Origin of the sequence: Bradyrhizobium tropiciagri, from assembly GCF_018130505.1 — a bacterium.
GTDB lineage: Bacteria > Pseudomonadota > Alphaproteobacteria > Rhizobiales > Xanthobacteraceae > Bradyrhizobium > Bradyrhizobium tropiciagri_B.
The window spans coordinates 1-115,343 of sequence record NZ_JAFCKH010000001.1 but is presented as its reverse complement, the minus strand read 5'-3'; the positions used below and the strand labels follow the sequence as shown (position 1 = coordinate 115,343).

The following is a 115,343-nucleotide window of genomic DNA, read 5'->3' as shown; positions in this document are numbered from 1 at the left end:
CTAAAGCACCCTCCCTTAGAGCCATTTTGCTGCATTGCACTCGCGATCATGCTGCTATGCAAACAAACGCGTTGTATCTGGCATCTGGTATACATAGTTTGATCCCAGACGATGAGACGGCGTCGCGCCGGCTCTCCGGAAAGTAAAGGGACAAACAGATGTCAAAGACCTCCGCTATCGCGCTCGCGCCGTCTTCCTCGCTGCTCGGCCGCCTGCTGGCCACCATCGACCGGCTGCTGATGAAGAGCGCCGAGATCTCGAACCGCAACGGCGATCTGCCGCGGTTCGGCCTCTAAGCACAAGCGAATTCGGGAAACGCAGGGCGTCCGATCATTTGCGCCGCGATATCCCCGCCAGCATTAAACCTTCGACCAATGGCCCCGATTTTCGGGGCCATTTTCGTTCGCGTTGGACTAGTCTTCTACCCACAGGCACCGCTGCGGCATATGCGCACAACGGGCCTGCGACAGCTTGAACCTTGGCATAACAGATACCAAGATGGCTGCACGCGCTCACAATCACAATCACGACATGCGCGCTTTGGGAGGATCTATGTCGGACATGGTGCAGGCAACTGCGGCACCCACAGCCGCGCGGGTCAGCGATACATATCGCTGGACGCAACTCGTCATCGGCGTCGCCGCGATGGTGATGATCGCCAATTACCAATATGGCTGGACGTTCTTCGTCCCCGACATCCAGAAGAAATTCGGATGGGATCGCGCATCGATCCAGTGGGCCTTCACGCTGTTCGTGCTGTTCGAGACCTGGCTGGTCCCGGTCGAAGGCTGGTTCGTCGATAAATACGGCCCGCGCCTCGTCGTGCTGATCGGCGGCATCCTCTGCGCGATCGGCTGGGCGATCAACGCGCAGGCGACCACGCTGAACGGCTACTATCTCGGCATGATCATCGCGGGCATCGGTGCCGGCGGCGTCTACGGCACCTGCGTCGGCAACGCGCTGAAGTGGTTTCCCGACAAGCGCGGACTTGCGGCCGGCATCACGGCCGCGGGCTTCGGCGCCGGCTCGGCACTGACGGTCGCGCCGATCCAGGCGATGATCAAGGACTCCGGCTTCCAGACCACCTTCCTCTATTTCGGTCTCGGCCAGGGCATCATCATCGTGCTGCTCGCCTTCTTCCTGCTGTCGCCGAAGCCCGGCCAGGTGCCGCAGGTGGTGCAGAACGCCAATCTGCTGCAGACCCGGCGCAACTATCAGCCGACCGAAGTGCTGCGTCAGCCGATCTTCTGGCTGATGTACTTCATGTTCGTGATCGTCGGCGCCGGCGGCCTGATGGTGACGGCCAACCTGAAGCCGATCGCGGCGGACTGGAAGATCGACAACGTGCCGGTCACGCTGTTTGCGGTGACGATGACCGCGGTGACTTTCGCGGCGACCATCGACCGCGTGCTCAACGGCCTGACGCGTCCGTTCTTCGGCTGGATCTCCGACATGATCGGCCGCGAGAACACGATGTTCATCGCCTTCGGCATGGAAGGCATCGGCATCTACGCGCTCTATCTGTTCGGCCACGATCCGGTCTGGTTCGTGCTGCTGTCGGGCTTCGTGTTCTTTGCCTGGGGTGAGATCTACTCGCTGTTCCCCTCGACCTGCACCGACACGTTCGGCGCCAAGTTCGCCACCACCAATGCGGGCCTGCTCTACACCGCAAAGGGCACCGCGGCGCTGCTGGTGCCGATCGGCAACTACATGCAACAGACGTCGGGGAGTTGGGACACGGTGTTCATCATCGCCGCCGGCGCCAACATCCTCGCCTCCCTGCTCGCGATCTTGCTGCTCAAGCCATGGCGCAAGGTCGTGGTGGAGAAATCGACCGTCTAGCAATCCTCCCGATCACGACGATGAAGCGCCCGGCCGAGTGCCGGGCGCTTTCGTTTGTGCAGAACCCGAAACGCCTCGGAGAGGCCGGCCCGCGCCTTCATTTTTGGTGCATTGCAGCAGAAGAACAGGCTTGCATTCTGGAATATGGTATACCAACATCCGCCGAACGCTTGCGACGATAAGCCACAATAATTGCGACACTGGGTCACACAAGACCCGCGCGGTTTCGGGAGGACTTGATGGTTTCCAACACTACCGCCAGCACGCCGGCACAACCCACATCCAGCGGCTTCCGCTGGCTCCAGCTCGTCATGGGCATCGTCTGCATGGCGATGATCGCGAACCTGCAATACGGCTGGACCTTGTTCGTCGATCCGATCGACGGCGCCCATCACTGGGGCCGCGCCGCGATCCAGTTCGCCTTCACGATCTTCGTCGTGACCGAGACCTGGCTGGTGCCGGTCGAGGCCTGGTTCGTCGACAAATACGGTCCGCGCATCGTCATCATGTTCGGCGGCGTCATGATCGCGCTCGCCTGGGTGCTGAACTCCTACGCCGACTCGCTCACGCTGCTCTACACCGCTGCGGTGTTCGGCGGCATCGGCGCGGGCGCGGTGTACGGCACCTGCGTCGGCAACGCGCTGAAGTGGTTTCCTGACCGCCGCGGTCTCGCCGCCGGTGCGACGGCCGCGGGCTTCGGCGCCGGCGCCGCGCTGACCATCGTGCCGATCGCCAACATGATCGCCTCGAGCGGCTACCAGACCGCGTTCTTCGATTTCGGCATCGGCCAGGGCGTGATCGTGTTCCTGCTCGCCTTCTTCATCCGCAAGCCCGACGTCTCGATGCCGCCGAAGAAGAAGCAGCTCAACCTGCCGCAGACCAAGATCGACTTCACGCCGCCGCAGGTGCTGCGCAGCCCGATCTTCTGGGTGATGTATCTGGTGTTCGTGATGGTCGCCGCCGGCGGCCTGATGACGGCGGCGCAGATCGCCCCGATCGCGCACGACTACAAGATCGCCAACACGCCGGTGACGCTCGCCGGCTTCCAGATGGCGGCGCTGACCTTCGCGATCTCGCTCGACCGTATCTTCGACGGCTTCGGCCGCCCGTTCTTCGGCTGGGTGTCCGATACGATCGGTCGCGAGCACACGATGTTCATCGCGTTCGGCACGGCGGCGCTGATGCTGCTGACGCTGTCGACCTGGGGCCACAATCCGCTGGTCTTCGTGCTGGCGACCGCGGTGTATTTCGGCGTGTTCGGCGAGATCTACTCGCTGTTCCCGGCGACCTGCGGCGACACCTTCGGCTCGAAGTTCGCGACCACCAACAACGGCATGCTCTATACCGCGAAGGGCACCGCCTCGCTGCTGGTGCCGGCCGCCAGCATCATCGCCACCAATTACGGCTGGCAGGCGGTGTTCGTGGTCGCGGTCGCGCTCAACGCCACTGCGGCGCTGATGGCGCTGTTCGTGATCAAGCCGCTGCGCCGCGCCTTCATCCTCGGCAACGAGGCGCGTGCCGAAGCTGCGACGGCAACCAGCGCCGAGACCAACGCCAAGACAGCCTGATCAAGACGGCCTGATATCCCTGCTCCCGGTGCTCTCCTCCGGGGCGAACTTGAGGCGCACCTTTGGGTGCGCCTCTTTCTTTCAGCGGATCAGGGATGCCAGATACCAGAAGGGAAAATCGCCAGCTGGCGCGCCTCTTAATATTTTCGCCTGAGATCAACCGAAATGTCAGCAAAGCTGCCTATTTCGGTTCGTTCTTGATGGTAGATTCTGCTCATGCCCATTGACAATTGGTATTTTGTATACCAGACTTGTCTGATCAACAAGCAAGGGAGGTTGCCATGCAAGTCGGAGATATTCTGCGCAAGAAGACCCCTCGCGTTGCTACGGTTCGCATGAATGAGACCGTCGCGATCGCTGCGCAACTGATGCGCGCCAGCAATATCAGCGCACTCGTCGTCAAGGATGTCGTGCGCACCGAGGGCAACACTCCGGTCGGCATGTTCACCGAACGCGACGTGGTGCGGGCGATCGCCCAGCACGGCGCGGCCGGCGCCAACATGCGGGTGTCGCAGTTCGTGTCGGTGCAGCAGCTCGTCTCCTGCACATCGACCGACACGCTCGCGCATGTCCGCCATCTCATGAACAAGCACCACATCCGGCATTTGCCGGTCATCGACAATTACAGCCTGATCGGCGTCGTCAGCATGCGCGACATCTCGGCGGCGTTCGACGAGGAAGCCAGCGCAGCGGTCACGCCGGCGGTTTCGACCTATCAACCGGCCCAGCAGTCGCTGCCGACCTGACGAGCATCACTTCGGCTTTGCATCTCCGCCGAGCGCTGTGACGCGCCCGGCGCTGAACCGATAGACTACAACTCAACTCAGGCCCGCCCTCGCCGACCTGCCGCGCGCCCCGCTGTTTCCGCATGGGCGCGCCGCCGGAGCTCGGTAGACATTTGCCGGACCGGACGGCATCCTTTCGTTCGAAACGCCAAAAACAACCGTGCGCGGCCTGTCCGCGTCGCGGAAAATTCGAACGGAAACCGAGGGCAGAATGATCAAGACACGTTTCACCGAGATGTTCGGCGTCGACCACCCGATCGTGCAGGGCGGCATGCAATGGGTCGGGCGCGCGGAACTGGTGGCCGCCGTCGCCAATGCCGGCGCACTCGGCATGATCACGGCGCTGACCCAGCCGACACCCGACGATTTGCGCAAGGAGATCGCGCGCTGCCGCGAGCTGACCGACAAGCCGTTCGGCGTCAACCTCACTATCCTGCCCGCGATCAAGCCGCCGCCTTACGCCGAATATCGCCAGGCCATCATTGAGTGCGGCATCAAGATTGTCGAGACCGCCGGCAACAAGCCGCAGGAACATGTCGACGAGTTCAAGAAGCACGGCATCAAGGTGCTGCACAAATGCACCAGCGTCCGCCACGCGCTGTCCGCCGAGCGGATGGGCGCCGACGCGATTTCGATCGATGGCTTCGAATGCGCCGGCCATCCCGGCGAGGACGACACCCCCGGCCTGATCCTGATTCCGGCCGCCGCCGACAAGGTGAAGATCCCGATGATCGCCTCCGGCGGCTTCGGTGATGCCCGCGGCCTCGTCGCCGCGCTCTCGCTCGGCGCCGAGGGCATCAACATGGGCACGCGCTTCATGTGCACCAGGGAAAGCCCGATCCATCAGCTGGTGAAGGAGCGCATCGTCGCCAATGACGAGCGCGAGACAGAATTGATCTTCCGCACCATGCGCAACACCTCGCGCGTCGCCAAGAATGCGATCTCGACCAAGGTGGTGCAGATGGAGAAGGAAGGCGCCAAGTTCGAGGACGTCCGCGAGCTGGTCGCCGGCGCCCGCGGCAAGATAGTCTACGCCACCGGCGACGCCGACGAGGGCATCTGGTCGGCCGGCCAGGTGCAGGGCCTGATCCACGACATCCCGTCCTGCGCCGAACTCATCTCGCGCATCGTGCATGAGGCCGAAGCGATCATTCGCGAGCGGCTGGAAGGCATGCTGTCCGGCGCCAGGCGCCAGGCCGCGGAGTAGAGCCGCGCGCTCAATTTATCACCCGTCACCCTGAGGTGGCCGCTTCTTCAGCGGCCCTCGAAGGGTCGACGGCCCGACTGGGGCCGTGCATCCTTCGAGGCTCGCAAGAGCTCGCACCTCAGGATGACGGAACCGAAACCTTTTCGAGTTCAACAAAACAAACGAGAACAATCCCATGAAAGCCTATGTCTACGGCGCCAACGGCCCCGAAATCACCGACGTCGCAAAGCCCGCGCCGAAGGGCACGCAGGTGCTGGTCAAGGTCCATGCCTGCGGGCTGAATCGCGCCGATCTCGGCATGACCAAGGGCCATGTCCACGGCGCGGCCGGCGGTGTCGGCACCGTGCTCGGGATGGAATGGGCCGGCGAGGTCGCCGAACTCGGACCAGATGCCAAGGGCGTCAAGGTCGGCGACCGGATCATGGGCTCGGGCGGCGCGGCATTCGCCGAATATACGCTGGCCGATCACGGCAGGCTGTTCCGCGCGCCGTCGAACATGAATTTCGACGAGGCCGCCACCCTGCCCGTCGCGCTCGCCACCATGCACAACGCCGTCGTCACCAATGGCGCGCTGCAGTCGGGCCAGACCGTGCTGATCCAGGGCGCGAGCTCCGGCGTCGGGCTGATGGCGATGCAGATCGCGAAGTTCAAGGGCGCGAAGCTCGTGATCGGCTCGTCGACCGACGCGATGCGCCGCGGCCGGCTGAAGGAGTTCGGCGCAGACATCGCGGTCGACTCGAAGGATCCCGGCTGGGTCGATCAGGTGCTGCAGGCGACGGGCGGCGAAGGCGTCGATCTGATCGTCGATCAGGTCTCGGGCCCGGTCGCCAACCAGAATCTGAAGGCCACCAAGGTCAAGGGCCGCATCGTCAATGTCGGCCGGCTCGGCGGCACCCATGGCGACTTCAACTTCGACCTGCACGCGGCGCGCCGCATCCAGTATATCGGCGTCACCTTCCGCACCCGTACCATCGAGGAGATCCGTGAGATCTTCGAGGAGGTGCGCAAGGACATCTGGCCGGCGGTCGAATCCCGCAAGCTGCAGCTGCCAATCGACAAGGTCTACAAGTTCGCCGATATCGGCAAGGCGTTCGAGCACATGGAAGCAAACCAGCATCTCGGCAAGATCGTCGTGACGCTGTAGCGATTGCGTAGGATGGGTGGAGCGCAGCGATACCCATCAACTTCGTGCCGCGCATTGAGACGATGGGTTTCGCTTCGCTCTACCCATCCTACGAACTGTAGCGATTGCGTAGGATGGGTGGAGCGCAGCGATACCCATCGACTTCGTGCCGCGCATTGAGACGATGGGTTTCGCTTCGCTCTACCCATCCTACAGCCGCACCGCGATCACCGCGCTTCGCCGGAAAACCCTCGCTGCAATTCCGACAGCCGATCCAGCGCAGCTTGCGGTAGCGGCCCCTTCCCGGCCGCGGCCAGCGCATCGTCGAATTGCTGCGGCGTCGCCATGCCGACCAGGACGGTGCCCATCGCCGGGTGAGACAGCGCAAACCGCGTCGCGGCCTCGGTCAGGCTGGCGGCGAACCCTGCTTCGACGAGCGGGATGAGGCGGCGCGCGCGGCCGATATCGGCATCGTAGCTCATGGCTGAACCGATCGGCTCGGGCGCCGGCCCCGCGATCGGATGCCGTTCGGCCGAGCCGGACAACGCACCGCCGGCCAGCACGCGAATGCCGACGACACCGACCCCGGCCGCCGCCGTGCGATCGAACAATCGCCCGTAATCCTGCGCCGGATAATTCGGCGGCAGATCGATCGCGGCCGACGGATTGAGCATGTTGTAGACGATCTGCGCGCTGCCGAAGACGCCCGCATCGATCACATCTCGTAGCGCCGCCGAGTCGCCGACCGCCGTCATGCCGAGGAAACCGATCTTGCCTTGCTGACGCAGCCGCTCGAATGCCGGCACCACGTCATCGAGCACCTGCCGGACGCTCAGCGCCTCACCACCGCCTTGCTCCGTGATCGCATTGTGCAGATGAAAGATGTCGACCCGCTCGAGGTTCAACCGCTTCAGGCTGCCCTCGAGCGACGTCCTGACCGCCTCGGTGACGCGGCCGAACTCACTCGACGGCAAACGGACCTTGGTGCCGACAACGACGTTGTCAGGCTTCAGCCTTTGCAGAACGCGGCCGAGATTCGTCTCGGACTCGCCGCCGCCGTACTGCACCGCCGTGTCGAAGTAGTTGACCCCGGCCGCGATCGCCCGCGCGATGGTCCGCTCCTGCTCGGCCGGATCGCCGCGCACCATGAACCCGCCAACCGCGCCGCAACCGAAACCCAGCACCGAGAGCTTCAGTCCCGTGCGCCCAAAGACCCGCATCTGCATCGCCGTTCCTCCGAGGATGGCGAGAGTATGCGGGGAGAAGCGGCATTGGCTCAAGGTCGATGCCCGCCGGGATGAGTCTTCCTGGGTTGCGGAAAACTCAGACGCGAGCAGTCTGACGTTTGCACTACCTATCCTTGCAAAACTCTGGATTTAAGCTATCTTCGTATGCTACCGGGGGTTTTTCGGGTGTTGTGCACGATCGCGAGAAGTGTCGTTGCAACCTGATTTTTCATGAAAAACGTTTAGGGGCGCAAGAGTGACCGAAGAAGTTTGGTACATTTCGCGAAATGGGCAACAGCTCGGTCCCATGACACGACCGCAGATCGACGAATTTCACTCGGCAAACAAGCTTGCGCCCGCGGATCTGGTATGGACCGCGTCACTTGGGGAATGGAAACCGGCGTCCAGCGTTTTCAGATTTGCTGCGGGTGCCGTTCCGCCACCACCGCCTCCGCCTGTTCCGGCCCAGTCGCAACCAAGTCAGCAAACCACCATCGTCGAGGGCGGCTCATTCAAATTCGGCACATTCGTGTGGGTGGTGCTTGGCCTGTGCATCCCCATGTGGCCAATCAGCCTGCCGATCTGCTGGTTCTTCGCATATCGCTCCTACAAGAAGCCCAGCATCCAGACAGTCCGCACAATAACTCACTAAGCATCATCACAAGCCGGACCAGGCCATCGGCCGTAGGATGGGTCGAGCGAAGCGAAACCCATCGCTCGTCTCCGCGCGGTGAGGCGATGGGTTTCGCTTCGCTCTACCCATCCTACAGGCACTAGTTGGCGACGGCGCCCTCGACGGCGAATGTGTGGTAGGTGGCGTATTTCTCGCCGGCGGCGCGGACTTGCACGTAGGCTGGATCGTTGCGCCAGGCGCGAAGTGCTTCCATGTTCGGATACATGTAGATGACCACGCGCCGGGGTGGATCTCCATCGACCGCAACCACCTGCGAACCGGTTGCCGCCGCTCCCGCAGCCGCGACCAGCTTCCCGCCATGTGCCTTGATGATCTCCCGCGCCTTCGGGAGATATTCCCTGGCATAACCGGCCGGGTCCGTGACGTCGATTTGGCCGATCAGGTAGGCCGGCGGCCCGGCCTCGCTATGCAGTGCCTCGCTGCCGAGAGCGCCTAGCGCAGCACTCGTCAGAATGACGAGACCGATCCTGCATCCAGAATTCATGTGTGCCTCCTCGTGCTCTGCCGGTGCCGCAGCCAGCAGCCGGAGGACTCTCCACAGCAGCGCGAAATATGTCCAATGCATAAATTCTCTCAAATCCTATGCTGGAATGGTATAAGCGAACATGAACCTGCGACAGGCCCTCACGTTTCTGACCGTGGCCGAGCTCGGCACCGTCTCGAAGGCCGCCCTGCGGCTGCGGGTGGCCCAGCCCGCGCTGTCCAGGCAGATCATCGACTTCGAGCAGGAGCTTGGCTTGCGGCTGTTCGACCGGGTCGGGCGCCGGCTTCTGCTGACCGGTGAAGGCGAGCAACTGATCGAGGGCTGCCGGCTGCTGCTCAACAGTGTCAGCTCGCTGAAGGAGCAGGCCCAGCTGCTCCGTCAGGGCGATACGGGTGTCTTGCGGATAGCCGGGTCGCCGCAGCACATCGAGAGCGTGCTCTCACAGTTTCTCCACCGCTACGCCGCGCGATATCCACGGGTCGAGATCAGGATCAGGGAGGGTACCGGCAGCGAAATCTTGGCGATGCTCGAACGCGGCGAGATCCATCTCGGCCAAAATCTGCTGCACGCGGTCAGACTGAACGAACAGCACTTCGGCAGTCTTCCGCTTGGATCTGTGCAGCTGCTGGCGGCCTGTCATCCCGCGATGCCGCTCGGTCCCCACCGCACCATCGAGATCGCCGACCTCGCAGACCTGCCGCTGCTGCTGATGGATAGCGGTTTCGGATTTCGCCGGGCTTTCGATGCGGCAAGCCGGATGGCAGGGCTGAAACCGGCGATCAAGTTCGAGAGCCGCAACCCGCACACCCTGCTGGCACTCGCCGAAGCCGGGCACGGCATCGCCATCGTTCCTTCCCAACTACAGTGCTGGCGTTACAAACTGAGGATCGTCGGTCTCACGCACAGACGCCGCGCGTTGCAGGAGCCCCTGACCATCTCGTGGGACAAGCGGCGCCCACTGCCCCGTTTCGCGACCGACTATTGTGCGATGCTGGCCGAACACATGCGCGCGACTTTTCCGATCACGCGCCCGACCGAGCCCGGGATCGCAAGGGGCCGCCGGCTTCGTGCAAAACGCGCCCCGCGCAAGGGGAAATGACGGAGTGCTGAAATGCGAGCTTGCGCGCGCAAGCGTAGGATGGGTGGAGCGCAGCGATACCCATCAACATTGTGCCGCGCGGCGGGATGATGGGTATCGCCGCGCTCCACCCATCCTACAGGATCTCATCGGGGCGCGAGTGTTGCGATCCGTATCGCGAACAGGACTGATGAATCTGCGCGAAACGGTTTCTGAATTCGGAATAGTTCGCAACACCGTTGCTGTTGCAAGTGAGTTGCGATTGCGCATCGCACGCGACACTTGATGTTCACCTAGTCCCTGCTAGACAGCCGCCCATGACATCGACCAGCACCAGCGCCCCCAGCACCAAGACCTCCGTCGCCGCCATCTCGATCCTCGCCAGCGGCGGCATGGCGGCCGCGAAATTCGTCGTCGGCGTCGCGATCGGCTCGCTGGCGCTGATCTCCGAGGCGCTGCACTCCACGATCGATCTCGTCGCCACCATCATCACCTGGGCGGTGGTGCGGGTGTCGGACCAGCCTGCGGATGCCGAGCATCACTACGGCCACGGCAAGTTCGAAAGCGTCTCGGCGCTGTTCATCATCGCCCTGCTCTACGTGCTGGCCGGCGGCATCCTGGTGCAGGCCTACAGCCATCTGCGCGAAGGCACGCCGCCGCCCTCGATATCGGCCGTTCCCTTCGTCGTGCTCGTGATCGACATCCTCGTCAACCTCTGGCGCGCCCGCGCGCTGCACCGCGCGGCGCGCGCGACCAAGAGCCAGGCGCTCGCCGCCGACGCGCTGCATTTCGCCTCCGACGTGATGGGATCGATGGCTGTCATCGTCGGCCTGGTGCTGGCCGGGCTCGGCTTCTGGTGGGGCGATGCCGCGGCCGCGATCGCGGTTGCGGTCATGATCGCCCTGCTCGGCCTGCGCATGGCACGCGAGACGGTCGAGACGCTGCTCGACCGCGCGCCTGAAGGTGCGCAGGAAAAGGCTACCGCGGCGATCGCGGCCGTGCCCGGGGTCGTCGGCGTCGACCGCCTGCGCGTTCGCATGGTCGGCGCGACGCATTTCATCGACGCGATCGCCACCGTGCCGCGCACCTACCCGATCGACCGCGTCGAGGAGATCAAGCACAAGGCGCAGCAGGCGGTGTCGAAGGCGTTCGGCGACGCCGACCTCACCTTCACCGCGGTTCCGGTCGCGCGCGACAATGAGAGCGTGCGCGAACGCATCATGGTGATCGCGCGCAATTCCGGCGTCGCCATCCACCACGTGACCGTGCACGATCTCGGCGGCAAGCTGACCGTCAGCATCGACCTCGAGGTCGACGGCGAGATGGAACTGACCGCGGCGCACGACATCGCCCACGATCTCGAGCGCGCCATCCGCGAGGATTTCGGCGAGGACGTCGAGGTCGACACCCATATCGAACCGCTCGAGCCCGAGCTGCCGCACGGAACCGACGCCGCGCCCGACCGCGTCGAGGCCATCAAGGCCGCGCTGACCACGTTTGCCGCCGGCGGCGCGATCCACGACATCCATAACGTGCGGGTCCGCGACACCGACGCCGGCGAGATCGTCAACTTCCATTGCCGCGCCACGCCGTCGATGAGCGTGATCAAGGTGCACGACAGCGTCGACGAGATCGAACGCGCGCTGCGCCGAGCGTTCCCGAGCATCAAGCGCGTGATCAGTCACGCCGAGCCGGCGCGCGACTGAGCATGATCCGGACCCGGAGGGCCGCGTCAGCGCAAAGTGCGAAGCGGTTTTCCCTCGCGACAAACGCGAAGCGCTTGCGCGGAGATCATGCTCGAACAAGAGACTCTGTAGTTCTACGGAGCCGTTCTTGTTTCGGACTCAATTCGCGCGTACCGATTCTGTATTGAGCAAGAATTATTTCGCATTAACGAATCGTTGACTCTCGACAGCCCGAGAAATCTGGATTCAAATCATGATGATTCGGATGCAACGTGGGGAGCATCCGGACCGGGTAAAACAGCAGCTTAGAGTGGGGGTCTAAGGCATGGCGCGCGCGCATGCAGCGAACGCGTGCGTCCAATCCGATTCGATCAAGGGATTGGCGCAGTCGATCGCGAAACCGGCCTATCACAGGCTCTTGACGGCCGAGCCTGCACTGCGCCGCGCTGTGCCTACTCTGATCATCGCCTTCCTGATCACGATCTGCCTCGGCGCCTTCGTCCAGGTCATCGACCAGAACCGGCAGAAGCGCGGCGCGATGAAGCGCGACCTTGCCGCGCTCTCCGACATCCTCGCCGAACGTCTCGACCGCGTCACCTCGGTGCGCCGCGACCGGATCGCCAATATCGAGCGCATGCAGGACCTGCTGCCCGACCTGATTCCGTCCTGGGGCATCGCCTTGGGCCGCCACGTCATCATCACCGGCACCGATCATCGCGTGCTGGCGCGCGTGCCGATCGACGGCCTCGGCGGCAGCGATCGCGTGCTCGACATCATCTCGACCGCGCAGCTCCTGGTCGCGCCCGGCCAGCAGGGCGTGGTCAGCGACATGACGCTGCCCGGCGGCACCGGCGCGCTGGCGATCTCGCGGCTGGTCAAGTCGCTGCCCGGCCAGGTCGTCGTGATCCAGGAGATGAACGAGCCGATCTGGGGATCGGACGCCGCGCTCTCGATCACGCTGTCGGCGACCACGAGCTTCGTCGTGCTGATCCTCGGCTTCGCCTTCCACTGGCAATCGACCCGCGCCCGCGAGGGCGATTTGATCAACGACGCGGTACGCGGCCGGATCGACACCGCGCTCAACCGCGGCCGCTGCGGACTGTGGGACTGGGACCTGTCGCGCGGCCGGATCTTCTGGTCGCAATCGATGTTCACGCTGCTCGGGCTCGACACCCGCAACGACCTGCTCACCTTCGGCGAGGTCAACGCGCTGGTGAATTCCGACGACATCAACTTGTTCGACATCGCCGACCAGCTGATCTCGGGCAAGATCGACCACATCGATCAGAGCTTCCGCATGCGCCATGTCGGCGGCCACTGGATCTGGCTGCGGGTGCGCTGCGAGCTCAGCCACGCCGCGGCCGACGGCGGCCTGCATTTGATCGGCATCGCGGTCGACATCACCGAACAGAAGAGCCTCGCGGAGAAATCGGTCGAGGCCGACCTTCGGCTGCGCGACGCGATCGAGACCATTCCGGAAGCCTTCGTGCTGTGGGACGCCGACGACCGCCTCGTGCTCTGCAACTCGCATTTCCAGCGCCTGCACCGGCTGCCGGATTCCGCCGTGGCTCCCGGCACCTCCTATGAGACCGTGATCGAGGTCGGCAGCATGCCGGAGGTGCGCACCCGACTGCACGAGAGCGGCCTGCCGGCGCCCGGCGCGCGCACTTTCGAGGCGCAGCTCGACGACGGCAGCTGGCTGCACATCAGCGAGCGCCGCACCAAGGACGGCGGCTACGTCTCGGTCGGCACCGACATCACCCGCATCAAGGCGCACGAGCAGAAGCTGGTCGACAATGATCTGCGCCTGCGCGCGACGGTGATCGACCTGCAGCGCTCGCAGTCCGAGCTGGAGCGGCAGGCCGTCGAGCTCGCCGACCTCGCCGAGAAGTATTCGCAGGAGAAGACCCGCGCCGAGGACGCCAACGCGGCGAAGTCGAAATTCCTGGCCAACATGAGCCACGAGCTGCGCACGCCGCTCAACGCCATCATCGGCTTCTCCGAGATCATGGGCAGCGGGCTGTTCGGCACGCTCGGCTCGGACAAATACCAGGAGTACTGCAACGACATCCTGACGTCGGGCAAATATCTGCTCGAGGTCATCAACGACATCCTCGACATGTCGAAGATCGAGGCCGGCCGCATGAAGTTCGACATGGCGCCGCTCGACCTCTCCGGCATCCTCGCGGAATCGATCCGCGTGGTGTCCGGCCGCGCCGAGGACAAGCAGTTGTCGCTGGAGTCCGATATCGAAAGCACGATCTCCGTCGTCGCTGACCGCCGCGCGGTCAAGCAGATCATCGTCAACCTGCTCTCCAATGCGGTGAAGTTCACGCCCGACCAGGGCCGCGTGCTGGTGCGCGGCCAGATGCTGCACGACTCCATCGTGCTGCTGATCGCCGACAGCGGCATCGGCATCGCGCCGGATTCGCTGCGCCGGCTCGGCAAGCCGTTCGAGCAGGTCGAGAGCCAGCTCACCAAGACCTACCAGGGCTCCGGGCTCGGCCTTGCGATCGCCCGTTCACTGACCAATTTGCACGGCGGCTCGATGAAGCTGCGCTCCAGGCTCGGCGTCGGCACCGTGGTCCGCGTCACGCTGCCGCGCGATCCGCACATGCCCCTGGCGAGGCTGCCCGAGGCGGCGTAAAACCCCGCACTACTTCGCAAGCACGCCGGCCAGCAGCGCGCGATCGCCGAGCACGGCGAGCGTCTCTCGCGGCGTGAGATGATCGACCGCCTCGTCGAAGCTTTCGCTCGCCTCGATTCGCGCACGCGCCAGCGCGAGATGAAGATCGATGTCGCCCGGACCGTTGCGCTTCGCCGGCGGAAGCGAAGAGAGATGACGCTGCAGCAAGCCGGTTTCCCGCCGCAACGTCGCGAGCGCCGGCGCCGACGCGCAGGCGCGCGACGCGGCGAGCTCGTTGGCACGGACCAGCACCCGCGGCGGCTGCACCTCCTCCGGCGTCACGAACAGCCCGCGCATCGCCGGCGTCGCCGTCCACGCTCCGATCGGGATCGCAAACAGCAGGCCGACGATCACCGGCGACATCCACAGCAGCAGCGGCAGCGACACGGCGTAGGCGGCAGCCGCCATCGCGACGCCGCAGGCGGTCGGGATGCCGTATTTGCGATAGAGCTCGCGCCGCTCGACCGCGCCGTCGTCACGCCGCTGGGTCTGCCAGCCGGCGTCACGGCCGAGCAGGATCTCGACCACCGCAATCGACTGGAACACCATCATCACCGGCGCGACCAGCGCCGAAATCAACAGCTCGGCAACGACGCCTGCAAAGGCGCGAAAGCCGCCACCGAATTGCCGGCGCATCTCCCGCCTCGCCAGCAGCAGGACGAAGCCGAGCAGCTTGGGCACGATCAGCAGCGCCATGGTGAGGCCGAACACCCACGCTGCGAGCACGGGATCCTGCGCCGGCCAGTTCGGGAACAGCGAGAATCCCTTCGGAAAATACTCCGGCAGGATGAAGCGGGCCTGCAGCGAGATCAGGATTCCGAGCAGCAGGAACGACAGCCAGAGCGGCGCGGTGATGTAGGAGCCGATCCCGGTCATGAAATGCAGCCGCGAAATCCAGTGCAGGCGGCGCGTGCCCAGCACCGCGAGATGCTGCAGATTGCCCTGGCACCAGCGCCGGTCGCGCGCGGCGAAATCCAAGAGCGACGGCGGCACCTCCTCGAAACTGCCGCCGAGCGCCGGCGCCATGTAGATGCCCCAGCCGGCGCGCCGCATCAGCGCCGCCTCGACGAAATCGTGGCTCAGGATGTGGCCGCCGAACGGCTTGCGTCCGGAGAGCTCGGGCAGCCCCGCCTGTTCGGCGAAGGCCTGAACCCTGATGATGGCATTGTGTCCCCAGTAATTGCCTTCGGAGCCGTGCCACCACGCGACGCCGGCGGCGATCATCGGGCCGTAGAGCCGGCCGGCGAATTGCTGCAGGCGGCTGAACAGGCTGCGTGCGTTGACGATCACCGGCAAGGTCTGGATCAGCGCCGCCGCCGGATGGCTCTCCATGGCATGGACCATCCGCACCATGGTGTCGCCCGACATCAGGCTGTCGGCGTCGAGCACGATCATGAACTGGTAGGCGCCGCCGAACCGCGTGATCCACTCGCCGATGTTGCCGGACTTCCGCGCCGTATTGTCGGCGCGATGCCGGTAATAGAGCCGCTCCTTGCCGCAGGCCTCGCAGAGTTCGAGGAACGCCTGCTCCTCGGCGACCCAGATATCGGGGTCGCGGGTGTCGCTCAGCACGAACCAGTCGAAGTTTTCGGCCTGTCCGGTCGCCTCGACCGACTCGTGGATGGCGCGCAGCCGCGCCATCAATTGCTGCGGGTTCTCATTGTAGGTCGGAAGCAGCACCGCGGTCCGGCTCACCAGCGGCGGCAACGGGCCGGCGTCGGGGATCGGCAGCGCATTGCCCTGGCGCCGCAGCAGCACGAAGAAGCCGGCCAGCGCCGAGGCGAACGAGAAGGCGATCCAGGCGAGCAGCGCGACGAACAGCACCAGCACCATGCCTTCCATGATCGTCACGCCGCCGACCTGCACGACCATGTACATCTCGTAGGCGCCCGCACAGGTCAGCGCGGCCGTCAGCACCAGCACGGATGCGCGACGCATCGTCATGCGCGTGCCGATCGACACCGGCTGTCCCACCGCGCGCGGCGGCCGGCCGAGATCGGCCGCCGACATCGCAAGCGGGTTCTCGCGCGGAAGGAAGCCGTCCGCCGCCTTCGCGATACCGGTGGCGGGCGACGTGACTACGGCGCCCATCGATAGACCCAGATCTCGGACAGCGGCTTGTCGTCCTGGGCCAGATGGGCCCGCAGCTCGATCGGCTCCTTCTTCACGGCGCACTGGAAGCTGAGCCGCCAGCCGCCGGTATTCGGGTTCGGCTGCGAGACGATGTTGGTGATCTCGGCCTTCTCGGCGCTTACGACGCCCTTGATGCTGGCGGGATCGAGGCCCTTCAGATTGTCGCCGAACAGGTCCAGCACGAACAGCTTGCTGTTCTCGCCGCGCGCGCCGATCCCGGTGCGCGTGAAGCGCGCCAGCGAATGCGGCTTCGGCGCGTCCGGTCCCCAATGCAGGCGATAGGTGAGATTGGTCTCGCTCTTGGCCTTCAGCGGCACCTTCGGCCGCCAGAACGCGGCGATGTTGTCGTGGATCTCTTCCTTGGTCGGAATCTCGAACAGGATGACCGCGCCCTCACCCCAGTCACCGATCGGCTCGACCCACAGGCTCGGGCGCTTCTCGAAGCGCGATTCGATGTCCTGATAGGCGAAGAAATTCTTCTCGCGCTGCATCAGCCCGAAGCCGTGCGGATTGACGTCCTGGAACGTGGAGACCTGCAGATCGCGCGGATTGCTCAGTGGGCGCCACAGGCTCTCGCCCTTGCCGTTGTAGATCGCAAGCCCGTCGGAATCGTGCACCGAGGGACGAAAATCATCGACCTCGTTGCGATCGTTGGGCCCGAAGAAGAACATGCTGGTCATCGGCGCGAGGCCGGCGTGCTCGAGATCGGCACGCGGATAGATCGATGCCTCGACATCGAACACCGTGGTCTTCCCCGGCCTGATCGTGAAACGATAGCTCGCCGCGCAATTCTTGCTGTCGAGCAAGGCATGAATGACCAGCGACGTCGCATCGGGCAAGGGCCGCTCGAGCCAGAACGCCTTGAAGAAAGGAAACTCCTCGCCCTTCGCCTCCCCGGTGTCGATCGACAGGCCGCGCGCCGACAGGCCGTAGGTCTCGCCTGCGGCAACGGCGCGGAAATAGCTCGCGCCCAGGAAGACGCAGACCTCGTCCTTGTAGTCCGGCTTGTTGATCGGCGCGTGGATGCGAAATCCCGCGAAGCCGAGATCGCTCTCGGCGAAGGCGGGCACGTTCTCGCCGAACGTGAACTCGTCCTTGCTGTAGCGGATCGCACTCGCCTTGCCGTCGGCCACCTCGAAGATGGCGACCCTGTTCTTGTAGAAGAAGCCGCGATGGAAGAACTGCGCTTCGAACGGCAGCTTCCTGTCGCGCCAGAGCGCGCGCTCCGGCGAGAAGCGGATCGACCGGTACTGATCGTAGGTCAGATCCTTCAGGCCGTTCGGCAGCGTCTCGTCCGGCGCCTCGAAAGATTTGGCGGCGAGATTGCGGGCAAGCTCTCTCACCATGGACGCGCTGAAAGGAGTATCCGGCGGGTTCCCCGTCGCCGCAGCGGCGGCCTCGCGCCGTGGCAGGAGCAAAAGCGTCGGCAACACGGCCGATCCGTGAAGGAGTTGACGGCGATTCAAAACATCTCCTGCTGGCTGGTCGGAACGCCGCAATGAAACCGACAAGCCGGCGGAGAGTTCCGCCGCTGCGCAAGCGCGAGAAAATTGTCTGAAGCAGGAACCGCCCTGAAGGAACCCGGCAGAATGCCGGGTGCTACGCCGTCTCCAGCGTCGGCGCGACTTCGCGCGCGACCTGCACCAGGGCCGCGATCAGCGGCGTCATCGGATCGCGCTGCGGGATCACCATGCCGATGCTGTAGTTCACCAACGGATCGACGATCGGGATGCTGCGCACGGCATTGGCGAGCCCAAGTGTCTCCGCGAGCTTGGCCGGCATCACGCTCGCCCAGCGGCCGGTCTTCACATGGGTGTACAGAACCAGCAGCGAATTCGAGGTCAGCGTCGGCGTTGCCTCGGCGCCGACCGACGTCAGGGCGCGATCGATGATGCGGCGGTTCTGCATGTCTGGTGTCAGCAGGCAGAGCGGCACGGTGCCGACCTCCTTCCACGTCACCTGCTTGCGATCGCCGAACATCGCGTCCGGCGCCGTCAGCAGCCGATAGCTCTCATTGTAGAGCGGAATGGTGCGCACCTTGCCGATCGGCTCGTTCTCGATATAGGTCAGCCCGGCATCGACCTCGAGGTTCTCCAGCAGGCCGAGCACGTCCGCGGACGTGCAGGACTGGATGCGGAAGCGCACCTCGGGATGCCGCGCGCGGAACGGCGTGGTCAGGGAGGCCACCATGCCGAGCACGGTCGGGATCGCGGCGATCCGGATCTCGCCCGACAGCTTGTCCTTGAGGCTGTTGATCTCCTGCTTCATCGCCCGCGCGTCGCCGACAATGCGACGCGCCCAGTCAAGGGTCCGTTCACCTTCCGGTGTGAATCCCTGGAAGCGGGATCCGCGCTGCACCAGCATGACGCCGAGAATTTCCTCGAGCTGCTTGAGGCTGGTCGACATGGTCGGCTGGGTCACGCCGCAGGCCTCCGCCGCTCGGCCGAAGTGCCGCTCCTTGGCCAGCGCCAGCAGTAATTCCAGCTTGTCGATCAAGGATCAAACCCCATCAGAAACGGTGTCCCAACACTGTCACACGTACCACGATCGCGGCGCGATCCGTAATCCCAAAGCGCGTCCGAAGTCCGTGATTTCCAATCATTATTGCGATTATAAATCAATCAATTGAACAAAGCTATTAATCGCCTTTCGCAATCGCCGCATGAGACAGCTTTATTGATGTTTCGAGCGATTCCAATTCAATGGAGGAAGCAAAAAAACTGATCATGAGAATCGCGGATGACATCGGGATACGAACCCTGGGATGAGGCGCGCGGCGCTGAAATCATCGCCGAACATTCTGGCCTGGAGGGCGCCACGCTGGTGATCCTGCACGCACTGCAGGAGGCCTTCGGCTACGTGCCCGAGCCGGCGATTCCCATGGTCGCGCAGGCGCTCAGTCTGTCCCGCGCCGAGGTGCACGGCGTGTTCACCTTCTACCACGACTTCCGCAAGCAACCGGCCGGACGCCATGTCCTCAAGCTGTGCCGCGCCGAGGCCTGCCAGGCCGCCGGCGGCGACGCCCTGGCCGCGCGCGCGGAGGCCAAGCTCGGCATTTCCCTCGGCAATACCACCGCCGACGACCGCGTGACGCTGGAGCCGATCTACTGCCTCGGTCTCTGCGCCACCGCGCCTTCGGCAATGCTTGACGGCCGTGTGGTCGGCCGGCTCGACGAGACGCGGATCGACGCGCTGGTCGCGGAGGCACAGCGATGAGCATGCGGATCTTCATCCCTCGCGATGCCGGTGCGGTTGCGGTCGGCGCCGACGACGTCGCCCTCGCCTTCGAGCAAACCGCGGCCAAGCGCGGTGTCGCGATCGAGATCGTCAGGACGGGCTCGCGCGGGCTGTACTGGCTGGAGCCAATGGTCGAGCTGGCGACGCCTCAGGGCCGCATCGCGTTCGGTCCGGTGACGACGGCCGAGGTGCCTGCCCTGCTCGACGCCATGGCCGGCAATGGCCAGCACGCCCTGCGGCTTGGTGTCACGGATGAGATTCCCTGGCTGAAGCGCCAGACCCGCCTGACCTTCGCGCGCTGCGGCGTGATCGATCCGCGCTCGGTCGACGACTACCGCGCCCATGGCGGCTACAGGGGCCTGGAGCGGGCGCTGACGCTGACCTCCGATCAGATCCTCGCCGACGTCACCACCTCGGGCCTGCGCGGCCGCGGCGGCGCCGGCTTCCCGACCGGCATCAAGTGGAAGACGGTGGCGCAGACCAGCGCCGACCGCAAATACATCGTCTGCAACGCCGACGAAGGTGACAGCGGCACGTTCGCCGACCGCATGATCATGGAAGGCGACCCCCTCGTCGTGATCGAGGGCATGACGATCGCGGGCATCACGGTCGGCGCCACCAAGGGCTACATCTACATCCGCTCCGAATATCCGCACGCGGTCGAGGCGATGAACGCCGCGATCGTCGCCGCCCGGCGCGCCGGCCTGCTCGGCAAGCGCATCGGCGGTTCAGTGCATGAGTTCGATCTCGAGGTGCGCGTCGGCGCCGGCGCCTATGTCTGCGGCGAGGAGACCTCGCTGCTCGAGAGCCTCGAAGGCCGCCGCGGCATCGTGCGGGCGAAACCGCCGCTGCCGGCGCACAAGGGCCTGTTCGGCCGTCCGACCGTGATCAACAACGTGCTGTCGTTCGCGGCGATTCCCTTCATCCTCGACAACGGCGCCAAGGCCTATTCCGATTTCGGCATGGGCCGCTCGCGCGGCACGATGCCGATCCAGCTCGCCGGCAACATCAAATACGGCGGCTTGTTCGAGACCGCCTTCGGCATCACGCTCGGCGAACTGATCGACGATATCGGCGGCGGCACCTTCACCGGCCGTCCGGTCCGCGCGGTCCAAGTCGGCGGTCCGCTCGGCGCCTACTTCCCGCGCGCGTTGTTTGATACTCCCTTCGACTACGAAGCGTTCGCGGCGCGCGACGGTCTGATCGGACATGCGGGCGTCGTCGTGTTCGACGACAGCGTCGACATGGCGAAGCAGGCGCGCTTTGCCATGGAGTTCTGCGCCGTCGAATCCTGCGGCAAGTGCACGCCGTGCCGGATCGGCTCGACCCGCGGCGTCGAGACCATCAACAAGATCATCAACGGCGAGCGCGTCGCACAAAACCTCGCCGTGGTCGAAGACCTCTGCAACACCATGAAGTTCGGCTCGCTCTGCGCACTCGGCGGCTTCACGCCCTACCCCGTGATGAGCGCCTTGAAACACTTCCGGGAAGATTTTGGTCCCGCACCGGCCCGTCTGCAGGCCGCGGAATAGACAGGGAAATCACGATGTCGCTGATCCAGGAAATCGATTTCGGCACGCCCAAGTCCAAATCGGAGACGATGGTCACGTTGACCATCGACGGCAATCAGGTCACGGTGCCCGAAGGCACCTCGATCATGCGGGCTGCGATGGAAGCCGGCACGCAGATCCCGAAGCTGTGCGCGACCGACATGGTCGACGCCTTCGGCTCCTGCCGGCTGTGTCTGGTGGAGATCGAGGGCCGTGCCGGCACGCCGGCCTCCTGCACCACGCCTGCAATGAACGGCCTCGTGGTCCACACCCAGAGCGAGCGGCTCAAGCAGCTGCGCAAGGGCGTGATGGAGCTCTACATCTCCGACCATCCGCTGGACTGCCTGACCTGCGCCGCCAACGGCGACTGCGAATTGCAGGACATGGCGGGCGCAGTCGGCCTGCGCGACGTGCGCTACGGTTATGAAGGCGAGAACCACGTCTTCGCCAAGGCCCATGGCTGCGACAACGACAACTGGATGGCGAAGGACGAATCCAATCCGTACTTCACTTACGATCCTTCCAAGTGCATCGTGTGTTCGCGCTGCGTCCGCGCCTGCGAGGAGGTGCAAGGCACCTTCGCGCTGACGATCTCCGGCCGCGGCTTCGACAGCCGCGTCTCGCCCGGCATGAGCGAGAGCTTCCTCGGCTCCGAATGCGTGTCCTGCGGCGCCTGCGTGCAGGCCTGCCCGACCGCGACGCTGACCGAAAAGTCCGTGATCGAGATCGGCCAGCCCGAGCACTCGCTCGTCACCACCTGCGCCTATTGCGGCGTCGGCTGCACCTTCAAGGCCGAGATGCGCGGCGAGGAAGTGGTGCGCATGGTGCCCTACAAGGACGGCAAGGCCAATCGCGGCCACTCCTGCGTCAAGGGCCGTTTCGCCTGGGGCTACACCACGCACAAGGAGCGTATCCTCAAGCCGATGATCCGCGAACGGATCGAGGACCCCTGGCAGGAAGTGTCGTGGGACGAGGCGTTCAACTTCGCCGCCGCGAAGTTCAAGGGCATTCAGGAGAAGTATGGCCGCGACGCGGTCGGCGGCATCACCTCCTCGCGCTGCACCAATGAAGAGACCTATCTGGTGCAGAAGCTGATCCGCGCCGGCTTCGGCAACAACAATGTCGACACCTGCGCCCGCGTCTGCCATTCGCCGACCGGCTACGGCCTGTCGCAGACCTTCGGCACCTCGGCCGGCACGCAGGATTTCGACTCGGTGGAAGACACCGACGTCGTGGTGATCATCGGCGCCAATCCCGCCTCGGCGCATCCGGTGTTCGCCTCGCGGCTGAAGAAGCGGCTGCGCCAGGGCGCCAAGCTGATCGTGGTCGATCCGCGCCGCACCGAGATGGTGGAATCGCCGCATGTGAAGGCGCTGCACCTGCCGCTGATGCCTGGCACCAACGTTGCCGTAGTCACCGCGCTCGCCCATGTCATCGTCACCGAAGGGCTCGTCAACGAAAGCTTCGTGCGCGAACGCTGCGACTGGAGCGAGTTCTCGGATTGGGCGGCCTTCGTCGCCCAGGAGAAGTACAGCCCGGAAGCGACGGCGATCATGACCGGCGTCGATCCGAAGGTGCTGCGCGAGGCGGCGCGGATTTACGCCACCGGCGGCAACGGCGCGATCTATTACGGGCTCGGCGTCACCGAGCACAGCCAGGGCTCGACCACGGTGATCGCGATCGCCAACCTCGCGATGGTCACCGGCAATATCGGCCGGCCCGGCGTCGGCGTGAACCCGCTGCGCGGCCAGAACAACGTGCAGGGCTCCTGCGACATGGGCTCGTTCCCGCACGAGTTGCCCGGCTACCGCCACATCTCGGGCGATGCGGTGCGCGAGCAGTTCGAGGCGATGTGGAACGTCAAGCTCAACAAGGAGCCGGGCCTGCGCATCCCCAACATGTTCGACGCCGCGATCGAAGGCACCTTCATGGGCCTCTACGTGCAGGGCGAGGACATCCTGCAGTCCGACCCGAACACCAAGCACGTGGTGGCGGCGCTGTCTGCGATGGAATGCGTCATCGTCCACGATCTCTTCCTCAACGAGACCGCGAACTACGCCCACGTCTTCCTGCCCGGCTCGACCTTCCTGGAGAAGGACGGAACCTTCACCAATGCCGAGCGCCGCATCCAGCGCGTCCGCAAGGTGATGACGCCGCTCAACGGCTATGCCGACTGGGAGGTGACGATCCTGCTCGCCAAGGCGATGGGCCTCGAGATGAACTACAAGCATCCCTCCGAGATCATGGACGAGATCGCCGCGCTGACGCCGACCTTCGCCGGCGTCTCGTATGCAAAGCTTGACGAACTCGGCTCGGTGCAGTGGCCCTGCAACGACAAGGCGCCCGAGGGCACGCCGGTGATGCATATCGACGGCTTCGTCCGCGGCAAGGGCAAGTTCATCGTCACCGAATATATCGCGACCGACGAGCGCACCGGCCCGCGCTATCCGCTGCTGCTCACGACGGGCCGCATCCTCAGCCAGTACAATGTCGGTGCGCAGACCCGCCGCACCGAGAACGTGGTCTGGCATGCCGAGGACCGGCTCGAGATCCATCCGCACGACGCCGAGCAGCGCGGCGTGCGCGACGGCGACTGGGTGCGGCTGACGAGCCGCGCCGGCGAGACCACGCTGCGCGCGGAGATCACCGACCGCGTGGCGCCGGGCGTGGTCTACACCACGTTCCACCACCCGGACACCCAGGCGAATGTGATCACGACCGACTTCTCCGACTGGGCGACCAACTGTCCGGAGTATAAGGTGACCGCCGTGCAGATCTCGCCTTCCAACGGTCCGTCGGACTGGCAGAAGGCCTATGACGAGCAAGCGCGCCACTCCCGCCGTATTGCGCCGGTGGTGGAAGCCGCGGAGTAGTGATGAGCGAGCCCGTCCATACGGCGAACCGAACCATCTGGCGCGACGGCGCGTTCAGCGCCGGCACGCGCCTGATCCCGGAGGAGACGGCGCTCGCGTTGACCTACAATGGCGGCACCTATGCCGTGATGATGGGCTCGCCCAGGGATCTCGGCGATTTTGCCGTCGGCTTCACCCTGAGCGAAGGCATCGTGCAATCGGCCGATGAAATCGAGACGCTCGACATCGTCGAGCTCGACGACGGCATCGAGCTCAGGATGTGGCTGAAGTCGGACAAGGCCGATCGGCTCGCCGAGCGGCGGCGCCATATCGCCGGGCCGACCGGCTGCGGCCTGTGCGGAATCGATTCCATCGCCGAGGCGGTTCGGCCGGCCGCGGTGGTGCCGGCGGCGCGCGCCTTCTCGCCGCGCGAGATCATGACCGCGATGGCGGCGGTGGCGCCGCTGCAGGAGATCAATCACCAGACCCGCGCCGTGCACGCCGCCGCGTTCTGGACGGGTGCGCGCGGCATCGTGGCGCTGCGCGAGGACGTCGGCCGCCACAACGCGCTCGACAAGCTCGCCGGCGCGCTGGCGCGCGACAAGGCGGTGGCGAGCGAGGGCATGGTGCTGCTGACCAGCCGCGTCTCGGTCGAGATGGTGCAGAAGACCGCAGCGATCGGCGCACCGCTGATGGTCGCGGTGTCGGCCCCGACCGCGCTCGCGGTCAGGATGGCGGACGCCGCCGGCATCACGCTCGCCGCGATCGCCCGCTCGGACGGATTTGAAATCTTCACGCATCCGGAACGCGTCATCGGCGCGGAAACCGGCAAGGAGCTCCCCTATGTCGTCGTCGCCTGACAAGCTGGTCTACATGGCAAACCAGATTGGAAAGTTCTTCCAGAGCCAGGGCCACGACCGCGCGGTGCAGGGCATTTCCGAGCACATCTGGAAGTTCTGGGACCCGAGGATGCGCAAGCAGATCTTCGCCCATCTCGACGCCGGCGGCAGCGGCCTCGAGCCCAACGTCCGCGACGCGCTGGAGAAGCTTAAGCTGCAGGCGTAGCCCTCGGAACTGACTCCGTCAACCGTCACCCTGAGGAGCGCGCAGCGCGTCTCGAAGGGTCGACGGCCCGGCTGGTGGCCGTGCATCCTTCGAGACGCGCTGCGCGCTCTTCAGGATGACGGGACGAACGTCAAAACTAGCCGACGATCGCGGTGAACACCCGACGTACCTCGCTCTGGGTCTCGCGCAGGCGGGCTTCCAGCGAGGAGAAGTCCGGCGTGTCGCCTGCCCGCGCCATCACGCGCAACAGGTCGTCGCCGGCCGTTTCCGGGTTGAACTTGCCGGTGACGCAGAGCCGCAGGATCTGGGTCAGGTCGTGATAGAGCCGCGCCGCCGAGCGCAGGATCTCGGCTTCGGACTGGCCGAGCAAGCCCAGCTTGGCGGCATTGTCGAGCACCTGCAGCGTCGAGACGCTGAGGATATCCGGCTTCACCGAGGCGTGCGCGAGCTGAAGATACTGCGCGATGAAGTCGATATCGACCAGCCCGCCGGCGGCGAGCTTGAGATCCCAGACGTCGTCCTCGCCCTTCTCCAGCGCGATCGCGCGCCGCATGTCGGCGACGTCGGCCGCGGTCGACGCCGCATCGCGCGGCCGCGTCAGCACGCTGCGGATGATCGCCTCGATCTTCTCGCGGAATTCCGGCGAGGCCGAGATCACCCGGGCGCGGGTCAGCGCCATGTGCTCCCAGGTCCAGGCCTCGCGCTCCTGGTAATCCGAGAACGCGTCGATCCGCGAGGCGACCGGGCCGGCGCGCCCGGACGGCCGCAGCCGCATGTCGACCTCGTACAGCACGCCGTAATTGGTGCGCGTCGTGAACGCGCTGATCAGGCGCTGGGTGAAGCGGGCGAAATACTGCGCGCCGTGCAGCGAGCGCTCGCCGTCGGAATCCGGCGCCTCGCCGTCGTAATCATAGAGCAGGATCAGATCGAGGTCGGAGGATGCCGTCATCTCGCGGCTGCCGAGCCGGCCCATCGCGATGATCGCGGTCTCCTGCCCCTTGATGCGGCCGTATTGCGCGGCGAACTGATCGGTGACGAGGCCGTGCACGGTGTGGACGATACCCTCGGCGACATCAGCGAAGGCGGTGCTGGCGTGCTGCGCCGACACCGTGCCGGACAGGATGCGGGTGCCGATCAGGAACAGGCTCTCCTGGCCGAACAGCCGCAGGCGGTCGAGGAAGTCCTCATAGGACGACGCATCCTGCAGCGTGGCGGCGAGCCGGTCCGACAGCTCCTTCCGGTCCGGCATGGCGCCGAAGAAGCGCGGATCGATCAAGCCGTCCATGATCTGCGGCTGGCGCGCCAGCATGTCGCCGAGCCGCGGCGCCGCGCCGAGGATCAGCGCAACCAGCGCGACGAGGTCGCGGTTCTGGCTGAGCAGCGAGATCAGCCGCCCGCCGCGCTGCAACGCGCCGAGGAAGCGGTCGAACGCCGTCACGGCGTCGTCGGGCTCCTCGGCACGCGCGAGCCCGTCGATCAGGCCGGGAATGAATTCGAGGAACGCGGTGCGCGTCGCCTCCACGCGCAGCGCGCGGTAGTCGCCCTCGATCCAGTTCTGCACGGTGCCGGCGACCGCGACCGGCTTCTTGAAGCCCAGATTGGCGAGGTGCTCGACCAGGCGGGCATCCTCGGGACCGCCGCCGTAGTTGAGATCCGGCAGCCTCGCGGTGCCGGTCGGATCGTCGCCCTCGAACAGCTTGCCGTAATGGCTCTGCACGATCTTGAGCTGGCCGAGCAGGTCCTTGGCGAACGCCTCGCGGTTCTCGTAGCCGAAGAAATGCGCAAAGCGCTCGACGGCCTCGGGCTCCTCGGGCAGCGAGTGAGTCTGCTCGTCGGCGATCATCTGCAGGCGGTGCTCGACCCGGCGCAGGAACTCGTAGGCGGTCGTCAGCTGGTCGCGCGCCTCATAGGTGATCCAGTTGCTGTCGGCGAGTACGGTCAGCGCTTCCAGCGTCGGCCGCACCCGCAGCTCCGGATGGCGGCCGCCGGCGATCAGCTGCTGGGTCTGGGCGAAGAACTCGATCTCGCGGATGCCGCCGCGGCCGACCTTGACGTTGTGGCCCTCGACCGAGATCTCGCTCTGGCCGCGATAGGTCTGCATCTGCCGCTTCATGTCATGGACGTCGGCGAGCGCGGCAAAATCCAGGTGCTTGCGCCAGACGAACGGCGCGAGCTCGGCGACCAGCGCGTCGCCGGCCCGGGCGTCGCCGGCGCAGGGCCGCGCCTTGATCATCGCCGCGCGCTCCCAGGTGCGGCCCTCGCGCTCATAGTAATGCAGCGCGGCGTCGGTCGAGATCGCGACCTGGGTCGAGGCCGGATCCGGCCGCAGCCGCAGATCGACCCGGAACACGTAGCCCTCGCCGGACCGCTGCTGCAGTATCCGCGCCATCGCCTGCGTCACCCGCACGAAGAACGGCTGCGGCTCGATATCCTCGGCGAGCGAGGTGGCGTTGCGATCGAAGAACACGATCAGGTCGATATCGCTGGAATAGTTCAGCTCGCCCGCGCCCATCTTGCCCATCGCCAGCACGATCAGGCCGGAGCCCGCCTCGGGATGATCCGGATCGGCGGCGGTCATCCGGCCGCGGGCGACTTCCTGGCGGAACAGATAGCGCAGAGCCGATTGGACCGAGGTCACCGCGATGTCGGTCAGCGCGCCGGTGACGCGCATCACCGGCCAGACCCCGCCGATGTCGCACAGGGCGATCATCAGCGCCGCTTCCGCCTTCAGGCGGCGCAGCAGCTGCATCACCTCGGCCTCGCTGCCGGCGGCCAGCACGTCGCGGGAGGTGGTCTCGATCAGGCCGGGCAGATGCGACTCCGGGTCGCATGACAGAACGCGGATCAGCCGCGCGGCATCGGCACGCGCGAGCTCGAACAGGTAGGGCGAGAACTCGGTGATACCGCGCAGGATGTCGCGGGCGTGCGGCTGGTCCAGCAGCGCCTCGAGCGCGGCCGATTGGGCCGGCTCGAGCTCGGCGAACCAGTCAGTCAGGCGCTGATCGGCGGATTGCGGCGCGGCGACACGCGGTCCGTCCGCGAACCGCGCGGCCAGAGCATGTCGATCCGCGTTTCCCGGCGCGGCGGCATTCATGCCGCCTTCTGTGGCACATCCTGCGTTTGAGCCGCAAGCCTGTCACTGCCGCCCACCCGCGCCGGCAGCACCAGGGTCGCGACCAGGCCGGGATGCGCATCGCCGAGCCGCAACTCGCCGCCATGGAGGGTCGCCACCGCCGAAGCCAGGCTGAGGCCGAGCCCGGAACCCGGCAAGGTGCGGCTGGCCTCGAGGCGGACGAAGCGCTCCACCGCGTGCTTGCGGTCACCCTCGGGGATGCCGGGTCCGTGGTCGGTGACGCTGAGCAGCACCTGGCCGCCCTCGCGCCGCGCCTCGATCAGGATCGCGCTGGCCTGCCCGCCCGGCGGCTGCACGCCGGCTTCCGGCTTGCCGTATTTGATGGCGTTCTCGACCAGATTGGCCAGCGCCTGGCTGATCAGTTCGCGGTTGCCGTGGATCGGGGTCGGTGCGGTCTTCACCTGCAGCGTCATGCCGTCGTCCTCGGCCAGCGGCTCGTACAGCTCGTGGATGCCGTTGGCGACGTCGGCGCCGTCGAAATCGTCCATGTTTCCGCGCGCCTGGCCGGACTCGGCGCGCGCGATCATCAACAGCGCGTTGAAGGTGCGGATCAGCCCGTCGGACTCCTCGATCGTCCGCTCCAGCGCCGCGCGGTAATCGGCCTCGCTGCCCGACCTTGCCAGAGCCTCCTCGGCGCGGTTGCGCAGCCGTGTCAGCGGCGTCTTGAGGTCGTGGGCGATGTTGTCGGAGACCTCCTTGAGGCCGGTCATCAGCGCCTCGATACGCTCCAGCATGGCATTGAGGTTTTCCGCGAGGCGGTCGAGCTCGTCGCCGCTGCGGCCGACCGGCAGCCGGCCGGACAGGTCGCCGGCCATGATCCGCCGCGTCGTGCCGGTCATGGCATCGATCCGGTGCAGCACGCGGCGCGCGACGAAAATGCCGCCGCCGATGCCGAGCACGACGACGACCAGGATCGACCATTGCGCGGCCTTGGCGACGATCCCGAACAGCCGCCGCCGCTCCTCCAGATCGCGCCCGACCAAGAGGCGGAAGCCGTTGGTCAGCTCGGTGACCCGCACCAGCGCACGATGATCGGTGTTGTCGTCGAGCCGACGATAGGCGGTCTCGGTCCAGCCCTGGATACCCATCACGCCCGGCGCCAGCGACTCGATATTGCCGGCCAGCGCCTGCCCGTTCGGCGCTGTCACCAGGTACAGATTGGCGCCAGGCCGCAGCGCACGGTTGCCCATTGTGTTGAGCAGGCCGCGCAGGCCGCGACGGTTATAGATGTCGGAGATCTCGCCGATCTCGGCGTTCACCGTGATCGTGATCTGCTCGGTGATCAGCCGGCGGGTATTCCAGGCGAAATAGCCCAGCAGCGAGGCGGCAAACAGCGCAAACAAGAACAGATACACCAGCGTCAGCCGAAACGCCGTGGTGCGGATCAGTTTGCCGAAGGCGGTCACGGTCTACCTGATGCCGTCACGGATCATGTATCCCGCGCCGCGGATCGTATGCAGCAGCGGCCGCTCGAAGCCCTTGTCGATCTTGGAGCGCAGCCGCGAGATGTGCACGTCGATGACGTTGGTCTGCGGATCGAAATGATAGTCCCAGACGTTCTCCAGCAGCATGGTGCGCGTCACCACCTGTCCGGCATGCTTCATCAGGTATTCGAGCAGGCGAAACTCGCGCGGCTGCAGGGTCAGCTCGTCCTTGCCGCGGGCGACGCGATGCGAGAGCCGGTCGAGCTCGAGGTCGCCGACCCGGTAGACGGTCTCCTCGGCCGGGCCGACATTGCGCCGTGACAGCACCTCGACGCGCGCCAGCAGTTCGGCGAAGGAATAGGGTTTCGGCAGATAGTCGTCGCCGCCGGCGCGCAGGCCCTTGATGCGGTCGTCGACCTGGCCGAGCGCCGAGAGGATCAAGACCGGCGTGCGGTTGCCCTTGTCGCGCAGGCTTCCGATCAGCGACAGCCCGTCGCGCTTCGGCAGCATCCGGTCGACCACCAGCACGTCGTATTCGCCGGTCTCGGCCATCGAAAGCCCCTCCTCGCCATCGGCAGCGAGGTCGGCGATGTAGCCGACTTCGCGAAATGCCTTGACCAGATAGTCGGCGGATTCGCGGTCATCTTCGATGATCAAAATGCGCATTTGCGGAGCGGTTGCGGTCACGGAAATTGGCCCTCTGTCAGCATGGCGCGGCCGGCCTGCACATGCAAGACGACCGCGCGTAATCTCGGAGTTTTGCTGCCGCGGTATCGCGCGGAGGCGAGAAAAGTGGGCGGTGAAGCTGGGGGACTTCACCGCCCTGAGACCTTCCGACGGAGGGGGGCGTATTCCATCGAAAGGCAACAGAGGGAGCGGGCGGGGCGCCCGCCCCCCGAGAAGCGCCGTCGGCGGGGGCGACTGATGCCGGCGACACTTCCCAACTCATAGATAGTTATCCCTTGGCCAACGGCACTGCCACGAAGCGCGACGAACCGCCGCTCTTCACGCGCATGAGAACGCTGTTCTTGTTGTCGCTGCGCGCCGCGGTGATCGCATCGCGCACCTCACCAGCGGTACCGACGGTCTTGCCGGCAACCTCGAGGATCACGTCGCCTTCCTTGAAGCCCCGCTCGGCGGCGGCACTCTTGGGATCGACCTCGGTCACGACCACGCCGTCCTTGCCGGCGCCGGCCACGCTGTTGGCGGGCGCCACGGTGAGGCCGAGCTTCGGCACGTCGGTGCCGCGGGACGACTCCTTGCCACCCTTGTCGGTGTCGGCCTTGGCCTCGATGTTGTTCGGCAACTGGCCGAGCGTGAGGTTGACGACCTTGTCCGAGCCCTTGTGCAGCACGTTCAGCTTCACCGAATTGCCGGGCGACAGGCCGCCGATGGTGCGGGCGAGCTCGCGCGCATCCTTGACCGGCTCGCCGTTGACGGCGGTGATGACGTCACCCGACTCGATGCCGGCCTTCGCCGCCGGGCCATTGGCCTGCGGTTCGGCCACCAGCGCGCCTTCGGCCTTTTTCATGCCGAGGCTGTCGGCGATGTCGGAGGTCACCGGCTGGATCTGGACGCCGATCCAGCCACGGCTGACCGAGCCCTTGTCCTTCAGCTGCGCAATGACGCTCTTCACGGTCGCGGCGGGGATCGAGAACGCGATGCCGACGCTGCCGCCGGACGGCGAGTAGATCGCCGTGTTGACGCCCATCACCTCGCCCGACATGTCGAACGCCGGACCGCCCGAATTGCCCTTGTTCACGGGCGCATCGATCTGGATGAAGTCGTCATACGGGCCGTTGCCGATGTCGCGGCCGGAGGCGGACACGATGCCCGCGGTCACGGTGCCGCCGAGGCCGAAGGGGTTGCCGACCGCCAGCACCCAGTCGCCGATGCGCGGCTTGGTGTCGGACAGCTTGGCGAACTGGAAGTTCGGGCCACCCTCGACCTTGATCAGCGCGAGATCGGTCTTCGGATCGGTGCCGATCACCTTGGCGGAATAGGTCTTGCCTTCATCGGTCGTGACTTCGACCTTGTCGGCGCCGTCGACGACGTGATTGTTGGTCACGGCGTAGCCGTCAGCCGAGATGAAAAAGCCGGAACCCTGGCCGGTCACGACGCCGCCGCCGCGCGGTCCGCCGCGCAGACCCGGGGGCAGACCATCCGGACCGCCGAAGCGGCGGAAGAAGCGCTCCATCGGCGAACCCGGCTGGAACGGCGAGTCGTCATTGCCGTCGTCCTTCGCGACCTTCTCGCGGATGTTGACCTTCACCGAGATCACCGACGGCTTCACGCGCTCGACGATGTCGGCAAAGCCGACCGGCTGCTGAACCTTGCGGACCTCGTTGTTGACCTGGGCATGCGCCGGGGTCGAGAACAGGTCGCCCGGATTATGCGACGGGCTGAGGCCGTAAGCGGCGACGCCGAGGCCGGCGACAACCGACGCCATCAGCGCGAATTTGCGGGCGGAAAACAGCGAGCGCTTCGGCGCCTTGTAGGATGGAAGGGTCGAGAGGTCGGGACGGTCGGTCATTGCTTGAAATCTCCAGGCCAGAATCAACGGTGCGGGGGGCAGGCACCTGATGCGTCTGAACATGGCGTCATCAGCCTTACAGCGGGCTGGATGCGGAATTAAACTTTGGTAATTAAGGCGGCCGCGCATGCGGCAGAATAGCGCAGCCAAAAGAAGGGGTTATCGAGGAACTAACCGCGCTGTTCCGGCGCGGAATCCACCGCCAAAAGGCGCTCCAGCCGTGCCTGTTCCTCGGCAGTCAATGCCGGGGCGGAACCGGCCTCGCCATCAGCGGGAGTTCCCTTGCGCCGGCCGAACCGCCACAGCGCGAAACCGCCCAGCAGCAGCACCAGCGGCGGGGTCAGCCAGAGCAGCAGCGTGTGCTCGTTGACGCGCGGCTTCAGCAGCACGAATTCGCCGTAGCGGGCCACCAGAAAATCGATCACCTGCCGGTCGTTGTCGCCGGCCGCGATGCGTTCACGCACCAGGAGGCGAAGGTCACGCGCCAGCGGCGCTTCCGAATCGTCGATCGACTGGTTCTGGCAGACCATGCAGCGCAGTTCGCGTGACAGGTCGCGCGCCCTCGCCTCCTTGGCCGGATCGGCCATGACCTCGTCGGGCAGCACGGCATGGGCCGGCAGCGCGCCGAGCGCGAGGGTGATCGCGACGATGCCGGCAAGGAGGCTGCGTGAGTGCATCATTCGGCCGCCTGCAATGCGCGAGACGACGCCTTGGCCGGCTTCGGCGCACCAACCCGCAGGCGGCGATCGGACAGCGACAGCACGCCGCCGAAGGCCATCAGCACCGGTCCCCACCAGATCAGCAGTACCAGCGGCTTGTGATAGATGCGCACCGCGATCGCGCCGTCGGCCGACGCGTCGCCGAGCGAAATGTAGAGCTGGCTCGCGCCGCGGGTCAGCAGCGCGGCCTCCGTCGTCGCCGCGCCGCGGGTCGTGAAGTTGCGCTTCGACGGCGTCATCACGCTGACCTTCTCGCCGTCGCGGCTGACGGTGAACTGGGCCAGCATTTCGCGGAAATTCGGTCCCTGCCGCTGCGTCAGGCCGTCGAGCTTCAACTCGTAGCCGGCAACCCTGGCGACGTCGTCCGGCTTCATGGCGCCGATATATTCGCTGTTCCAGGTGGTCTCGCAGACGATGCCGATCAGCGCGACGCCGAGGCCGGCATGCGCGAATACAGTGCCCCAGGTCGCGCGCGGCAACCCGCGCGCCCGGCGCAGCGAGATCGGCAGCGGCACCCGGAACAGCGCGATGCGCTCGGCGAGATCGCACAGCGCGCCGACGATCACAAACACCGCGAGCCCGATCGCGACCGGGGCCAGCGTCGCCCCGCCATAGGTCCACGCCAGCACCAGCGCGATCGCCAGCAGCGCGGCGATGCCGGCAGCGAGCAGCCGCTGCGCCGCGCCGAGCAAATCGCCGCGCTTCCAGGCCAGCAGCGGCCCGAACGGCACCGCGATCAGAAGCGGCACGAACAGCGGCGCAAAGGTGAAATTGAAGAACGGCGCGCCGACCGAGATCTTCTCGCCGGTGAGCACCTCGAGCGCCAGCGGGTACAGCGTGCCGATGAACACGGTGGCGCAGGCCGTGGTCAGCAGCAGATTGTTCAGCACCAGCGCGCCCTCGCGCGAGATCGGCGCGAACAGCCCACCCTGCTTCAGCGCCGAGGCGCGCCAGGCATAGAGCGAAAGGCTGCCGCCGATGAAGACGCAGAGGATCAAGAGGATGAAGACGCCGCGCGTCGGATCGGTGGCGAAGGCGTGCACCGAGGTGAGCACGCCGGAGCGCACCAGGAAGGTGCCGAGCAGCGACAGCGAGAAGGTCAGGATCGCGAGCAGCACGGTCCACACCTTCAGCGCATTACGCTTCTCCATCACCAGCGCCGAATGCAGCAGCGCGGTGCCGGCGAGCCACGGCATCAGCGAGGCGTTCTCGACCGGATCCCAGAACCACCAGCCGCCCCAGCCGAGCTCGTAATAGGCCCAGTAAGAGCCCATCGCGATGCCGAGGGTCAGGAAGATCCAGGCCACCAGCGTCCACGGGCGCACCCAACGCGCCCAGGCGGCATCGATGCGGCCCTCGAGCAGCGCGGCGACCGCGAAGGAGAACGAGATCGAGAAACCGACATAGCCGAGATAGAGCATCGGCGGATGCACGGCGAGGCCGATGTCCTGCAGCACCGGATTGAGGTCGCGTCCCTCGAGCGGCGGGTTGGCGATGCGCAGGAACGGATTCGAGGTGATCAGGATGAAGAGATAGAAGGCGCTGGCGACCCAGGCCTGCACCGCCAGCACATGCGCGCGCAGCGACAGCGGCAGATTGTTGCCGAAGGCGGCAACGAGGCCGCCGAACAGCGCCAGGATCGACACCCACAGCAGCATCGAACCTTCATGGTTGCCCCAAACGCCGGTGATCTTGTAAAGCAGCGGCTTCAGCGAATGCGAGTTCTCGTAGACGTTGAGGACCGAGAAATCCGAAGTGACGTGCAGCGTCACCAGCGCCGCGAACGAGGCCGCGACGAACAGCAATTGCGCGAGCGCGGTCGAGCGCGCGACGTTCATCAGCGCAGCGTCGCGCCAACGCGCACCGAGCAGCGGCACGACGGACTGGATCAGCGCGAGGCCCAGCGCGAGCACCAGGGCATAGTGTCCACTCTCCGCGATCACCGCATCGCTCCCTGGGTCGGGGCCGCCGAGGCGCTCGGCTGTGCGCCCGGCTTGCCGTAGTCGTCCTTCCAATGGCCCTGCTTCTTCAGCGCGTCGGCGACTTCCTTCGGCATGTAGGTCTCGTCATGCTTGGCCAGCACGGTGTCGGCGCGGAACACGCCCGATGCATCGAGCGCGCCCTCGGCGACGACGCCCTGCCCTTCACGGAACAGGTCCGGCAGGATGCCCTTGAAGGCGACCGGCAGCGTCGCGCCGCCGTCGGCTACGGTGAAGGTGACGGCGAGATTGTCGCCGCGCTTGACCGAGCCGGTCTCCACCAGGCCGCCGAGGCGGAAGCGCTTGCCGGGGCCGATGTGCTTTTCGGCGACCATCGACGGCGTCGAGAAGAACACGATGGAATCGCGCAGCGCGTTCAGCACCAGCCCCGCGGCGATCGCGAGCACCGCGAGCGCGCAGCCGATCAATGTCAGACGCCGTTGCTTCCTGGTCATGGTCCATCCTTGCGCACGACGTTCTCCGAAATCAGCTGCCCATCCGGCGTCATGCGTTATCCATCCAGCCCGAGATTCTTCAGCCCTTCATTGAGCTGACGCAAGCGCTCGGCGTCCTTGGCGACGGCTTGGCGGGCGTCGCCGAGCGCGCTCATCGCCTTGTCGCGTTCGCCCATCACGAGGTAGGCGCGCACCAGCCGCAGCCAGCCCTCGACGTCGTCGCCATTCTGCTTCAGCCGCGTCGCCAGCCGGTCGACCATGCCCTGGATCATCGAGCCGCGCTCGGCCTCGCTCATGTCCTTGGCCGCCGCCATCGCGCCTTCCGGGAGCGCCGGGGCGGCGACGCCGCCGACGCGCACCAGCGCGGCCTGCACCAGCGGCCGCCACGGCGCGTCCGCCGGCGCCTTCGCCAGCATCTTCTGCCAGATCGCGGCGGCGTCGGTCTTGCGGCCGTCCTGCTCGGCGGCGATGCCGAGGAAGTAGTTCGCCTTGGCCTCATCGGCATCCAGCGCCACGGCGCGGTCGAACTCGGTCTTGGCTTCCGCCGTGACGACGCCGCCGGCCGTGCCCATCAGCGCCTCACCAAGCGCGGCGCGGCGATCGGCGGTGTCGCCGGCATAGGTGATGGCGTTGCGATAGGCACGGACCGCGTCATCGTAGCGGCCGAGGCGCGACAGCACCGGCGCCAGCACGTTCCAGCCGCGCCCGTCGGTCGGGTTCTTCTCCAGATGGGCCTCGACCTGCGCGACCAGATTGGCCAGCGGCTGATTGGCGTCGGCGACCCGGCTGCGTTCGGACAACGGAAAATCGCCGAGCTGCGGCGAGCCGAGCGTGAGGTAGAAGCCGGAGGCGATGACCGGCAAGCCGACCAGGGCGACGACCGCCGCCGCGCGCCGCAACCTGAGATGACCTTTGACCGGACCCTCGCGCCCGCCTTGGTCGGCGGCCGCGAGCAGGCGCCGGCTGATCTCCACCCGCGCGGCATCCGCCTCCGCCGCGCCGATGATCCCGGCGGCCATGTCACGGTCGATTTCGGCAAGCTGGTCGCGATAGACCACGACCTCGCTGCCGCCACTCTCCGTGCGCCCGCGACGGCTGAGCGGCCACAGCACGGCAAAGATCGCCGCGACCGTCATCAGCGCGAACACAAACCACAGCGTCATCAAGCGGTTCCCGGGTGGAACGGCGGCTTCAGGTGAGCCGCTTTAGAATCGCTTTACACTACCGGCACTAAGCCCGGCAATTGACAATTACTGGATCGATGAGGCGGGGAAAGCAGGACGTTCGGCCGGCGCTTCCGGGAGCGCTAAAGTGCAATGCGATCAAGCTGAAGCGTCACCGCGTTTTAGCTCTTGTTTAAGCATAATTCAGCCGGCACGGGAGGATTTGCGCTCGCCGGTCACGGCATTCTCGGCCGCCCGGTTCATCAGCGAGGCATAGTCGTGCCCGAACAGCACCTCGCAGAACCGGATCGCGGCCTGGACCTGCTGCTGCCGGTAGGCGCGCACCCGGACATCGCCGCCGCGCAGCGACTGCACCAGCCCCTCGGTCGAGTGCTCGACATAATGCTGCAGATCCGAGAAGGTCCGCAGCGTCACCTCGTTGATGGCGAGCTCGCTGGCATAGGTGCGGCACACCGCGACGAAATCGATCAGCGCGGCGGTGTCCTCGACCTCGGACATGTCGACCTTGGCGCCCGCGGAAATATCCTTGTCGGCGCGCTGGCGCAGGATGCGGCGGACCCGGCCCGGCACGCTCTCGATCTCTGACTGCAATGCATTCGAGGTGTCGGCGCGGACCGAGGTGAGCTGGCGGCCCCAGGTGGAGTCGTTGCGTAGATCGAGCTCGGTCCGCAGGCCGCGGACGCCGTCATGCAGGGTCTTGAGCTGGTCGCCGACATATTCGAAATGACCGCGCCTGATGTCGGTGCGCAGGCAGGCCGCGACGAACGACAGATCATGCAGCGCGATGGTGACGGCGACACCATAGGGCGTTGCCAAGACCCGCAGCTCATCGTCGGAGCCCGCCATCTTGATGGCGAGGCGAATGATCTGCCACGGCGCGACCAGCCGCTGGGCGATCAGTGACAGCGCGAACGGCAACAGCTGCGGCGTCTGCAGCGACGGCACCTTGAGCGCGTCGGTGGCGGACGCGATCTGGGAGTCGGCGAACACCCGGATCTGGGCCGGCAGACGGTTTCCGAGCGTCTCAAGCGCCTCGCGCGCCTGCAGCACCAGCCCGATCGGCACCAGGTCCTCGACGACGCTGGGCGGGCCGACCCGCGACAACGCGCGCTGGCGGTCGTCGCCCTGCGCCGGGTTCGCCAGCTTGACGATGGCCTCGGCGGCCACGGCCTGGAACTTGCGCGCGGCGGCTTCCATTGGACCGTTTTCGGAAGCTGCGGCCAGCTCCGCCTCGAAGTCGCGGGCCGCTGCCGGCGCGCCCTCGCGGGCAAGCCACTGCCAGACCGCCAGCAGCGAGGCGCGCTTTATTTGGCCGGGCCGGGTCGGGAAATTGGTCTCGACAAGGAACGGCTCGAGCGGGCGGAACAGCAGCCGGGCCGGATCGTCGGTGCGCGGCGGGATCTCGTCGTCTTCCTCGGCGCCGCGGACGATCTTGCGCAGCTGCTCCAGCACCATGTTGGCGACGGCGATGTCCTCGCCGCGCTCGACGGCGCGCTCGAGCTCGCGCATCAGCAGCGCCTGCGATTGCGGCGGAAGCTGCGCGAGATAATCTCTCAGCCGCTCGGTCGATTTCTGGCTCATGCGCCTGGTAAGTGAAAGCCCGGGTGCCCCGCGGAGGCGCAGCAGCGCGTCCAACCCCGATCTTAAAAGGGTCCGCGTTAAGAAGCCGTTTAGGAATAATGACAGCCCGGCGACCGGCGCGGCGGAGCTAGACCCCCGGCAGCACGAGCTCCGCCCGCAGACCGCCGATCGGCGCATTCAGCAGTGTGAGACGGCCGCCATAGAGCCCGGCGAGATCGGTCACGATCGACAGCCCGAGCCCCGAGCCGGGCTTGGATTCGTCGAGCCGCTGGCCGCGGCGCGAGACCTGGGCGCGCTCGGTTTCGGACAGGCCGCGGCCGTCGTCATCGACCACGATATGCAGCCTGGGCCCGGCGCCCGCCTCCTTCGCCGGTTCGACGCTGACCTCGATGAGGACCTGCGAGTCCGCCCATTTGCAGGCATTGTCGACGAGATTGCCGACCATCTCCTCGAGGTCCTGCCGCTCGCCGCGGAAGCGCGCCGCCGGATCGGCCTTGGCCTCGATCGAGAGGTCGCGATCGCGATGGATCTTCTCCATGGTCCGGCGCAGCGCCTCGATCGCCGGGGCCACCTCGGTAATGGTGCTGACGATGGTGACGCGGGCGGCGATCCGCGCGCGCTCGAGGTGATGGGCGACCTGGTCGCGCATCACCGTGGCCTGCTCCAGCACCTTGCTCGCGAAGGGATCGGCGGCATGCGCGCCGGCCTCGTTCACGATCACCGACAACGGCGTCTTGATCGCATGGGCGAGATTGCCGACATGGGTGCGCGAGCGCTCGACGATTTCCCGGTTGGCATCGATCAGCGCGTTGGTCTCGCGCGCCAGCGGCGCGATCTCGACTGGAAACTGACCTTCCAGCCGCTCGGCGCGGCCGGAGCGGATGTCGGCGATCGCGTCCGAGATGCGTTTCAACGGCGCGAGGCCGTAGCGGACCTGGAAGATCGTGGTGAGCAGCAGCACAACGCCGAGCGCGGTGAAGGTGCCGCCGAGGTAATAATCGAAGCTGCGCGTCTCGTCGAAGATCTCGGTGGCATCGCCGGCGACGCTGACCAGGAATTTGCCGTCGGCGCCGAGGTCGACCGGACGTTCCACCATGCGCAGGCTCTGGCCCTCGGGCCCGTCGACATAGCCGAGCCGGACGCCGGCGGCGGTCAGATCCGCGCCGTGCTCCTCGAGCCTCGGCAGCTTCTTGTCCCACAGCGAGCGTGAGGCGCGGGTCTCGCTTTTCTCGGTATCGGTGCGGGTGATCTGCCAGTACCAGCCCGACAGCGGTAGGTCGAACAGCGGCTCGCCGAGCGACTGGAACTGGCGGTCGGCCGGCTCGTCCGGCGTCGCCACCTCGGCGATCAGCGTGCGCAGATAGAGATTGAGCCGGCGGTCGAACGCGCGTTCGGTCGCGTCGCGATAGACCGACGACAGGATGACGCCCGTGATCGCCAGGATCACCACCAGCCAGGCGGTCGCCGAGACGAACAGGCGGGTGGCAAGGGAGCTTCCGCGCATCAGGGCACGGTCTCGAAGATCATGTCAGCAGGCCTCGACATGGCGAATCCCGTTCTTAGAGCATGATCCGGAAAAGTGGACACCGGCTTTCCGAAACGATCATGCCAAACAAGAGATGCGCTGATGATGCCGATGCCCGCGCGACGATCAAGCGCCCGGGGGCGGCGACGCCAGCATGTAGCCGAGGCCGCGCACGGTCTGGATGATGTCGACCTCGAGCTTCTTGCGGATACGGCCGACGAACACCTCGATGGTGTTGGAGTCGCGGTCGAAGTCCTGGTCGTAGAGATGCTCGACCAGTTCGGTGCGCGAGACCACCCGCCCGGTGTGGTGCATCAGATAGTCGAGCAGATTGTATTCGTGCGAAGTCAGCTTGATCGGATTGCCGTTGACCGAAACGCGCTTGGTGCGGGTGTTCAGGATCACCGGGCCGCAGACCAGTTCGACCTGGGCATGCCCGGTCGAGCGGCGCAGCAGCGCGCGGATGCGCGCCAGCACCTCCTCGAGATGGAACGGCTTGGCGACGTAGTCGTCGGCGCCGGCGTCGAAGCCCTGCACCTTGTCGCTCCAGCGGTCGCGCGCGGTGAGGATCAGGACCGGCATCACCCGCTTGTTGCGCCGCCAGGCTTCCAGCACCGAGATGCCGTCCATCTTCGGCAGGCCGATATCCAGCACGACGGCGTCGTAGGGCTCGCTGTCACCGAGGAAATGCCCCTCCTCGCCGTCGAACGCGCGATCGACCACATAGCCGGCATCCGTCAGCGCGGTGGTGAGCTGGCGGTTCAGATCCGGATCATCCTCAACGACGAGCAGACGCACCTTGGCCTCCGAGGGTGAGCATTGCGAATTCCGTCATCAAATGAGGCTTCCGGCTGTGAACGGGCTATGAACGGGTGGAGCCGCGAAATGTTACATTTTGGTCATTTGCCGGTTTAGCAGATTTGCAACAGCCGGGCACGCCGGATCCCGGGGCGCCGGTATTAACGATAATAGCGGATCGGCGCGGCAAACCACCCCTCGCCGGGGCTTGCCGGTTGCGGCCGCCGCGCCCGTCGCCTACCCCTCTCCATTATGACTCAAAAGCTGTTTCGTATTGCGGGCTGGCTGGCGCTCGCCTTCATCGTGTTCGTCACGCTGTCGCCGATCGAAGACCGGCCGACCATCGGCAGCCCGCAGTTCGAGCATTTCATCGCCTTCACGCTGCTCGGGCTGGCGCTCGTGATGGGCTATCCGCGCCGCATCCTGCCGATCGTCGTGATCGTCCTCACCAGCGCGTTCGCGCTGGAGGCGATGCAGCTGCTGACGCCCGATCGCCACGGCCGTGTGCTCGATGCGCTGGTGAAGGCGGTGGGCGGACTCTGCGGAATCGGCGCCGGCCGGCTCGTGATGATGATCCTGCAGGACCAGATCTGCCGCTTCAAGAAGCTGCCCGAACAATCGGCGAGCTGATGGCTCCCGAGCGTTCAAGTTGCGATCGAACCGCCGAAGCATTGCGGCGTTAACCCAAACGATCGGCATGCTGCGATCGATGCTCCCGATCCCCGTCCTAGAAAACCTGTGAACTTGCAACCTATGCATTGACCATATTCGACGCGCACGCAAACAGCACTTGGCGTCGAAAAATGCGCAATGCTATGTATGGCGCGACGATGCGAAAATCGCCGTCGCGTAACGCAGAGACATCGCATGATCCTGGTCACCGGTGGCGCCGGCTATATCGGCTCACACGCTTGCGTCGCCCTGTTGTCGGCGGGCGAGGACGTCGTCGTCTTCGACAATTTCTCCAACAGCAGCCCCAAAGCACTGGACCGGGTACAGGCGATCTGCGGCAAGCCACTCGCCGTCGTCGAGGGCGACGTGCGCGATCAGGCCGCGCTCGAGAAGGCGCTAAGCGAGCACGGCTGCACCGCCGTGATGCATTTCGCCGGCCTGAAATCGGTGCAGGACTCCGTCGCCGAGCCGCTGGAATATTACGACCAGAACGTGATCGGCTCGCATCGGCTGCTTCGCGCCATGCGTGCAACCGGCGTGCGCAAGATCGTGTTCAGCTCGTCGGCGACCGTGTACGGCACGCCGCAGTTCCTCCCTTACACCGAGCAGCACCCGCTCAAGGCGGTCAATCCCTATGGCCGCACCAAGCTGGTGATCGAGGAGATGCTGCGTGACCAGCATGTCAGCGATCCGAGCTGGGGGATCGCGATCCTGCGCTACTTCAATCCGGTCGGCGCGCATGAGAGCGGCCTGATCGGCGAAGACCCCAAGGGCGTTCCCAACAATCTCGTGCCGTTCGTCGCGCAGGTCGCGATTGGGCGCCGCGACCGACTCAACATCTGGGGCAACGACTACAACACACCCGACGGCACCGGCGTGCGCGACTACATCCACGTGATGGATCTGGCCGACGGCCACGTGTCCGCGCTGAAGCTGCTCGATACGCCGCAATGCTTTGCGGTCAATCTCGGCACCGGCGCCGGCAGCAGCGTGCTCGACGTGATCAGGGCCTTCGAGGCCGCGAGCGGCCGGCCGATCCCCTACGACATCAAGCCGCGCCGCCCCGGCGACATCGACGCTTATTACGCCGCGACCGACTACGCGACCAGGCTGCTGGGATGGAAGGCCGTCCGGTCGCTCGAGACGATGTGCGCCGATCACTGGCGCTGGCAGAGCAGCAATCCGAACGGCTACGCCTGAGACACCCGACGCGAACGGACCGTGATGCGATCCTGAGATCGCATCACGATTCCTGTGAGCTCACGCGCGCTGATAATCGTCCTCGATGCGGACGATGTCGTCCTCACCGAAGTAGCTGCCGGTCTGCACCTCGATCAGCTCGAGCTGGATCTTGCCGGGGTTCTCCAGCCGGTGCACCGCGCCGATCGGGATGTAGATCGATTCGTTTTCGTGCACGGTCTTGACCAGCTCGTTGACCGTCACCTGCGCGGTGCCGCGCACCACGATCCAGTGCTCGGAGCGATGATGGTGCTTCTGCAGGCTGAGGCGTCCGCCCGGCCTGACGATGATACGCTTGACCTGGTGACGGTCACCATTGTCGACCGATTGATACGAACCCCAGGGCCGGTGCACCTTGATATGACTCTCGGTCACCTCGGGCGCGATGGCCTTGAGCTTGCTCACCAGCCGCTTCAGTCCGCCCTCGTCCTTCTGCCGCGACACCAGCACGGCATCCTGGGTGGCGACGACGACGAGATCGTCGACGCCTTCCAGCGCGACCAGCGCGCGGTCGGTCACGACGTTGCAGTTGCGGGAATCCTCGAACACCGCGGCACCACGCGCCGCGTTGCCCTGGCTGTCCTTGTCGGAAAGCTCCCAGACCTGGCGCCACGAGCCGATGTCGGACCATCCACAGGCCACCGGCACAACAGCCGCCTGCGAGGTCTTCTCCATCACCGCGTAGTCGATCGAGATCGCCTGCGCGGCAGCAAAGGATGGTGCATCGAGCTTGACGAAGCCGAGATCGCGCGCTGCGTTGGCAACTGACGCCTCGACCGAGGCGACGCTGTCGGCGTCGACATTGCGATACTCGTCGAGCAGCATCGAGGCGCGGAACATGAAGTTGCCGCTGTTCCAGAGATAGCCGGCATCGATATAGCCCGCCGCGGTCGCCGCATCCGGCTTCTCGACGAAGCGAGCGACGGCACGCACCTCACCGGCAACAACTTCGCCCGGATTGATGTAGCCGTATTCGGTGGCGGGCCGCTCGGGCCGGACACCGAAGGTGACGATGCGGCCCTGCTCGGCCGCCGCCAGCCCCTCGCGGCACGCCGCGACGAAGGCCGCGGTATCGCGCACAAGGTGATCGGCGGCGAGCGCCAGCACGATAGCGTCAGCATCGCGGTTCTGCGCAAACGCGGCGCCGGCTGCAATCGCCGGACCCGAATCGCGGCGCATCGGCTCCAGCAGCACGTCGGCCTCGAGGCCGACCTCGGCGAGCTGCTCCAGCACCATGAAGCGATAGGCTTCGTTGGTGATCACGATCGGACGCTCGAACGAGGCCGTGTCCGAGACCCGCAGCAGCGTCTCCTGGAAGGTCGAGCGCGCCCCGAACAGCGACAGGAACTGCTTTGGGTGCACCTCGCGCGAGGCCGGCCACAGCCGGGTGCCCGCACCGCCGCACATGATCAGGGGAATAATTCGTCGGTTCATCGATGCCTCAAGTCCTGTCGTGAATCATGATTTGATTGAGCAAGAACGATGCCAAGATGATGTCTACCATCGACATCGCGTTCCGCCGGCGCACGTCTTAAACGCCAACCACTTCATCCCTGTGAAAGTGACCGAACAAGGACGAGTGAACGGCATTCTCCGCGCGTCATATTTCTGTGCCTCAAGATTGCTCTCTGCGCGCTTACATCATGGCCCGATCCGTGCAGCGATCACCGGACATGATCACTGTAGCGAGCACTCAGGCGCGCTTGATGCCGTGTGCGGCACGAACCAAAGACGCGTTTGCGCACGTGGTCACGACAACAATTTGGTGAATCTGTGAATCGAACAACCGAATGATCAAATTTCGCGCAAAGGCTGTGTATCGAAATTGCATGCCTGCGCAAACGGCGATTGATCGCGCGGGCCCGATGTGCTTCCCAACGCACCGATCCAAAGAGGCAACGACTTGAAGATTTTCATCAATGGCCGCTTTCTTTCGCAGAAGCTGACAGGCGTGCAGCGTTATGCCGCGGAAATCGTCAAGGCGACGGACCAGCTGCTGGCGTCGGAGGAACTGCCCGCGCCGCTTCGTGGTGCGGAATGGACGGTTCTCGCCCCACTCGATGCCAGCGAGCAACTTGCGCTCAACGCCATAAGGATTCGCAATATCGGCAAGTTGAACGGTCATGCCTGGGATCAGGTCGACCTTCCGCGCGCCGCCGCGGGCGGACGGCTGATCAGCCTCGCGAATTCCGGCCCGGTACTGCATTCCAATCATCTCGTCGTGATTCACGACGCGCAGGTGTTTCGGCGGCCGGACTTTTTCGGCTGGCGTTATCTGGCGGTTCATCGCAGCCTCGATCGGCTGCTCGCCCGCCGCGCGACCATCGCCACGGTGTCCGACTTCTCACGCCGCGAACTCTCCGCCGTGCTCAACTTGCCGGCTGCGAGAATTCCCGTGTTCTCCAACAGCGCAGAACACTTTGCCGCCACAAAGCCGGATTTTGCGATCCTCGATCGCCTTGGTCTCGCACCTCAGCGATATTTTCTTTCCGTCGGTTCCATGACCAAGAACAAGAATATCTCGCTCGCGATCGAGGCGGCGCGGAGCTTGGGTCGTCCCGATGTGCCGCTGGTCGTGGTCGGCGGTGACAACAGCAAGGTGTTTCAAGGCAAGGCAACCGTGGCGGATCCCGGCGTCATTCTCGCGGGCCGGTTGAGCGACAACGAGATCGCCGCACTTTATGCGCGTGCCTTGGCGTTCGTGTTCCCGAGTCTCTATGAGGGGTTCGGCGTTCCGCCGCTGGAAGCGATGCTGTTCGGTTGTCCGGTCATCGCCTCGACCGCCGATGCGGTGCGCGAGACCTGTGGCGATGCGGCTGCCTATTTTGATGCCACTAACGCCGGCGAGCTGCGCCAGCGCATGCTCGAAAGATTGGCAGCCGGCGCGATCAGCGACGACGAACGAAACAGGCAGCGCGAGCGCATCGCGGCGTTTTCGTGGCGAAAGTCCGCGGAAGCCTTGATGCAGTTCCTGTCGGCGCAAATCGCCGCGAAAGCGGTGCACGCAAGCAACAGATGAGCGACATGCGCCTGCGTTGCCGCGAGAACGCAAGACAACTGCGCATCATCCGTTTGTCACGAACAATCTGCAATTGAATTCATCGATCCTGCTCGCATCGACAAGTTCCGTCGAAACGACGGCACTTTGATCATCCTGCGCATGAGTTCATCACAACACGCACATCGAACGGTCACAGTCGGTGATGATACGCCTCAATTCACGAAGCCGTCGTGATTGATGCGGCAAAAGACGATGGCCCAAGAACACCACATCGCGGCCACAATATTGCTTCGCATCTAAATGCACTTTAGTTGTATCGAGCTCGGGTTAGCGAAGGATCAACCGTGTCAGGTCTCACCACACCACCGATCAAGGTTCTGCACGTCGCTGAAACGATCCGGGGCGGCATTGCGAGCTACCTGAACGAGCTTCATCCGCAGCAGCGCGCGAGCTTTGGTGCCGGCAACGTGCATTATGTGGTGCCGTCCGATCATCGCGGCGACCTCGTCGCCATCGAAGACACCGAGATCACCACGTTCAACCGCTCCGGCCGCAGCGTGGCCGGACTGTTTCAGATGCTGCGCGCGACCCTGCATGCGATCGATGTCATGCAGCCGGACATCGTCCATCTGCATTCGTCGTTTGCCGGCCTCGTGCTGCGCCCGGCGCTGGCCGCCCGCGCGCGCAGGCCGCGCGTGATCTATTGCCCGCATGGCTGGGCGTTCTCGCGCGAGACCGGCCGGCTGAGCCACCAGGTGACGAAGTTCGCGGAGAACGCGCTGGCTCGAACCTCGGATCGAATCATCTGCATCTCCGGCGACGAACACACCGAGGCGGTGCGCGCCGGCATTGCATCCGGTCGCCTGAGCCTCGTGCACAACGGCATCTCGCGCAATCGCCCGGAGCCGCGCACCATCGCGGCGAGCTGGCCGACGAGGAAGACCAAGGTTCTCTTCATCGGCCGCCTCGACCGGCAGAAGGGTTACGATCTCCTGCTCGACGCCGCGCGATCGCTCGAGGATGTACTGGATGTACGCATCGTCGGGGCAGCGGTGGTCGGCAAGTTCGACGGATCGAAGGTCCCGGCCAACGTCTTCCTGCTCGGCTGGCTCGACCGGCAGCAGATCGAGGCCCAGCTCGACGCCGCCGACATCGTCGTCATCCCCTCGCGTTGGGAGGGATTTGGCCTCGTCGCGCTGGAGGCGATGCGCGCCGCCAAGCCGATTCTCGCATTCCGCATCGGCGCCCTGCCCGAGATCATCGAGGACGGCGTGACCGGCGTGCTTTGCGAGCCCGTCACGGCCACCCAGCTCGCCGATGGTTTCAAGCGGCTGCTCGAGGCCGATCTCGGCGTGCTCGGGCGACGCGGCTATGATCGCTTCAAGCAGCTCTACGACGTCGAGAAGACGCATCGCAGCCTGCGCCAGGTCTACATCGAGGTCCTGCACGGCGATGCCGCCCGGTCGCGACAGCAGACCGAACTGCAATCCAACCTATCCAACACCTTGTAACTGCGGCGCGCGAGCATTTGCGGCGACCGGGACGGAAGTCACGTCGACGCGGAGCCGTGCCGCGAAGCGCTGAAAGGATTGGGCAAAGCTTGCTGGCCGCTATCGACATGACCGCGAAAATCCCCAGGCCATCCCGGATGTGGAACGGATGCCGCGTCGCTGCGATGGCGCTCACGCTCGGCGTCGCCGCACAGACGGCAAGCGCCCAGGACCAACTTCCGCTGGACCAGCGCTTTGTCTTGGGCGTCGGAACGCATCAGGGGCTGGGCGGTCCGGTCAGCACGCGCGGCTATGTGCCCGCGGTCAATGTCGAGCAGATCAGGCAGCTCGGCCTCACCGCGTTCCGTGACGATTTTCCGTGGTCGGACTTCGAACAACCGGGCAAGCGGATGGGCTTCACGCCGCAGCTCGGCCGGCTCGAACGCCAGATCAAGTCGGGCGTCGGGCGTCCGTTCCTGATCCTCGCCTTCGGCCATCATCTCGTTCCGAACTCGATGCCGCCGACCACCGACGAGGCGCGTCAGCGGTTCGCGGCCTACGCGGCGGCCGCCGCGCAATCGGTAGCGCAGCAGCAGCCGGTGTTCGAACTCTGGAACGAGTGGAACGGCGCGGCGAAGAAGGACCCCGCCGGCTTCTCGGTCGCAAACTACCTGGCGCTCGCCAAGGTGACGCGGCCGGCGGTGAAGAGCGTCGCGCCGAATGCGCAATTCGTCGTCGGTGCGATCGCCGACGATCCCGGCTTCGCCTGGACGCAGCAGTTGCTGCAGAGCGGCGTCCTGCAATATGCCGACGGCATCTCGATCCATCTTTACAATTTCTGCATGGCGCCGAGCCGGCGCACGGCCGGCGAGATCATCGAGCGGCTGCAGGCGTTTCGCCAATTGGTGACGCAGGCGAGCGGCAAGCCGGATTTTCCGATCTACGTCACCGAGGCCGGCTGGACCACGGCATCGGCCAAATGCGGCGTCAGCGAGCAGGTGCAGGCCGACAATCTGGCGCAGCTGATCCTGTGGGCCTCGACCGCCTCGTCCTGGCTCAAGGGAATCTCGATCTACGAGCTCAAGGACAGCGGAAAGAATCCGGCGGGGCTGGAGGACAATTTCGGCCTCTACCACTTCGACAACAGCCCAAAGCCCGCGGCCTGCGCGGTTCGCGGCGCCTGGGCTTTCGTGCGCTCCAGCGTCACGGCCGAAGCCAAGAAGCTCTCGAGCGACGTCGTCGCCATCAAGGCTTCGAGCGCCGACGGCGACAAGGTCGCGGTCTGGACGCAGGATCAAAACCGTCACTACGAGGTCCGCCTGAAGGGCGATGTCCCGAACGCGACCTTTGAAACACCTTGCGAAGCGTCCGCCGAGCCCGCGTCGGGCGGGTGGATGCCTGTTTCAAGCACGCCTCTTTTGATTACCGCGGTCGGCGGTGCGCTTCCCGACCTGGAATTGCGGCCAGCCAGGTAGCTGGTCGATGCAAAGTGCCGTGTCCGAACCTTGGACCGGGCGGCGTGCAATGCGCCGTGCGGGACGCATTCTCGAGAGAGATTGAAAATGAAGATTCTTTTGACGTCCTCACTCTACCCGACACCGAAAGCGCCGAAGCTGGTCGGCGGCGCCGAGGTCTTCGCCCGCCGCTTCGCCGAAGATCTCAGAGGCCACGGCGACGAGGTCGAGGTGATCCGCGCCGCGTCGGCGCCAAATCAGGAGCCGGAGCAGTGCAACGGCATCAACATCTATTCGGCGCCGGTGCACAACGTGTATCTGCCGTTCACCGAACAGCGCAACGTCGCGCTGCGCAGCCTCTGGCACAGCGTCGAGGATTGGCAGATCTTCGCGCCGATGGTCGCCGAGCGCATCCGCACCTTCAAGCCGGACGTTCTGCACTCCAACAATCTGTCGGGACTGACCACCGCGATCTGGCGCGTCGCCGCCCAGCTCGGCGTTCCCGTGATTCACACCATCCATGACTATTACCTGACCTGCCCGCGCTGCTCGCGGTTCACTGACGGGCGGGTCTGCGAGCACACCTGCCCGACCTGCGAGCTGCTCACCTATCATCGCCGCCGCGCCACGCACTGGCTCAGCGCCGTGGTCGGCGTCAGCCAGCGCGTGCTGTCGATCCACACCGACCTCGGCCTGTTCGCCGACACGCCGATCCGCACCGTGATCCACAACGCCTCGACGGCGCCGCCGACCACGCCACACCCGCGCCCGGTCTGCACCGACGAGGTCACTTTCGGCTTCATCGGCCGATTGACCGAGGAGAAGGGCATCGAGAATTTGATGCGCGCGCTCGCCATGCTGCCGCGCGAAAATTTCCGTACCTTGATCGCGGGCCGCGTCAGCGAGCCGGAACAGCAGCGTCTCAAGGCGCTGGCGCCGGAGGCGCGTGTCGAGTTCATGGGCTTCGTCGCCCCCGACGATTTCTACCGCGCGGTCGATGTCGTGGTTGCGCCGTCGATCTGGCACGATCCGGGACCGCTCGTCGTCGCCGACGCCAAGGCGGCCGGCCGGCCGCTGCTCGGAACGCCGTTCGGCGGCATGCCGGAAGCGATCGAGCACGGCGTTACCGGCTGGCTGACCGATCCCGATCCGGAATCGCTGGCAACCAGCATGCGCGCGATCGCCGCCGATCCGCAGAAGATCGTCGAGATCAGCGAGCGGCTGATCAACGCCACCAATGTGTGGACGTTCGCCGACGTCGTCACCGAGTACAGGAAGCTGTACGACCGCTTGTGCGAGGCGGGATCGGCAATGCCGGTCTCCGCGATGTCGCTGCGCGCCGGTTGAGATTGCTCGACCGGCCGCCGGCAACTCCGGCGAAGCACCTTCAGGGCCGACATGATCCGCCTTTTCGCCGTTGCCGGCTACGTCTACCAGAGCCTGCTTGCGATCGTCCTGATCTTCGCGGGCAGCCACCTGCTGCCCGCCGCCGACTACACCAACTTCTCGCTGGCGCTGGCGTCGAGCCAGTTGCTTTGCGTCTTCATGTTCGAGTGGCTGCAGCTCGCCGGGCTGCGCTTCCTCGCGGCGGCAAAGGAAACTGAAGCCGCGCGCCTGCGCGCATCGCTGTTCGCCGCGGGCGGCTTGAGCGCGGTCGTGCTGGTCGCCGTCGGCGGCGGCGCGTCGCTGTTCAGTTCGCTGGCGCGCGAAGTCGTCGTGGTCGGGCTTGCCATCGCGGTGCTCCAGGGCGTCACCGATCTTTACTTCCTGGCGATCCGGCTGTCCGACGGCCTCGGCACCGCCTCGTTCCTGATGGCGCTGCGCGCGAGCGCCGTGCTCGGCGGAGCGGTCACCGGCGCGCTCATTGGCGGAACCGCGCATGCGACGCTGCTCGGCATCGCCGCCGGCCATGCCATCGGGCTCCTCGTCGGCACCACCGCCCATCGCACGCCGCTGCAGATCGTACCGTTCCGTACGATGCTGTCGCATTGGGCCGAGTTCTGCAGCTACGGCATGCTCGCCGCCGGCGCCTCCGTGGTGCATCTGTCGGTCCCGGTGATGCTTCGCTTCATCGTGATCAGCAAGCTCGGCGCCACCGACGCCGGCGCCGGCTTCTCGGTCGCGCTCGACCTGCTGCAGCGTCCGTTCTGGGTGCTCAACGCGGCGATCCACACCGTCAGCTATCCGGATGTGGTGCGCGATTTCGAGCATGGCGGCGAGCTCAAGGCGCGGCAGACCACCGGCCGGATGTTCGACTTCATGCTCTGCACCACCCTCGTGCTGCTCGGCGGGCTGATCGGCTTCATTCCGGACGCCGGCCGTCTCCTGTTGCCGCTCGCCAGCCAAGCCGGGTTCCAGGCGACAGCGCCGGTCGTGGCGCTGTTTTGCTTCCTGCACACCCACCTGCAGGCCACCGCCGCGGTCGTTCCGCATCTGGAGAAGCTGGCGGTCCGGCTGGTCGCGGTCGCGGCCGGACAACTCGCGCTCGTCATGCTGAGTACGGCCATCGCCAGCCAGATCGGCGTGTCGCCGGTCGGCGCGGTTGCCTGCGCGGCGGCCGCGACCGCGTTTACCCTGCTGTTCGCACTCGGCCCGACCGTCAGGTTCGGCGCCCTGTTGCGCCGGCGGCTGGCGATCGAGGCCGCCGTGGCCGGTGCCTTGATCGCCTCGCTCGCAGCCCTGCCGTCGCTGCCGGCGTATTGGCTTGCGGGCAAGGTCGTCGCCGCCGGACTGCTGACGGCGCTCGTCGCCTGGCGCGGCGACTTCCTGATGCTGGCGCGCCGCAATCGTATGTAACGTAGCGGGTTGTGCACGCGACCGTGCGCGCTGTTGGTTAAGAGTTCCTGTCGAATCGAGCCAGCGCCAACGTCGATTCAATCAATGATTGTCCTAAGATATGTCACCCGTCTGAACGAGAGCATCACGCCGCTGTCGGTTGCTCGATGCGACAATCCGCGCACAAATAAATTTTCTTCGCCGCATCGTCGTTTCGTCTATCCGTAGAATTGCGGAAACGCATTCGCCGTGCGCGCGAGATGGCACATGAATTCGAAACGTCGAAGGACGACCGAGATCACTCGAATGTCGTGAACATCAGCTAAAACAGCAGCAAGCGTAGTGTTGTGCGAGTGAATTCGTGATCAGCCTGCGCATATTTTCAGCAAACGCGATCCTGCACGGAAGAAATCTCGAAAGCGCCTTGGTCACGCCATCGTGCTTCGTGATGAATGCACTTCATCGCGCGATGGCGGCGGCAGCAAAGTTCCGCAACGGAACAGCCTGCCCGGTTTCGTCTGCTTCGATTTTTATCTGAAATTCATACCCAAAGTAGACGCTTCACCACTAAGCCAGCGGACAATTCCGTTCGCCTCCAAAATCGAGCATGCAATGTCGACATCCGACCAGTCCGTTCTCTCCGCCAGCGGCTTCATCAACTCCATCGGCGTGAACACACACGCAGGGTTCGCGTGGGGTGGCTACAACAATCTCGCGATGATGACCGATGATCTCAAATATCTCGGCGTTACCCATCTGCGCGACGCGATGGCGACCAGTCCGCAGGCCGCGCCCGTCGTCGCAGGCCTCGCGGCCGCCGGCTACACGTTCGACTTCATCGTGTCGTCGGCGCTTCCCTCATCGGGCAGCGCCGGGCTGCAGGCCTACCTGGCATCGCTGGAGAAGTTCCTTGCCAGCAATCCGGGCAGCATCACCGCGATCGAAGGGTTGAACGAGGCCAACCATCAACCGTTCTCCTACAACGGCAGTTCGAGCCTCAAGGCCGCGGCCGCGTTCCAGAGCGCGCTGTATCAGGCGGTGAAGGCCGACGGCAGCCTCGCCAGCATTCCCGTCTACAATCTCTCGCTCGCCTACAACGATCCGCAGGGCTACAAGCAGCTCGGCGACATGTCGAGTTCGACCGACTACACCAACGCCCACGCCTATGTCAGCACGGGCACCAACCCGGAAGACTCGCTTGCGGCAACGTTGGCCGCGGTCCAGTCGGCAGCGGCCGGCAAGCCCGTGGTCATCACCGAGACCGGCTACACGACGCAGGCCGACACCAAGTTTCTCGGCGTCGACCAGACCGTGCAGGCCAAATCGATCCTCAACACCCTGGTCGATGCCTACAAGGCCGGCGTCTCCTCGACCTATCTCTACGAGTTGTTCGATCGCAACTCGGCCGCGAGCGACACCAATCCGGAGAACAATTACGGCCTGTTCAATTCCGACGGCACGCCGAAGCTCGCTGCGACCGCCATCCACAATCTGACGACGATTTTGGCCGACGACGGCACCGGCGGCCATCAGCCGACCGATCCGCTGAACTACACGCTGAGCAACATGCCCTCCACCGGCAACAGCATGGTGCTCGGCAAGAGCAACGGCACCTACGATCTCGTCGTCTGGGCAGAGCCGAAGCTCTGGAACGATGCGAGCGACAGCGAAATCTCCAATCCGACGCAGACGGTTACGGTGAACCTCGGTGGCGTGCACCATTCCGTCAACGTCTACGACACGATGGGCGGCACCACGCCGATCGCGACTTACACCGACGTCAACAGCATCGCGATTCCGGTCAGCGATCATCCGATCGTCATCGAGATTGACGCGCCCGACACGACGCCGACAACGCCGCCGAACCCGACCACGGTGAGCGGCACCGCCGCCGAGATCGTGCCGCAGCTCTCCGAGCTCAACGATGCAAGCGCGCTGCAGTCGATCACGCTGACCGACACCCATGTGCTGCCCGTCGCCTCGGTGTCGACGATGAACTACATCATCTCGCACTATGGCCATGCGTTGGCCGCGATCCAGGGCGGCTACTCCTTCTCGGTAACCAATGAGGCCACCAGCTGGAGCCAGACCCGCAGCTACGATTCGACCGGAAAGCTGACTTCGACCTCGAACACCGGCCTGACCAGCAGTGGCCAGCCGATGACGACCAACATCACCCACACCGACGGCTCCTCGGACGCGATCGGCTATACCAACGGCGTGAAAAGCAGCTTCATCCATGTCGCCACCGACGGCACCCGCACCACCGACACCTACAATACGGCAGGCGTGGTCACCAAAGAGGTGGTGCAGAAGGCGAACGGCTACTACTCGACCACGCTCTACAGCAACGGCACCAAGACCCAGGCCTACGTCAAGAACGCCGACGGCAGCCAGGACAACACCACTTATAATGTCACCGGGCAGGGCTACACCACGCAGGTGCAACACGTCGATGCGAGCGGCAAGATCACCTCGGTGACCCGCACCCACGCCGACGGCTCGCTCGATTCGACGCAGGTCTACAACAGCGACGGCAGCAGCGTCATCACCACCTACAACGCCGCGGGCGTCAAGCAGGTCGAGACCGACTATCACGCCGACAAGAGCAAGGACGTCTGGCTCTACAACGTCACCGGCCAGAACTACACGACCGAGCACGACATCTACGACGCGACCGGCTTCCTGACCACGATCGCGCGCCGGCATGCCGACGGCTCCCTCGCCTTCAAGCTGGTCCAGAGCAAGGACGGCACCAAGACCACCGACTGGTACGACGCCAAGGGCGTCATCACCAGCGAGGTGGTGCAGAAGCCCGGCGGCTACAATTCGACGACGACGTACAGCAACGGCGTGAAGAATGCGGCCTACATCCACAACGCCGACGGCAGCCAGGACAATTGGTCCTACAACGTCACCGGCCAGAGCTTCACCACGCAGCACCTGCACGTTGATCCGTCGGGCAAAGTCACGGCCGTGACCCGCACCCACGCCGACGGCTCGCTCGATTACACCCAGGTCATCAATCCCGACGGCAGCAGCACGACCGCCAATTACAACGCCAGCGGCGTCAAGATGTCCGAGACCGACCGTCATGCCGACGGCTCAAAGGACGTCTGGACGTACAACATCACCGGCCAGACCTATACGACCGAGCACGACGTCTACGATGCGAGCGGGTTCCTCACCACGCTGGTGCGCCGGCATGCCGACGGCAGCCTTGCCTTCAAGCTCGACCAGACCAAGGACGGCACCAAGACCACCGACTGGTACGACACGTCAGGCCATCTCACGAGCGAGGTGGTGCAGATGTCCAACGGTTACAATTCGACAACGACGTACAACAACGGCGTGAAGACGGCGGCCTACATCCACAACGCCGACGGTAGCCAGGACAATTACTCCTACGACATCGTCGGCCAGAGCTATGCCAGCCAGCATCAGCATCTCGATGCATCGGGCAAGCTGACCGAGATGGACCGCCATCATGCCGACGGCACGCTGGACTACACCCAGATTGTCAATCCCGACGGTAGCAGTGTGGTCACCAACTACAACTCGGCAGGCGTCAAGACCACCGAGACCGACTACCACGCCGACGGCTCGCGCGACGTCTATCTCTCGAACATCACCGGTCAGACCTACGCCAACGAGCACGACAGCTACGACACCAGCGGGTTCCTCACCAGCATCGTGCGGACCCATGCCGACGACAGCCTCGCCTTCAAGCTGGTGCAGACCGCGGACGGCCACAAGACCACGGACTGGTATGACAACTCCGGCGTCATCACCAGCGAGGTGGTGCAGAAGGCCGACGGCTACAATTCGACGACCTCCTACACCAACGGTGTTGCGACGGCTGCCTTTATCCACAATGCCGACGGCAGCCAGGACAATTACCGCTACCACATCACCGGCCAGACCTACACCACGCAGCACCAGCATCTGGATGCGGCCGGCAATCTGACGGAGATCGACCGGACCCACGCCGACGGCACGCTGGACTACCAGCAGGTGGTCCACAGCGACGGCAGCAAGCTGACCGATTACTACGACAGCGTCGGCACCAAGACCCAGGAAGTCGCCAACAACGCCGACGGCACGCGGGACGTGTTCCTGTTCAACTTCAACGGGCAGCACGGCCTCACCCAGCACGAGAACTACAGCGCGTCGAATCAGCTGCAGTTCTTCGATGACTACAACACCAGCGGCGTCCACAACGTCACCGCTGTCGCGTCCGGGGTCACCCTCCAGGGCGGCAACGGCAACGACGTGTTCTCGGCGACGCCGGCATCGACGACGGTGGCGTTCGATCACGGCCACGACCAGATCTTCAACTTCCAGGCCGGTGATGCCGCCACGCACGACATCATCGAGATCTCCAAGGCGCTGGTCACGGACTACAGCCATCTGCAGGTCACGCAGTCCGGCACCGACGCTCTGGTCACGATGTCGGCCGACGATTCGATCCTGCTGAAGAACGTCAACGTCGCCAGCCTGACCAGCCACGACTTCCTCTTCGTCTGAAGACGGCGGATTGTTGGCGAGACTGCATCAACTTTGCGGATGATCGGAACGAGCAAGCCTCGTTCCGATCATCCGATCAAATATTGGGCGCCTGCCTCATCGCGAGGCGCGAATGGCGCGATAAACAATCTTTATTCCGTACGATTTGAACCATAGCTTGGTGTGAACGAACACGTTCGCAGTTCCGGTGCTGCATCACCGTGATTTGCGCCGCGCAACCGGCAGCGCCGCGAACTTGTGTCACAATCGGCCTCTAAAGAAAAACCTCCGCCGCACGAGACCTGATGCCCGACATGGAAGCCACTGAGCCAAGACGATTCGTCGTTCTCGATTTCTACAGGTTCGTCGCCGCGCTCGGCGTCTTCATCTTCCATCTGAAGAACATCGACAAGGGCATCTCGCCGGCCTGGAACGGGTCCTACGGCCTGTTCGTCGACATGTTCTTCATCCTGTCCGGCTTCGTGATCTCCTATTCCTACCCGTCGACATCGACCGGCGTTCGCTCCTATGCTCGCTTCCTGGTCCGGCGCATCGCGCGGATCTATCCGCTGCATTTGTTGACGCTGCTGGCATTCGCCGGCCTCGCCTTCATCGGGATCGCGGGTCCGACCGCGCATTCCGGCCTCACCGACTTCCTGTACAACCTGTTCCTGGTGCAGGCCTGGGGCGTCACCGACCACCTGAGCTTCAACTCGCCGTCCTGGTCGATCAGCGCCGAACTGTTCTGCTATCTGCTGTTCCCGCTGATGATGCTGCTGGCAACCTCGGTGCGCCCGATCGTGCTCGCCATCATCGTGGCCGCGAGTTACGGCATCCTCGCCCACGGCTTCCTGCCAATCTGGGCCGAGCGGTCGCAGATGTATGGCGCGAATTTCGATTACGGCATGCTGCGCGCCCTGCCGAGCTTCCTGAACGGCATCCTGCTCGCGATCCTGTTCAGACTATCCGGTCCGTACCGCAAGAAGCCGGTCGCGATCGCGGGCATTGCGCTGTTCGGCCTTTCGGTGCTGATCCTCAACGTCTTCGCCAAGCCGGACCTTGCGATCATCCTGTTCTCGCTTGCGATCCTCTGCACGGCGGTCGGCGAAAGCGCGTTCAAGAAGTTTCCCGGTTCGGCTTGGCTCGGCCGCCTCGGCAACACCTCCTATGCGATCTACATGCTGCACGAATTGCTGCTGATCCTGCTGTTCAAGCCAGCCTGGAGCTATCTCGGCCTGCAGCCAGGCGCGTTTGCGCTGTTCGCGCTGGGCTGCTGCGTCGTGCTCACGATCGCCGCCGACATTACCTACACTTATGTCGAGAACCCGGCGCGTAAGCTGCTCAACCGTCTTGCCCCGGCGGCCGACAAGCCGGCCGCAACACTCCGTCCCGCCGGCGGCGAGGCACTCGACCTCGCCGAACGCGGACAGACGGCGCGGGCCGGTTGAAATTTATTGCGTCCGGTCAGGTGGCGGAGCGCCGGATGCGGCTCATGACCTGATGCCACACCTGCTTCACCGCGGGCCGCGCCACCAACAGGACGACCGCGAGATAAACGGCGGCGCCGAGCACGGTGAGCACCGCCAGCCGCAGCCAGGGCGACGCCGGCGGCAGCGCGTAGGACGCAGCCATCACCGCGGCGGCCATCACCGCCGAACCCGTGAAAGCCGGCAGCAGCGCCGCAGCGTAGCGCTTCACGGGAAGCTCGAGGATGCGGATCGAGGCGCCCGCCGACAATGGATACAACAGCAGCGCGCGGACCACATAACCCACCGCGATCGCAATCAGCCCGAACGGCGCGGCGACGATGAAGATCGCGATGTTGGAGACCGCATAGATGAACGTCAGCCAAGTCTGCCAGTGCGGCTTGCCGAACGCCAGGATCACCGAGTGATTGTACAGCCCGATCGTGGTGAGAAATCCCGTCACCGACATGATCGACAGCAGCGGTGCCGATTCCTGCCATTTGGCGCCGAAGAAGGCGAGGATCAGGTCCGGCGACAGCGCGGCGATGCCGGCGAAGATCGGCGCCGTCAGCAGCGAGGTGTACATCACGAAGTCGAGCAACGTGGTCGCCGACGCGTTGCGGTCGTGCTGCAGGCCGGCGATGGTGGCGAAGAACACCCGGTTGAGCGCGTTGCCGATCACCGTGCTGACGGCATTCACCAGCCGCTTGGCGAGGCTGTAGAAGCCTGCGCCGGCCGCGCCGGTGTACCAGGTGACGAAGATCAGGTCGGAATTGGCGTTGGCGAAGTTCGTGACACCGGTCAGCGCCACGTAGCGTGCATAACGCAGCAGGTCATAGGCGGTGTGCCGGCTGAACTGGAAGCCCGGACGCCACGGCGTCAGCGACCACAGGCTGACCAGCGAGATCAGCGACGTCGTCACCAATTGCCCGACCAGCGCCAGCACACCGTAGCCCTGGCTCGCCAGTCCGATGCCGACCGCACCGCCGATCGAGATCGAAAACATCGAGCGCATCGCGAGCGAACGAAACTGCTGGTTGCGCGTCAGCCACGCCTCATGCGTGCGCGACAGGCCCTGCACCGCGACCACGATGCAAAATCCCTTCAGGACCAGCGAAAGGTCGTGCAGGCCCGAATAGCGCTCCAGCGCGTTGCTCGAGGCGAACAGCAGCACGGCGGCGAGCAGCGAGAACGCGGCAATCAGCCAGAACGAGGCGTTATAGTCCTCGTCTTTCGGCTGCGCCCGCGCCTGCACCGCGATCGCGATGCTCTCGATCAGCACCGCGCGGCAGAAATCCAGCGCCAGCGCGCCGCTCGCCACGATGCCGAGGATCTGCGGCGACAGCAGCCGCGCCATGATGACGTAGATGGTGAGCGTCAACGCCTGCGCCACCGCGGAGTCGATCGTCGACCAGATGACGCCCGACACGATCGAGCGCGGCTTGATAGGAATCTGTTGGTTCAAGGTCAAACTTGCCGGATATGTTCAGACACGGGCTGCCACACCAACTCCACCAGAGCGCCCCGATACGACCAACAGTCGCCTTGCCTCGACGCAGGAATGACACTATCGGTACCCTACCATCTGGGACACAACGCTGCATGAACTTTCGACACGACTTCCGAAAATTGATCAGGAAGCTCGGCTATGACTATGCGTATCCGCTTCCATATCCGCACGTCGAACTGTTCTTCTGGGAGCCGGACGACGGAACCGTGAACTTCGGCGATTTCTTGTCCGCCGTGGTCGTCGACCAGTGTTTGCGACAGTCTGGCTACACCCGCGCCGATGAAGCATCGCGCAACGCGCGCATGCTCGCGATCGGATCGATCCTGCATTATGCGCGCAACGGTGACGTCATCTGGGGATCGGGACTGAACGGCCGCGCGGGCCAGGAGAACCTCCACCCGTCGGTGACACATCTCGACGTTCGCGCCGTGCGCGGCCCGCGCACCCGGGAGATCCTGCAGCGCCGCGGGCAGTCGGTGCCCGAGGTGTTCGGCGATCCCGCGCTGCTGTTGCCGCATCTGTTTCCCGGCCGCTTTCAGCCGCGCGCGAAAGTGCCGTGGGCGTTCGTGCCCAACCTGCACGACATCCGCCTGTTTGATCCGAACGCGGCCAACATCATCACGCCGCTCGGCTCGTGGAATCGTCGTATCGAAGCCATCCTCGAGGCGGAGTTCGTGCTGGCAAGTTCGCTGCACGGCCTCATTGTCGCCGAGGCCTACGGCATTCCCGCGCGCTACGTCAGGTTGAGCAACTCCGAAGCCGAGTTCAAGTATCGCGACTACTACGAAGGCACTGGACGCTTCGATGTCGAGTTCGCGACCAGCATCGAGCAGGGCAAGGAGATGGGCGGCGCCGCGCGCCCGAAGTTTAATCATCAGCCATTGATCGATGCATTCCCTGTCGATCTCTGGAGCAGAAGCTGACACCGAGCTTACAACTCGAGATACATCTTCTCATCATCGCACTCGCGCCGGAATCTTTCCGCGCGAGCGATTGATCCGCGCCATTCAAAAGACACGCACGAACGGATAGTCGACGCCGCTGCCGGTGACGCGCGCTGCTTTGCGTAGCGCACAACGCAGAGCGACGTTCGAATTCGCGTCTATCTGCATTGATACTCCCGACCGGCAGCGCAGCGCTTTTGTGCGCGCGATACTTTGCCGTTGCATTGACCGTTTGCCTCTCCAGCAGCGCCTGAAGACCCCAGCTCCACCGTCGGGAGAAGCCTGTCTTGACCGAACTCAACATGCGTTTCTCCGAAGATGAGCAGTCGCGCAACGTACGCAGCGGCGCGCTCGCCGGTGTCGCCACCCAGCTCGTGCGCGTCGCGACGCAGGCCGGCTCGGTCGTCATGCTGTCGCGCCTGCTCACGCCGTCGGACTTCGGCACCTACGCGATGGCTTCGCCGGTGCTGGCGTTCGCCGTGCTGTTTCAGGATCTCGGCCTCGGCCATGCGACGGTGCAGAAGGACGAGCTGACCCAGAACGAGCTGAGCTCGCTGTTCTGGGTCAACCTGTCGGTCGGTGCGCTGCTCGCGATCACGCAGGTGGTGCTGTCGCCGCTGGTCGCGATGTTCTACGGCGATCCGGACCTCGCTGCACTGACGTCCGGCATGAGCCTGACGCTGCTACTCAGCGGCGCCGACGTCCAGCATCTATCGCTGCTGACGCGGCAGATGCGCTTCTGGACGCTGGCCGGCCTCGAATCCGCGGCCGCGCTGAGCGGGCTGCTGACCTCGATCGTGATGGCGTTTATCTGCCATAGCTATTGGGCGATCCTCGCCGGCAGCCTGGCCTCTGGCGTGGTGCTCGCGGGCGGCGCGTGGCTGAGTTCCGGATGGCTGCCGTCGAAGCCTGGCTCGATCACCGGCGCGCGCGACATGCTGAATTTCGGCCTCGGCGTCACCGGCTTCAACCTCGCCGAATTTCTCTCCCGCAACACCGACGGCGTGCTGATCGGCAAGGTGTGGGGCGCCGCGCCGCTTGGCGCCTACAACCGAGCTTATCGCCTGCTGCTGTTTCCGCTACAGCAGGTCACCAATCCGATGATCCGGATCATGCTGCCGACGCTGTCGAGCCTGCTGAAGGAGCCCGCGCGCTATCGGGATTCCTTCCGCCGAGCCGTGCTGCCGGCCTTCCTGGTCGTGCTACCCGGAGTTGCATTCATGATCGCCTCGGCCGACACACTGGTCGAGACCCTGCTCGGCGCGCAATGGCGGGACGTCACGCCGATCTTCATCGGCCTCAGCGTGGCAGGGCTCCTGCAAACCACGAACAGCCCGGCCAACTGGCTGTTCCTGAGCCAGGGCCGCACCCGCGAATACATGCGCTGGGGCATGTTCAGCGCCGTCACCTCGATGCTCGCTTTCGCCTGCGGCCTGCATTTCGGACCGGTCGGCGTGGCGAGTGCGTACTCGCTCAGCGAATGCCTGCGCACGCCGATCCTGTGGTGGCTGGTCGGACGCGACGGTCCGATCCGTCATCGCGATGTCATCAGGGTGATCGGGCCGCATCTGGCCGGCGCCGTCGCGTCGGTCGCAGCCGCGCATCTGCTGCACCTCTGGCTGCTGATGCGGTCGATCGACGCCGTGCCCGATCTCATGGCTTGCGTCTGCATGTCCTACGCAGTCTCGTTCATGATCGTATCGCTGTTTCCGGTCAGTCGCGGCGAGATCAGGCGATACGTTCCGGGTTTCAGCAGCCGATGATGTGATCGGCAAGAGGCCTGAATTCAGCCGTGTTCATCGCTATCTTGCGGGCAGTCATCCGCAGCGACACGAGAGCAATCCGGTGCACGGAACCAAGGCAATTTATCAAAAGCGTCGTCTTCGTGTCGCAATCTACGCGCCGCATTTCTCGGAGTATTCGTATCGGCTCGCCGCCGGGTTGGCGCGCCACTGCGATGTCCGCCTGGTGCTCAATCGCAAGGACGCCAACCAGCAGTGGGAACTGTCCGCGATCCCGACGCCGCTGCCGTTCGACACGCGGATCCGCGACCTCAGCCTGCGTGGTGCGGGCGCGATCGGCCTGCCGAACTCGTTCCGCGACGTGATCGCGTTTCGGCCCGACATCGTGCATTGCCACGAATGCCCTGAGTACTACACCGCAGCGCTGATGGACCTGCTGCGCATCTCCAGCATTCCGCAGGTTCTCACCGTTCACGACGCCATTCCGCACTCCGAGGGCGGCTCGGGCACCAACCAGAGCGAGGAGCGGCTGCGCGGCCGGATGCGCTCCGCCGCGGCGCATGTCACCCTGCACGGCGCCAGCTGCATTGCCGACTTTCGTAGCGCCTCGCCGCAGTTCAAGGGCAGCGTCACCTCGTCGATGCACGGCGTGCTGATGGTGCCGCCGGCCAATGCCGCGCCGATTGATCCAATCGCCGGCCGCATCCTGTTCTTCGGCCGCATGTGGGCCTACAAGGGGCTCGATGTCTTCCTCGATGCCGTCGACATGCTCGCCAAGCGCGGCGTGCCGCATCACGCCGTTGTCGCAGGCCGCGGGCCGGAGATGACGCGGCTTGGCGCGCGGATGGGCGCGATGCCCACGATCGAGGCGATCAACGCCTATATCTCGCCCGCAGACACCAGCATCATGTTCCAGTCCGCCGCGGTCGTCGCCCTGCCCTACAAGGATGCGACGCAGAGCGGCGTGCTGGCATCCGCGTTCGGCAATCAACGGCCGGTGGTCGCGAGCGCAACAGGCGGCATTCCCGATGTGGTCGCCGACGGGGTCAACGGGCTGCTGGTGCCGCCCGGCGACGCCACCGCGCTGGCGGACGCGCTTGAGCGCGTGCTCACCTCGCGATCGCTCGCGGCGACCCTACACGACGGCGCGCGGCAGACCGCGACGGTCGCGTTGAACTGGGATCGCATCGCGGATGAGTTGTTCTCGACCTACCGGGGACTCGCCGGCGTCGCGGCCTGACGACGGCGCCGCCGCGTCAGACCGACTGTCCGACCTTGCCCAGCGGGCGAAACAGCAGGCCCCGGAACGCATGGTCGAGCAGCCGGCGCAGCCGCACCTCGATCAACTCGTAGCTGAGCGCGCTCGCGGCCAGCGCCATGACGGATCCCAGCACGATGAAGCCCGCCCACAACAGCCAGCGGTCGACACCCATCGCCACCAGCTTCAGCCCGGTCATCTGCAGCGGGAACAGCACGAAGGGATGCACGAGATAGAGGCTGTAGCTGATCTTGCCGACATATTGCAGCGACGGCGTAGCAAGCGCGTCGGCAAGGCCCGAGCCGCGCCCCAACACCATCGCGAACAACAGGAACCCCGGCAGCAAGCCGACAAAGGGATGGAACAGGGACAAGCTCGCATAGAGCACGGCGCCGCAGATCAGGCCGACCATGAGCCCGGTCCGCCCGGGGATGCTGATGCGGAAGTCGATGGCGCTGAACAGCATGCCGATGCAGAAGAAGGCCGTGATCGGCCAATGCAGCACGCAGGCGAGCCCGAGCACGACCAGGGGTACCGCCAAGAGCCAGCTGCCGCCCCGCACGACGGCGAAAACGAGCGCGAACCAGATGTAGAACGCCCACTCATAGGTCAGCGTCCAGGCATTCTGCTGGGCGATCGGCAGCCCCAGCGCATCCTGCACGAAGAACAGGTTGGCCAGGAAGATACCGACGTAACTGCCGGGATCGATGCCGCGGAAGAACTTGTAGCCGACGATCGGCCCGACCACGAACAGCGCCAGGTGCAGCACGACGAACACCGGCATGATGCGCAGCACGCGGTCGAAGAAGAATTTCGGCAGCGACCCGTGACGCACGAGGCTCGCCGGGATCAGGAAGCCGCTGATCATGAAGAACAGCTCGACGCCGTGGCCGCCGACATTGATCACCGACTGCACCCACAGCCAGAGCGGCGGCAGGAAGCCCGGGTTCGGGATGTCGTACACACCGCCCTTCGGCATGTCGTAGAAGTGGTCCATCAGAACGCTGAGCGCCGCGATGGCGCGGAGCCCCTGCACCGACGGCACGAAGCCGCCGTCGTCCTTCGCGCCGTGCTGGACCGCCACCGGCGTCACTCGGCGGGTCCCGGGCCGCTGAGCGCCGGCTCGAGCACCGCGGGCCGCTTGCGCTGCGAACGGAAGCGCTGCCCGAAGCTGATGCACGGCTTCTCGACATAGGTGTAGGTCACCCAGCTCGAGAGCAGCGAGGCCGCCACGATCACCGCCACGAACAGCGACCAGCCGAGCGGTCCGTCGCCGACGTTCATGCCGTGATGGACCCAGACGATCACGAACGGCGACATCAGGTAGACCGAGTAGCTGATCACGCCGACGAACGCCATTCCCCGCCACGCCATCCGCTCGCCGAACGTCGCGAACAGCACGAACAGCAGCCCGGCGCTGACATAGGCCGACCCGATCGAATAGCTGTAGAAGAAGTTCTCGTGATAGACGCCGCCGAACCGCTTGTACGACAGTGTAATGGCGAAGACGCAGTACAGCAGCATGCAGCCCGCTACGTGCTGCCAGCGCAGCTTGCCGCCGATCACGGTGTCGCGGATCACCTTGCCGAGGAACATCGCGGTCAGATTGAGCGCGACCTCCATCAAGGACCATAGCAGCCGGTTCTCGATCGCGATCGCGCCGATGGTGCAGACCAGCGACGCCGCGACCACGATATAGACCGCCGTCATGTGCCGGTTGAGCAGCCCCATCGCGAACAGCACGGTGCAGCTGATATAGAAGATCAGCTCGATCGCCAGCGTCCAGTAGATGATCCAGAGGTTCGGCACGTTCACGAAGGTCTGGAACATGGTGATGTTGGTGAGGATCTGCGACAGCGGATAGAGCTTGCCGTCGAGCAGGAACATCGTCAGCAGCCCGATCACGATCGAGGTCCAGTACGCCGGATAGAGGCGGAAGAAGCGGCTGATGGTGAAATCGCGGACCGGCGTCGCGCTGTCGGGAAAGCTGAAGGGAATCACGAAGCCGCTGACGAAGAAGAACAGCACGACGCCGAAGCGGCCGAAATTGATGTAGTAGCCGATCGCGTCGTGGAACGCCCAGTAGTAGTCGCCGGTCGGGTGATTCTGCACGATCACCTCAAGCGCGTGCTGCAGCAGCACCGCCATCACGGCGATGCCGCGCAGCGTATCGATGAATGCAAGCCGTTTATGCATCGCCTCGTCCCATTCTGTTTGCTGCTACCGTGCCGGCCTCGGCACTTCGCCGCCGAAATCGTTGAGGCCACCCTGCGGCCCGAGGGCCTGGACCGGCCGCGCCCTGGCGCGAGGCCGCGCGCCGGCGGTCGACGTCGCAACGCGCCGTGAGAACACCTCACTGAAGCCGAGCGCAATGATCAACAGGCCGGTCGCCGGCCCGTAATTGAGCACCGTGATGGTGAAGAGGTTGGAGACGAAGATCAGCGACAGCTTGTAGACGTCGGTGACCGCAAAGGCTGCCCGGATCACCATCACCATGAAGGCGACGAACGGCAGCCCGAACATCAGGTAGGTCCCAATGTAGAAATTGTCGACCGGCACCCAGTACGCCGCCAGCGGCGAGAACAGCTTCTGCGGATAGTTGAAGCAGCCGGCGCCGCACCCGGTGAAGATGCCGATCGGCATCAGCTGGCTCATATAGACGAACGGCAGCTGCCAGCTGTTGTTGATGCGGTCCAGGATGCTGAACATCGTGGAATGCGGAACCGGCGTGGTGCCGGCCAGCGCCAGGATCAGGAAGAACGGAACCAGAATCGAGACGAACGACCACAGCGCGATCTTGCGGATCGCCGGAAAGCGCTGCTGCTCGGGCAGCATCCGCACCAGGACGAGCAGGATCAGATAAAGCGCCAGCACGATCATGGTGGTCTTGCTGGTGGTCAGCTTGATCACGTACAGCGCGATGCCTCCCCACAGCAGGCACCATCCGGTGCTCTTGCGGATCGAGGTCACCGTGTACGAGACGAGGATGAAGAACGCCGCCATGGTGTTGTCGGCGGCAAAGCCCATCAGCCGCTGGTCGTCGCCGCCATAGGCCCACCATAGCCGGCCGGCCTCACGCGTCGCGCCGAACGATTCGTATTTGAATCCGACCCAGGGCATCACGAAGAATTTGGTCAGCACCACGCCGATCACCGACAGATAGAAGGTCGCGGCGATGATCGTCAGCAGCTTCTTGTAGCTGCCGAGTTGGGCATCGCAGTACAGGAACCCGACGAACACGGGGAGCATCATCTTGAACGACGACACCGCTGCGGTGGTGGTGCCGAGCATGATGTAGCCGAGCACCACCGACAGCAGTATCTGGATCAGCACCAGCACCGCCAGCACGCTGCGGTTGCGGACGATGCAATGCGAGACGAACTGGATCAGGCACAGCATCGCGACGCCGTCCGGCACGTACCACAGCACGTCCAGATGCATGATGCTGGTGTAATACCGCATCACGCCGCCGAACGCGTCGCGGATCAGGTAGACCGAGAGCGCGATCGCTTCGAGATTGATGCTGAACGGCTCGGCCGGCCGGCGCTGGATGGCGATGTCTGTCACGGCCCGCGCCTCAATTCGACTGCCGCCCCCGAAGGGGCCGGCGGCGTTGCGAACTCGTCACGGCGGCGACGGCTCAGCAGATCCCTCATATATTTTCCGCCGGGGATCTCGACATAGAGATAGGTGAAGTGTGAGACGACGAGCACCGCGGCGAGCGACGCCACGAGGTTAAGCGTCGCCGGCAGCCCGGCGCAGATCGAATCAAGCGCATGGATGACCCGCGGTCCGACCGCGCGCACGAAATATTCGGCGAACAGCACCACCAGCGCGTGCACCATGTACACGGAATAGGAGCGGCGTCCGAGCCAGACCAGCGGCTTGGCCACCAGCATGCGCGGCACCAGCACGGCATCCGGAAACGCCAGCAGCGAGCCGAGGAAGATCGCGAAGGTCAGCGGCGCGGCGAAGCTGATCGCCGGATAGGCCTCGACCAGCGAAACCACGACGACGCTCGCGACCATGGCGGCAAACTGCAGCGCGCCCTGCAGCGCGGGACCGATACGGCGCGGCAGGCCCTCGACCACCCGTACCGTGAGCACGCCGAGGAAGAAGCTGGTGAAGCAGCGCAGAATGCCGAAATCGGTCTGCAGGCCGAGGCTCTTCTTCTGCAGTACGAACACGATCACCAGCCAGCTCCCGACCGCCAGCAGCAGCGCGCCGAGATAGAAGTAGCGCAGCGACCTGAAGCGCTGGGCGAACAGCACCACGAGGCCGAACACCAGATAGGTGTAGAACTCGACGCTGATGCTCCAGCTCGGCGCGTTCCAGCTCAGATAATCGATCGGGCCCATCGAATGCAGCAGGAACAGATTGAGCACGAACGAATAGGCGTTGTTGACCTCGAATGCCGCGGGCACCGCCACTACGACGCCGGCCATCACAAGGCCAATGCGCAGCAAGCGGAACAGCAGGCTTGCGAACAGCATCACGATGTGCAGCGGATAGACCCGCGCCAGCCGCCGCACCATGAATTCGCGCAGCGAGAACCGTCCGAACTCCCCCCGCACATAGCTCAAGGACATCACGATGCCGCTGAGCACGAAGAACAGGTCGACCAGCAGCCAGGCGCTGCGGAAGAACGACCAGTTGATCCACGCATTGTGCGGAAACGCCGCCAGAAAGGTCGGCATCAGAATCAGATGATGAATCACCACGGAGATCGCCGCGATACCCCGGATGCTGTCGAGCGGCAGGACATGAGCTTTTTCTCGATGAACCGGCTGCATCACAACTTCCCGACCGTTTCGCTGGTTTTGCCACGATCTTGAATGGACGGGCATCGGCCCTCCCGAAGATCGCAGCGCGGCACATCAGTGATGCATCGCGGGAAGCGGCAATTTGATGACGCTCCGCCATTTGTTTGGTGATGATGCTTCACGAATCTGCCGAGAGGAACAACGGCTGATCGGAAATTGGACGACGCGCTTGAAAAAGCGGCGGCACACTGCCGATCAGGAGAGCAAGATCACCTCGCGTTCCATCATCGAACCTCGTCTCACAGCATTCAGACGTATCAATTGCACGATTGCGGCAATGCTGCGACAGGAAGGCACAACACGCGATATCGGAGTGAAGCTGCGCAATCGCGCGTATAGCGCGAAGGTTGTGCGAATCTTGCACACATGTTTGTCGCGATGATCAAATATCTGGCGACAATTGGAATCTATCGCGGCGACATTGCGGGCATCGGCAACGTTGTCACGAAGACGTCACGTGATGCCCATCGGATCGCCATCGTCGGTTGCATATTGGCAATGACGCTCGTCATCGCATCCCTGCACCGATAGAGACGACAAACTTCTTCTTCGCGCGACAATGCATTTGCAAAATGGTGCTGCACGATCGTGCTGCTGCACGCGACACGCACGAGTCTGGTTACAAGATTTTACGATACGCTTTTGCGCCGCACAAAAAATGACACAGTTACCGTTCAAGGTCGCGACAACCCACCACCAACTTTCGGGAACCTGCATGCACGGTAAGCCGATGATGCGACGCTTGAGATTTGCCGCGGTGGACCGACGGCTCGCATTGCTCCTGATCTGCACGGCCATGTCCGTGCTCGCCGCCAGCCCGAGCCACGCGCAGTGTGTCGACTTCTCCGACCGCGCCAAGAAGATCGATATCGACACCTTCTCCAAGTCGCCGATCATCCTGCTGGAGAGCATGCACAACGACAAGGACAAGCTGAAGAGCCAGCTTGCCGCCTATTTGGTCACCAATCCCGACCTGCTGGCGCCGGTGCGAACGCTGATCACCGAGGCGACCGCCGAGGAGCGATCGGCGATCGGCGCGGCGCTCCGCGTCGCCGAGATGCGCTGCACGATCAGGAAGCCGATCGCCGCGCAGAAGATCGCCAGCTTCGCGCAGCGGATCGAGGATGCCGCCGTGGCGAAGGGATATTACACGGCCGGCGAGGATCAATCCTCGGTCGCGAAACTGCCTGACGGCAACAAGAAGGGCCCCGCCGGGGACGGCCTGTTGTCGGGACAGTGGAAGACCGAGATCGCCGATCCGTTCAAGCCGATCGCGATTCCGCAATAGCCGCCACCGAAAGCAGCGAAGCTCAAAAATGTATCAGCCGAGAGAGCACTTTCATCCCAATCACCGATTCTCGATCGAGATCGGCGGAGCCGTCCTGAGCGCCGAGCGCGTGCTCGACGTGCTGCGCCGCCAGTGGCCCCTGATCGCGTCGGTATTGGGTGTCGTGATGACGCTCGTCGTCGTCTATCTGGCTGTCGCAAAGCCGATGTATACGGCCAACACCCGCATCCTGATCGACACCCGACAGGCCCAGGTGCTCGACAAGGACAGCGGCACCAGCACCGCCCTGATCGACACCGGATTTGTCGACAGCCAGGTCGAGATCATCAATTCCGACGACCTGATCCTCTCGGTGGTCCGCCGCCTCAAGCTGACCGAGGATCCCGAATTCAACGGCTCCAAGCCCGGCCTGATTGGGCTGATCACCGGCAAGGTGATGGCGCTGTTCAGCTCCGGCGACGCGCCGTCGAAGGACCGCGTCGAGCACGGCGCGGTCGTCGTCGCGCAGAAGAACCTCAGGACCGAGCGTGTCCTGTCGACCTACGTGCTGTCGCTCAGCTATAAGTCGGTCGACCCGGACAAGGCGATGCGGATCGTCAACGCGATCGCGAATGCCTATGTCGTCGGCGCTCTCGAGGCCAAATACGAGTCCACCAAGCGGGCGACCGAATGGCTGCAGCAGCGCAGCGAGGAACTGCGGCAGCAGGCAACCTCGAGCGACCGGGCGGTGCAGACCTTCAAGGCGCAGAACAACATCGTCGGCACCAGCCGCGGCCTGATGTCCGAGCAGCAGCTGTCGGACCTCAACACCCAGCTGGTCCAGGCCCGCGCCGCGACCGCCGAGGCCAAGGCCCGCCTCGACCGCATCGAGGCCGTCCAGGACAAGGATCTGGTGCAGCCGACCGTGACCGATGCCCTCAGCAACACGGTCATCACCCGTCTGCGCGCCCAGTACCTCGATATGGCGGCCCAATATGCCGACTGGTCGAACAAATACGGCAAGACCCACCAGGCCTCCATCAACCTCGCCAACAAGATGGAGGAACTGAAGAAGGCGATCGCCGACGAGGTTCACCGCATCGCCGACGCCTATCGCAGCGATTACGAGATCGCCAAGAGCCGCGAGGCGTCGCTGGACCAGAACGTCAAGAACCTGGTCACCCAGGCCGACAACACCGGCCAGGCCCAGGTCAAGTTGCGCGACCTCGAAAGCGCGGCCGACACCTACCGGAACCTATACAACAACTTCCTCGAGAAGCTGCAGAACGCGACGCAGAACCAGAGCTTCCCGATCAGCGAGGCGCGCATCATCTCGACCGCGGTGAAGCCCTATCAGAAGAGCTCGCCGAAGACGCTGCTGGCGCTCGCCGGCGGCCTGGTCGGCGGGCTCTGTCTCGGCTTCGGCGCGGCCTTCGCCCGCGAGCTGCTGAGCGACGTCATGCGCACCCCGGGCGAGGTCGAGGACGAGATCGGCGTGAAATGCCTCGGCGTGCTGCCCGACATCCGCAGGCCGAGCCTCGGCCAGAAGGCGCGCGCGCTGCTGCCGTCGGACAGGCCGCCGCCGGACAAGGACTTGCAGATCGCCGGTGGCGAGCTGTCCCGCTACGTCGTCGACCGGCCGTTCTCGCGCTTTGCCGAGACGCTGCGCAACATCAAGGTGTCGATCGACGTGGCCCGGCTGACCCGCGAGGTGAAGGTGATCGGCATCGTCTCGTCGCTGCCGAAGGAAGGCAAGACGACGGTCGCCGCCAATTTCGGCCACCTGACCGCGTTGACAGGGCACCGCACGCTGCTGATCGACGGCGACCTCCACACCCGCTCGCTGACCCGCGAGCTCGCCCCCAACGCCAAGACCGGCCTCGTCGAGGCGCTGCAGGATCCGCATTCGTTCGGCTATCAGATCCAGCGCAGCAAGGAGACCGGCCTCGACTTCCTGCCCTCGATCTATCTGACCCGCATGGTCAACTCGGCCGACATCATGGCGTCCAAGGCAATGGCCGACCTGCTCTCGGTGGTGCGGCAGAACTACGAATACATCATCATCGACCTCGCGCCGGTGATGCCGGTCGCCGACTCCAAGGCGATGAGCCATCTCGTCGACGCCATGGTCTATGTGATCGAATGGGGCAAGACCACCCGCAGCGCGCTGCAGGAATCGGTCTCGGGCTCCGAGGCGATCCAGAAGAAGCTGCTGGGTGCCGTGCTGAACCGCGCCGATCCGAACATGCTGAAACGCATCGAGGCCTACAAGGGCTCGCACTACAACAGCTACTACGTCGAGGGCGCGTAAGCACAAGCCCTCGCGCTGGACAGGCCCCGGGACGCGAGTCCCGGGGTCTTATTTTTACCTGAGTGAGCGGCACGACCTCACCTGACGTGAGGTATCAAGCGTCCCTCACCTCCCAACAATCCACGATGTCTCCCCTCGTCCAGATCACCTCGCCGTCTCAGGTGACGCGACTGCCGGGAATGGCGATCATGATCGGCGCGATCACCGCACAAACCGCATACCTTCGCTGCGCAACAAAGAGTGCCTCGTGCTCGAGGAGCGCGATCAGCTTAGCGACCTTCGCCCGGCACCTTGCGTCGCCGGAACACGGCGACCGTCGACCGCCGGCCACACGTTTACGCAACCTGTTTCGAGAGACTGAAGCTGTCGGCGCGCCAGCGCGGCGCCGCGTTGCACGCACGGCCGCCGATCTGACAAGGGACAAAAGCTACCCGCTTTCAGCAACTGCTCGCGCGCAGCGTTTACCCCTTCACCAGCTCTCGCGTGCCATCGCGCCATCTCGGGGCAGTGCTCGCGGCCACCCTCAGGCGGTGCTCCGTGAAGCCGCGCTCGTAGTTCACACACTGAAGCCAATACAAAAGCGAGCATCGAAAGGCTTCGATGCTCGCTAAGCGCTGGAGGAGGTCTCGCGCAGATCAACCAGAGGCCGCGCCCGGCAACAGGGTCAATACGCTTCCTGATACATCAGCGCACCGGCGGTGCGCATCAGGATCTTGACGTCGAACCAGATGCTCCAGTTGCTGACGTACCAAACGTCGTATTCGACGCGCTTTTCCATCAGGTCGATCGTCGCGGTCTCGCCACGGAAGCCGTTGACCTGGGCCCAGCCGGTCAGCCCCGGCTTCATGTGATGGCGATAGACGTAGTTGCTGATGATCTCGTCATAGTAGTTGTCGTGCGCGAGCGCATGCGGGCGCGGTCCAACCAGCGACATGTCGCCGCGCAGCACGTTCCAGAGCTGCGGCAACTCGTCGATGCTGGTGCGGCGCAGGAAGCGGCCGACGCGCGTGACGCGTGCGTCACCCTTTTTCGCCTGCGTGACCGAGTCGCCGTTCTCGGCAACGGTCATGCTGCGAAACTTCCAGATCTCGAACGGCTTGCCGTTGAAGCCGCGGCGGAACTGGCGGAAGATCACGCTTCCGGAGGTATCAAGCTTGATCAGGATCGCGGCGGTGACCAGCAGCGGCGCCAGCATGATGATGGCGAACGAGGCGACGCCGATGTCGAGGCAGCGCTTCTGGAAGCGTTCAAACACGGTGAGCGGCGGCCGCTGGATCTCGATCGCCACCGTCCCGCTGACCGGCACGAACGGCCGCGAGACCAGATCGGCAATCTGATAATCGGGTAGCAGGCGGACCGGCTGCGGAATCACGCGCAGATAGGGGCCGAGCTTCTGCATCAGCGGCAGTTCGTCCCAATCGACGGCGAGCAGATACTCATCGACATCGGCCGCCCGGGCCTGGCGGATGACGTCGCGCATCTCGCGCTCCCACTCCGCCGCGTCGGCATCGCCGCCCACGACAAAATGGCGCACCACGTCGAAACCGTTCTTGCGCAGGTCCTTGAAGCGGGTCGAGGTGAAGTCGAGCGGCTTGAAGCTGAGCAGCATCACCTTGCGATCGACCAGCCGTCCTCGCGCGAAGCTGAGGCCAAGTGCAAACTGCCACGCGAAGCGGACACCGATCAGTCCGACGCCGCCGATGGCGGTGAAGAACAGGATGGTGCCGCGCGACAGGCTCGCCGTCGACTTCAGGAGAAAGGCCTCAACAGCCAGGATGGTCAGCGATAGCAGCCAGATGACGACAGCTTTACGAAGCTGCCAGCCGAGGTGCAGCAGGCGATGATTGTCGTAGACGCCCTGGAAGTACGCGATCGCGACGAACACCGTGCCGACGATCAGCGCGGCTCCATCCGACGAATCCTGGTCGAGCGTAGTCGTCGCCACCGCGCGATAGGCTTCGGACGCCACGGCGTAGCTGAGCAGGATCAGCAGAAAGTCGGCGACGATGACAAAGAGCTGAATGGGTCTTTGAAGTGCGGCCCCGCGTACAGAAGACACCGAATGCGCGCTGGAAGAACCGTATGCTGCAACAGCCATTCGAAGCCTCTGCGAGTCACATTCCTTGAATTGCACAACCTTGAACAATTCAAAGACCATTTTGATTGACGACGATTTGCAGTTTTCGCGCGGGAGAATGTTAGGTGATCGCAGCGACATTGTGGCGCCGCACCCAAATTGCCAAGATCAATTTCTGCAACGCAACGTTACGCGCACGCTCGAAGTTCTCGCGGCGATTTGTGCACGCTTCGCATCGCGAATACGCAGCGGTCATAATTTGGCAAAACAGTGCACAAGTTGCGTTCACCGATGTGGCGATGAAACTTCCATGCAAGCGCTCAGCGACGGCAGATTTTGCCTGTTGACATTCGCAATCGACGATGAAGTCGCTGCTTCGCATGCAGGATTGCGCCCCATACGGCGAGCGCGCGTGCACAGCAGCGGTGTCTTGCTTCCTGGAGCAAATCGACTGCTCAATATTGCAGCTGCCGCATGCCCGTGAAAATGGCGCAGTACGGCACGCAGTAGCATTCTGCAGGATTACAACCGGTACCCGATCTCGCGACTGAAACTGCATGACTGCCATGACCACAATTGCGCGGCTCAAATCGGGAATTGCGGCACGACGACATTCGCTGCCACGGCTCGACAGAGTCGGAACATCGACGATCGCCGCGGCACGCGAATTGTGCGCACGGTTCCCGTCTGGCCAACGGCGATTTTCCGAACGAGCATCGCCAAACTTTCGCCAGCGCACCGCCCGCCTCGTGAGGCAGGCTTCAACTCTGGCTTGTCCCACACTCGGATCTCGATACTGCGGGAACTCATGATGCCGGAGCCGGTGGCGCACGGCGCGCATTGCAACCCAGCTGGGATGCAACCGGATACAACGCACGCAGGCGCTGTACGCCGATTTTTCATCGCGTGACCATTTTGCGACGGCGGGCGGAACGCTGCAGCTTGTCCAGAGGTTAATCCAACCCCTGCTGTTTGGCCGAGCCACTTAAACGAATCTTAGTTCGGGCCCACTACGAACTGAGGCAAATTTGTGGAGTACCGCGGTGACAATATTGGCTTTGGGCAGCCTGCTGGTCGGCATGGTTCTGGGAATTCGCTTCCGCTTTATCGTTCTTTTTCCCATCCTGATTATCGGCTCGCTGGCACTGACAACGATATCGCTGATGGCCGACGAAGCCGCCGGGCAGACCCTGCTCTCGATCGTCGCGCTCGCAGTTCCGATGCAGCTCGGTTACGTCCTCACCAGCCTGTTTGCCGCCTTCCTCTTTCACGGCAAGCAGCGCGATGAGCGGAATATCGGAACTGGCGCGGACGACACGCGCTGGGAACGCATTGCAACCCCGCGCAGCACGACCTGAGCCCACGCGCCAAAGCGCGCTGACTCTGACGCGACACAGCGCAGCTACAGTCAGCCGCCGTTCTGGGAGGAACTCTTTCCGGAATCCTTGCCGAACAAGCGCTTGAGCGCGGAAAGCGCCTCGAGCAGCGGCGGCACCAGGACGAAAAACGTCCCCATTGCGATCGAAATAATGACGTGGCGAAGCGAGGGATGCTCCTCGGTTTCGTAGGCGTATCTGCCCTTGTCGATTGGCACCGGCGCCAATTTGCCGTCCGGGGAACTTCCACCCGACTTCCGCGGGCGGAGCGGCGGCATCACGATGACAACAAACAGCACATTAAGCAGCAGCCAGATCGCCAAAATGATCAGAATAGTGCGCAGCACGGCGGCGGCCCTGAAAGTTGATAAACAACAAGGCTTAGTTTAACCGCGCCGTCACAAAAAGCGATACCCGTCCCATTACGGGTTCAGGAAATTGAAGCCGGCGCGAAGGACACGGCCCGCTTGCACATGTGGGCCGAAAGGGTGAAAGCGGGCTTAAAATGCCCGAGTTCCGCGCCGGAATCGCCGTTCCACCTCAACAATCGGACGGCGGCGGGCAAATGCTTCCTCCCTGATCGCCTAACCGAGCTCGCTCAGTACGCCCGGCGCAGCACCGGCCCGTTCACGACGGGCGCGCAAACGCGCTCCCAGTACCAGCCATAGGGCGTCTCGACCCGCACCCGGGGGCAGCGGCGCTGTGGCACGAAGCGGTAGGGATAGGGCTGCGCCCAGAAGGTCACGGGCGTTGCCTCATTCTCACCGGCCGGCATCGCTGCCGTCGCCGGCACCGGCATGGCGGCCTTCGCGTTCCCCGCTGCCGACAGTGAGACAGCGACGGCCAACAGCCCTGCGCTCCCAAATGTCCTCAACATCCCTAATGCTCCCTTGCGCCCAACGGCACCTTCATTCGCGGTTCTGCCCAATGTTACGGCGCCAGCTTGACGTTGTTGCGGAAGATCAGCGCGTCGTTTGCGAGATTCACCGCGTCGCTGCCGGTCGCCATGATCACCCGCAGATACGTCAGGAACTTCTGGATCTCGTAGTTGCGCGAATTCGAGACATAGATGATGTCCTGATTCTTCATCATGACCTTGGTGGCCAGGAAGAAGCCACCCGGATCGCGCAGGTTCACCGCGAAGATCACCGGAATGGTCTCGGTGGTGTACTTGCTGACGTCGATGCCGAGCTGGGTGGCGACATCACGCGGCTCGCGGCGATAGAGGAAGATAGCGGCAGGATCGGCCTGCTGGTCGAGCAGACCACCGGCCTTGCCGACCGCTTCGCTCAGGTTGATGCGCCAAGCGTCGAAATTGTACTCACCGCTCGCACCGCTGGCACCGAACGCCATGAACTTCTGCTGCTCGCGGTAGACATAGATGCTGTCGTCGGGCCGCACATAGATATTGTTCTCGGGCGACATCACGAGATTTTCGAACGGCACGGTTGCGCGCTTGCCGCCGCGCTCGAGCATGACCCAGCTCTCGAAGCCCTGGCCCTTGATGCCACCACCCCGCGTGATCGCGTCAAGCACCCTGTCCTTGGCGCCGGCGAAGCTCGCCGGATAACGCGTCGGCGAATTGACTTCGCCGAGCACGCTGATCAGCTGCGTGCGCTGTGACGACATCGCGACCACGGCCTGCGGCTCGATGGCACGGTTCTTGATCTTGTCGGTGATCGCGCGCTGGATCTGGACGGCGGTACGTCCCGCAGCCTTGATCTGGCCGGCATACGGCACCGAGATATTGCCGTCATTGTCGACGGTCTGGTCAGGAATGGTGACGAAGTTGCCGGGACGAACGCCGGCTTCCGCCGGAATGAACAGACCGCCCGCGGCCGCTTCGAAGATGGTGACGCTGACCACGTCGCCGATGCCGAACACGATGTTAGCCGGCGGCCGCGCGTCGGTGAACACGCCCGCGAGTCCCTTGGGCTCATGCGTGTGCAGAATGTTCACGGTCGCTGCGTTGATCGGGATCAACTCATACGCCGGGCCGTTCCCGGTCTGCTTGCTCAGCACATCGTCCGTGAGCGGACCGGAACCCGGATTGGTGGAACAACCACCCAGCGCGAGTGCGGCGAGCAACAACGCCGACTTTACAAATTCCTTGCTTGCAAAGTGACGCATGCAGCAAACCCTACTCTTACCCAGCGCGCAACTCGTACGGACTTGCGGAGACTGCGACAAGACATCCGCTCCGATTGAAGACATGGAACACGGCTTTAAGTCAGCCGGTGTTGCGCTGACGCAACGACGACACCTTTGCGAGCAATCTATTCTGACTATTCGATGGCGCGTTGGTGTCGAATGTGCGCGGTTCATCTGCGCGCATCGTTGCACTATGCTTGCAAGACAACCGACATCATCATGCGCGCGTGATCGACATCATCGCAATGCTGCCGAAATTGTCTTCCAGCTGTCGTGATTGCGATCAGTGACAGGTGAATTCGGCGGCAAGCTGCTTGCGCGATCAGCAGAACGTTTCGTTGAAGGATTCACAACCACGAGTTCCAATGCACCTTGCGCTCGTCGGCGCAATTGAGGCATACGTCTTGAGTTCCCTCACCGGCCAAGCGGCCATTGGTCGAATCTGAATGGGGCTCTCCAAGCGCTCTCATCACGTCAAGCCCCGCCTTCCCGACGGTGTCCGCATCTACGCGATTGGAGATGTCCACGGCCGCGCCGATCTCCTTCAGTCGCTCCTGACCGTGATCGACGCGGATCTGCGCCGCTCGCGGCCGCGGCGTGCGATCCACGTCTTCCTGGGGGATTATGTCGACCGCGGCCCGGATTCGCGCGGCGTACTGGATTTGCTGATTCACCGGATGTGGACCCACGAAACGGTTTGCCTCAAGGGCAACCACGAGGTCTTCATGCTCGACGTCCTGAAGGATCCCGCAAAGCTGAAGGACTGGCGCCAGTACGGCGGCCTGCTGACGCTTGCATCCTACGGCGTGACGCCGACTCTGACCCCGACGCCGGAGGAGCAGATCGAGTTGATCGAGAAGCTGAGAGACGCCGTGCCGGAGGAGCACCTGACCTTCATGGAGAACCTGCCGTCGTCATTCACGTGCGGCGACTTCTTCTTTGTCCATGCCGGGGTGCGCCCCGGCATTCCGCTCGACCAGCAGCGCGAGCAGGATCTGCTTTGGATCCGCGATGAATTTCTGGAGTCGAACGAACGGTTCGGCAAATATGTCGTGCATGGCCATACCCCGGTCAAGGCAGCGGATATCCGGCCGAACCGTATCAATATCGACACTGGTGCCTACGCGACGGGCAATCTGACGCTGCTGACGATCCAGGGCGCCAGCATGCTGGCCATCTAGCGCGCAAGACGGCGTCGCATGTATGGACACATGCTATTAAGAATGGATGTGCGAAGCGCTTCGCGCGTCCCGCGAACAGCATCCACCTCACACGTTTCCGAATGTGTCGCTAGCGCCGCGCCGGGCTGCCGCTCCCGCGTGTTCTATTCCCGTGATACGGCGTTGCGCGAAAATACCGCGACGGCGAGGGATCGAAGCGCTGCGGCACATTCCGCGTCGCATTGGGGCGCGCCGGCTGCGACGGATTTGAAGTCGTGGCGGGGCGGTTCGGAGTCGAGGGATCATTGACCCCTTGCGCAAAGGCGGGTGATGCGCTGAGCACCCCGATCGCGATCACGGCGAACATTCTCATCATATTTCTCCGTGACGAGAACGCCGCGAAGGCCGGCCGGTTCCCGGCCGAACATGATGTCTCGATGTCGCATCGCGCGGCGCGAGCTACTTCTTTTCCTCGCCCGGAGGCGGATCGCCATCCATCTTGCCGCCGTTGGCGACGCATTGGGTGAAGTACTCGCGCTGCGCCTTGGCATTTCCCTTCGCGCTCCCGGCGGCCGGATTGCCGACCTGGCGCGGCGGAAAGGCTTTCGCAACCAGCGCATTGCATGCGCGCGCGACCTCGGCTGTCACGGCATGCGCCGGCGTGCCCGCGGAGCACCAAAGCAGAGCGGCCATCGCACAGCTCAACCTGAATTTTGCCATCATCACGGCTCTCCCACTCCGAGTGTCGGACATCACTATACCCCACGGACGTCGCGCCAAGGACACATGAGATTGACACATCAGCTTGGCAAATTCGAAATGACGGCTCTCACTCGGATCGCTCAGGTGGATATGCGCATGATCAAACAACGAATTGCAGCATCGACGATTGCCCTGCTGCTGCTTGCCCCGGTGGGCGCGCAAGCCCAGGGGACATCCGGCGTCACGCGCAGCGGCACGACGGCCGGCGGTGTGCCAACGTCATCGGGGCGCGCAACGCCGTACACGGCGGGAACGTCGACAGGCACCAGCCGGACCCGCGAAGGCACAATGGGCATGACGCCACAGCTTCAACGCGAGGTCGGCATCAAGAAGCAGCGCTAGAGCCGACTCAGACCTGGTGATAATCGCGGTACCACGCGACGAACTTCGCGATGCCGTCCTCGATCCGGGTCTGCGGCCGAAAGCCGATGTCACGCGCGAGGTCGGTGACGTCGGCGAATGTTTCCGGCACATCGCCGGGCTGCATCGGCAGCATGGTCTTCTCGGCCTGCCGCCCTAGTCCCTGCTCGAGCAACTCCACGACGTGCATCAGCTCTTCCGGCTTGTTGTTGCCGACATTGTAGATGCGCCACGGCGCCTTGCTCGACCCGGGATCCGGATGGTCGCCCGACCAGGCGGGATCGCCCTGTGGCACATGGCCGATCAGCCGCGCGATCGCCTCGACCACGTCGTCGACATAGGTGAAGTCGCGCCGCATGTTGCCGTTGTTGAACAGGCTGATCGGCTGACCCTTGCTGATGGCATCGGCGAACAGATAGAGCGCCATGTCCGGCCGGTACCACGGCCCGTACACGGTGAAGAGCCGAAATCCGGTGGCCGGCAGCCGATAGAGATGGCTGTACGAATGCGCCAACAGTTCGTTGGCCTTCTTGGTCGCCGCATACAGGCTGACCGGGTGATCGACATTGTCGTGCACCGAGAACGGCATCTTGGTGTTGGCGCCGTAGACCGACGACGAGGACGCGAACAGCAGGTGCTTGCACGAAGTGTGCCGGCAGCCCTCGAGCACGTTGAGAAAGCCTTCCAGATTGGAATCGGCGTAAGCGCGCGGATTGTGCAGCGAGTAGCGCACGCCGGCCTGCGCGGCGAGGTGGATCACGATTTCGAAGCGGTGGCGATCGAACAGTTGCTCCATCCCGGCCCGGTCGGCGAGGTCGAGCTTCTGGAAGCTGAAGGCAGGATTCTGCGTCAGGCGGTCGAGCCGCGCGCGCTTGAGCGCCGGGTCGTAGTAGTCGTTGAGGTTGTCGATGCCGACCACCGGCTGCCCTGCCCGCAGCAGGTGTTCGGCCATATGATAGCCGATGAAGCCGGCACATCCGGTGACCAGCAGGTTGCCCTGTATCGCCATGTCTCTGCTCGCCCCTCGCTCAGGCTCGCAAAGCTAGCCCACAAATGTCGGCCGCCGCAAACGCGTCAGGCCGCGCGGGGCGGCCCGGCGCATCGACACGGGGCGCAAGGACGAGTGTGGTAATCGGGCGCTGGCGCCGGTTCAAGGCTTGAAATCGGGAAACCGGCTCAGAACCGCGGCCTTCATGAACTTGAAATGGGCGATTTCGCTCGCCAGCTCCTTGAGCCGGCGCTGGCCGTTCAGGATCTCCTTGTCGAAGAGGTCCTGGTGATAATTATCGAGCGCCTCGCGCTCGAGATATTCGTCGGTGCCGTTGCCCAGCGTCACCGCTGCGCGGGCCAGCACGTCGTCCACCCGGCGGCTGAGGCCCGCCTGCTCGCTTTCGGCGGCCTCGAGAGCCGCATCGATCGCGGCCACGATCGAGGCGATCCGCTGGCGGTCGGTTTCGGCGTCCCGTTCCGGGGAGCGCGCCTTGAACCCCTCGCCGCCAAGCCTGGGCTTGACGAGGTTTTGCGCGCGGTTTTGCAAGAACAGCTGAAACATTTTGGGCGAATCCGATCCCGGCCTTCGTCGGTCAGCAGGTATCCCAAAATCGCCCGGTCTTAGTTAAAGACCGGTAAATTCCGCTCCCGGCCGGCCCGCCGATCCGCCATCCATCGCAGCCATGCGATATCATGCTTGCCATACAGTTCGACCCAGCGCCGTTCGGGGCCGGACACCGGCAGATCGGCGCCAGCGCCCTCGCCGTAAAGCGCCAGGCTGGCTTCGAGCCGCTCGAATTCGGAGGTCTCCTCCGCCGTCAGGCCGAACAGAACCCGCCGTCCGTTACCGTCCACGACATAGCGCCGGGGTGAGTTATTGGTCGGATCAGTCATGCTGTGACAACTCTCGCGCGATCCACGGGGCGGCCTGAACTCCGAGCATGCAACGAAGTTGCGAGCCCGTCTAGAACGCGCGGCGCGGATGACCGAACGCGCTCCGTGGTTCCGGCTTCGACCCGTCCGAATGATACGGCCAATGCGAGAGGTGTTGTGAGCGGCGTCTTTGCGAGCGCCAGGCTCGCGTTGCATATCCAGCGAAGTATCCGGCGGCAAACATCGCCGCAAGAATCAGGAGGGCAGTAGCCATTGCAGTCGTCCAGGTTCGGCAATCGCATCTAACGGAGTTAGAATTCGAACTTGTGACCACATCATGATTCAGCGCGCCGAAAGAATGGTCATCGCTTGAATTTTTTGTGCAACCAAACGCTGCAAATGTGATCAGTACGAACCATGCGCGTTTTACGAGAAATACCAGAGAACGAATCGCACGAACATCGAGCTCAACAGATAAACCCATCCTACCATCGCCAGCACGGTCAGCGCGACGAACACGCCGGAAACGCTGCGCTCCTTGAAGCGCAGCAGCAGCGACATCTTTTCCGGGTGAGATTGCATTTCCACGCTCGACTGAATGGATTCGGATTCGATATCAATCAAATTCGATGGTGTCGTGACGCAATTGCGCCGAACCGCTCCGTCGTCGATCGCCTCCCGCATTTGTGAATCGATCTCCGCTCGGTCGTCGCGAACGATGCTCACGACGAGATCACCAAATTTCAGGGGGGACTGATTATCGCGCCGAAGGCGCAGCGCAGGATTGCGCGGCAGGACACCTCGACCATCTCGCGGATGATGTCCTCGCGTCCACACGCCAGGATGCTTTGCATCGAAGAGAATGTCTCGCGGAGGCCGGGCGAGGATCGCCGCGGGACGCCGTGGAGACCTGACCCGACCCGCGCCGGATCGGCCGAGCGCCTCCCGCAAGTCCATGCACGGACGGCGTAAATCCGGCTGCGCCCCCATTCCACGGCGCAAATCTGTGCTACAGCTAGCCGGAGCAACCCCCAATTTTCGCGGGCGAGAGGTGCAATGAAGGGGATAATTCTGGCGGGCGGAACGGGGTCACGGCTGTATCCCGTGACCACGGTGGTCTCCAAGCAGCTGCTGCCGGTCTTCGACAAGCCGATGATCTATTATCCCCTGTCGACGCTGATGCTCGCAGGCATCAAGGATATCCTGATCATCACCACGCCGGATGATCAGCATCTGTTCCGCCGGCTGCTCGGCGAAGGCGGCGAGTTCGGCCTCAACTTCTCCTATGCCGTCCAGGAGCAGCCGCGCGGCCTCGCCGATGCCTTCATCGTGGGGCGCGATTTCGTCGGTAATGACAGCGTCTCGCTGATCCTCGGCGACAATATCTTTTACGGTCACGGGCTGGGCGACAAGCTGAAGAAGGCCGGCGATCGCGCCAGGGGCGCGACGATCTTCGGCTACACGGTCTCCTCGCCGCAGAGCTACGGCGTGGTCGAGCTCGATGCGCAGGGCCGGCCGGTCTCGATCGAGGAGAAGCCGGCGCAACCGAAATCCGACGTCGCGGTGACCGGGCTCTATTTCTACGACAATACGATCCTCGACATCGCAGCCTCGATCAAGCCGTCGCCGCGCGGCGAGCTCGAGATCACCGACATCAACCGCATTTACCTCGAACGCGGCGAGCTCTCGGTCGAGATGCTCCATCGCGGCTTCGCCTGGCTCGACACCGGCACGCATTCGTCGCTGGTCGAGGCCAGCCATTTCGTCCAGATCCTGGAGCAGCGGCAGGGCCTGCGGATCGCCTGTATCGAGGAGATCGCGCTGCGGATGGGATATATCGGCCTCGATCAGTTCCACGCGCTGGCGCAGCGCACAGCCAAGAGCAGCTACGGCGAGTACCTGCTCTCGGTCTATCACAGTTTCGCGAAGTCGCAGCGATGAGCTTGAGCGAGGGCCGGGCAACGATCTTCGTGACGGGGGGAGCCGGCTTCATCGGCTCGGCCGTGATCAGGCATTTGCTCGACACGACCGACGTCTCGGTCGTCAACATCGACAAGCTGACCTACGCGTCGAACCTTCACTCGATTCCGCAGGCCGCGGCACAGTCCGCACGCTACCGGCTGAGCAAGACCGATATCTGCGACGGCGAGGCGTTGCGCGCGCTGTTCGTGCAATACCAGCCGCAGGGCGTGATCCATCTGGCCGCCGAAAGCCATGTCGACCGCTCGATCGACGGCCCCCAGGATTTCATCAGCACCAACATCAACGGCACCTTCGTGCTGCTGCAGGAGGCGCTGCGCCACTGGCGCGCGCTGCCGCCGGCGGAACGCAGCACGTTCCGCCTGCTTCACGTCTCGACCGACGAGGTGTTCGGCTCGCTCGGCCCGCACGGCGCGTTCACGGAGCAAAGCCCGTATGCGCCGAACTCACCCTATTCCGCCAGCAAGGCCGCGTCCGATCATCTGGTCCGCGCCTGGTGCGAAACCTACGAGCTGCCCTGCCTGATCTCGAACTGCTCCAACAATTACGGCCCCTATCAGTTTCCCGAGAAGCTGATCCCGCACATGATCATCAAGGCGCTCGCCGAGGAGCCGCTTCCGGTCTATGGCGACGGCCAGAACATTCGTGACTGGCTCTATGTCGAGGATCACGCGCGCGCGCTGCACATGATCCTGACCCGTGGGCGGATCGGCCAGACCTACAATGTCGGCGGCCGCAACGAGCGGACCAATCTCGACGTGGTCGAGACCCTGTGCGCGTTGCTCGACCGGCTGCAGCCGTCCGATCACGGCGCACGGCGGCGGCTGATCTCGTTTGTGGCCGACCGCCCCGGCCATGACCGGCGCTATGCGATCGACGCCTCCAAGCTCGAACGCGAACTCGGCTGGACCGCGATGGAGAATTTCGACAGCGGGTTGGAGAAGACTGTCCGCTGGTACCTTGCCAATGTGCCGTGGTGGCAGTCGATCCGGACCTCCGGCTACGAGGCGAAACGGCTTGGTCTCGCGGAAACCATCCGTCCGGGTAGCTAGCAGCCGCCCCGAACGCCCTATCCAATCAATCCGCGTCAGACGCGGAAAAATGCGAACCAGACGATGCCGAGGATCAGGACGGCGAGGCTCGTCGAGGCCGTGAGAAGTGCGAGGACCGAGGGGCCCGGCTCGGCCTGGCGGGCTTCGGTCGGCGTTTCGGTGATCTGGCCGTGTCGTTCCGTTGCCATGGGGACCTCTCTGCTTAAGTGCCTGTAATTCCGGGCAATTGCCCGTCCCCTTCGAACAGCCAACGCATGATCAAGAGCGATGTTCCGGCATGGCGCTGCGCCCTTGTGGACAATCCTGCGGCGCGTCAAACCGGCGCATGGCGAAGCTACGGTTAACGCCGTTGCGAGATTCAGCGGGCCGCATTGTTTCAAACCGGGGTTCCCGGTGTTATCCTTGACCATTCCGTCGGTTGCGTAATCGGAGTTCCCCATGGCCCCCCGCGCCAACTGGAAAGGCTTTTTGCGCCTTTCGCTCGTGACCTGCCCCGTCGCCCTGTACCCGGCGACCTCGGATACCGAGAAGGTCTCGTTCAACCAGATCAACCGCAAGACCGGCCATCGCATCAAATACGCCAAGGTCGACGCCGAGACCGGCGAGGAAGTGTCATCCGACGACATCATGAAGGGCTACAAGGTCGACACCGACACCTATATCGAGGTCACCAAGGAAGAGCTCGACGACATCGCGCTGGAATCCACCCGCACCATCGAGATCGACGAGTTCGTGCCGCGGTCGGAAATCGACAGCCGCTATCTGATCCGCCCCTATTATCTCGTGCCCGACGGCAAGGTCGGCCATGACGCCTTCGCGGTGATCCGCGAGACCATCCGCAGCATGAACAAGGTCGCGATCGGCCGCGTGGTGCTGACCAACCGCGAGCACATCATCGCGCTCGAGCCGCTCGACAACGGGCTGATGGGCACGCTGCTGCGCTATCCCTATGAGGTGCGCAGCGAGAAGGAATATTTCGACGACATCCAGGACGTGAAGATCACCAAGGACATGCTGGATCTCGCCAAGCACATCGTCGAGCAGAAGTCGGCCGAGTTCGAGCCCGAGGATTTCGAGGACCGCTACGAACAGGCGCTGATCGACCTGATCAACCAGAAGCGCAACGGCATCAAGGTGGCGAAGCCCGCCGCGAAGGCGAGCGGCAACGTCATCAACCTGATGGACGCGCTGAAGAAGAGCCTCGCCAGCGAGAAGGAGGCCGCTCCCGCCAAGGCCGAGGCAAAGGCGGCGAAGGGCAAGAAGCCGAAGAAGCGCGTCGAGGGCCAGCGCGAGATGCTGCTGCCGATCTCGGGTAGCGGCAAGCGCGAGCCCAAGGAGGCCGTCAAGCCCGAGCCGAAGAAGGCCGAGAAGCCCGTGCGCGCGCAGAGCGCGGCCGCACGCAAGAAGGCGGGCTGACCGGGCGGATCGCGGCTGTCGGATGATTGCGATCGGCCGCGCATGAGCATGATCCGGACCCGAAGGCGGCACTAGCGCTAATGCCCTGGTCGACGCCCTTCGACGATCCGATTGCGCTGCGCCGCGGCAGCCTGGTGACGCTGCAGCAGGCCGCCGACTACGTCATGAGATTGCCCGAGGATACCCAGCAGGAGACGCGCTGGCAGATCGCCGTCGAGCATCTGATCAATGCTGCGGAACGCGGCGGTGGCTGGCTGATGTTCGCGCGGATCGCGATGCTCCGCGCGCTGAACGGGGATGGCGAGGAAACCTGAGACTTACTTCAGCGACGTGCTGACCGCTGCGAAACGCGTGCTCAGGCTGGTGCCGATGCCGTTGGCGGCAGCGACGATCACGATGCTAATTCCGGCTCCGATAATGGCGTATTCGATGGCGGTCGCCCCGGCCTCATCGGAGAAAAATCTTGCCAGCAAGGATCGCATAGAAAGCTCCTGTCGACGCCCGCGGATATTCTCCCGCGCCGTAGAAATATGCCAGCAAAACTAGGTCACATTGGTTGACGGTGCCTTGATGGACAGGATGAACGATCGCTTAAGGGTTGTAGAGAATTTCACTGCTAGTTCTGCCTGTATCATCCAAGGGCACCGGGCCACATTCCCCGTAAACGCATATCAGGACTACCCGATCCGGCCCGCGGCTCGGCTTTACCGGCTGCGCAAAATCCTGTTCCTTTATCGGACAGGACGACAACGAGGCCGGAAATAAACCGGCCACATTCGAAGGGAGTGACCATGAAGCTCGGCACCGCGATCGCGGAAATCATGAAGCGCGAGGGCATCGAGATCCTCACGGGCTATCCGGTCAACCACCTGATCGAATATGCCGCCGCAGCCGACATCCGCCCGGTCATGGTGCGCCAGGAGCGCATCGGGGTGCACATGGCGGACGCGATTTCCCGCGTCACCTCGGGCGAGAAGATTGGCGCATTCTGCATGCAGCACGGCCCGGGTGCCGAGAACGCGATGGGCGGCGTCGCGCAGTGCTACGGCGAATCCGTCCCCGTGCTGGTGCTGCCGATGGGCTATGCGCGCCGGCTCGCCAACATCGATCCGAACTTCAATTCCAGCCAGGCGATGAAGGCGTTCTCGAAGTCGTCCGAGCCGATCAACATCGCGGCCGAAGTCGGCAACATCTTCCGCCGGGCATTCACAAAACTGAAGAACGGCCGCGGCGGGCCCGTGATCGTCGAAATTCCCGCCGACATGTGGAATGAGGAGGTGCCGGAGCCGCTCAACTACACGCCGGTGCTGCGCACCCGCTACGGCGCCGATCCCGTGCATGTGAAGGAGGCCGCTGCCCTCCTCGTCAACGCCAAGCGTCCCGTCATCTATGCCGGCCAGGGCGTGCATTATGCAAAAGCCTGGCCGCAGCTGAAACGGCTCGCCGAGCGGCTCGCGATCCCCGTCTGCACGAGCCTCGGCGGCAAGTCGTCTTTCCCCGAGACGCATCCGCTGTCGCTCGGCTCCGGCGGCGTCGCCATGCCGCGCGCGGTGCCGAAATTCCTTGCCGACGCCGACGTGATCTTCGGCCTCGGCTGCTCGTTCACAGAGACCTCGTTCGGCGTCGCGATGCCGAAGGGCAAGACCATCATCCATTCGACGCTCGATCCGAACCACATCAACAAGGATGTCGAGGCCAAGGTCGGGCTGGTCGGCGACGCCGGCCTGGTGCTCGATGCGCTGCTGGAGGAGATCGGCAAGACCGTGACCTCGGACCGTAATGCCGGCGCGGTAGCCGAGGAAATCGCTGCAAGCCACAAGGAGTGGCTCGCAAAATGGATGCCGAAGCTGACGCACAACGACGCGCCGCTCAATCCCTACCGCGTGCTGTGGGACCTGCAGCACACCGTCGACATCCACAACACCATCATCACCCATGACGCCGGCAGCCCGCGCGACCAGCTCTCGCCGTTCTGGAAGTCGGTCGAGCCGCTGTCCTATATCGGCTGGGGCAAGACCACGCAGCTCGGCTACGGCCTCGGGCTCGCGATGGGCGCCAAGCTGGCAAAGCCGGACAAGCTCTGCATCAACGTCTGGGGCGATGCCGCCATCGGCTTCACCGGGATGGACTTCGAGACCGCGGTGCGCGAGCGCATTCCGATCATGTCGATCCTGCTCAACAATTTCTCGATGGCGATCGAGCTCAAGGTGATGCCGATCTCGACGGAAAAGTACCGATCGACCGATATCTCCGGCGACTACGCCGCGATGGCCCGCGCCTTCGGCGGCTATGGCGAGCGGGTGACCAAGCCGGAAGACATCATCCCCGCCATCAAGCGCGGCATCCAGAAGACCAAGGAAGGCGTGCCGGTGTTGCTGGAGTTCATCACCAGCAAGGAGACCGAGGTTTCGCGTCCGGGGACGTGAGGCTCCCGTAGCCCGGATGGAGCGAAGAGCAATCCGGGAATCGCGCCATCGGCGATAGCGGGTCCCCGGATTTCGCTTCGCTGCATCCGGGCTACAGGCTTGATTTACACGGGCCCGCACAGGCAAGCTCCCTCCGATCGAAATGTCGGAGGAAGCGATGGCGCGTATCCTGGTGCTGGGTGCCGGTTTTGCCGGACTGTGGGCCGCACTCGGCGCCGCGCGCAAGCGCGAGGAGATCGGCGCGCGCGCCGCGGACACCGAGATTCTCGTCGTCGATCGCAACGCCTATCACAACATCCGGGTGCGCAACTACGAGACCGATCTCAGCGACGTCGCGCTGCCGCTGGCCGGCCTGCTCGATCCGGTCGGCGTCAAGCACCTGGCCGCCGAGGTCGAGGTGATCGATCCGGCAGCGCGGCAGGTCACGGTCGCAACCGGCGCCGGCAGAGAGGTGCTGACCTACGACCGGCTGGTGCTGACGACCGGCAGCGAGCTGGTCCGCCCGCCCATTCCAGGCCTCGCCATCCATGGCTTCGATGTCGATACCTATGACGCCGCGATCGAGCTCGACAAGCACCTCGCGGCGCTCGGCAAGCAGCCGCCCTCGCCCGCGCGCACGACCGTGGTCGTCGTCGGCGCCGGCTTCACCGGGATCGAGGTCGCGACCGAGATGCCGGACAAGCTCGCGCGCGCCGGCATCACCGGCGAGCGCCGCATCATCCTGATCGATCCCAATCCGGTGGTCGGCGCCACCTTCGGCGCGCACGGACGCCCAGTCATCAACGAGGCGCTGTCGGCGCTCGGTGTCGAGACCCGGCTGGGCGTCAGGGTCAGCGCCGTCGATGCCGGCAGCATCACGCTCGATACCGGCGACGTCATCCCGACGGAGACCGTGGTCTGGTGCGCCGGCATGCGCGCCAGCCCGCTCGCCGCGGCGCTGCCGGTGGCACGGGACGGGCTCGGCCGCCTCGCGGTCGACCACTTCATGCGCGCCGAGGGTCTTGCCAACGTGTTCGCCGCCGGCGACGTCGCGGCCTGCCTGATCGACGGCAAGCATCCGACCGTGATGTCCTGCCAGTTCGCGCGGCCGATGGGCCGCTTCGCCGGCCACAACGTGGTCGCGGATCTCCACGGCGAGCCGATGCTGCCGCTCGACATCGACTGGTACGTCACCGTGCTCGATCTCGGCGGCTGGGGCGCGCTCTACACCACCGGCTGGGACCGCGAGGTGCACACCACGGGCGCGGCGGCCAAGGCAACCAAGCAGATCATCAACCGCCAGCGCATCTATCCGCCACGCGATGGGGACCCTGCCGCGCTGTTCGCCGCCGCGGCGCCGACGATTCAGGCGGCGCCGCCGACGAAGAAGTGAAAGTCTTTCCGCGTCATTGCGAGGAGCGAAGCCACGAAGCAATCCATCTATCCCCGAGTGGGACGATGGATTGCTTCGCTTCGCTCGCAATGACGGTGCTGAGGCTTACTGCGACAGCTTTACAAAATTCGGAAACTTCATCTCGCCCTCGGCGATCGCCTTCGGCCAGACCGTGATCTGCTTGCCGTTCTGCCACTGGAACACGAGGCCGGTCACAGCGCCCGGACCGGACTTGATGCCGTGGGTGAACTCGTCGTTCTTGCCGTAGAACTGGATCTTGCCGATGGTGCCCTCGAAGTCGGTCTTCTCGAGCTCGGTCACCATCTTGTCCGGATCGGTCGAGCCGGCGCGCTGGATCGCCTCCGCGATGATGTAGACCTCGTCATAGGCGGTGTAGCCGGTATAGGCCGGCGGCGTGCCGTACTTGGCCTTGAAGGCGGCCGCGAACGGCTTCGTCTTCGGCGTCACCGCGACGTCGGGGGTTGCGACCGCGAGCGACGGCACGCCCTCGGCGGCGCCGTTGGTGTCGCCCCAGAACGACGGGCTCAGCGCTTGTGCCGAAATGCCGAACATCGGGATCGGCACCTGCTGGTTCTTCCACTGCACCGTCGGCTGCACGCCGACATGGGAGATGCCGGTCACGATCACGTCGGGCTTGGCGGCCTCGATCTTGTTGAAGATCGGCGTGAAGTCGGTGGTATCAGGCGAGAAGCGGATGTGCTCGACCACCTTCAGCCCGGCCTTCGGCAGGCAGGCCTCGTAGCCGATATCGAGCGGTTTGGTCCAGGCCGCATCCTCGCTCATGATCGCCGCCGACTTGAACTTGAGCTTGTCGGCGAGCAGCTCCTTGGCGGCATCGCAGACCAGTTGCGCCTGCGCGGCCGAGGTCAGGTAGCCGTGGAAGGTGTACTTGTTCTTCTCATAGTCATTGTGTACCGCCTTGGTGATCTCGTTCGACGCAGCGCCGGGCGTGATCAGCGGCATCTTCAGCCGCGACGCCCACGGCTCCAGCGCCAGCACCACCTCGCTGATGTAGCTGGCGATCACCGCCGACACCTTGTCCTCGCTGACCGCGCGCTGGAAGGCGCGCACCGAGTCCGCCGATGACGACTTGTTGTCGTAGGTGACGATCTCGATCTTGCGGCCCATCACGCCGCCCTTGGCATTGATTTCGTCGGCGGCGATCTGCGCGCCGCCCGGCGTCGCCGCACCTGCGATCGACTGCACCTCGGCGATCACGCCGATCTTGATCGGATCCTTCGACTGCGCATAGGCCGGCGCCGCGAGGCAGAGCGCGATCGCCGAAGCCAACAGGCTCGCGCGAGTGGCTGCTGAATATCGTGACATGATGATCTCCCTTGTTTTGCTTTGTTGTTAATCTTCCAACGTCAGAGAAAGTCCTTGCCCGCCTCGGCGGCGAACCGGCCGGGATCGCCTTCCCAGACGATCCTGGCGTGCTCCAGCACATAGACGCGGTCGGCATGGGGAAGCGCGAAGGTCACGTTCTGCTCGCCGAGCAGCACCGTGATCTTGGTGGTCTGGCGCAGCTTCTCCAGTGCCTTCGACAGCAGCTCGAGGATCACGGGCGCAAGGCCGAGCGTCGGCTCGTCGAGGATCAGGATCTGCGGCTGCATCATCAGTGCGCGGCCGATCGCCAGCATCTGCTGCTCGCCGCCGGACAGCGTCTGCGCCATCTGCCCTTGCCGCTCCTTCAGGATCGGGAACAGCTCGAACAGCCAGGCGAGCTGCTGCGCTCGCGCCGCATCGGACAGATGCTGGCCGCCGAGGTCGAGATTCTCCCGCACCGTCATCTCGCCGAACAGCTCGCGCGATTCTGGGCACTGCACGAGGCCCGAGCGGGCGATCTTTGCGGGCCCTGTGCCGCGCAGCTTCTCGCCACCGCGGATGATGTCGCCGGTGTACGGCAGGAAGCCGGAGATGGTGTTGAACAGCGTGGTCTTGCCGGCGCCGTTCAGCCCAACGATGGAGACGAACTCGCCCTCATGGACGTGGATCGAGACGTTCTCGAGCGCCTGCGCCTTGCCGTAATGCACGCTGACATTCTCGACCTGCAGCAACGGCACCTTGTCTTTGAACGAGGTCTCGGGCCGCGCATGGGTCTCGATCGCGCCGCCGAGATAGACCCGCCGCACGGTCTCGTTCTTCATCACATCCTCGGCGCGGCCGGTCGTGATCTCCTCGCCGAGATACATCGCGAGCACGCGGTCGACCAGCGCCGCGACGCTCTTGACGTTGTGATCGACCAGCATCACCGCGCGGCCCTCGTCGCGGAAGCTGCGGATCAATGTAGAGAACGTGCCGACCTCGGCGCTGGTGAGGCCGGCGAAGGGCTCGTCGACCAGCACCACTTTTGGATCACGCGCGATCGCCTTCGCCAGCTCCAGCCGGCGCAGATCGGCGAACGGCAGCGTCGGCGGGCGGCGGTCCATCACCGCGCCGAGGCCGACGCGCTCGGCGATCCATTTGGCACGCTCGGTCAGCGCCTTGTCGGGGAATAGCATGAACAGGCTGTCGGGCAGCAGCGCGACCATGATGTTCTCCAGCACGGTCTGCCGGTTCAGCGGCCGCGAATGCTGGAACACCATGCCAAAGCCCTTGCGCGCGATCTTGTGCGCGGGCAGGCCGGCGACGTTCTCGCCCTCGAACAGCACCTCGCCGGCGGTCGGGCGCTCGATGCCCATCACGCTCTTCATCGCGGTCGATTTTCCCGAGCCGTTCGGCCCGATCAGGCCGAGGATCTCGCCGGGATGCAGTTCGAAGGAGAGATTCTTCACAGCGGTGAGGCCGCCGAATCTTTTGGTCAGTCCGCGGACGGAGAGCGTTGCAGTGGTCACAGTCTGATCCATCAAGAGCGCGCCTCGCGTGACAAGGCCGCTCCGAGGAAACCGCCGGGAAAGAACAGGACGACGAGCAGCGCGACCGCCGAGACGATGAAGGTCGCCAGCTCGCCGGTCGGCCGCAGGAACTCGCCGGCGACGATCAGGAAGATCGCGCCCAGCGCTGCGCCCAGCACGGTGCGCCTTCCGCCGAGCACGGCGGAGACGATGACGTTGACGCCGACCGCGACGTCGACCACGGTGCCGACAGAGGCGGTGCCGAAGTAGAACACCAGCAGCGCTCCCGACAGCCCGGAGAAGAACGCGCTGACGATGAAGGCGGCGAGCTTGTGCTTGACGATGTTGAAGCCGAGCGCGCCGGCCTGCACCGGATCCTGGCCGCTCGCCTGCAGCACGAGTCCGACCGGCGATTGCGACAGGCCGTAGAGGATCGCCGCGCTGATCGTCATGAAGCCGAGCGCAATCCAGTAATTGGCGCCGGCATTGATGGTGATGACATCGGGGATGGTCAGACCGATCTCACCGCCGGTGAGATCGGCGAACACCACGATGAAGTTCTGCAGCATCAACACCGCGACCAGCGTGGTCAGGCCGAAATACGGCCCCCTCACCCGCAGCGCCGGCAGCGCCAGCACGAAGCCGGCGATGACGGAGGCCAGCGCGCCGAGCAGGATACAGAGATAGACCGACCAGCCGAACTGGTTGTTGAGGATCCCCGCCGTGTAGGCGCCGGTGCCGATCAGGAAGGTCGGCCCGAAATTGACCTCGCCGGCGAAGCCGAACAGCAAGTCCCAGGCCATCGCGAACACGCCGAAATAGAATGCGACGGTGAGCAGCCCGAGCACGTAGCCGGAGACGTAGAGCGGCAGCGTCGCGGCGACCACGACGCAGGCGAGCGAGATGAAGAACAGGCGCGAGGTGAAGAAACTGGCCATCTCAGCGCCTCCCCAAGAGGCCCTGCGGCCGGATGTACATCACGAACACAAGCAGCAGCAACGCCGGAATGGTGCGGTAGGCCGGCGAGATCAGATAGGCCGTCAGGGTTTCGAGATAGCCGACGACGAACGCCGCGATCAGCGAACCGGACACGCTGCCGAGGCCGCCGAGCACCACGATCGAGAATGCGCTCGCAGTGAGCGGCCCGACGCTGTAGGAGCTGACGCCGAGGAACATGCCGAGCAGCACGCCGGCGATGCCGGCGAGAATGCCGTAGATCCCCCACACCACGATGTAGATTTGCGTGAGCTCGAGCCCGAGCAGCGTGACACCGCGCGGATTCATCGAGGCCGCCAGCACCGCCTTGCCGGTCCGCGTGCGGTTCACCAGCAGCCACAGCAGGCCGATCACGAGGCAGCAGACGATCGCGGTGAAGATCTCGTTGCGCGGGGTGCGGACGCCGAAGATGGTGACCACGCCCTCGATGATCGGCAGCACCGTCTTGGCATTGTTGGTGAAGAAATAGGCGATCAGCTCCTGGATCATGATGCCCCACAGCAGGGTGCCGGTGAGGACGAAGATCTCCTTCTCCTCATTGGGGATGCGCCGCGAATTCTGGATCGGCTTGACGACCGCGAAGTAGGTCGCAAACGCCACGATCAGCGCGACGCCGACACCGACGAGTGCCCCCGAGTAGGTGTCGAGGTGCAGCACGCTGGCCGCGGCCCAGGCCGCGACCGCCGCAGCCACCATGATGGCACCGTGGGAGAGATTGAGCACGCCGGAGACCCCGAAGATCAGGGTGAAGCCGGTGGCGCCGAGGGCATACAGGGCACTGATGGCGAAGCCATCGATCAGGATTTGTAACGCAAGCATCTCGGATTAGCCGCGGCAGCAGGGCTACCTGTTTGTGGAGGACGCGTGGCTTTGGAACACGCGTGGCTTGAAGAAGAATGCTCCCGGCCGGGGCCGGGAGCATTATCCCTTGTTAGTTCGTCGCCTTGACGAAACTCGGGAACTTGAGCTCGCTCTTGGCGACTTCCTTGGGCCAGACCGCGACCTGCTTGCCGCCCTGCCACTGCAGCATCAGCCCGGTGATCAGACCCTTGCCGTATTTGATCGAGTGGGTGAACGGATCGTCCTTGCCGTAGAACTGGACGCGCCCGATGGTACCTTCCCAATCGGTCTGCTCCAGCGCCGCGACCATCTTGTCGGCCTCGATCGAACCGGCGCGCTTCACCGCGTCCGCGATGTAGTAGACCTCGTCATAGGCGGTGTAGCCGGCATAGGACGGATAGTTGCCGAAGCGCTTCTTGAAGGCTTCCGCGAACGGCACCGACTTCGGCGTCACCGCGACGTTCGGCCCCGACACGCCCTGGTACAGCACCCCTTCGGCGGCATCGTTGGTATCCTTGCCGAAGGTCTCGTTGGTCGCCTGCGAGGAGATGCCGAACATCGGGATCGGCACCTGCTGGTTCTTCCACTGCACCGTCGGCTGCACGCCGACATGCGAGATGCCGGTGATGATGACGTCCGGCTTCGCCGCCTCGATCTTGTTGAAGATCGGCGTGAAGTCGGTGGTGTCGGGCGAGAAGCGGATGTGGTCGACGACCTTGAGCCCGATCTTCGGCAGGCACTCTTCGTAGCCGACGTCGAGCGGCTTGGTCCATGCGGCGTCCTCGCTCATGATGACGGCAGTCTTCATGTGCTTCTGATCGACCAGCAGATCCTTGGCGGAATCGCACACCGACAGCGCCAGCGCCGCCGAGGTCAGATAGCCGTGGAAGGTGTACTTGTTCTTTTCGTAATCGGCGTGGACGCTCTTGCTGATCTCGTTGGAAGCAGCTCCCGGGGTGACAAAGGGCGTCTTCAGCCGCGAAGCCCACGGCTCCAGCGCCAGAACCACCTCGCTGATGTAGCTGGAGATGACGGCGTTGACCTTGTCCTCATTTACCGCGCGCTGGAATGCGCGCACCGAATCCGCCGAGGAGGAGTGATTGTCGTAGGTGACGATCTCGATCTTGCGGCCGTCGATGCCGCCCTTGGCGTTGATCTCGTCGGCGGCGAGCTGCGCCGCCTGCGGGATCGACGCGCCGGCGATCGCCTGCGCTTCGGCGATCACGCCGATCTTGAGTGTATCTGCGGCCAGTGCGCCATTCGGGGCTGTCGCCATCAGGCCAAGGACAGCTACTCCCGCGAGTTGTTGCAACGCATGAAACGTTATTCGGGATGTTTTTCTCACTCTGTTTCACTCCTCTTGTTCTTCGGCTGCTTCGAGCTCTGTTGGGGCGCGACTATAGCTGCGACAAAACGCGCAGCAAGTGAAACTGCGTGCAGATCGCCATGCGTTGATGGCAACTAAAGTAGTGGGTGGGCGCAGCTGAATATGCTCACGCACTGGGCAGACGCGTTTGCGCCGTCGCACGAACCCTGCTTCAGGCGGCCTGCAGCGCCGCGAATTTGAGCAGCGCGGACCGGCGGAAAAAACAGCGTTTAGTCAGGACGCGCTCGAATCGGTCGGCCCGAATATCCGCTGCAGCAATCTGACGATCCGCCAGTCCTGGCTGCCCGTGGCAACCACGATCCGCCGGAAACTGCGGTAGATGTCGGCGTAGAGCCTGCCCAATATCGATATCGATTCGCGCGCCAGCAGTTCCGGGAATTTCCGCCGCACGTCCTCGACGAGTTCGCGGACATCGCGGGCGGAGAGCAGCAGCGAGCGGTCAGAGCCGGTCAGGACCGTCTCGCAGCAATAGACGCGGCTCCAGCCGATCTCACCGGCGAGCCAGCCCATTTTGCGGGCCATCTCCTTGATGGTCCCTCGCGGCGGCACCTCGACGAGGTGCAATTTGGCGATACCACGTTCCGTGAAGTAGCTGTCAATCAGATGCGCCAGCGTTGAATCGCGCATGTCTTTCCCCGTGCCATCATGCGCGATTTGGACGTCATTCTCCTCCTGCGGGCGCGGCCGCAGCGCAAATGCGCGAACGGCCGAGTCCGGGCGCCATGACTGCAACGCCGACTCTTCTTGAAGAGACAGCGCCACCAATGGTGGCGCGTTCCCGCTGCGAATTGTCAGCTTGGTTGGTGTTTCCGTCCGCGCCAGCAACGCGACAAGTTCTGGAAATCCAAGCTGGCTGATCGCTGCCTGGGCCGGTTCGCGTATGGTCTCAAGCCGGGCCGGCGACGTGACCGACAGGATGCGCGACCATTGCGCGATCGAGAGCAGGCCGCCACGCCAGTGCAGGAAAATATCGTTGGCGTAGCGCGCAGCCATCATGAGGTCGAACACCGACATCCTGTCGATCTTGTCGAACGGCTCCTTGCGCCGTACCGCTCCCTCCATCGGCCATTGCCATTGGCGCCAATAGATTCCTTCAACGGCGGTCCATTCACCGACCGGCAGCCTCTTCTCGTGTTGATGCCGGCTCAACTTCTTCCTCAGGTCCGCAGCCCAGCCGCCGAGCAGCTTGGGATCGGTCAACTCATCGGCGTCGGCATCGCGACGCAGCGCCGCAGCTGCGTCCCTGACGACAGCAACGATCCGGTCAGTCAGCGCCGACGTTCCCGTCGTGTTCGCGACAACGCTGTCAGCCTGCGTCACGACCTCACGCAGCGCCTCGAGGATGCGCTTCGGCGTGTCGACGTTGTCGAACTCGCCGACCTCCTCGATCGCAGCAACTCCACGCAGCAGGGCCTGCCGCGGATCGTCCGAGGTCGAGCCTTGCGCTGCGATGGTCGCGACCCAGAGCCCGGCTTCAATGGTCCGGTGCCAGGTCCAGAGCATGCGCAAATAGTTGCGCAGTTCCTCAACCGCATCACGGGTCCCCTGATCGATCAATTCGCCGCTCTTGGGCAACGTCTCGATGCGGCCACCCAGATTGTCCCGCACCCGTTGCCGCGCGTCTGACGTCGAGTTCCAGGTCGGATTGAGCGGCAACAACCGCGCATTGCCGACCGCGAGTTGCCCGCGGTCGGAGTCACCCAGCAGATTCTTGATGGTATCGGACCAGCTATCGAGCGCGTCGAGCGCCGCTCGCGCATATCCGATTTCGTCTTCGGCGTCTCGCGTCGTGGCAAAGCCGAAGCGGTCGGCCGTGAACTGGAAATACATCGTTGCGATCCGCTTCGGCTCGTCAGTCGCGCGATAGCGAGCCTCCGCGGTGTCGCCCTCGGTCGCCGCGGCGGCAAGTGATGCGGGCTTACCCTTCCGCGGTCTCGGCCGGCGCGGCTTGCGGTCCTCAGCCATTGGGCGGTGTTTCTCCGTTCGTGGCCGCCGGCGGGCCGTGCTGGGCCAGGTTGACCCTGTAGGTTGCGATCGGCCGGGCGCGGTTCGCGACATCGGCAAGTTCAAGCCAAAGCCGCCGATCGGCGTCCGGCAGCTCGTCGGCATATTGGTTTGTCTTGCTCTGAATGTTCTTTGGCTCGGCAAGCAGCTTGAAATACTTGTCCAGCACGCCCTCGAACAAATAGTTGACCGTCGCCGGCGGAATGAAAGTCTTCCACTGGTCATCCTCCGGTTCGCCGCGCGAGCGACGCCACAGGTGGTTGAGCAGGTCGTCGCGCGTCATCGCGAACTCCGTGATCCCTCCTTCGGGCGACATCTCGCCGGGACCTCGCTCATGGTAGAAGCTCGGCATGTAAAGCGTGTCGTAGATGTACTGCGCCACGATCGGCGCCTCGTTGATGCGCTCCTTGACTTCCGGCGCACGTGTAATGATTTCGATCGCGAGCTGCATCGCCAATTGCTGGCGGTAGAGCGGCCGGGCGAACGGCAGCGACGGGCTCTGGTGCAGAAACTCGCCCTTCGCGTTGACCAGACCCTTGAGCCGGCGCTGGAAATCGGATGCCACCATGCGCGACTGGTAGACCAGGATCGTGCCCCACGCCATCAGCCCGAGCTTGAGGCGGAACTCCTCCTCCTTCGGCCAATGCTCGGTATCGACGATATCGAGCAGATACTGCCGATAGGCATCCGCATCGTAGTTCACGAAGATACGATGATTGTAGAACGTCTTGGACGTCGGGTTGGTCACAATGCCCTCCCGCCGTCGAGTTGCTCCTTGGCGACAAGGTTCTCGTAATAGTCGCGATTGGTCAGGAACATGAATGCGGACTGATCGGTGACGATATGCTTGGTGAGCTTGAGAAAGTTGTTCAGCGACTGCATCGCGTTGTCGACCTTGTCGAGTTCATCGAGCACGATGATCGGCGCGAATCCCGCGTCCTTGACCCGCTTGAGCAGCAGCGGCAGGTCGCGCTCGAGCCGATCGATGTCCCATTTGATGTCCATCGTCAGCTCCCTGCGCATCTCCTGACGCGCGGTCCTCGTGCCATAGGTCATCGCGACCCAGCTGCCGAGCCAAACCAGCAGGCCGGTCCCGACGCTGGCTGCCAGGGTCGTAATCTCTCCGCTCTGCGCCACGACCGCGGCAAGCCCGCCGGCTGCGGTCCCGAGCACCGGAGGCGTCACCTTCTCCGCAGCCGATTTGGGCTTCGTGTCATCATCCTTTTTCTTATCGCCGCCCTGCGGCATCGCGAACTTGACCTCTTGCGCATATTCGGACTGCTGCTTGCGCGCGAGGATTTCCTGCGGCTTGCTGATGATGACGCGGTAGGCGTCGGCACAGGAGGCAAGCGCCACGATCTCGCGGATCCCCTGGTCGGAGGGGATGCCGGCGATCTCCGGCGGCTTGCTGTCGCGCACCGTACGGCCGTCCTTCTTGGTCGCTGGGCGCAAGTAGAACGCGACACCGCTATGGAGAAATCCGGCGCGCTCCCAGATCTTGCGCAGCACGTCCGGATCGGGCGCGCGCTCCAGCCGCAAATCAAGATGCGCGCGTAATGCCAGCAGCTCATGTTCGGTCCGGCGCCGCTCGGGCGCCTCGCGGGCCGCGGCAAGCCAGGCATCGTAGAGCGCAAGCGAAAGGCCGCGGTAGAGCGCGGTCACGATCAAGCGTAGCGCCCGTTCCTTTTCTTCCGGCACCTTGCTGCCGTCCGCGTTGGCGCTGCCGTTCCCTCCTGGTGCAGGCGCCGGTGTCACCGGCGGCGCCGGGTTGTTGACCACGACGATCGGCGGGACCGCCGCATCTGCGGCCGCGACCGTGACCGGTGGCGGCGCCATCTCGCTTTCCTTCGGTTTCTCCGCGACCGCTTTCGGATCGATGATCGTCGGACCGTGCAGGATCAGCGGCAGCGGCATCAGTCCCTTGGTGCATTCGGTCATCACGCGCTGAATAGCGAGCTTGACCAGCGTGGTCTTGCCGGCGCCGCGCTGGCCGGCGACCAGCACCGAGAGGCCGTCGATCTCGCCGTGGCAGTAACGCAGCAGCTCATAGACGACCCGCTTGAACGAGTCGGATTCCATATGGCCGCCCTTGGGGATGTCCTCGTCGAACGCCCGCAATTTTCGCAGCGCCAGGCGCGACAGCGGCTCGGGAGCCCCGTCGTCCTTCAGCTTGTAGTTGACCCGCGGAACGTTCTGCGGAGTTGCGGTCAACGGCATATCCCATGCGCCTCCACGCGCGCGATGCGGTTGTAGGGCTCCGAGGCCGGGTCGTCCGTTGAAGGTGCCGATGCGATCCGGACGACCAGCTGCGGCACCCTCATTTTGAGGAACTGCTCGACCGCGCTCGCACGCTGCCGCGCCAGCCCCGTATTCCTGTCGGCAACGCCCTGCGCATCCGCGGAGCCAAAAATCAAGACCGCCGGCTGATCGATATGGTTGAGCTCGTCCGAGAGTTCGGCAAGCTTGTCGAATGCTCCCCGCGTAGGCTCTGATGCGGCCTTGTCGAAGAAGACGGACACCGTGCGCTCATACTGGCGCGGACCGGCTGCAGCGGAGGTCGAGCGCGACGCTCCGTCGCTGCGATCGAAACAGGATGTTCTCGTGGGGGTCGGTGTGGGCCTTGGCGTTGAAGGAGGTTGCGGCACGTCGACGAGCCGGGGCTGCTTCAGGAATGGCTCGATGCGCTCGAGCACATTGGTCTGCGCGATGAGTCGCCGCTGCACTTCAACGACTGCGCCGCCCACATTGGAAACCTCACCCGCGACGGCCGGGACCTGCTTGACATCGAGATCGCGCAATACGCGCTCGATGTCGTCGAGCACGGCGAGCTTACGGCCCTGGCCATCGAGCTGGGTCCGCACCTCGCCGAGCGTTCGGCTCACATTGCCGACCTCTCCCGCGATGGCCGGGACCTGCTTGATATCGAGGTCACGCACCAGGCCTTCGATGTTGCCGAGCGCGGCGAGCTGACGGCCCACGCCATCGAGCGAGGTCCGCACCTCGCCCAGCGCGCCGTTCAGACGCCTCGCCTCCTCGAGGATCGCCGGCCCGCTCCGCTGTTGCTCCCATTGCGCCATGCGTCCGTCGATTTGGCGAAGCGCATCCAGCTTGCCGTCCTGGCGCGTCAGGATCGACTGGATTTCGCGCAGGCTCTCGCCGAGGCGCTGCAGCTGTGGAACGAGCGCCGGATCGATGCTCACCGACTGCGGCTGACCGGTGAGCTTGTCCCGGATACCCTTGACCTCGCCGGTGAGCCTGTCCGCCGCCGCGATGATGGGGGCGATCTCGACCACAGCAGGCCCCGGGGTCGGCTGCGGCGTCGGCTTCGTTGCAACCATGCCGCCGGTCATCCCCATATAGGCCAGCGCGCAGAGGCCAATCGTCAGCCAGACCGCTCCGACAAACAGTCCCGCCCGAACGATGCTCTCGATCACGCCGACATTCTCGACGTCCTCGCCGACGCCGAACCAGGGCACCTCGAAGATGCGGCGCAGCCCGATCAGTTCGCTGAACAGCCACCAGATCAGCACGACAACGAGGAAGGCGCCGGCAGCGCTTTCGATGAATGAAACAATGCGCAGGGCCCGGCAGGAGAGCTCGATGATGGTCCCGAATGGAAGATGAAGCTCGCAACGGTTGTCCGCCGGCTCGCTGGTTCCTCCCTTCAGCAGGATCAGCAGCAGCGGGAGGATCACCGGCAGCGCCAGCACCAACCATGCCCGGGCCGACGGGCTCGGCACCCAACGACTGGACCTGCGGGCGGCCATGTTGACCTCGAAAACGCGATGGTACTCAGCAATACCACCTATGGTAGCTCAATTCTCTCAGGTTGCAATGATTCATTGCTACTGTTCTAAATTGAGGCAGTGGGTCGCTTGTGGAACCCGCACAGTCCGCCGCGCCGGCGTTGTTGCACCGAGTCGATCGATGCGGTCGGAACCCGATCTTCCCTGCGCCCAATGCAACTCGCTCAAACAATGCCGCGAGAATGCGAAACCGCATCTACGTCCACCGCCGTCATCGCCCTGCTCGACCGGGCGATCCAGTACGCCGCGGCTTCTCGACTCAACCACGACTGCCTCTGGAATACTGGATCACCCGCTTTCGCGGGTGATGACACCGCGTCGTTTGGCAGGCGGGGTGTGCGCCCATCCCGCCCCCGAACATACGCAAGAAATTGACCGCAATCCCGCGACAATCGCGATCCCGTTCCGGCTTGCCGGGCGCCCGATTTTGGCGCTAAAGCCGCTGGCGCGGGCTTCGAATCCCGGCGGGAAATCCGATGATTTTACCTGCCCGGGTGTTTCGCCGCCCATGCATCGCGCCCGCTCGCTTCGCGGCGCCGAACCGGTGAATGACCAGCCCATGGACGCCGATCAGAGGCGCAGGATCGACGAGCTCGAGCGGCGGCTGCAATCCGCGGCGGCGGAGGCCGGCCGCCTGCAAGCCGAGCTGGCAGCGGCGCGCGATCGCGAAGCCCAGGCGCTGGAATGGCAGACCGCGACCGCCGAGATCCTGAAGGTCATCGCCGCCTCGCCGTCCGACGCGCAGCCGGCGTTCGAGGCGATCGCGTCGAATGCCAAGCGGCTGCTGCACGGCTTCTCGGCCACCGTGCTGCGCTTCATCGGCGATGAGCTGCATCTGGTGGCCTACACGCCGACCAGTCCCGAGGCCGACGCCGGCCTGCGGGCCTCGTTCCCGCGCCACATCGCCGACTTCCCGACCTTCGCGCTGGTGCGCGGCGGAAAGACCGTGCAATTCCCCGACAGCGAAGCCGGCGAAGTTCCCGAGCCGAACCGGCGGCTCGCCCGCCTGCGCGGCTTTCGCAGCGTCTTGTTCACGCCGCTGATGAACCGCGGAACGGCGGTCGGCATGATCAGCATCACGCGCGCCGAGCCCGGTGCCTTTTCGGACCACCACGTGCAGTTGCTGCAGACTTTCGCCGATCAGGCGGTGATCGCGATCGAGAACGCGCGGCTGTTCAACGAGACGCGCGAGGCGCTGGAGCGGCAGACCGCGACCGCCGGGATCCTCAACGCCATCGCCAGCTCTCCTACCGATGTGCGGCCGGTGTTCGACGCCATCTCGGAAAGCGCACGGCGCCTGCTCGCCGGGCAAACCGCGCTGGTGACGCGGGTGGTCGGCGACATGCTGCATCTGGCGGCATGCACGGCCGGCAGTCCGGAAGGCGACGAAGAGATCAGAATCTCCTTCCCTGCACCGCTCGCCTCGCCGGGGATCCACAGCCGTGCCGCAGAGACCGGGACCATTGCCTTCCGCACCGATATCGAGAGCGAGCCCGACGTCTCCCAGGCCATCAAGGACATGGCGCGCGCGCGGGGTTATCGCAGCATCCTGGTGGTGCCGATGCTCCGCGAAGGCGTTCCGATCGGCACCATCGGGGTCTCGCGCGCCGAGCCGGGCGCGTTCCCCGAAGCCCAGATCAACCTGCTCAAGACCTTCGCCGACCAGGCGGTGATCGCGATCGAGAATGCGCGGCTGTTCGAGCAGTTGCAGGCGCGCACCGCCGAGCTGGCGAAATCCCTCGACGATCTGCGCGCTGCGCAGGACCGCCTGGTGCAGACCGAGAAGCTCGCCTCGCTCGGCCAGCTCACCGCCGGCATTGCGCATGAGATCAAGAATCCGCTCAACTTCGTCAACAATTTCGCCGCGCTCTCGGCCGAGCTGACCGATGAGTTGAACGCAGCGCTGGTGCCGCTCGCGCTGGCGGACGATGCTCGTGGTGAAATCGACGAGCTCACCGGGCTGCTAAAGGGCAACCTGCAGAAGATCGTCCAGCACGGCAAGCGCGCCGATTCCATCGTCAAGAACATGCTGCTGCATTCGCGCAGCGGCAGCGGCGAGCACCGGCCGACCGACGTCAACGCGCTGGTCGAGGAGAGCCTCAACCTCGCCTATCACGGTGCCCGCGCCGAGACGCCGCAATTCAACGTCACCCTCGTGCGGGCATTCGATCCGCAGGCCGGAGCAGTCGAAGTGTTCCCGCAGGAGATCACGCGGGTGCTGCTCAACCTGATCTCGAACGGCTTCTATGCCGTCGGCAAGCGCAAGGGCCAGAACGGCGGCGAATTCGAGCCCACGGTGAGCGCCAGCACGCAGAGCCGCGGCGACCATGTCGAGATCCGCATTCGCGACAACGGCGTCGGCATTCCGGACGCGGTCAAGGACAAGATGTTCAACCCGTTCTTCACGACCAAGCCGCCGGGCGAAGGCACCGGCCTCGGACTCTCCATGAGTCACGATATCATCGTGAAGCAACATGGCGGCAGGATCGAGGTCGCGACCGAACCCGGCGAGTTCACCGAGTTCACCATCCTGCTGCCGCGCCGAAGCAATTTTTCGAACAGTACCGGGGAATGACAGTGAGTGTATTGGTTCTGGTGGTGGATGATGAGCCGGACATCGAGATCCTGTTCCGGCAGCAATTCCGCCGCGACCTGCGCGCCCAGCGCTTCATGATGGATTTCGCCCATTCGGCGCCGCAGGCATTGAGCCGGATCGGCGATACCGGCGAGCGGACGCTGATCCTGATCCTTTCCGACATCAACATGCCCGGCATGAGCGGGCTGGAGATGCTGCCGGAGGTGCGCGCGCGGCGGCCCGACGTTCCCGTGATCATGATCACGGCCTATGGCGATGCCGAAACGCGCAGGAAGGCGCTGGAGCGCGGTGCCGAGGGGCTGCTGACCAAGCCGATCGATTTCGGCCAGGTCCGCCAGGAGATCGAGGCGAGACTGGATCAGGCCGCATGACCTCCACCGTTCTCGTTGTCGACGACGAGCCCGATCTGGAGGCGCTCGTCCTGCAGAAGTTCCGCCGCCAGATCCGCGACCGGCGCATCGACTTCGTGTTCGCGCGCGACGGCGTCGAGGCGCTGCAGTCGATCGACCGGCATCCCCATGTCGATCTCGTCGTGCTCGACATCAACATGCCGCGGATGGACGGCCTGTCGCTGCTGGCCAAGCTGCAGGAGCGCGAGGACAAGAAGTCGGCAATCATCGTCTCGGCCTATGGCGACATGAGCAACATCCGCACCGCGATGAATCGCGGCGCGTTCGACTTCCTGACCAAGCCGATCGATTTCGCCGACCTGGAAGCGACCATCCTGAAGACGCTCGGCCACATCGAGGTGCTGCGCGAGGCGCGGCGGCGCCAGGCGGAAGCCGAGCGCGCCCACGCCTCGCTGTCGCGCTATTTCTCGCCCGAACTCGCAAGGCGCCTCGCCGCCGGCGACGACGATGATGACATGCAGGTGCGCTGGCGCGACGTCGCCGTCATCTTCACCGACATCACCGGCTTCACCTCGCTGGTCGAGACCGCTGAGGCCGAAGTGCTCGCGGAGTTGCTCAACGAATATGTCGGTGGCCTGACCGATGTCGTGTTCGCCCATGACGGGACGGTGGCGAAGGTGATCGGCGATGCGATCCAGGTGCTGTTCAACGCACCGGACGACCAGGCCGACTACGCGACCCGCGCGATCGCCTGCGCGCAGGCGCTCGATCAGTGGGCGGAGGCGTTTCGCGCCCGCTGGAAGCAGAAGGGCGTCGATTTCGGCGCGACGCGGATCGGCGTGCATGCCGGCCCAGCGCTGGTCGGCAATTTCGGCGGCAGCCGCTACTTCGACTACACGGCCTATGGCGACACCATCAACACCGCCGCCAGGCTGGAGGCCGCCAACAAGGCGCTGGGCACCCGGATCTGCGTCAGCGACAGCGTCGCGAACGCGGCACAGGATTTCAAGGGACGGCCAATCGGCGATCTCGTCTTGCGCGGCCGCAGCGAACCGCTGCGCGCACACGAGCCGTTACCGGCGTCGACATTCGACGCGCCGGCCACGACGCAATATGCGAGCGCCTTTGCCAAACTGGAGTCGGAGGACGCCGCGGCGATGCCGGCCTTCGCCGCTCTGGTCGGCGTGCATGCCGACGATCCGCTCGCGAGTTATCACCTGCGGCGGCTGCTCAACGGCGCCAGGGGCACCCGCATCCGGCTGGAGTGACCGCGCGGTGAGCCGGGAGGCCCTACTCCGCCATCTCGGCCGGCGGCATCGCCGGCCCCGCGAGCGGACGCTCTTCCATGATGATCATGCAGATCGACGCGGTCGTCAGCAACACGGCGGCCGCAGCGAACACGTAGCGGAACGCGGTGACCATATCGGCGACCGGGATCGCGCTGACCGCTCCCGCGGCATGATGCTCGCTGGCGAGCGAGATGTCGGAGCCCAGCATCGTCAGCAGGATCGTGGTGAAGGCCGCGACCGTGAACGACGCCATCAGCGCGCGGAAGAAGTTCATCGCGCCGGTGACGGTGCCGACCTGCGCCCGCGCCACCGAATTCTGCAGCGACACCACGCTGATCGGGAACGTGGTGCCGAGCCCGAGCGCGAACACGCCCATCAGCATCAGCAATCCCCACAGCGGCAACGTCGTCACCGCCATGCCGGCAGCACAGATCGCGGCGACCGAAGTGCCGACGATCGCGACGCGCTTGTAGTGCTTGGCCTTCGCCATGGTCCGTCCGGCGATCGCGGCCCCGCAGGTCGAGATCGCCGCGAGCGGGATCAGCGCGAGGCCGGCCTCGCTGGCGCTGAGGTGATAGACCACCTCATAATACAGCGGCAGATGCACGGTGAGGCCGACGATGGCGCCGAGCGCGCAGCCGCCCGCACACATCGCGAACGGCACCACGGAGCCGCCGAGCAGCGACAGCGGCAGGAACGGCTCGTCGGCGCGGCGCGCATGCCAGACGAAGGCGCCGGCAAGCGCGATCGAGGCCCCGAGCATCGCGGTGATGGTCGGCGACAGCCAGGAGAAGCGGGTACCGCCCCAGGTCAGCACCAGCATGAACACGACGGCGGACGCCATCAGCAGGATGCCGCCGAGCCAGTCGACCTCGCGCTTGCGGTGGAACACCGGAATCTTCTTCATCTTCGGCAGCAGAAGCGCAAGTCCAGCCGCCGCCAGCGGCAGGTTGATCCAGAAGATCATCGACCAGTGCAGATGCTCGGCGAACACGCCGCCGATCACCGGGCCGAGAATGCCGCCGGCCATCCAGACGCTGGAAAAATAGGCCTGGTAACGGCCGCGCTCGCGCGGAGAGACGACGTCGGAGATCACAGTCTGAACGACGGGCATGATGCCGCCGCCGCCGAGCCCCTGCAGGCCGCGGGCGAGGATCAGCGTCGTCATGCTCGGCGCGATCGCGCACAGCACAGAGCCGACCACGAACAGGCTGAGCGAGGTGATGATCATGGCGCGGCGGCCATAGATGTCGCTCAAGGTGCCGAACACCGGCGCCACCGCGGTGGACGCCAGGAGATAGGATGTGATGACCCAGGACAGGTTGGTGACGTCGCCGAACTGGCGGCCGATGGTCGGCAGCGCGGTCGCGACGATGGTCTGGTCGAGCGCGGCGAGGAACATCGTCAGCATCAGGCTGATGACGATGGTGCGGACTTCGTCGTGCGTGAGCGGGACCGGGGGTGCCAGCGGCGGCGCGTCGCTGAGTTCGATCACCTCGCTCGGGAGGCGGGACAGCTCTGCGGCGATGTCACCAGGGACGTCTTGCGGCAACGTTTCTTGGTCGGCAGGAAAACGGCTCTGCCGTTCATACTTGTTCATTTGAGGCGTAAATCTGCTGCGCGAGCCCGCGCCCGCGATGGAATCATTCTCAATTTCGAATGTATGCTGCAACGCGATGCTGAGGCAGGTGGCTCGGCGCATGGGTGCATCCCGCCCCGGCGTCCTCGCGCCGATGTGATGCAAGCAGCCGTGATCGCGTCACGCTTTGGACGTCTTGCCCAACACCCTCGGCCGCTTCTTCAGCTTTGCTTGTCTCGGCAGCAGTCCGGGCCAACGCACGATGTGATCCTCGAGGTCGGCATCATTGACGTCGATCTCGGTGCCCTCCACCCGGCCGCGCACCGAAACGCCGGCTTCATGGACGGTGTTGGGATCGCCGGAGATCAGCGGGTGCCACCAATAGAGGTCGCGCCCCTCGGCCACGAGACGATAGCCGCAGCTCGGCGGCAGCCAGTTCAGGGTGCGGACGTTCTCAGGCGTCAGGCGGACGCAGTCCGGAACCTTGTCGGAGCGGTTCTGGTAGTCCTTGCAGGTACACAGACCGGAATCGAGCAGCTTGCAGGAGATATGGGTGAAGTAGATCTTCCCGGTGTCCTCATCCTCGAGCTTCTCCAGGCAGCAACGCGCACAGCCGTCACACAGGCTCTCCCATTCGGCGTTGGACATCTCTTCCAACGTCTTGGTTTTCCAGAAGAATCCCTCCTGGTCCGACTGGCGTTTGGGCGGTGCGGTCATGATTCCCTGTTTAAGGCCGATGCGGCTCGTTTTGGGGTGCCGCAGGGACGCGCGCAAGGGGGTGGTTTTGCGGGGCTGCAAAAGGCGGTGGGCAGCGTTAGCCCTCTCATTAAATTCACAAGGCCCGCCATTGGTTTATGGCAGCCGCTCGGATAGAACAACGAACGAGTGCCCAACGACGCAAAAACGCCTTGGGTTTGCCGCAACATCCAAGCAAGACGCGCGTCGGCGCCGCTTTTGGCGCCTGCAGCACTGTCGAACTGATCAAGGGCCCCGGTGCGCCAGATCCTACCGCCGCATTGGAAGCAGAACGTCCGGAACTTTTTCCTGGACCTCGACGCGCGCTTCGGCGCGACCCTGTTCGCGTCGGGCCGCGGCCTGCGCGAGCTGTTCGAGCGCTACTCTACCTTCATGGACCGCTTCTATGTCGGCCGCTGGAAGCGCTGGGTGTTCATCGAGCCGCTGTCGGAGGCCGCGACGCTTGGGCTCGGCGGCATGATCCTGCTGCTGACGCTGGCGATCCCTGCGTTTCGCGAGACCGCCGACGAGGACTGGCTGAAGAAATCCGACCTCGCGGTGACCTTCCTCGACCGCTACGGCAATCCGATCGGCAGCCGCGGCATCAAGCATAACGACTCGATTCCGCTGGAAGACTTTCCGGACAACCTGATCAAGGCGACGCTGGCGACCGAAGACCGCCGCTTCTACGACCATTTCGGCATCGACATCCCGGGCCTCGCCCGCGCGCTCGTCACCAACGCGCAGGCTGGCGGCGTCCGCCAGGGCGGCTCGTCGATCACCCAGCAGCTCGCCAAGAACCTGTTCCTCAACAATGAGCGCACCATCGAGCGCAAGGTGAAGGAAGCCTTCCTCGCGATCTGGCTGGAGACGCGCCTCACCAAGAACGAGATCCTGAAGCTCTATCTCGACCGCGCCTATATGGGCGGCGGCACCTTCGGCGTCGACGGCGCGGCGCACTTCTACTTCAACAAGTCGGTGCGCGACGTGAACCTCGCGGAAGCCGCGATGCTCGCCGGTCTGTTCAAGGCGCCGACCAAATACGCCCCGCACATCAACCTGCCCGCGGCGCGCGCCCGCGCCAACGTCGTGCTCGATAATCTGGTCGATGCCGGCTTCATGACCGAGGGCCAGGTGTTCGGCGCCCGCCGCAATCCGGCGGTGGCGGTCGACCGACGCGATGAGAATTCGCCGAACTACTATCTCGACTACGCCTTCGACGAGATGCGCAAGCTGGTCGACACCTTCCCGAAATCCTACACCGAGCGCGTCTTCGTGGTCCGCACCGCGATCGACATGAACGTGCAGCACGCGGCCGAGGAAGCGATCGAGAACCAGCTGCGCCAGTTCGGGCGCGACTATCACGCGACGCAGGCGGCAACCGTGGTGTCGGATCTCGACGGCGGCATCCGCGCCATGGTCGGCGGCCGCGACTACGGCGCGAGCCAGTTCAACCGCGCCACCGACGCCTATCGCCAGCCGGGCTCGTCGTTCAAGCCCTATGTCTACACCACCGCGCTGCTGAACGGCTTCACGCCGAACTCGAAGATCGTCGACGGCCCGGTGTGCATCGGCAATTGGTGCCCGCAGAACTATGGCCACTCCTATTCCGGCTCGGTGACGCTGACGCAGGCGATCACCCGCTCGATCAACGTGGTTCCGGTAAAACTGTCGATCATGATGGGCGGCAAGGAAGGGCCGAAGGCCGGCCGCGCCAAGATCATCGAGGTGGCGCGCCGCTTCGGCCTCAAGGCGCCGCTGCCCGACACGCCGTCGCTGCCGATCGGCTCCGACGAAGTCACGGTGCTCGAGCACGCGGTCGCCTACGCGACCTTCCCGAACCGGGGCAAGTCGGTGACGCCGCACTCGGTGCTGGAGGTGCGCACCGGCGCCGGCGACCTGGTGTGGCGCTGGGATCGCGACGGGCCGAAGCCGAAGCAGGCGATTCCGCCGAACATCGCCGCCGACATGGCCGGCATGATGAGCCACGTGGTCAGCGAAGGCACCGCGCGCCGTGCCGCGCTCGACGGCATTCCGACCGCGGGCAAGACCGGCACCACCAACGCCTATCGCGACGCCTGGTTCGTCGGCTATACCGGCAACTTCACCTGCGCGGTCTGGTACGGCAATGACGACTACTCGCCGACCAACCGCATGACCGGCGGCTCGCTGCCGGCGCAGACCTGGCACGATATCATGGTCACGGCGCATCAGGGCGTCGAGGTGCGCGAGCTCGTCGGCGTCGGCATGGGCCAGAAGCTGCCGCAGCCAACGCAGGCCAATGCGCAGGCGAACGCGGCGCCGAAGGTGCTGGAGACCAAGCCGGGTCCGCCGCCGGTGCTGACCAAGCGCGGCGCCGATGTCCTGGTGCGGGTCGAGAAGCTGCTCGACGACGCGGCGAGGACTGCTGAAAAGAACACCGGCAAGACCACGCTGAACGATCCATCCAACACCGGCAAATCGGAATCCTCGAGCGCGCTCGCCTTCCCCGAGAATTACATCGCCGCGGCCGGGCCGGACGGCACCCCCACCGCGACCGTGCCACGCAAGAACTGACGTGCGGCTGCTTCTCACCACCCTGCTGGCGCTCGTGATCGCCGCCGCCGTCGGGCTCGGCCTGACCTACGCCACCGCGACGCGCGGCACCGATCTCGGCACACTGAAGATCGGCGCGTGGACCGCGCGGCCGAAGAACGGCACCTCCGACGTCGACCCCTACTCGCGCGCCACCATCGCGCGCAGCGGCGAGCTGCCGATCGGCACCGGAGACGGCATCTCCTTCTCGGCGACATCAGACGACAAGAACAAGCCGCTCGACGGCCGCTGCGACGTCGTCGTCAGCGGCGTCACCCCTGCGGCGCGGTTCTGGACGCTGACGCTGTTCGACCGCAAGGGCCATCTGGTCGCGAACGCGCTGCAGCGCTACGGCTTCACCAGCCAGGAGATCATCCGCGCCTCCGACGGGACCTTCGAGATCCACATCGCCTCGCGCTCGCGCACCGGCAACTGGCTGCCAACAGGTGGCATCGAGCGCTATGCGCTGATGCTGCGCCTCTACGACACGCCGGTCGGGGTGGCGACGCGGACGCAGCGCGACGCGCCGATGCCGGCGATCACGACGACGGGCTGCAAATGATCCGAATCGTGTTCACCATCCTGGCGGGCGTGCTGCTTGGCGGCGTGGTCCATCTCGTCAGCGTGCTGGCGCTGCCGCGGATCGCCTCGCAGGACGCCTATTCGCGGCTGACGCCGATGACGAAACTGAACGAGGTGACGCAGCTGCCGCTGGCCGATCCGAACAACTCGCCGCTGCCGCTGATGGATCCGGCCTTCGCGATGGCGATCTGCCGCTACGATCTCTCCGGTGGGCCGATCAAGCTCACCGTGCCGGTGAGCCAAGCCTATACCTCGGTATCGTTCTACACCCGCAACGAGGTCGCCTACTACGCCATCAACGACCGCTCCGCCGGCAAGAAGGTGATCGAGCTCGACCTGATGACCGAGGCGCAGCACAACGACCTGCCGGAAGACGAGGAAGTCACCGCGGCCGACCGGCTGATCATCGACTCGCCGACCTCGACCGGACTGATCCTGTTGAAGGCGCTGGCGCCGGAGCCCGGCCTGATGCCGCAGGCCCAGGCCTCGCTCGCAGCCTCGACCTGCAAGGTGCAGAGCGAGCCGGTCGCGGCCAAGCAGGAGCCGCCGCCACAGCCCGCCCCTGCCCCGGCGCCGCCGCCTCCGGCGCGCAAGCGCTAGCCCGCACCGAGGCAAGCGAAGCGGGCCTACCCCTTCGTCACCACCCCTGCCACCGCTCCCTGGCAGGCGGACAACTGTACGGTGCCGGCGAGCCGGGCGAGTTCGTTGATCTGACGTTCGGCGTCGGCAGCCATGCCGTCCGGTGCCTGGATCACCAGCCGTTCCAGTGCCCAGCGATAGGACGCGATGCGCCGCTGCAGGGCCTGCTGCACCCATTGCACGATCAACGCGTTCTCTTCGATCCGCGCGACCGCATCCGCACGTTCGCGCGGCGATACGTCCGCGATCACCCTGAGGCTCGCGCTGCGCCTGCAGTCCAGTTCGAGCACCTGGGCCGCGATGGCGAAGAACGGCTCGAAGCGGGTGATGTCGTCACGGACGTCGTCGACCAAGAGCGAGTAGCGCGAGGCGAACGAGCGGTGCGGCTCGTCGATCAGGTTGCGGCCATAGGCGGTGCGGTCGAACACCACGTTCTGTCGCCATGGCGCCGGCAGCTTCTGGTAGTCTCCGAACACGCTCTTCCACGCCGGGCGCGACAGCGGCGGCTCGATGAACTGGTAGGCGAGATCGCGCAACTGCCGCTCATGCTCGGTGAGCTGAAATTGCGATGACTTCATGCCGATGCTGTTGGTCGCCTCGGTGCCGAGCCAGCGGTGCATGTCGTCGTTGCGGAAGTCGGCGCGGGTGCGGCCGAAATCACCGCCGCTGCAGCCGGCAAGCGCCGCGCCCGCCAACAGCAGGATCAGCGCCGGAAAGATCGGCTGCGCACGGCGCGGCATCGCACGATATCCCGCGATCAGGATCGCCGGCGGCGACGGCGGCCCGGTGCAGTCCCCTCTTCCGGTCCGCGACCCCCGCCGGTCTCCTCGGCGGTGCGTTCGATCCGGACGACGGGAAGGATCAGCACGGTACCCACGCGTTCGCTTGCGCCGTCCATCACGCTCGGCCGCCGCGTAGCCGCATCCGCCGGAAATTCAATGATGGTGCCCATGTTCCCCTCTGGCCCCCACGCGGACGTGATTTGCCCCGCGCAGGCGTCAGTTAAGAACGCGCATGGTTAATGGTATCTTAAGCCTCCGGCACGGACGGCTACGGATATCGCGCTGTGCCTTAAGGGACACGTGCAAATCCGAGCGTTCGCCTTCACGAGCTGTTTTCCTTAACTGCCCCTTAAAGCAACCCGCCTAAGCTCCCAGCTGCACACGGTTTTCGAAACTGAATCCTTATCCAGTCGCGTACGCCTGAAATGAGCGCAGCTCCATTGTTTCCGGGTTTCGATGGGCTGATGACGCTCTCGCGTCGCGAAGGCGTCGACATCCGCCCGACGCTGCTGCGCGTCCTGACCGACCTTTATGTGCAGGCCAGCGCCCACTCCGCGGACGAAGAGCAGCAATTCGTCGAGTTGACCTCGCGCCTGATCGACGAAGTCGATGACGCGACGCGCGCCGCGGTTCGCGCGCGGCTTGCTGTCTATCCCGCCACGCCCGCCAGGATCATCGACAAGCTCGGCCTGCGGCGCGCCGCTCCCGGCGAGGCCATGCCGGCGGCCGCGCCGATCCCCGCCGCCGCCCCACCCGCGCCGCCGGTCAGGCTGCCGACCGAAGCTCAGCAGCGGATGGCCGCGAGCCTTGCGATGCGGCCGAACGATGCCGCCGAGATCGCCGACATGTTCTTTGCCGCCCGCGCCAGCGAGCGCGCGCAGATCCTGCACAATCTGCAGGAGACGCCGCTGAAGGCCGCGGCACGGCTTCCGGCCGCCCGCGCCGCGCGCGCGATCCACATCCTGGAGATGGCGGCGTTTGCCGAGGATCTCGACAATTTCACGCTCGAGGTCGGCGAAGCGTTGATCCTGCCGTCGCGGATCGCCGCACAGGTGGTGAACGATCCCGGCGGCGAGCCGCTCGCCTGCGCGATGCGCGCGCTCGACATGTCGGGCGCCGCGTTCCAGCGCATCCTGATGTTCCTCAATCCAGACGCGGGCTCGTCGGTCAACTATGTCTACCGGCTGTCGCGGCTCTACGATCGTCTGAGCGAACGCTCGGCGCTGGTGCTGCTGGCCGCCTGGCGCGGCTCCACCATGGCGGTGGCGCGCGGCAAGTATCGCGCCTCGCTCTACGACGACGAACGCCATCACGCGCGCGCGGCATCCTCGCTGACACGGCCGGCGGTGCAGCCCGGCAGCGCGCCCGCGATCCGCAGCCAGACATCAAAAAGCTAGCTCTTCGCCAGATCGAGAAAATGCCGCCCGGCGCGATCCTCGGTCTCGACGATCCATGCGTCGGGATCGAAGCGGAGCTCCTTTGCCAATCGCTCCTCGACCGACGGCTCGGGCACCGGCTGCGGCGCGGCCGACACGAACAGACGCTCGACCGGCCGGCCCTCGTCATAGACCGTCTGCGGCGCCGGCACGTACAGCATGGCGTTGCCGTCCATCAGCGCGACCTTGACGAACACGGCACCGGCCTCCTCGGCGCCCTTCTTGCGGACTGCGCCGAACACGCCCTCGGTCTGGCAGCGGCGCAGATAGGCGGCCACCCAAATACTGCTCTTTAATCGCATGCGCCGACCTATAGGGCAGCGATGCGGCCACGTCCAATCACGCAAGTCCGCCGGTGTCCGTAGCGGGTGAAGATGTCGTGTTTTTGTAGCTCGTGATCTGTCGCCTTCGTTTGTGATTTGCAGGTTAGCCGGAAGGCGGGGACGGCTTTCCCTGAATGATCATGCCACGGCTGTTGCGTCGGTTTTAGCCTTTCGGGTGAGTTTCTTTGTTCGACTTGAAGCCCGTTTCTCCGCCCCGACCCGCACGATCTTGGCGGCGGCGCGCGCAGGAGCGGTCAAGGACGCGCGCTTGCGCGCCCGCAAGGGCTTGTCCTTGACGGCTCCGAGCACGCAGCCAGGCTGAGGCGCGTCGGGGCTGATCTGCTGTCCGTTGGCGCTAAACATTGCCAACCGATGCGGTCCGAGGAACACGCTGAGGGTGCCATCGGGATACTCATGTACCCGCACCACGGCCTTGACGAAGTGAGGCCTGAGCCGGCTCTGCGGCAGCTGCAGCCGCCGACCGTTCCATGCAACGGTATTATCGTTGGCGACGGTTCGCTCCTCGATCACACACAGCGCCTCGCGCCAAGCCTCGTGTCGGTCGGCCACGAATGCCGTGCCTTCCTGTTCGGGCCTGATCGCAAACACTGCGTTGTGCCCGGGGATGTAATGCGCCTTCAGCCACGCGTTGGCAGCATCGAGCGTCGTGATCCCGGCAAGCCGCAACTCCTTCGGCAGCCGATCCTGCAAGGTGCCGAACAACCGCTCGGAGCGTCCGCGCGCCTGCGGCGAATAGGCTGCGATATGCTCGATCCCAAGATGCGACAAGGCCCGTCCGACCTGGGTTTGTTGCGTCTTCGAGACCTTCTCGCCGGCTTTAGGGGTAAGGAAATAATGGCTGCCGCGGTCGGTGTAGAGCGCGCAGAACAGGCCATGCTCGCCAATCACTTCGCGCAAGGCTTGGAAGGTCGAGACCGTTCCTTCTTCCTCGACCAGAACCATCGAATAGACCTCGCTGGTCGCATCGTCCATCGTGACGATCAGGTCCATCGCGGGCAGACCTTCGATCCAAGCGTAGCGCGATCCGTCCTGGTGCAGCAGCATGCCCCGAAGCGGCCGGCGCGGGCGCTTCTTGCGGTGCGCCGAACGCTTCGGCGCCTTCCGCACCAGGCCTGCCGCGTGCAGGGCTCGCTTGGTCACCGTATAGCCCAGCATATAGCCATGCCGCTTTTGCAGCTGCTCGTGGAAATGCTTCACCGTGAAGTCCGCGTACTTGTCCCGGAACAGCCCCAGCATCCGCTCAAGCTCTTCCTCCGGCGCTCGCCGTGGCGAGCGGCGACCCATCCGCCGGTCGACAAGCCCGTCATCGCCCTCTGCCTCGTAGCGTTCTGCCCAACGTTGAAATGTCCGCACGCTGATCCCCAGAACCTCTGAAGCCGCCTCCTGCGTCAGCTCCTTGGCCTCCGTCCGCTCCAACAAACTTGAAAACCGCATCCGTCGTACACCTTCGTGAATGGATGCCGTGCCCATCGTGTCCCCCTTGTTCCGGGGCACCGAAAACACGACACTTCACGAGCTACAAACAGGCGACAGATCACGAGCTACTGACA

The 115,343-nt window shown here is 64.7% G+C and carries 96 protein-coding genes; 47 read left to right on the top strand and 49 right to left on the bottom strand.

Translation table 11 applies throughout. The features are described 5' to 3' along the window. Positions 1-158: 158 nt before the first annotated feature. The 6 genes from JQ633_RS00480 (at position 159) to JQ633_RS00455 (ending at position 6,546) form a co-directional block, all read left to right on the top strand. Positions 159-296, top strand: coding sequence for a hypothetical protein (locus JQ633_RS00480; protein ID WP_211981228.1), 138 nt, complete (start codon positions 159-161; stop codon positions 294-296). 256 nt (positions 297-552) lie between these two features. After that, positions 553-1,842 carry an oxalate/formate MFS antiporter gene (gene oxlT, locus JQ633_RS00475; RefSeq protein ID WP_211981227.1) on the top strand — a complete coding sequence of 430 codons (1,290 nt, stop codon included), beginning with the start codon at positions 553-555 and terminating at the stop codon, positions 1,840-1,842. Between the two features lie 239 nt (positions 1,843-2,081). After that, on the top strand, positions 2,082-3,410 hold the full coding sequence (gene oxlT / locus JQ633_RS00470; protein WP_211981225.1) for an oxalate/formate MFS antiporter: 1,329 nt from the start codon (positions 2,082-2,084) through the stop codon (positions 3,408-3,410). 281 nt (positions 3,411-3,691) lie between these two features. Further along, on the top strand, positions 3,692-4,156 hold the full coding sequence (locus JQ633_RS00465) for a CBS domain-containing protein (RefSeq protein ID WP_211981224.1): 465 nt from the start codon (positions 3,692-3,694) through the stop codon (positions 4,154-4,156). A gap of 250 nt (positions 4,157-4,406) precedes the next feature. After that, entirely contained in the window at positions 4,407-5,402 is a 996-nt protein-coding gene (locus JQ633_RS00460) for an NAD(P)H-dependent flavin oxidoreductase (protein WP_211981223.1), read from the top strand. Positions 5,403-5,577: 175 nt separating this feature from the next. Then, positions 5,578-6,546, top strand: a complete 969-nt coding sequence (locus JQ633_RS00455) for a zinc-binding dehydrogenase (protein ID WP_211981211.1) — start codon at positions 5,578-5,580, stop codon at positions 6,544-6,546. A 206-nt stretch (positions 6,547-6,752) separates the two neighbouring features. Here the strand turns inward: JQ633_RS00455 and JQ633_RS00450 are convergent, their stop codons facing one another. Further along, positions 6,753-7,751 (bottom strand): aldo/keto reductase, encoded by a 999-nt coding sequence (locus tag JQ633_RS00450; RefSeq protein WP_211981209.1) that lies wholly within the window; start codon positions 7,749-7,751, stop codon positions 6,753-6,755. 256 nt (positions 7,752-8,007) lie between these two features. On the opposite strand from JQ633_RS00450, the gene JQ633_RS35570 reads away from it, so the two are divergent. Then, on the top strand, positions 8,008-8,403 hold the full coding sequence (locus JQ633_RS35570) for a DUF4339 domain-containing protein (protein WP_211981207.1): 396 nt from the start codon (positions 8,008-8,010) through the stop codon (positions 8,401-8,403). A gap of 121 nt (positions 8,404-8,524) precedes the next feature. Here JQ633_RS35570 and JQ633_RS00440 read toward each other — a convergent pair whose 3' ends face one another. Then, positions 8,525-8,929, bottom strand: coding sequence for a DUF1330 domain-containing protein (locus tag JQ633_RS00440; protein ID WP_249158664.1), 405 nt, complete (start codon positions 8,927-8,929; stop codon positions 8,525-8,527). Positions 8,930-9,050: 121 nt separating this feature from the next. Between JQ633_RS00440 and JQ633_RS00435 the strand changes: the two genes are divergently transcribed. From JQ633_RS00435 to JQ633_RS00425, 3 genes are all read left to right on the top strand, one after another. Beyond that, positions 9,051-10,028: a LysR family transcriptional regulator gene (locus JQ633_RS00435; RefSeq protein ID WP_211981204.1), complete on the top strand. Its 978-nt coding sequence runs from the start codon at positions 9,051-9,053 to the stop codon at positions 10,026-10,028. Between the two features lie 296 nt (positions 10,029-10,324). Beyond that, positions 10,325-11,713, top strand: coding sequence for a cation diffusion facilitator family transporter (locus tag JQ633_RS00430; RefSeq protein ID WP_211981202.1), 1,389 nt, complete (start codon positions 10,325-10,327; stop codon positions 11,711-11,713). 304 nt (positions 11,714-12,017) lie between these two features. Next, positions 12,018-14,339, top strand: a complete 2,322-nt coding sequence (locus JQ633_RS00425; protein WP_211981196.1) for a sensor histidine kinase — start codon at positions 12,018-12,020, stop codon at positions 14,337-14,339. A gap of 9 nt (positions 14,340-14,348) precedes the next feature. Here the strand turns inward: JQ633_RS00425 and mdoH are convergent, their stop codons facing one another. From mdoH to JQ633_RS00410, 3 genes are all read right to left on the bottom strand, one after another. Continuing rightward, positions 14,349-16,469: a glucans biosynthesis glucosyltransferase MdoH gene (mdoH, locus tag JQ633_RS00420; RefSeq protein ID WP_211981194.1), complete on the bottom strand. Its 2,121-nt coding sequence runs from the start codon at positions 16,467-16,469 to the stop codon at positions 14,349-14,351. After that, positions 16,457-17,977 carry a glucan biosynthesis protein G gene (locus JQ633_RS00415; protein ID WP_211981192.1) on the bottom strand — a complete coding sequence of 507 codons (1,521 nt, stop codon included), beginning with the start codon at positions 17,975-17,977 and terminating at the stop codon, positions 16,457-16,459. The genes mdoH and JQ633_RS00415 overlap by 13 nt, the downstream gene beginning before the upstream one ends. 133 nt (positions 17,978-18,110) lie before the next feature. Further along, entirely contained in the window at positions 18,111-19,007 is an 897-nt protein-coding gene (locus JQ633_RS00410) for a LysR family transcriptional regulator (protein WP_211981190.1), read from the bottom strand. Between the two features lie 243 nt (positions 19,008-19,250). Between JQ633_RS00410 and JQ633_RS00405 the strand changes: the two genes are divergently transcribed. Genes JQ633_RS00405 through JQ633_RS00385 form a run of 5 tightly spaced genes read left to right on the top strand, consistent with a single transcriptional unit; the run spans position 19,251 to position 25,215 of the window. Next, a complete protein-coding gene (locus JQ633_RS00405) occupies positions 19,251-19,727 on the top strand; it encodes a formate dehydrogenase subunit gamma (protein WP_211981188.1) in 477 nt (158 codons plus the stop codon). After that, a complete protein-coding gene (locus tag JQ633_RS00400) occupies positions 19,724-21,280 on the top strand; it encodes a formate dehydrogenase beta subunit (protein ID WP_211981186.1) in 1,557 nt (518 codons plus the stop codon). The genes JQ633_RS00405 and JQ633_RS00400 overlap by 4 nt, the downstream gene beginning before the upstream one ends. Before the next feature lie 14 nt (positions 21,281-21,294). Beyond that, a complete protein-coding gene (gene fdhF, locus JQ633_RS00395; protein WP_211981184.1) occupies positions 21,295-24,171 on the top strand; it encodes a formate dehydrogenase subunit alpha in 2,877 nt (958 codons plus the stop codon). A gap of 2 nt (positions 24,172-24,173) precedes the next feature. Then, a complete protein-coding gene (gene fdhD / locus JQ633_RS00390; RefSeq protein ID WP_211981177.1) occupies positions 24,174-25,010 on the top strand; it encodes a formate dehydrogenase accessory sulfurtransferase FdhD in 837 nt (278 codons plus the stop codon). Continuing rightward, the gene (locus tag JQ633_RS00385; RefSeq protein ID WP_211981175.1) at positions 24,994-25,215 is read left to right on the top strand and encodes a formate dehydrogenase subunit delta; all 222 of its coding nucleotides are present in this window, start codon (positions 24,994-24,996) and stop codon (positions 25,213-25,215) included. The genes fdhD and JQ633_RS00385 overlap by 17 nt, the downstream gene beginning before the upstream one ends. Before the next feature lie 136 nt (positions 25,216-25,351). Here the strand turns inward: JQ633_RS00385 and JQ633_RS00380 are convergent, their stop codons facing one another. From JQ633_RS00380 to JQ633_RS00330, 11 genes are all read right to left on the bottom strand, one after another. Then, a complete protein-coding gene (locus JQ633_RS00380; RefSeq protein WP_211981173.1) occupies positions 25,352-28,309 on the bottom strand; it encodes a bifunctional [glutamine synthetase] adenylyltransferase/[glutamine synthetase]-adenylyl-L-tyrosine phosphorylase in 2,958 nt (985 codons plus the stop codon). Then, a complete protein-coding gene (locus JQ633_RS00375) occupies positions 28,306-29,754 on the bottom strand; it encodes a sensor histidine kinase (RefSeq protein WP_211981172.1) in 1,449 nt (482 codons plus the stop codon). Before JQ633_RS00375 ends, JQ633_RS00380 begins: the two co-directional genes overlap by 4 nt. Before the next feature lie 3 nt (positions 29,755-29,757). Further along, complete coding sequence (locus JQ633_RS00370; RefSeq protein WP_211981170.1) at positions 29,758-30,438, bottom strand: response regulator transcription factor; 681 nt, start codon at positions 30,436-30,438, stop codon at positions 29,758-29,760. Between the two features lie 289 nt (positions 30,439-30,727). Further along, entirely contained in the window at positions 30,728-32,305 is a 1,578-nt protein-coding gene (locus JQ633_RS00365; RefSeq protein ID WP_211981168.1) for a Do family serine endopeptidase, read from the bottom strand. Positions 32,306-32,475: 170 nt separating this feature from the next. After that, a complete protein-coding gene (locus JQ633_RS00360; RefSeq protein WP_211982696.1) occupies positions 32,476-32,982 on the bottom strand; it encodes a cytochrome c-type biogenesis protein in 507 nt (168 codons plus the stop codon). Beyond that, positions 32,982-34,967, bottom strand: coding sequence for a heme lyase CcmF/NrfE family subunit (locus JQ633_RS00355; RefSeq protein ID WP_211981166.1), 1,986 nt, complete (start codon positions 34,965-34,967; stop codon positions 32,982-32,984). The genes JQ633_RS00360 and JQ633_RS00355 overlap by 1 nt, the downstream gene beginning before the upstream one ends. Then, complete coding sequence (ccmE, locus tag JQ633_RS00350) at positions 34,964-35,458, bottom strand: cytochrome c maturation protein CcmE (protein ID WP_211981164.1); 495 nt, start codon at positions 35,456-35,458, stop codon at positions 34,964-34,966. The genes JQ633_RS00355 and ccmE overlap by 4 nt, the downstream gene beginning before the upstream one ends. 56 nt (positions 35,459-35,514) lie before the next feature. After that, positions 35,515-36,621, bottom strand: a complete 1,107-nt coding sequence (gene ccmI, locus JQ633_RS00345) for a c-type cytochrome biogenesis protein CcmI (RefSeq protein WP_211981162.1) — start codon at positions 36,619-36,621, stop codon at positions 35,515-35,517. A 204-nt stretch (positions 36,622-36,825) separates the two neighbouring features. Continuing rightward, complete coding sequence (locus JQ633_RS00340; protein ID WP_211981154.1) at positions 36,826-38,223, bottom strand: hypothetical protein; 1,398 nt, start codon at positions 38,221-38,223, stop codon at positions 36,826-36,828. Between the two features lie 127 nt (positions 38,224-38,350). Continuing rightward, entirely contained in the window at positions 38,351-39,727 is a 1,377-nt protein-coding gene (locus JQ633_RS00335; RefSeq protein WP_211981152.1) for a sensor histidine kinase, read from the bottom strand. 147 nt (positions 39,728-39,874) lie between these two features. Next, the gene (locus JQ633_RS00330; RefSeq protein ID WP_211981150.1) at positions 39,875-40,546 is read right to left on the bottom strand and encodes a response regulator transcription factor; all 672 of its coding nucleotides are present in this window, start codon (positions 40,544-40,546) and stop codon (positions 39,875-39,877) included. Between the two features lie 252 nt (positions 40,547-40,798). Here JQ633_RS00330 and JQ633_RS00325 point away from each other — a divergent pair, with 252 nt between their 5' ends. Together JQ633_RS00325 and galE are read left to right on the top strand one after the other, a co-directional pair. Then, a complete protein-coding gene (locus JQ633_RS00325) occupies positions 40,799-41,176 on the top strand; it encodes a VanZ family protein (RefSeq protein WP_211981147.1) in 378 nt (125 codons plus the stop codon). A gap of 237 nt (positions 41,177-41,413) precedes the next feature. Further along, positions 41,414-42,418 (top strand): UDP-glucose 4-epimerase GalE, encoded by a 1,005-nt coding sequence (gene galE / locus JQ633_RS00320; RefSeq protein WP_211981145.1) that lies wholly within the window; start codon positions 41,414-41,416, stop codon positions 42,416-42,418. A gap of 60 nt (positions 42,419-42,478) precedes the next feature. Here the strand turns inward: galE and JQ633_RS00315 are convergent, their stop codons facing one another. Continuing rightward, positions 42,479-43,891: a mannose-1-phosphate guanylyltransferase/mannose-6-phosphate isomerase gene (locus JQ633_RS00315; protein WP_211981144.1), complete on the bottom strand. Its 1,413-nt coding sequence runs from the start codon at positions 43,889-43,891 to the stop codon at positions 42,479-42,481. 469 nt (positions 43,892-44,360) lie between these two features. Between JQ633_RS00315 and JQ633_RS00310 the strand changes: the two genes are divergently transcribed. From JQ633_RS00310 to JQ633_RS00275, 8 genes are all read left to right on the top strand, one after another. Continuing rightward, complete coding sequence (locus tag JQ633_RS00310) at positions 44,361-45,476, top strand: glycosyltransferase family 4 protein (protein WP_211981143.1); 1,116 nt, start codon at positions 44,361-44,363, stop codon at positions 45,474-45,476. A 326-nt stretch (positions 45,477-45,802) separates the two neighbouring features. Beyond that, positions 45,803-46,969: a glycosyltransferase family 4 protein gene (locus JQ633_RS00305; protein WP_349631496.1), complete on the top strand. Its 1,167-nt coding sequence runs from the start codon at positions 45,803-45,805 to the stop codon at positions 46,967-46,969. A 107-nt stretch (positions 46,970-47,076) separates the two neighbouring features. Beyond that, a complete protein-coding gene (locus JQ633_RS00300; protein WP_249158663.1) occupies positions 47,077-48,423 on the top strand; it encodes a hypothetical protein in 1,347 nt (448 codons plus the stop codon). An 87-nt stretch (positions 48,424-48,510) separates the two neighbouring features. Then, positions 48,511-49,749 carry a glycosyltransferase family 4 protein gene (locus JQ633_RS00295; protein ID WP_211981141.1) on the top strand — a complete coding sequence of 413 codons (1,239 nt, stop codon included), beginning with the start codon at positions 48,511-48,513 and terminating at the stop codon, positions 49,747-49,749. A gap of 51 nt (positions 49,750-49,800) precedes the next feature. Beyond that, the gene (locus JQ633_RS00290; RefSeq protein WP_211981138.1) at positions 49,801-51,198 is read left to right on the top strand and encodes a hypothetical protein; all 1,398 of its coding nucleotides are present in this window, start codon (positions 49,801-49,803) and stop codon (positions 51,196-51,198) included. Positions 51,199-51,538: 340 nt separating this feature from the next. Further along, on the top strand, positions 51,539-51,715 hold the full coding sequence (locus tag JQ633_RS00285) for a hypothetical protein (protein WP_211981136.1): 177 nt from the start codon (positions 51,539-51,541) through the stop codon (positions 51,713-51,715). Positions 51,716-51,789: 74 nt separating this feature from the next. Beyond that, entirely contained in the window at positions 51,790-55,704 is a 3,915-nt protein-coding gene (locus tag JQ633_RS00280; protein WP_211981134.1) for an RHS repeat protein, read from the top strand. 284 nt (positions 55,705-55,988) lie between these two features. Further along, entirely contained in the window at positions 55,989-57,131 is a 1,143-nt protein-coding gene (locus tag JQ633_RS00275) for an acyltransferase family protein (RefSeq protein ID WP_249158662.1), read from the top strand. A 16-nt stretch (positions 57,132-57,147) separates the two neighbouring features. Here the strand turns inward: JQ633_RS00275 and JQ633_RS00270 are convergent, their stop codons facing one another. Then, positions 57,148-58,614, bottom strand: coding sequence for a lipopolysaccharide biosynthesis protein (locus JQ633_RS00270; RefSeq protein WP_211981132.1), 1,467 nt, complete (start codon positions 58,612-58,614; stop codon positions 57,148-57,150). A gap of 17 nt (positions 58,615-58,631) precedes the next feature. On the opposite strand from JQ633_RS00270, the gene JQ633_RS00265 reads away from it, so the two are divergent. From JQ633_RS00265 to JQ633_RS35480, 3 genes are all read left to right on the top strand, one after another. Beyond that, complete coding sequence (locus JQ633_RS00265; protein WP_249158758.1) at positions 58,632-59,582, top strand: polysaccharide pyruvyl transferase family protein; 951 nt, start codon at positions 58,632-58,634, stop codon at positions 59,580-59,582. A 308-nt stretch (positions 59,583-59,890) separates the two neighbouring features. After that, entirely contained in the window at positions 59,891-61,366 is a 1,476-nt protein-coding gene (locus JQ633_RS00260) for a lipopolysaccharide biosynthesis protein (RefSeq protein WP_211981128.1), read from the top strand. Positions 61,367-61,448: 82 nt separating this feature from the next. Beyond that, entirely contained in the window at positions 61,449-62,585 is a 1,137-nt protein-coding gene (locus JQ633_RS35480) for a glycosyltransferase family 4 protein (protein ID WP_211981124.1), read from the top strand. 16 nt (positions 62,586-62,601) lie between these two features. Here the strand turns inward: JQ633_RS35480 and JQ633_RS00250 are convergent, their stop codons facing one another. The 5 genes from JQ633_RS00250 to JQ633_RS00230 form a co-directional block, all read right to left on the bottom strand. Further along, positions 62,602-63,687 carry an acyltransferase family protein gene (locus JQ633_RS00250; protein ID WP_349631495.1) on the bottom strand — a complete coding sequence of 362 codons (1,086 nt, stop codon included), beginning with the start codon at positions 63,685-63,687 and terminating at the stop codon, positions 62,602-62,604. A 5-nt stretch (positions 63,688-63,692) separates the two neighbouring features. Next, a complete protein-coding gene (locus tag JQ633_RS00245) occupies positions 63,693-64,799 on the bottom strand; it encodes an acyltransferase family protein (RefSeq protein ID WP_211981123.1) in 1,107 nt (368 codons plus the stop codon). A 24-nt stretch (positions 64,800-64,823) separates the two neighbouring features. Continuing rightward, positions 64,824-66,170 (bottom strand): hypothetical protein, encoded by a 1,347-nt coding sequence (locus JQ633_RS00240; RefSeq protein WP_249158660.1) that lies wholly within the window; start codon positions 66,168-66,170, stop codon positions 64,824-64,826. Further along, positions 66,167-67,396 carry an acyltransferase family protein gene (locus tag JQ633_RS00235; RefSeq protein WP_211981122.1) on the bottom strand — a complete coding sequence of 410 codons (1,230 nt, stop codon included), beginning with the start codon at positions 67,394-67,396 and terminating at the stop codon, positions 66,167-66,169. Before JQ633_RS00235 ends, JQ633_RS00240 begins: the two co-directional genes overlap by 4 nt. Positions 67,397-67,879: 483 nt before the next feature. Beyond that, complete coding sequence (locus tag JQ633_RS00230; RefSeq protein ID WP_211981121.1) at positions 67,880-68,224, bottom strand: hypothetical protein; 345 nt, start codon at positions 68,222-68,224, stop codon at positions 67,880-67,882. On the opposite strand from JQ633_RS00230, the gene JQ633_RS00225 reads away from it, so the two are divergent. Beyond that, complete coding sequence (locus JQ633_RS00225) at positions 68,223-68,714, top strand: hypothetical protein (RefSeq protein WP_211981119.1); 492 nt, start codon at positions 68,223-68,225, stop codon at positions 68,712-68,714. The genes JQ633_RS00230 and JQ633_RS00225 overlap by 2 nt on opposite strands. Positions 68,715-68,742: 28 nt before the next feature. After that, positions 68,743-71,004, top strand: a complete 2,262-nt coding sequence (locus tag JQ633_RS00220) for a GNVR domain-containing protein (RefSeq protein WP_211981117.1) — start codon at positions 68,743-68,745, stop codon at positions 71,002-71,004. A gap of 664 nt (positions 71,005-71,668) precedes the next feature. Here JQ633_RS00220 and JQ633_RS00215 read toward each other — a convergent pair. Further along, a complete protein-coding gene (locus JQ633_RS00215) occupies positions 71,669-73,102 on the bottom strand; it encodes an undecaprenyl-phosphate glucose phosphotransferase (RefSeq protein ID WP_211981114.1) in 1,434 nt (477 codons plus the stop codon). A gap of 104 nt (positions 73,103-73,206) precedes the next feature. On the opposite strand from JQ633_RS00215, the gene JQ633_RS00210 reads away from it, so the two are divergent. After that, the gene (locus JQ633_RS00210) at positions 73,207-73,428 is read left to right on the top strand and encodes a hypothetical protein (protein WP_211981111.1); all 222 of its coding nucleotides are present in this window, start codon (positions 73,207-73,209) and stop codon (positions 73,426-73,428) included. A 696-nt stretch (positions 73,429-74,124) separates the two neighbouring features. Next, positions 74,125-74,439 carry a hypothetical protein gene (locus JQ633_RS00205; RefSeq protein WP_211981109.1) on the top strand — a complete coding sequence of 105 codons (315 nt, stop codon included), beginning with the start codon at positions 74,125-74,127 and terminating at the stop codon, positions 74,437-74,439. Positions 74,440-74,489: 50 nt separating this feature from the next. On the opposite strand, the gene JQ633_RS00200 is transcribed toward JQ633_RS00205, so the two are convergent. The 3 genes from JQ633_RS00200 to JQ633_RS00190 all read right to left on the bottom strand — a co-directional run bounded on the left by JQ633_RS00200 (position 74,490) and on the right by JQ633_RS00190 (position 76,587). After that, entirely contained in the window at positions 74,490-74,804 is a 315-nt protein-coding gene (locus JQ633_RS00200) for a hypothetical protein (protein WP_349631494.1), read from the bottom strand. Positions 74,805-75,055: 251 nt separating this feature from the next. After that, complete coding sequence (locus JQ633_RS00195; RefSeq protein WP_249158658.1) at positions 75,056-75,304, bottom strand: hypothetical protein; 249 nt, start codon at positions 75,302-75,304, stop codon at positions 75,056-75,058. An 83-nt stretch (positions 75,305-75,387) separates the two neighbouring features. After that, positions 75,388-76,587, bottom strand: a complete 1,200-nt coding sequence (locus JQ633_RS00190) for a polysaccharide biosynthesis/export family protein (RefSeq protein WP_211981107.1) — start codon at positions 76,585-76,587, stop codon at positions 75,388-75,390. A 467-nt stretch (positions 76,588-77,054) separates the two neighbouring features. On the opposite strand from JQ633_RS00190, the gene JQ633_RS00185 reads away from it, so the two are divergent. Continuing rightward, entirely contained in the window at positions 77,055-77,789 is a 735-nt protein-coding gene (locus JQ633_RS00185; RefSeq protein WP_211981105.1) for a metallophosphoesterase family protein, read from the top strand. A gap of 438 nt (positions 77,790-78,227) precedes the next feature. Here the strand turns inward: JQ633_RS00185 and JQ633_RS00180 are convergent, their stop codons facing one another. After that, positions 78,228-78,461: a hypothetical protein gene (locus tag JQ633_RS00180; protein WP_211981103.1), complete on the bottom strand. Its 234-nt coding sequence runs from the start codon at positions 78,459-78,461 to the stop codon at positions 78,228-78,230. A gap of 99 nt (positions 78,462-78,560) precedes the next feature. Here JQ633_RS00180 and JQ633_RS00175 point away from each other — a divergent pair, with 99 nt between their 5' ends. Next, positions 78,561-78,872, top strand: a complete 312-nt coding sequence (locus JQ633_RS00175; RefSeq protein ID WP_211981097.1) for a hypothetical protein — start codon at positions 78,561-78,563, stop codon at positions 78,870-78,872. A gap of 7 nt (positions 78,873-78,879) precedes the next feature. On the opposite strand, the gene JQ633_RS00170 is transcribed toward JQ633_RS00175, so the two are convergent. The 4 genes from JQ633_RS00170 to JQ633_RS00155 form a co-directional block, all read right to left on the bottom strand. Then, complete coding sequence (locus tag JQ633_RS00170) at positions 78,880-79,899, bottom strand: NAD-dependent epimerase (RefSeq protein WP_249158656.1); 1,020 nt, start codon at positions 79,897-79,899, stop codon at positions 78,880-78,882. Between the two features lie 141 nt (positions 79,900-80,040). Further along, the gene (locus JQ633_RS00165; RefSeq protein WP_211981095.1) at positions 80,041-80,442 is read right to left on the bottom strand and encodes a hypothetical protein; all 402 of its coding nucleotides are present in this window, start codon (positions 80,440-80,442) and stop codon (positions 80,041-80,043) included. Positions 80,443-80,501: 59 nt separating this feature from the next. After that, the gene (locus tag JQ633_RS00160) at positions 80,502-80,774 is read right to left on the bottom strand and encodes a hypothetical protein (protein ID WP_211981093.1); all 273 of its coding nucleotides are present in this window, start codon (positions 80,772-80,774) and stop codon (positions 80,502-80,504) included. Positions 80,775-81,179: 405 nt separating this feature from the next. After that, a complete protein-coding gene (locus JQ633_RS00155) occupies positions 81,180-81,479 on the bottom strand; it encodes a hypothetical protein (RefSeq protein WP_211982837.1) in 300 nt (99 codons plus the stop codon). Positions 81,480-81,809: 330 nt separating this feature from the next. Between JQ633_RS00155 and rfbA the strand changes: the two genes are divergently transcribed. Beyond that, positions 81,810-82,694, top strand: coding sequence for a glucose-1-phosphate thymidylyltransferase RfbA (gene rfbA, locus JQ633_RS00150; RefSeq protein WP_211981090.1), 885 nt, complete (start codon positions 81,810-81,812; stop codon positions 82,692-82,694). Then, positions 82,691-83,785 (top strand): dTDP-glucose 4,6-dehydratase, encoded by a 1,095-nt coding sequence (rfbB, locus tag JQ633_RS00145; RefSeq protein WP_211981087.1) that lies wholly within the window; start codon positions 82,691-82,693, stop codon positions 83,783-83,785. The genes rfbA and rfbB overlap by 4 nt, the downstream gene beginning before the upstream one ends. Before the next feature lie 35 nt (positions 83,786-83,820). On the opposite strand, the gene JQ633_RS00140 is transcribed toward rfbB, so the two are convergent. Then, a complete protein-coding gene (locus tag JQ633_RS00140) occupies positions 83,821-83,973 on the bottom strand; it encodes a hypothetical protein (RefSeq protein WP_211981086.1) in 153 nt (50 codons plus the stop codon). Between the two features lie 250 nt (positions 83,974-84,223). Between JQ633_RS00140 and JQ633_RS00135 the strand changes: the two genes are divergently transcribed. Together JQ633_RS00135 and JQ633_RS00130 are read left to right on the top strand one after the other, a co-directional pair. Continuing rightward, positions 84,224-85,201, top strand: coding sequence for a Ku protein (locus tag JQ633_RS00135; protein WP_211981085.1), 978 nt, complete (start codon positions 84,224-84,226; stop codon positions 85,199-85,201). 80 nt (positions 85,202-85,281) lie between these two features. Then, positions 85,282-85,515, top strand: coding sequence for a hypothetical protein (locus JQ633_RS00130; protein WP_211981084.1), 234 nt, complete (start codon positions 85,282-85,284; stop codon positions 85,513-85,515). A 3-nt stretch (positions 85,516-85,518) separates the two neighbouring features. Here the strand turns inward: JQ633_RS00130 and JQ633_RS00125 are convergent, their stop codons facing one another. After that, the gene (locus tag JQ633_RS00125; RefSeq protein WP_211981083.1) at positions 85,519-85,683 is read right to left on the bottom strand and encodes a Flp family type IVb pilin; all 165 of its coding nucleotides are present in this window, start codon (positions 85,681-85,683) and stop codon (positions 85,519-85,521) included. A gap of 279 nt (positions 85,684-85,962) precedes the next feature. On the opposite strand from JQ633_RS00125, the gene JQ633_RS00120 reads away from it, so the two are divergent. Next, the gene (locus JQ633_RS00120; RefSeq protein WP_349631514.1) at positions 85,963-87,627 is read left to right on the top strand and encodes a thiamine pyrophosphate-requiring protein; all 1,665 of its coding nucleotides are present in this window, start codon (positions 85,963-85,965) and stop codon (positions 87,625-87,627) included. Positions 87,628-87,784: 157 nt separating this feature from the next. Further along, on the top strand, positions 87,785-88,999 hold the full coding sequence (locus tag JQ633_RS00115) for an NAD(P)/FAD-dependent oxidoreductase (protein ID WP_211981081.1): 1,215 nt from the start codon (positions 87,785-87,787) through the stop codon (positions 88,997-88,999). 105 nt (positions 89,000-89,104) lie between these two features. Here the strand turns inward: JQ633_RS00115 and JQ633_RS00110 are convergent, their stop codons facing one another. From JQ633_RS00110 to JQ633_RS00070, 9 genes are all read right to left on the bottom strand, one after another. Then, complete coding sequence (locus JQ633_RS00110; RefSeq protein WP_211981079.1) at positions 89,105-90,346, bottom strand: ABC transporter substrate-binding protein; 1,242 nt, start codon at positions 90,344-90,346, stop codon at positions 89,105-89,107. A 41-nt stretch (positions 90,347-90,387) separates the two neighbouring features. Next, on the bottom strand, positions 90,388-91,866 hold the full coding sequence (locus tag JQ633_RS00105; RefSeq protein ID WP_211981077.1) for an ATP-binding cassette domain-containing protein: 1,479 nt from the start codon (positions 91,864-91,866) through the stop codon (positions 90,388-90,390). Further along, positions 91,866-92,792, bottom strand: a complete 927-nt coding sequence (locus JQ633_RS00100) for a branched-chain amino acid ABC transporter permease (RefSeq protein WP_211981075.1) — start codon at positions 92,790-92,792, stop codon at positions 91,866-91,868. Before JQ633_RS00100 ends, JQ633_RS00105 begins: the two co-directional genes overlap by 1 nt. A gap of 1 nt (position 92,793) precedes the next feature. Next, positions 92,794-93,669 (bottom strand): branched-chain amino acid ABC transporter permease, encoded by an 876-nt coding sequence (locus JQ633_RS00095; RefSeq protein ID WP_211981073.1) that lies wholly within the window; start codon positions 93,667-93,669, stop codon positions 92,794-92,796. 112 nt (positions 93,670-93,781) lie between these two features. After that, positions 93,782-94,966, bottom strand: coding sequence for an ABC transporter substrate-binding protein (locus JQ633_RS00090; RefSeq protein WP_249158654.1), 1,185 nt, complete (start codon positions 94,964-94,966; stop codon positions 93,782-93,784). A gap of 324 nt (positions 94,967-95,290) precedes the next feature. Then, the gene (locus tag JQ633_RS00085; protein WP_211981069.1) at positions 95,291-96,907 is read right to left on the bottom strand and encodes a hypothetical protein; all 1,617 of its coding nucleotides are present in this window, start codon (positions 96,905-96,907) and stop codon (positions 95,291-95,293) included. Between the two features lie 127 nt (positions 96,908-97,034). Then, positions 97,035-97,829, bottom strand: a complete 795-nt coding sequence (locus JQ633_RS00080; protein WP_211981067.1) for a hypothetical protein — start codon at positions 97,827-97,829, stop codon at positions 97,035-97,037. After that, a complete protein-coding gene (locus JQ633_RS00075) occupies positions 97,826-99,292 on the bottom strand; it encodes a hypothetical protein (RefSeq protein ID WP_211981065.1) in 1,467 nt (488 codons plus the stop codon). Before JQ633_RS00075 ends, JQ633_RS00080 begins: the two co-directional genes overlap by 4 nt. Then, positions 99,289-100,848 carry a hypothetical protein gene (locus tag JQ633_RS00070; RefSeq protein WP_211981063.1) on the bottom strand — a complete coding sequence of 520 codons (1,560 nt, stop codon included), beginning with the start codon at positions 100,846-100,848 and terminating at the stop codon, positions 99,289-99,291. The genes JQ633_RS00075 and JQ633_RS00070 overlap by 4 nt, the downstream gene beginning before the upstream one ends. A gap of 598 nt (positions 100,849-101,446) precedes the next feature. Between JQ633_RS00070 and JQ633_RS00065 the strand changes: the two genes are divergently transcribed. From JQ633_RS00065 to JQ633_RS00055, 3 genes are read left to right on the top strand one after another with little or no spacing between them, the layout of a single operon-like run. Then, on the top strand, positions 101,447-103,462 hold the full coding sequence (locus JQ633_RS00065; RefSeq protein WP_211981061.1) for a GAF domain-containing sensor histidine kinase: 2,016 nt from the start codon (positions 101,447-101,449) through the stop codon (positions 103,460-103,462). A 2-nt stretch (positions 103,463-103,464) separates the two neighbouring features. Continuing rightward, a complete protein-coding gene (locus JQ633_RS00060; protein WP_211981060.1) occupies positions 103,465-103,854 on the top strand; it encodes a response regulator in 390 nt (129 codons plus the stop codon). Beyond that, positions 103,851-105,101: an adenylate/guanylate cyclase domain-containing protein gene (locus JQ633_RS00055; RefSeq protein WP_211981059.1), complete on the top strand. Its 1,251-nt coding sequence runs from the start codon at positions 103,851-103,853 to the stop codon at positions 105,099-105,101. Before JQ633_RS00060 ends, JQ633_RS00055 begins: the two co-directional genes overlap by 4 nt. 22 nt (positions 105,102-105,123) lie before the next feature. Here JQ633_RS00055 and JQ633_RS00050 read toward each other — a convergent pair whose 3' ends face one another. Together JQ633_RS00050 and JQ633_RS00045 are read right to left on the bottom strand one after the other, a co-directional pair. Beyond that, positions 105,124-106,722 (bottom strand): MDR family MFS transporter, encoded by a 1,599-nt coding sequence (locus JQ633_RS00050; protein ID WP_211981058.1) that lies wholly within the window; start codon positions 106,720-106,722, stop codon positions 105,124-105,126. Positions 106,723-106,881: 159 nt separating this feature from the next. Next, positions 106,882-107,418, bottom strand: a complete 537-nt coding sequence (locus JQ633_RS00045; protein WP_211981057.1) for a YcgN family cysteine cluster protein — start codon at positions 107,416-107,418, stop codon at positions 106,882-106,884. A gap of 276 nt (positions 107,419-107,694) precedes the next feature. Between JQ633_RS00045 and JQ633_RS00040 the strand changes: the two genes are divergently transcribed. Genes JQ633_RS00040 through JQ633_RS00030 form a run of 3 tightly spaced genes read left to right on the top strand, consistent with a single transcriptional unit; the run spans position 107,695 to position 111,192 of the window. Continuing rightward, on the top strand, positions 107,695-109,992 hold the full coding sequence (locus tag JQ633_RS00040; RefSeq protein WP_211981056.1) for a transglycosylase domain-containing protein: 2,298 nt from the start codon (positions 107,695-107,697) through the stop codon (positions 109,990-109,992). A 1-nt stretch (position 109,993) separates the two neighbouring features. After that, positions 109,994-110,572: a DUF1214 domain-containing protein gene (locus JQ633_RS00035; RefSeq protein ID WP_211981055.1), complete on the top strand. Its 579-nt coding sequence runs from the start codon at positions 109,994-109,996 to the stop codon at positions 110,570-110,572. Beyond that, the gene (locus JQ633_RS00030; protein WP_211981054.1) at positions 110,569-111,192 is read left to right on the top strand and encodes a DUF1254 domain-containing protein; all 624 of its coding nucleotides are present in this window, start codon (positions 110,569-110,571) and stop codon (positions 111,190-111,192) included. The genes JQ633_RS00035 and JQ633_RS00030 overlap by 4 nt, the downstream gene beginning before the upstream one ends. Before the next feature lie 26 nt (positions 111,193-111,218). Here JQ633_RS00030 and JQ633_RS00025 read toward each other — a convergent pair whose 3' ends face one another. Continuing rightward, complete coding sequence (locus JQ633_RS00025; RefSeq protein ID WP_249158652.1) at positions 111,219-111,971, bottom strand: hypothetical protein; 753 nt, start codon at positions 111,969-111,971, stop codon at positions 111,219-111,221. Positions 111,972-111,988: 17 nt separating this feature from the next. After that, entirely contained in the window at positions 111,989-112,183 is a 195-nt protein-coding gene (locus tag JQ633_RS00020; RefSeq protein WP_211981053.1) for a hypothetical protein, read from the bottom strand. 294 nt (positions 112,184-112,477) lie between these two features. On the opposite strand from JQ633_RS00020, the gene JQ633_RS00015 reads away from it, so the two are divergent. Next, complete coding sequence (locus tag JQ633_RS00015) at positions 112,478-113,410, top strand: DUF2336 domain-containing protein (protein WP_249158650.1); 933 nt, start codon at positions 112,478-112,480, stop codon at positions 113,408-113,410. On the opposite strand, the gene JQ633_RS00010 is transcribed toward JQ633_RS00015, so the two are convergent. Together JQ633_RS00010 and JQ633_RS00005 are read right to left on the bottom strand one after the other, a co-directional pair. Beyond that, the gene (locus tag JQ633_RS00010) at positions 113,407-113,751 is read right to left on the bottom strand and encodes a DUF1491 family protein (protein ID WP_211981050.1); all 345 of its coding nucleotides are present in this window, start codon (positions 113,749-113,751) and stop codon (positions 113,407-113,409) included. The two genes, JQ633_RS00015 and JQ633_RS00010, sit on opposite strands and share 4 nt — an antisense overlap. A gap of 159 nt (positions 113,752-113,910) precedes the next feature. After that, complete coding sequence (locus JQ633_RS00005) at positions 113,911-115,263, bottom strand: ISNCY family transposase (RefSeq protein ID WP_211981049.1); 1,353 nt, start codon at positions 115,261-115,263, stop codon at positions 113,911-113,913. Between the last annotated feature and the right edge of the window lie 80 nt (positions 115,264-115,343).

Bases quoted from the DNA above. Each gene is read 5' to 3' on its own strand.
- JQ633_RS00480 (WP_211981228.1), top strand. From the start codon at position 159: ATGTCAAAGACCTCCGCTATCGCGCTCGCGCCGTCTTCCTCGCTGCTC.
- oxlT (WP_211981227.1), top strand. From the start codon at position 553: ATGTCGGACATGGTGCAGGCAACTGCGGCACCCACAGCCGCGCGGGTC.
- oxlT (WP_211981225.1), top strand. From the start codon at position 2,082: ATGGTTTCCAACACTACCGCCAGCACGCCGGCACAACCCACATCCAGC.
- JQ633_RS00465 (WP_211981224.1), top strand. From the start codon at position 3,692: ATGCAAGTCGGAGATATTCTGCGCAAGAAGACCCCTCGCGTTGCTACG.
- JQ633_RS00460 (WP_211981223.1), top strand. From the start codon at position 4,407: ATGATCAAGACACGTTTCACCGAGATGTTCGGCGTCGACCACCCGATC.
- JQ633_RS00455 (WP_211981211.1), top strand. From the start codon at position 5,578: ATGAAAGCCTATGTCTACGGCGCCAACGGCCCCGAAATCACCGACGTC.
- JQ633_RS00450 (WP_211981209.1), bottom strand. From the start codon at position 7,751: ATGCAGATGCGGGTCTTTGGGCGCACGGGACTGAAGCTCTCGGTGCTG.
- JQ633_RS00440 (WP_249158664.1), bottom strand. From the start codon at position 8,929: ATGAATTCTGGATGCAGGATCGGTCTCGTCATTCTGACGAGTGCTGCG.
- JQ633_RS00435 (WP_211981204.1), top strand. From the start codon at position 9,051: ATGAACCTGCGACAGGCCCTCACGTTTCTGACCGTGGCCGAGCTCGGC.
- JQ633_RS00430 (WP_211981202.1), top strand. From the start codon at position 10,325: ATGACATCGACCAGCACCAGCGCCCCCAGCACCAAGACCTCCGTCGCC.
- JQ633_RS00425 (WP_211981196.1), top strand. From the start codon at position 12,018: ATGGCGCGCGCGCATGCAGCGAACGCGTGCGTCCAATCCGATTCGATC.
- mdoH (WP_211981194.1), bottom strand. From the start codon at position 16,469: ATGGGCGCCGTAGTCACGTCGCCCGCCACCGGTATCGCGAAGGCGGCG.
- JQ633_RS00405 (WP_211981188.1), top strand. From the start codon at position 19,251: ATGACATCGGGATACGAACCCTGGGATGAGGCGCGCGGCGCTGAAATC.
- JQ633_RS00400 (WP_211981186.1), top strand. From the start codon at position 19,724: ATGAGCATGCGGATCTTCATCCCTCGCGATGCCGGTGCGGTTGCGGTC.
- fdhF (WP_211981184.1), top strand. From the start codon at position 21,295: ATGTCGCTGATCCAGGAAATCGATTTCGGCACGCCCAAGTCCAAATCG.
- fdhD (WP_211981177.1), top strand. From the start codon at position 24,174: ATGAGCGAGCCCGTCCATACGGCGAACCGAACCATCTGGCGCGACGGC.
- JQ633_RS00385 (WP_211981175.1), top strand. From the start codon at position 24,994: ATGTCGTCGTCGCCTGACAAGCTGGTCTACATGGCAAACCAGATTGGA.
- JQ633_RS00380 (WP_211981173.1), bottom strand. From the start codon at position 28,309: ATGAATGCCGCCGCGCCGGGAAACGCGGATCGACATGCTCTGGCCGCG.
- JQ633_RS00370 (WP_211981170.1), bottom strand. From the start codon at position 30,438: ATGCGCATTTTGATCATCGAAGATGACCGCGAATCCGCCGACTATCTG.
- JQ633_RS00365 (WP_211981168.1), bottom strand. From the start codon at position 32,305: ATGACCGACCGTCCCGACCTCTCGACCCTTCCATCCTACAAGGCGCCG.
- JQ633_RS00360 (WP_211982696.1), bottom strand. From the start codon at position 32,982: ATGCACTCACGCAGCCTCCTTGCCGGCATCGTCGCGATCACCCTCGCG.
- ccmE (WP_211981164.1), bottom strand. From the start codon at position 35,458: ATGACCAGGAAGCAACGGCGTCTGACATTGATCGGCTGCGCGCTCGCG.
- ccmI (WP_211981162.1), bottom strand. From the start codon at position 36,621: ATGACGCTGTGGTTTGTGTTCGCGCTGATGACGGTCGCGGCGATCTTT.
- JQ633_RS00340 (WP_211981154.1), bottom strand. From the start codon at position 38,223: ATGAGCCAGAAATCGACCGAGCGGCTGAGAGATTATCTCGCGCAGCTT.
- JQ633_RS00335 (WP_211981152.1), bottom strand. From the start codon at position 39,727: ATGCGCGGAAGCTCCCTTGCCACCCGCCTGTTCGTCTCGGCGACCGCC.
- JQ633_RS00325 (WP_211981147.1), top strand. From the start codon at position 40,799: ATGACTCAAAAGCTGTTTCGTATTGCGGGCTGGCTGGCGCTCGCCTTC.
- galE (WP_211981145.1), top strand. From the start codon at position 41,414: ATGATCCTGGTCACCGGTGGCGCCGGCTATATCGGCTCACACGCTTGC.
- JQ633_RS00315 (WP_211981144.1), bottom strand. From the start codon at position 43,891: ATGAACCGACGAATTATTCCCCTGATCATGTGCGGCGGTGCGGGCACC.
- JQ633_RS00300 (WP_249158663.1), top strand. From the start codon at position 47,077: ATGACCGCGAAAATCCCCAGGCCATCCCGGATGTGGAACGGATGCCGC.
- JQ633_RS00295 (WP_211981141.1), top strand. From the start codon at position 48,511: ATGAAGATTCTTTTGACGTCCTCACTCTACCCGACACCGAAAGCGCCG.
- JQ633_RS00290 (WP_211981138.1), top strand. From the start codon at position 49,801: ATGATCCGCCTTTTCGCCGTTGCCGGCTACGTCTACCAGAGCCTGCTT.
- JQ633_RS00280 (WP_211981134.1), top strand. From the start codon at position 51,790: ATGTCGACATCCGACCAGTCCGTTCTCTCCGCCAGCGGCTTCATCAAC.
- JQ633_RS00275 (WP_249158662.1), top strand. From the start codon at position 55,989: ATGCCCGACATGGAAGCCACTGAGCCAAGACGATTCGTCGTTCTCGAT.
- JQ633_RS00265 (WP_249158758.1), top strand. From the start codon at position 58,632: ATGTTCAGACACGGGCTGCCACACCAACTCCACCAGAGCGCCCCGATA.
- JQ633_RS00245 (WP_211981123.1), bottom strand. From the start codon at position 64,799: ATGCATAAACGGCTTGCATTCATCGATACGCTGCGCGGCATCGCCGTG.
- JQ633_RS00235 (WP_211981122.1), bottom strand. From the start codon at position 67,396: ATGCAGCCGGTTCATCGAGAAAAAGCTCATGTCCTGCCGCTCGACAGC.
- JQ633_RS00225 (WP_211981119.1), top strand. From the start codon at position 68,223: ATGTCCGTGCTCGCCGCCAGCCCGAGCCACGCGCAGTGTGTCGACTTC.
- JQ633_RS00230 (WP_211981121.1), bottom strand. From the start codon at position 68,224: ATGGCCGTGCAGATCAGGAGCAATGCGAGCCGTCGGTCCACCGCGGCA.
- JQ633_RS00220 (WP_211981117.1), top strand. From the start codon at position 68,743: ATGTATCAGCCGAGAGAGCACTTTCATCCCAATCACCGATTCTCGATC.
- JQ633_RS00215 (WP_211981114.1), bottom strand. From the start codon at position 73,102: ATGGCTGTTGCAGCATACGGTTCTTCCAGCGCGCATTCGGTGTCTTCT.
- JQ633_RS00190 (WP_211981107.1), bottom strand. From the start codon at position 76,587: ATGCGTCACTTTGCAAGCAAGGAATTTGTAAAGTCGGCGTTGTTGCTC.
- JQ633_RS00185 (WP_211981105.1), top strand. From the start codon at position 77,055: ATGGGGCTCTCCAAGCGCTCTCATCACGTCAAGCCCCGCCTTCCCGAC.
- JQ633_RS00180 (WP_211981103.1), bottom strand. From the start codon at position 78,461: ATGGCCGCTCTGCTTTGGTGCTCCGCGGGCACGCCGGCGCATGCCGTG.
- JQ633_RS00170 (WP_249158656.1), bottom strand. From the start codon at position 79,899: ATGGCGATACAGGGCAACCTGCTGGTCACCGGATGTGCCGGCTTCATC.
- JQ633_RS00165 (WP_211981095.1), bottom strand. From the start codon at position 80,442: ATGTTTCAGCTGTTCTTGCAAAACCGCGCGCAAAACCTCGTCAAGCCC.
- JQ633_RS00160 (WP_211981093.1), bottom strand. From the start codon at position 80,774: ATGACTGATCCGACCAATAACTCACCCCGGCGCTATGTCGTGGACGGT.
- rfbA (WP_211981090.1), top strand. From the start codon at position 81,810: ATGAAGGGGATAATTCTGGCGGGCGGAACGGGGTCACGGCTGTATCCC.
- rfbB (WP_211981087.1), top strand. From the start codon at position 82,691: ATGAGCTTGAGCGAGGGCCGGGCAACGATCTTCGTGACGGGGGGAGCC.
- JQ633_RS00140 (WP_211981086.1), bottom strand. From the start codon at position 83,973: ATGGCAACGGAACGACACGGCCAGATCACCGAAACGCCGACCGAAGCC.
- JQ633_RS00135 (WP_211981085.1), top strand. From the start codon at position 84,224: ATGGCCCCCCGCGCCAACTGGAAAGGCTTTTTGCGCCTTTCGCTCGTG.
- JQ633_RS00130 (WP_211981084.1), top strand. From the start codon at position 85,282: ATGCCCTGGTCGACGCCCTTCGACGATCCGATTGCGCTGCGCCGCGGC.
- JQ633_RS00125 (WP_211981083.1), bottom strand. From the start codon at position 85,683: ATGCGATCCTTGCTGGCAAGATTTTTCTCCGATGAGGCCGGGGCGACC.
- JQ633_RS00115 (WP_211981081.1), top strand. From the start codon at position 87,785: ATGGCGCGTATCCTGGTGCTGGGTGCCGGTTTTGCCGGACTGTGGGCC.
- JQ633_RS00110 (WP_211981079.1), bottom strand. From the start codon at position 90,346: ATGTCACGATATTCAGCAGCCACTCGCGCGAGCCTGTTGGCTTCGGCG.
- JQ633_RS00105 (WP_211981077.1), bottom strand. From the start codon at position 91,866: ATGGATCAGACTGTGACCACTGCAACGCTCTCCGTCCGCGGACTGACC.
- JQ633_RS00100 (WP_211981075.1), bottom strand. From the start codon at position 92,792: ATGGCCAGTTTCTTCACCTCGCGCCTGTTCTTCATCTCGCTCGCCTGC.
- JQ633_RS00095 (WP_211981073.1), bottom strand. From the start codon at position 93,669: ATGCTTGCGTTACAAATCCTGATCGATGGCTTCGCCATCAGTGCCCTG.
- JQ633_RS00090 (WP_249158654.1), bottom strand. From the start codon at position 94,966: ATGGCGACAGCCCCGAATGGCGCACTGGCCGCAGATACACTCAAGATC.
- JQ633_RS00085 (WP_211981069.1), bottom strand. From the start codon at position 96,907: ATGTATTTCCAGTTCACGGCCGACCGCTTCGGCTTTGCCACGACGCGA.
- JQ633_RS00070 (WP_211981063.1), bottom strand. From the start codon at position 100,848: ATGGCCGCCCGCAGGTCCAGTCGTTGGGTGCCGAGCCCGTCGGCCCGG.
- JQ633_RS00065 (WP_211981061.1), top strand. From the start codon at position 101,447: ATGGACGCCGATCAGAGGCGCAGGATCGACGAGCTCGAGCGGCGGCTG.
- JQ633_RS00055 (WP_211981059.1), top strand. From the start codon at position 103,851: ATGACCTCCACCGTTCTCGTTGTCGACGACGAGCCCGATCTGGAGGCG.
- JQ633_RS00050 (WP_211981058.1), bottom strand. From the start codon at position 106,722: ATGAACAAGTATGAACGGCAGAGCCGTTTTCCTGCCGACCAAGAAACG.
- JQ633_RS00045 (WP_211981057.1), bottom strand. From the start codon at position 107,418: ATGACCGCACCGCCCAAACGCCAGTCGGACCAGGAGGGATTCTTCTGG.
- JQ633_RS00030 (WP_211981054.1), top strand. From the start codon at position 110,569: ATGATCCGAATCGTGTTCACCATCCTGGCGGGCGTGCTGCTTGGCGGC.
- JQ633_RS00025 (WP_249158652.1), bottom strand. From the start codon at position 111,971: ATGCCGCGCCGTGCGCAGCCGATCTTTCCGGCGCTGATCCTGCTGTTG.
- JQ633_RS00020 (WP_211981053.1), bottom strand. From the start codon at position 112,183: ATGGGCACCATCATTGAATTTCCGGCGGATGCGGCTACGCGGCGGCCG.
- JQ633_RS00015 (WP_249158650.1), top strand. From the start codon at position 112,478: ATGACGCTCTCGCGTCGCGAAGGCGTCGACATCCGCCCGACGCTGCTG.
- JQ633_RS00010 (WP_211981050.1), bottom strand. From the start codon at position 113,751: ATGCGATTAAAGAGCAGTATTTGGGTGGCCGCCTATCTGCGCCGCTGC.
- JQ633_RS00005 (WP_211981049.1), bottom strand. From the start codon at position 115,263: ATGGGCACGGCATCCATTCACGAAGGTGTACGACGGATGCGGTTTTCA.